Source organism: Nocardia sp. NPDC052254 (assembly GCF_040679495.1).
GTDB lineage: Bacteria > Actinomycetota > Actinomycetes > Mycobacteriales > Mycobacteriaceae > Nocardia.
In genome coordinates this window covers 57,672-173,014 of the sequence record NZ_JBFAUW010000009.1, presented here as the reverse complement: position 1 = coordinate 173,014, position 115,343 = coordinate 57,672, and the positions used below count along the sequence as shown (strand labels likewise).

General features: G+C 68.1%; 101 protein-coding genes and 2 pseudogenes (2 of these 103 cut by a window edge). 48 read left to right on the top strand and 55 right to left on the bottom strand.

Annotated features, from left to right (window positions below; translation table 11 throughout):
- Positions 1-71: the 5' portion of a type I polyketide synthase gene (locus AB0L57_RS22675; RefSeq protein WP_364965459.1), read on the bottom strand. 6,361 nt of this gene lie to the left of the window's left edge; 71 of the gene's 6,432 nt are visible here — the first part of the coding sequence; the start codon lies at positions 69-71; its stop codon lies off the left edge, out of view.
- A gap of 392 nt (positions 72-463) precedes the next feature.
- Here AB0L57_RS22675 and AB0L57_RS22670 point away from each other — a divergent pair, with 392 nt between their 5' ends.
- Entirely contained in the window at positions 464-2,803 is a 2,340-nt protein-coding gene (locus AB0L57_RS22670) for an MMPL family transporter (RefSeq protein ID WP_364965457.1), read from the top strand.
- Positions 2,804-2,870: 67 nt separating this feature from the next.
- Here the strand turns inward: AB0L57_RS22670 and AB0L57_RS22665 are convergent.
- The 3 genes and pseudogenes from AB0L57_RS22665 to AB0L57_RS22655 all read right to left on the bottom strand — a co-directional run.
- Positions 2,871-3,377: pseudogene (locus AB0L57_RS22665) on the bottom strand (terpene synthase family protein); the annotation flags it as partial.
- A gap of 175 nt (positions 3,378-3,552) precedes the next feature.
- Positions 3,553-4,605: a hypothetical protein gene (locus tag AB0L57_RS22660; RefSeq protein ID WP_364965454.1), complete on the bottom strand. Its 1,053-nt coding sequence runs from the start codon at positions 4,603-4,605 to the stop codon at positions 3,553-3,555.
- Positions 4,606-5,178: 573 nt separating this feature from the next.
- Complete coding sequence (locus tag AB0L57_RS22655; RefSeq protein WP_364965452.1) at positions 5,179-7,479, bottom strand: MFS transporter; 2,301 nt, start codon at positions 7,477-7,479, stop codon at positions 5,179-5,181.
- A gap of 237 nt (positions 7,480-7,716) precedes the next feature.
- Between AB0L57_RS22655 and AB0L57_RS22650 the strand changes: the two genes are divergently transcribed.
- The gene (locus AB0L57_RS22650; RefSeq protein WP_364965449.1) at positions 7,717-8,586 is read left to right on the top strand and encodes an aminoglycoside phosphotransferase family protein; all 870 of its coding nucleotides are present in this window, start codon (positions 7,717-7,719) and stop codon (positions 8,584-8,586) included.
- Positions 8,587-8,677: 91 nt separating this feature from the next.
- Here the strand turns inward: AB0L57_RS22650 and AB0L57_RS22645 are convergent, their stop codons facing one another.
- Positions 8,678-14,143 (bottom strand): carboxyl transferase domain-containing protein, encoded by a 5,466-nt coding sequence (locus AB0L57_RS22645; protein WP_364965447.1) that lies wholly within the window; start codon positions 14,141-14,143, stop codon positions 8,678-8,680.
- A 381-nt stretch (positions 14,144-14,524) separates the two neighbouring features.
- On the opposite strand from AB0L57_RS22645, the gene AB0L57_RS22640 reads away from it, so the two are divergent.
- The 13 genes and pseudogenes from AB0L57_RS22640 (at position 14,525) to AB0L57_RS22580 (ending at position 27,930) form a co-directional block, all read left to right on the top strand.
- Positions 14,525-15,382, top strand: coding sequence for an ABC transporter permease (locus AB0L57_RS22640; RefSeq protein WP_364965445.1), 858 nt, complete (start codon positions 14,525-14,527; stop codon positions 15,380-15,382).
- Entirely contained in the window at positions 15,382-16,245 is an 864-nt protein-coding gene (locus AB0L57_RS22635) for an ABC transporter permease (protein WP_364965442.1), read from the top strand. The genes AB0L57_RS22640 and AB0L57_RS22635 overlap by 1 nt, the downstream gene beginning before the upstream one ends.
- A 4-nt stretch (positions 16,246-16,249) precedes the next feature.
- A complete protein-coding gene (locus AB0L57_RS22630; protein ID WP_364965439.1) occupies positions 16,250-17,302 on the top strand; it encodes an MlaD family protein in 1,053 nt (350 codons plus the stop codon).
- On the top strand, positions 17,302-18,306 hold the full coding sequence (locus tag AB0L57_RS22625) for an MlaD family protein (RefSeq protein ID WP_364965437.1): 1,005 nt from the start codon (positions 17,302-17,304) through the stop codon (positions 18,304-18,306). The genes AB0L57_RS22630 and AB0L57_RS22625 overlap by 1 nt, the downstream gene beginning before the upstream one ends.
- On the top strand, positions 18,294-19,322 hold the full coding sequence (locus tag AB0L57_RS22620) for an MlaD family protein (RefSeq protein ID WP_364965434.1): 1,029 nt from the start codon (positions 18,294-18,296) through the stop codon (positions 19,320-19,322). Before AB0L57_RS22625 ends, AB0L57_RS22620 begins: the two co-directional genes overlap by 13 nt.
- Positions 19,322-20,422, top strand: a complete 1,101-nt coding sequence (locus tag AB0L57_RS22615) for an MlaD family protein (protein ID WP_364965430.1) — start codon at positions 19,322-19,324, stop codon at positions 20,420-20,422. The genes AB0L57_RS22620 and AB0L57_RS22615 overlap by 1 nt, the downstream gene beginning before the upstream one ends.
- The gene (locus AB0L57_RS22610; protein ID WP_364965428.1) at positions 20,419-21,516 is read left to right on the top strand and encodes an MlaD family protein; all 1,098 of its coding nucleotides are present in this window, start codon (positions 20,419-20,421) and stop codon (positions 21,514-21,516) included. The genes AB0L57_RS22615 and AB0L57_RS22610 overlap by 4 nt, the downstream gene beginning before the upstream one ends.
- Positions 21,513-22,469 (top strand): MlaD family protein, encoded by a 957-nt coding sequence (locus AB0L57_RS22605; RefSeq protein WP_364965426.1) that lies wholly within the window; start codon positions 21,513-21,515, stop codon positions 22,467-22,469. The genes AB0L57_RS22610 and AB0L57_RS22605 overlap by 4 nt, the downstream gene beginning before the upstream one ends.
- Before the next feature lie 39 nt (positions 22,470-22,508).
- A complete protein-coding gene (locus AB0L57_RS22600; RefSeq protein ID WP_364965424.1) occupies positions 22,509-23,108 on the top strand; it encodes a hypothetical protein in 600 nt (199 codons plus the stop codon).
- Positions 23,109-23,115: 7 nt separating this feature from the next.
- Complete coding sequence (locus tag AB0L57_RS22595) at positions 23,116-24,261, top strand: TIGR03857 family LLM class F420-dependent oxidoreductase (RefSeq protein WP_364965421.1); 1,146 nt, start codon at positions 23,116-23,118, stop codon at positions 24,259-24,261.
- 4 nt (positions 24,262-24,265) lie between these two features.
- On the top strand, positions 24,266-25,078 hold the full coding sequence (locus AB0L57_RS22590; protein WP_364965419.1) for an acyl-CoA thioesterase domain-containing protein: 813 nt from the start codon (positions 24,266-24,268) through the stop codon (positions 25,076-25,078).
- 224 nt (positions 25,079-25,302) lie between these two features.
- Positions 25,303-26,928, top strand: a pseudogene (locus AB0L57_RS22585) (MFS transporter); the annotation flags it as partial.
- Entirely contained in the window at positions 26,902-27,930 is a 1,029-nt protein-coding gene (locus tag AB0L57_RS22580; RefSeq protein WP_364965822.1) for a carboxypeptidase-like regulatory domain-containing protein, read from the top strand. The pseudogene AB0L57_RS22585 and the gene AB0L57_RS22580, both read left to right, overlap by 27 nt.
- Positions 27,931-27,994: 64 nt before the next feature.
- Here AB0L57_RS22580 and AB0L57_RS22575 read toward each other — a convergent pair whose 3' ends face one another.
- Complete coding sequence (locus AB0L57_RS22575; RefSeq protein WP_364965416.1) at positions 27,995-29,212, bottom strand: oxygenase MpaB family protein; 1,218 nt, start codon at positions 29,210-29,212, stop codon at positions 27,995-27,997.
- 246 nt (positions 29,213-29,458) lie between these two features.
- On the opposite strand from AB0L57_RS22575, the gene AB0L57_RS22570 reads away from it, so the two are divergent.
- Positions 29,459-30,403 (top strand): helix-turn-helix domain-containing protein, encoded by a 945-nt coding sequence (locus AB0L57_RS22570; protein ID WP_364965413.1) that lies wholly within the window; start codon positions 29,459-29,461, stop codon positions 30,401-30,403.
- A gap of 25 nt (positions 30,404-30,428) precedes the next feature.
- On the opposite strand, the gene AB0L57_RS22565 is transcribed toward AB0L57_RS22570, so the two are convergent.
- Entirely contained in the window at positions 30,429-30,671 is a 243-nt protein-coding gene (locus AB0L57_RS22565) for a hypothetical protein (protein WP_364965411.1), read from the bottom strand.
- A 333-nt stretch (positions 30,672-31,004) separates the two neighbouring features.
- Between AB0L57_RS22565 and AB0L57_RS22560 the strand changes: the two genes are divergently transcribed.
- The 4 genes from AB0L57_RS22560 to AB0L57_RS22545 all read left to right on the top strand — a co-directional run bounded on the left by AB0L57_RS22560 (position 31,005) and on the right by AB0L57_RS22545 (position 34,452).
- Positions 31,005-31,475, top strand: coding sequence for a hypothetical protein (locus AB0L57_RS22560; protein WP_364965409.1), 471 nt, complete (start codon positions 31,005-31,007; stop codon positions 31,473-31,475).
- A gap of 47 nt (positions 31,476-31,522) precedes the next feature.
- Positions 31,523-32,119, top strand: a complete 597-nt coding sequence (locus tag AB0L57_RS22555; protein WP_364965406.1) for a helix-turn-helix domain-containing protein — start codon at positions 31,523-31,525, stop codon at positions 32,117-32,119.
- 469 nt (positions 32,120-32,588) lie between these two features.
- Positions 32,589-33,440, top strand: a complete 852-nt coding sequence (tatC, locus tag AB0L57_RS22550) for a twin-arginine translocase subunit TatC (protein ID WP_364965819.1) — start codon at positions 32,589-32,591, stop codon at positions 33,438-33,440.
- 19 nt (positions 33,441-33,459) lie between these two features.
- Positions 33,460-34,452 carry a nitronate monooxygenase family protein gene (locus AB0L57_RS22545; RefSeq protein WP_364965403.1) on the top strand — a complete coding sequence of 331 codons (993 nt, stop codon included), beginning with the start codon at positions 33,460-33,462 and terminating at the stop codon, positions 34,450-34,452.
- Positions 34,453-34,504: 52 nt separating this feature from the next.
- On the opposite strand, the gene AB0L57_RS22540 is transcribed toward AB0L57_RS22545, so the two are convergent.
- Complete coding sequence (locus AB0L57_RS22540; RefSeq protein WP_364965402.1) at positions 34,505-36,037, bottom strand: NAD(P)/FAD-dependent oxidoreductase; 1,533 nt, start codon at positions 36,035-36,037, stop codon at positions 34,505-34,507.
- Positions 36,038-36,275: 238 nt separating this feature from the next.
- Between AB0L57_RS22540 and AB0L57_RS22535 the strand changes: the two genes are divergently transcribed.
- Complete coding sequence (locus AB0L57_RS22535; protein WP_364965399.1) at positions 36,276-37,481, top strand: oxygenase MpaB family protein; 1,206 nt, start codon at positions 36,276-36,278, stop codon at positions 37,479-37,481.
- 219 nt (positions 37,482-37,700) lie between these two features.
- On the opposite strand, the gene AB0L57_RS22530 is transcribed toward AB0L57_RS22535, so the two are convergent.
- Entirely contained in the window at positions 37,701-39,779 is a 2,079-nt protein-coding gene (locus tag AB0L57_RS22530) for an AMP-binding protein (RefSeq protein WP_364965396.1), read from the bottom strand.
- 175 nt (positions 39,780-39,954) lie between these two features.
- Positions 39,955-41,226, bottom strand: a complete 1,272-nt coding sequence (locus AB0L57_RS22525) for a helix-turn-helix domain-containing protein (RefSeq protein ID WP_364965394.1) — start codon at positions 41,224-41,226, stop codon at positions 39,955-39,957.
- 462 nt (positions 41,227-41,688) lie between these two features.
- On the opposite strand from AB0L57_RS22525, the gene AB0L57_RS22520 reads away from it, so the two are divergent.
- The 5 genes from AB0L57_RS22520 to AB0L57_RS22500 all read left to right on the top strand — a co-directional run bounded on the left by AB0L57_RS22520 (position 41,689) and on the right by AB0L57_RS22500 (position 46,423).
- Complete coding sequence (locus tag AB0L57_RS22520; protein ID WP_364965392.1) at positions 41,689-42,276, top strand: helix-turn-helix domain-containing protein; 588 nt, start codon at positions 41,689-41,691, stop codon at positions 42,274-42,276.
- Positions 42,277-42,435: 159 nt separating this feature from the next.
- Entirely contained in the window at positions 42,436-43,449 is a 1,014-nt protein-coding gene (locus AB0L57_RS22515; RefSeq protein ID WP_364965389.1) for a MaoC family dehydratase N-terminal domain-containing protein, read from the top strand.
- Positions 43,450-43,480: 31 nt separating this feature from the next.
- A complete protein-coding gene (locus AB0L57_RS22510; RefSeq protein ID WP_364965388.1) occupies positions 43,481-44,293 on the top strand; it encodes a lytic murein transglycosylase in 813 nt (270 codons plus the stop codon).
- Positions 44,294-44,454: 161 nt separating this feature from the next.
- Positions 44,455-44,820 carry a hypothetical protein gene (locus tag AB0L57_RS22505; RefSeq protein WP_364965387.1) on the top strand — a complete coding sequence of 122 codons (366 nt, stop codon included), beginning with the start codon at positions 44,455-44,457 and terminating at the stop codon, positions 44,818-44,820.
- Between the two features lie 1,216 nt (positions 44,821-46,036).
- Positions 46,037-46,423, top strand: coding sequence for a DUF1304 domain-containing protein (locus AB0L57_RS22500; protein ID WP_364965384.1), 387 nt, complete (start codon positions 46,037-46,039; stop codon positions 46,421-46,423).
- 26 nt (positions 46,424-46,449) lie between these two features.
- Here the strand turns inward: AB0L57_RS22500 and AB0L57_RS22495 are convergent, their stop codons facing one another.
- Genes AB0L57_RS22495 through AB0L57_RS22480 form a run of 4 tightly spaced genes read right to left on the bottom strand, consistent with a single transcriptional unit; the run spans position 46,450 to position 48,566 of the window.
- Entirely contained in the window at positions 46,450-46,752 is a 303-nt protein-coding gene (locus tag AB0L57_RS22495; protein ID WP_364965381.1) for a DUF3349 domain-containing protein, read from the bottom strand.
- Between the two features lie 3 nt (positions 46,753-46,755).
- Positions 46,756-47,064 carry a DUF3349 domain-containing protein gene (locus tag AB0L57_RS22490; RefSeq protein WP_364965378.1) on the bottom strand — a complete coding sequence of 103 codons (309 nt, stop codon included), beginning with the start codon at positions 47,062-47,064 and terminating at the stop codon, positions 46,756-46,758.
- A 5-nt stretch (positions 47,065-47,069) separates the two neighbouring features.
- Positions 47,070-47,363 (bottom strand): hypothetical protein, encoded by a 294-nt coding sequence (locus AB0L57_RS22485; RefSeq protein ID WP_364965376.1) that lies wholly within the window; start codon positions 47,361-47,363, stop codon positions 47,070-47,072.
- Between the two features lie 9 nt (positions 47,364-47,372).
- A complete protein-coding gene (locus AB0L57_RS22480) occupies positions 47,373-48,566 on the bottom strand; it encodes an inorganic phosphate transporter (RefSeq protein ID WP_364965375.1) in 1,194 nt (397 codons plus the stop codon).
- Between the two features lie 279 nt (positions 48,567-48,845).
- Here AB0L57_RS22480 and AB0L57_RS22475 point away from each other — a divergent pair, with 279 nt between their 5' ends.
- Both AB0L57_RS22475 and AB0L57_RS22470 read left to right on the top strand, forming a co-directional pair.
- Positions 48,846-49,379 (top strand): hypothetical protein, encoded by a 534-nt coding sequence (locus tag AB0L57_RS22475; protein ID WP_364965372.1) that lies wholly within the window; start codon positions 48,846-48,848, stop codon positions 49,377-49,379.
- Positions 49,380-49,416: 37 nt separating this feature from the next.
- Positions 49,417-50,130 carry a hypothetical protein gene (locus AB0L57_RS22470; RefSeq protein ID WP_364965370.1) on the top strand — a complete coding sequence of 238 codons (714 nt, stop codon included), beginning with the start codon at positions 49,417-49,419 and terminating at the stop codon, positions 50,128-50,130.
- Positions 50,131-50,184: 54 nt separating this feature from the next.
- On the opposite strand, the gene AB0L57_RS22465 is transcribed toward AB0L57_RS22470, so the two are convergent.
- From AB0L57_RS22465 to AB0L57_RS22435, 7 genes are all read right to left on the bottom strand, one after another.
- Positions 50,185-51,096: a dienelactone hydrolase family protein gene (locus AB0L57_RS22465; protein WP_364965368.1), complete on the bottom strand. Its 912-nt coding sequence runs from the start codon at positions 51,094-51,096 to the stop codon at positions 50,185-50,187.
- Between the two features lie 10 nt (positions 51,097-51,106).
- A complete protein-coding gene (locus tag AB0L57_RS22460; protein ID WP_364965365.1) occupies positions 51,107-51,745 on the bottom strand; it encodes an alpha/beta fold hydrolase in 639 nt (212 codons plus the stop codon).
- Entirely contained in the window at positions 51,736-52,443 is a 708-nt protein-coding gene (locus AB0L57_RS22455; protein WP_364965363.1) for an isochorismatase family cysteine hydrolase, read from the bottom strand. The genes AB0L57_RS22460 and AB0L57_RS22455 overlap by 10 nt, the downstream gene beginning before the upstream one ends.
- Positions 52,440-53,753, bottom strand: a complete 1,314-nt coding sequence (locus tag AB0L57_RS22450; protein WP_364965360.1) for a cytosine permease — start codon at positions 53,751-53,753, stop codon at positions 52,440-52,442. The genes AB0L57_RS22455 and AB0L57_RS22450 overlap by 4 nt, the downstream gene beginning before the upstream one ends.
- The gene (locus tag AB0L57_RS22445) at positions 53,750-54,811 is read right to left on the bottom strand and encodes a ring-opening amidohydrolase (protein ID WP_364965357.1); all 1,062 of its coding nucleotides are present in this window, start codon (positions 54,809-54,811) and stop codon (positions 53,750-53,752) included. The genes AB0L57_RS22450 and AB0L57_RS22445 overlap by 4 nt, the downstream gene beginning before the upstream one ends.
- Positions 54,808-56,175 carry a nucleobase:cation symporter-2 family protein gene (locus AB0L57_RS22440; RefSeq protein WP_364965354.1) on the bottom strand — a complete coding sequence of 456 codons (1,368 nt, stop codon included), beginning with the start codon at positions 56,173-56,175 and terminating at the stop codon, positions 54,808-54,810. The genes AB0L57_RS22445 and AB0L57_RS22440 overlap by 4 nt, the downstream gene beginning before the upstream one ends.
- Positions 56,176-56,297: 122 nt before the next feature.
- Positions 56,298-56,981, bottom strand: a complete 684-nt coding sequence (locus tag AB0L57_RS22435; protein WP_364965352.1) for a GntR family transcriptional regulator — start codon at positions 56,979-56,981, stop codon at positions 56,298-56,300.
- A 102-nt stretch (positions 56,982-57,083) separates the two neighbouring features.
- Here AB0L57_RS22435 and AB0L57_RS22430 point away from each other — a divergent pair, with 102 nt between their 5' ends.
- Positions 57,084-57,944, top strand: coding sequence for a methyltransferase domain-containing protein (locus AB0L57_RS22430; RefSeq protein ID WP_364965816.1), 861 nt, complete (start codon positions 57,084-57,086; stop codon positions 57,942-57,944).
- A gap of 37 nt (positions 57,945-57,981) precedes the next feature.
- Positions 57,982-58,149, top strand: a complete 168-nt coding sequence (locus AB0L57_RS22425) for a hypothetical protein (protein ID WP_364965857.1) — start codon at positions 57,982-57,984, stop codon at positions 58,147-58,149.
- A 50-nt stretch (positions 58,150-58,199) separates the two neighbouring features.
- On the opposite strand, the gene AB0L57_RS22420 is transcribed toward AB0L57_RS22425, so the two are convergent.
- The 3 genes from AB0L57_RS22420 to AB0L57_RS22410 form a co-directional block, all read right to left on the bottom strand.
- Positions 58,200-58,601 (bottom strand): DUF302 domain-containing protein, encoded by a 402-nt coding sequence (locus tag AB0L57_RS22420; RefSeq protein WP_364965349.1) that lies wholly within the window; start codon positions 58,599-58,601, stop codon positions 58,200-58,202.
- 52 nt (positions 58,602-58,653) lie between these two features.
- Positions 58,654-58,923 carry a metal-sensitive transcriptional regulator gene (locus AB0L57_RS22415; protein ID WP_364965347.1) on the bottom strand — a complete coding sequence of 90 codons (270 nt, stop codon included), beginning with the start codon at positions 58,921-58,923 and terminating at the stop codon, positions 58,654-58,656.
- 63 nt (positions 58,924-58,986) lie between these two features.
- Positions 58,987-61,137, bottom strand: coding sequence for an MMPL family transporter (locus AB0L57_RS22410; RefSeq protein WP_364965345.1), 2,151 nt, complete (start codon positions 61,135-61,137; stop codon positions 58,987-58,989).
- Positions 61,138-61,274: 137 nt separating this feature from the next.
- Between AB0L57_RS22410 and AB0L57_RS22405 the strand changes: the two genes are divergently transcribed.
- The gene (locus tag AB0L57_RS22405; RefSeq protein ID WP_364965343.1) at positions 61,275-61,682 is read left to right on the top strand and encodes a nuclear transport factor 2 family protein; all 408 of its coding nucleotides are present in this window, start codon (positions 61,275-61,277) and stop codon (positions 61,680-61,682) included.
- Between the two features lie 33 nt (positions 61,683-61,715).
- Here AB0L57_RS22405 and AB0L57_RS22400 read toward each other — a convergent pair whose 3' ends face one another.
- The 3 genes from AB0L57_RS22400 to AB0L57_RS22390 all read right to left on the bottom strand — a co-directional run bounded on the left by AB0L57_RS22400 (position 61,716) and on the right by AB0L57_RS22390 (position 66,442).
- The gene (locus tag AB0L57_RS22400) at positions 61,716-62,867 is read right to left on the bottom strand and encodes a cytochrome P450 (RefSeq protein ID WP_364965340.1); all 1,152 of its coding nucleotides are present in this window, start codon (positions 62,865-62,867) and stop codon (positions 61,716-61,718) included.
- A 564-nt stretch (positions 62,868-63,431) separates the two neighbouring features.
- Positions 63,432-64,907: a glyceraldehyde-3-phosphate dehydrogenase gene (locus AB0L57_RS22395; RefSeq protein WP_364965337.1), complete on the bottom strand. Its 1,476-nt coding sequence runs from the start codon at positions 64,905-64,907 to the stop codon at positions 63,432-63,434.
- A gap of 143 nt (positions 64,908-65,050) precedes the next feature.
- A complete protein-coding gene (locus AB0L57_RS22390) occupies positions 65,051-66,442 on the bottom strand; it encodes a DUF4328 domain-containing protein (RefSeq protein ID WP_364965336.1) in 1,392 nt (463 codons plus the stop codon).
- Positions 66,443-66,666: 224 nt separating this feature from the next.
- Here AB0L57_RS22390 and AB0L57_RS22385 point away from each other — a divergent pair, with 224 nt between their 5' ends.
- From AB0L57_RS22385 to AB0L57_RS22375, 3 genes are all read left to right on the top strand, one after another.
- The gene (locus AB0L57_RS22385; RefSeq protein ID WP_364965334.1) at positions 66,667-67,179 is read left to right on the top strand and encodes a hypothetical protein; all 513 of its coding nucleotides are present in this window, start codon (positions 66,667-66,669) and stop codon (positions 67,177-67,179) included.
- A gap of 31 nt (positions 67,180-67,210) precedes the next feature.
- Positions 67,211-67,885, top strand: coding sequence for a sigma-70 family RNA polymerase sigma factor (locus AB0L57_RS22380; RefSeq protein WP_364965332.1), 675 nt, complete (start codon positions 67,211-67,213; stop codon positions 67,883-67,885).
- A gap of 68 nt (positions 67,886-67,953) precedes the next feature.
- Positions 67,954-69,945, top strand: a complete 1,992-nt coding sequence (locus AB0L57_RS22375) for a S9 family peptidase (RefSeq protein WP_364965330.1) — start codon at positions 67,954-67,956, stop codon at positions 69,943-69,945.
- 97 nt (positions 69,946-70,042) lie between these two features.
- Here AB0L57_RS22375 and AB0L57_RS22370 read toward each other — a convergent pair whose 3' ends face one another.
- Together AB0L57_RS22370 and AB0L57_RS22365 are read right to left on the bottom strand one after the other, a co-directional pair.
- On the bottom strand, positions 70,043-74,239 hold the full coding sequence (locus tag AB0L57_RS22370; protein ID WP_364965327.1) for a serine protease: 4,197 nt from the start codon (positions 74,237-74,239) through the stop codon (positions 70,043-70,045).
- Between the two features lie 179 nt (positions 74,240-74,418).
- The gene (locus tag AB0L57_RS22365) at positions 74,419-75,705 is read right to left on the bottom strand and encodes a hypothetical protein (RefSeq protein ID WP_364965325.1); all 1,287 of its coding nucleotides are present in this window, start codon (positions 75,703-75,705) and stop codon (positions 74,419-74,421) included.
- 454 nt (positions 75,706-76,159) lie between these two features.
- Between AB0L57_RS22365 and AB0L57_RS22360 the strand changes: the two genes are divergently transcribed.
- Positions 76,160-77,272: an NAD(P)-dependent oxidoreductase gene (locus tag AB0L57_RS22360; protein ID WP_364965322.1), complete on the top strand. Its 1,113-nt coding sequence runs from the start codon at positions 76,160-76,162 to the stop codon at positions 77,270-77,272.
- Positions 77,273-77,448: 176 nt separating this feature from the next.
- Entirely contained in the window at positions 77,449-78,915 is a 1,467-nt protein-coding gene (locus tag AB0L57_RS22355) for an FAD-dependent monooxygenase (protein ID WP_364965319.1), read from the top strand.
- Between the two features lie 289 nt (positions 78,916-79,204).
- On the opposite strand, the gene AB0L57_RS22350 is transcribed toward AB0L57_RS22355, so the two are convergent.
- A complete protein-coding gene (locus AB0L57_RS22350; protein WP_364965317.1) occupies positions 79,205-79,570 on the bottom strand; it encodes a hypothetical protein in 366 nt (121 codons plus the stop codon).
- Positions 79,567-79,896 carry a hypothetical protein gene (locus AB0L57_RS22345; protein ID WP_364965315.1) on the bottom strand — a complete coding sequence of 110 codons (330 nt, stop codon included), beginning with the start codon at positions 79,894-79,896 and terminating at the stop codon, positions 79,567-79,569. Before AB0L57_RS22345 ends, AB0L57_RS22350 begins: the two co-directional genes overlap by 4 nt.
- 151 nt (positions 79,897-80,047) lie before the next feature.
- On the opposite strand from AB0L57_RS22345, the gene AB0L57_RS22340 reads away from it, so the two are divergent.
- Positions 80,048-81,304, top strand: coding sequence for a helix-turn-helix domain-containing protein (locus AB0L57_RS22340; protein ID WP_364965312.1), 1,257 nt, complete (start codon positions 80,048-80,050; stop codon positions 81,302-81,304).
- Between the two features lie 183 nt (positions 81,305-81,487).
- On the opposite strand, the gene AB0L57_RS22335 is transcribed toward AB0L57_RS22340, so the two are convergent.
- Complete coding sequence (locus tag AB0L57_RS22335) at positions 81,488-82,231, bottom strand: SDR family oxidoreductase (RefSeq protein ID WP_364965309.1); 744 nt, start codon at positions 82,229-82,231, stop codon at positions 81,488-81,490.
- 403 nt (positions 82,232-82,634) lie between these two features.
- On the opposite strand from AB0L57_RS22335, the gene AB0L57_RS22330 reads away from it, so the two are divergent.
- Positions 82,635-82,940 (top strand): putative quinol monooxygenase, encoded by a 306-nt coding sequence (locus tag AB0L57_RS22330; RefSeq protein ID WP_364965307.1) that lies wholly within the window; start codon positions 82,635-82,637, stop codon positions 82,938-82,940.
- Positions 82,941-83,188: 248 nt separating this feature from the next.
- Here AB0L57_RS22330 and AB0L57_RS22325 read toward each other — a convergent pair whose 3' ends face one another.
- From AB0L57_RS22325 to AB0L57_RS22310, 4 genes are all read right to left on the bottom strand, one after another.
- On the bottom strand, positions 83,189-83,776 hold the full coding sequence (locus tag AB0L57_RS22325; protein WP_364965304.1) for a DUF5825 family protein: 588 nt from the start codon (positions 83,774-83,776) through the stop codon (positions 83,189-83,191).
- On the bottom strand, positions 83,773-85,674 hold the full coding sequence (locus tag AB0L57_RS22320) for a RiPP maturation radical SAM C-methyltransferase (protein WP_364965302.1): 1,902 nt from the start codon (positions 85,672-85,674) through the stop codon (positions 83,773-83,775). Before AB0L57_RS22320 ends, AB0L57_RS22325 begins: the two co-directional genes overlap by 4 nt.
- Positions 85,671-85,964 carry a hypothetical protein gene (locus tag AB0L57_RS22315; protein WP_364965299.1) on the bottom strand — a complete coding sequence of 98 codons (294 nt, stop codon included), beginning with the start codon at positions 85,962-85,964 and terminating at the stop codon, positions 85,671-85,673. The genes AB0L57_RS22320 and AB0L57_RS22315 overlap by 4 nt, the downstream gene beginning before the upstream one ends.
- A 224-nt stretch (positions 85,965-86,188) precedes the next feature.
- Entirely contained in the window at positions 86,189-86,353 is a 165-nt protein-coding gene (locus AB0L57_RS22310; RefSeq protein WP_364965297.1) for a hypothetical protein, read from the bottom strand.
- Positions 86,354-86,685: 332 nt separating this feature from the next.
- On the opposite strand from AB0L57_RS22310, the gene AB0L57_RS22305 reads away from it, so the two are divergent.
- From AB0L57_RS22305 to AB0L57_RS22290, 4 genes are all read left to right on the top strand, one after another.
- Positions 86,686-87,489, top strand: coding sequence for an LLM class flavin-dependent oxidoreductase (locus tag AB0L57_RS22305; protein ID WP_364965294.1), 804 nt, complete (start codon positions 86,686-86,688; stop codon positions 87,487-87,489).
- 192 nt (positions 87,490-87,681) lie between these two features.
- On the top strand, positions 87,682-88,287 hold the full coding sequence (locus tag AB0L57_RS22300; RefSeq protein ID WP_364965291.1) for a maleylpyruvate isomerase family mycothiol-dependent enzyme: 606 nt from the start codon (positions 87,682-87,684) through the stop codon (positions 88,285-88,287).
- A 202-nt stretch (positions 88,288-88,489) separates the two neighbouring features.
- Positions 88,490-89,758, top strand: a complete 1,269-nt coding sequence (locus tag AB0L57_RS22295) for an FAD-dependent monooxygenase (protein ID WP_364965289.1) — start codon at positions 88,490-88,492, stop codon at positions 89,756-89,758.
- 29 nt (positions 89,759-89,787) lie between these two features.
- Positions 89,788-90,492, top strand: coding sequence for a hypothetical protein (locus AB0L57_RS22290; protein ID WP_364965287.1), 705 nt, complete (start codon positions 89,788-89,790; stop codon positions 90,490-90,492).
- A 107-nt stretch (positions 90,493-90,599) separates the two neighbouring features.
- On the opposite strand, the gene AB0L57_RS22285 is transcribed toward AB0L57_RS22290, so the two are convergent.
- The 4 genes from AB0L57_RS22285 to AB0L57_RS22270 form a co-directional block, all read right to left on the bottom strand.
- A complete protein-coding gene (locus tag AB0L57_RS22285) occupies positions 90,600-91,094 on the bottom strand; it encodes a hypothetical protein (protein WP_364965285.1) in 495 nt (164 codons plus the stop codon).
- Positions 91,095-91,336: 242 nt separating this feature from the next.
- Entirely contained in the window at positions 91,337-92,083 is a 747-nt protein-coding gene (locus AB0L57_RS22280) for an SDR family oxidoreductase (protein ID WP_364965283.1), read from the bottom strand.
- Positions 92,080-93,087 (bottom strand): phosphotransferase family protein, encoded by a 1,008-nt coding sequence (locus AB0L57_RS22275; RefSeq protein ID WP_364965813.1) that lies wholly within the window; start codon positions 93,085-93,087, stop codon positions 92,080-92,082. Before AB0L57_RS22275 ends, AB0L57_RS22280 begins: the two co-directional genes overlap by 4 nt.
- A 29-nt stretch (positions 93,088-93,116) precedes the next feature.
- Positions 93,117-94,325, bottom strand: a complete 1,209-nt coding sequence (locus AB0L57_RS22270) for an acyl-CoA dehydrogenase family protein (protein ID WP_364965281.1) — start codon at positions 94,323-94,325, stop codon at positions 93,117-93,119.
- Positions 94,326-94,453: 128 nt separating this feature from the next.
- Here AB0L57_RS22270 and AB0L57_RS22265 point away from each other — a divergent pair, with 128 nt between their 5' ends.
- The gene (locus AB0L57_RS22265; RefSeq protein ID WP_364965279.1) at positions 94,454-95,320 is read left to right on the top strand and encodes a TetR family transcriptional regulator; all 867 of its coding nucleotides are present in this window, start codon (positions 94,454-94,456) and stop codon (positions 95,318-95,320) included.
- 10 nt (positions 95,321-95,330) lie between these two features.
- On the opposite strand, the gene AB0L57_RS22260 is transcribed toward AB0L57_RS22265, so the two are convergent.
- From AB0L57_RS22260 to AB0L57_RS22215, 10 genes are all read right to left on the bottom strand, one after another.
- On the bottom strand, positions 95,331-95,756 hold the full coding sequence (locus AB0L57_RS22260) for a hypothetical protein (protein WP_364965277.1): 426 nt from the start codon (positions 95,754-95,756) through the stop codon (positions 95,331-95,333).
- 153 nt (positions 95,757-95,909) lie between these two features.
- Positions 95,910-96,200, bottom strand: coding sequence for a helix-turn-helix transcriptional regulator (locus AB0L57_RS22255; protein WP_364965275.1), 291 nt, complete (start codon positions 96,198-96,200; stop codon positions 95,910-95,912).
- Between the two features lie 197 nt (positions 96,201-96,397).
- Positions 96,398-97,342 (bottom strand): ABC transporter substrate-binding protein, encoded by a 945-nt coding sequence (locus AB0L57_RS22250; protein ID WP_364965273.1) that lies wholly within the window; start codon positions 97,340-97,342, stop codon positions 96,398-96,400.
- Between the two features lie 28 nt (positions 97,343-97,370).
- The gene (locus AB0L57_RS22245; RefSeq protein ID WP_364965270.1) at positions 97,371-98,078 is read right to left on the bottom strand and encodes a class II aldolase/adducin family protein; all 708 of its coding nucleotides are present in this window, start codon (positions 98,076-98,078) and stop codon (positions 97,371-97,373) included.
- 7 nt (positions 98,079-98,085) lie between these two features.
- Positions 98,086-99,249 (bottom strand): LLM class flavin-dependent oxidoreductase, encoded by a 1,164-nt coding sequence (locus tag AB0L57_RS22240; RefSeq protein ID WP_364965268.1) that lies wholly within the window; start codon positions 99,247-99,249, stop codon positions 98,086-98,088.
- Complete coding sequence (locus AB0L57_RS22235) at positions 99,246-100,376, bottom strand: LLM class flavin-dependent oxidoreductase (RefSeq protein WP_364965265.1); 1,131 nt, start codon at positions 100,374-100,376, stop codon at positions 99,246-99,248. The genes AB0L57_RS22240 and AB0L57_RS22235 overlap by 4 nt, the downstream gene beginning before the upstream one ends.
- Positions 100,373-101,395 (bottom strand): ABC transporter substrate-binding protein, encoded by a 1,023-nt coding sequence (locus tag AB0L57_RS22230; RefSeq protein ID WP_364965262.1) that lies wholly within the window; start codon positions 101,393-101,395, stop codon positions 100,373-100,375. Before AB0L57_RS22230 ends, AB0L57_RS22235 begins: the two co-directional genes overlap by 4 nt.
- 16 nt (positions 101,396-101,411) lie before the next feature.
- Positions 101,412-102,155, bottom strand: a complete 744-nt coding sequence (locus tag AB0L57_RS22225) for an ATP-binding cassette domain-containing protein (protein ID WP_364965259.1) — start codon at positions 102,153-102,155, stop codon at positions 101,412-101,414.
- Positions 102,152-102,991 carry an ABC transporter permease gene (locus tag AB0L57_RS22220; RefSeq protein WP_364965256.1) on the bottom strand — a complete coding sequence of 280 codons (840 nt, stop codon included), beginning with the start codon at positions 102,989-102,991 and terminating at the stop codon, positions 102,152-102,154. Before AB0L57_RS22220 ends, AB0L57_RS22225 begins: the two co-directional genes overlap by 4 nt.
- A gap of 1 nt (position 102,992) precedes the next feature.
- Positions 102,993-104,036, bottom strand: coding sequence for an NrtA/SsuA/CpmA family ABC transporter substrate-binding protein (locus AB0L57_RS22215; RefSeq protein WP_364965253.1), 1,044 nt, complete (start codon positions 104,034-104,036; stop codon positions 102,993-102,995).
- Between the two features lie 282 nt (positions 104,037-104,318).
- Between AB0L57_RS22215 and AB0L57_RS22210 the strand changes: the two genes are divergently transcribed.
- Positions 104,319-105,065, top strand: a complete 747-nt coding sequence (locus AB0L57_RS22210) for an IclR family transcriptional regulator (protein ID WP_364965250.1) — start codon at positions 104,319-104,321, stop codon at positions 105,063-105,065.
- Positions 105,066-105,213: 148 nt separating this feature from the next.
- Here AB0L57_RS22210 and AB0L57_RS22205 read toward each other — a convergent pair whose 3' ends face one another.
- Positions 105,214-106,593, bottom strand: a complete 1,380-nt coding sequence (locus tag AB0L57_RS22205) for a glycoside hydrolase family 27 protein (protein WP_364965248.1) — start codon at positions 106,591-106,593, stop codon at positions 105,214-105,216.
- Positions 106,594-106,910: 317 nt separating this feature from the next.
- On the opposite strand from AB0L57_RS22205, the gene AB0L57_RS22200 reads away from it, so the two are divergent.
- A complete protein-coding gene (locus tag AB0L57_RS22200) occupies positions 106,911-108,248 on the top strand; it encodes a ferric reductase-like transmembrane domain-containing protein (protein ID WP_364965245.1) in 1,338 nt (445 codons plus the stop codon).
- 113 nt (positions 108,249-108,361) lie between these two features.
- Here AB0L57_RS22200 and AB0L57_RS22195 read toward each other — a convergent pair whose 3' ends face one another.
- Both AB0L57_RS22195 and AB0L57_RS22190 read right to left on the bottom strand, forming a co-directional pair.
- Positions 108,362-109,186 (bottom strand): DUF2785 domain-containing protein, encoded by an 825-nt coding sequence (locus AB0L57_RS22195; RefSeq protein ID WP_364965243.1) that lies wholly within the window; start codon positions 109,184-109,186, stop codon positions 108,362-108,364.
- Positions 109,187-109,224: 38 nt separating this feature from the next.
- Positions 109,225-110,331: an NADH:flavin oxidoreductase gene (locus tag AB0L57_RS22190; RefSeq protein WP_364965240.1), complete on the bottom strand. Its 1,107-nt coding sequence runs from the start codon at positions 110,329-110,331 to the stop codon at positions 109,225-109,227.
- Between the two features lie 206 nt (positions 110,332-110,537).
- On the opposite strand from AB0L57_RS22190, the gene AB0L57_RS22185 reads away from it, so the two are divergent.
- The 3 genes from AB0L57_RS22185 to AB0L57_RS22175 all read left to right on the top strand — a co-directional run bounded on the left by AB0L57_RS22185 (position 110,538) and on the right by AB0L57_RS22175 (position 113,924).
- Complete coding sequence (locus AB0L57_RS22185) at positions 110,538-111,917, top strand: AarF/ABC1/UbiB kinase family protein (protein WP_364965237.1); 1,380 nt, start codon at positions 110,538-110,540, stop codon at positions 111,915-111,917.
- A 327-nt stretch (positions 111,918-112,244) separates the two neighbouring features.
- The gene (locus AB0L57_RS22180) at positions 112,245-113,195 is read left to right on the top strand and encodes a hypothetical protein (protein ID WP_364965231.1); all 951 of its coding nucleotides are present in this window, start codon (positions 112,245-112,247) and stop codon (positions 113,193-113,195) included.
- A 105-nt stretch (positions 113,196-113,300) separates the two neighbouring features.
- A complete protein-coding gene (locus tag AB0L57_RS22175) occupies positions 113,301-113,924 on the top strand; it encodes a nitroreductase family protein (RefSeq protein WP_364965229.1) in 624 nt (207 codons plus the stop codon).
- Positions 113,925-114,169: 245 nt separating this feature from the next.
- On the opposite strand, the gene AB0L57_RS22170 is transcribed toward AB0L57_RS22175, so the two are convergent.
- Positions 114,170-114,625: a nuclear transport factor 2 family protein gene (locus AB0L57_RS22170; RefSeq protein WP_364965227.1), complete on the bottom strand. Its 456-nt coding sequence runs from the start codon at positions 114,623-114,625 to the stop codon at positions 114,170-114,172.
- A gap of 71 nt (positions 114,626-114,696) precedes the next feature.
- A protein-coding gene (locus AB0L57_RS22165; protein ID WP_364965225.1) for a lipid-transfer protein crosses the window boundary here: on the bottom strand, positions 114,697-115,343 show its 3' portion. The gene runs 556 nt beyond the window's last position; the window shows 647 of its 1,203 coding nt (coding positions 557-1,203); the start codon falls outside the window, past its right edge — the gene reads right to left on this strand; it ends in the stop codon at positions 114,697-114,699.

Sequence of the window (115,343 nt, the reverse complement as noted above, 5' to 3'; positions counted from 1 at the left end):
CAGAACGATTCCGGCGAATCGATTCCACCCGCGAATCGACAGCCGATACCCACAATTGCAATGTCCGACACGAATATCCTCCGGTCTCGCGTACAGCGGCCACCGGATGATGCGGCGACACACTCTCTCAGCGGTCCAGGGCCTTTGACCGATGGCGCACACGGTATTGACCGGGATCGGCGGAGAAAACGATTCAGAGGAGTTTTGGACACACCAACCAAATCGGCGATCGCACATTGTGACACCGCCCAGCGAGCCCACCACCGACCGCGCCGGAAGCGGTGAGATATCTCGAACCCGCAGGGACACAGCATCATTCGGGATGTGTGCAATACCACTTACATAACAGGTGGCCCGGCCCGGAACCGACATCTCACAACCCGGCCGTCGCGAAACTGTGAGCCATCGGAAACTTCTTCCGGGGCCGGGGAATTCCACGGATGCCGGTCCTATGTTTGCTCCGATGCTCATTTTCCGCCCGGGCCGCTGGGCCGATGTCGTGCTGCGCCGGCGATGGTCTGTCATCGTGGTGCTGGTGGCCGGCCTGCTCGCACTCGGCGGCTACGGGCTCGGGCTCGGCGACCATCTCAGTTCCAGCGGATGGGACGATCCGACCTCGGAATCGGTCCACGCCGCCGGGGTGCGCCAGGAGATCTTCGGTCGCGATCACAGTGCCGATGTGATTCTGCTGTATCACGCGCCGCCCGGGACGACGATCGACGATCCGGCGTTCGCCGCACCGATCGTCGCCGCGCTCGACGCGCTGCCGCAACGGTTTCCGGACCGGATCGATCGCGTCAACGGCGCCTATTGGCCGACCCGCACGGGGTTGACGCTGCCGGACATCTTCGGCTCCGCGGACCACCGCCACGCTTTCGCCTCGATCGCCATCCACGGCGACGACCCCACCGAACAGATGCGCAACTATCGCGCGGTGTCCGGGGACCTCACCGTCGCCGGAGTGGATATGGAGGTCGCCGGCGGCCAGGCGGTCGCCGGCGCGCTCAACGACACCATGGCCCACGACCAGCTGCGAATGGAACTGTTCGCGATCCCGGCCGTGGCGGTGCTGCTGTTCTTTCTGTTCGGCGGTGCGGTGGCCGCTGCGCTGCCGCTGCTCGTCGGTGGGCTCACCGTGGCCGGGGCGTGGGGAATCATCCGCCTGATCACCACCGTCACGGAGGTGAATTCGTTCGTCTCCCCGGTGGTTTCGATGGTCGGGCTCGGTCTTGCCATCGACTACGGACTGTTCGTGCTGAGCCGATTCCGCGACGAACTCGCCGCCGGGCGTGAGGTGGACGACGCGGTCCGCCGGTCGATGGCGACCGCCGGTCACACCGTGGGCGTCTCCGCGACCATCGTGGTGGTGGCCGCGGCCGCGGTCCTGGTGTTCCCTCAGGGATTCCTGCGCTCGTTCGCCTACGGCGCCATGATCACCGTCGCATTGGCGGCACTCACATCGGTCACCCTGTTACCGGCGGTCCTGGCCGTACTCGGCCACCGGGTCGACCGCTTCGGAGTGAGCTGGTTCCGCAAGACCAGCCCGCCGGATCGGGTGCCGGACAATCTGTGGGGCCGAATGGCGGGGCGGGTCATGAAACGGCCACTGGTGGTGGCGATTTCGGTCGTCATCGGGCTACTGGCACTGATCGCGCCGATCCGCGATCTGGCCTTCGGCACCATCGACGAGCGGTTTCTGCCACCGGAGCATCCGGCCCGGCTGGCACAGCAGCATTTCGACGCGATCTTCCCGCTGCGGCAGATCGACCCGATCGATCTGGTACTGATCACCTACGATCCCGCCGCCAAGGACACGGTCCTCGCCGCGGCCGAACGCGCACCCGGACTCGCCTCGCCGTTTCCGGAATGGATGCAGCGACCGGCGCAGTCCAGTGTGTTCACCACCCAGACCGTGCTGGCCGCATCCGGGGACCGCGATGCCGCCATCGAGTATCTGCGTTCGATGCCGCTGCCCAGCGGCACCACTCTGCTCGTCGGCGGGCAACCCGCGATCGACAAGGACAGTATCGACGCGCTGGTGCACCGGATACCGCTCGTCGTGGTCCTGGTCTTCCTGGCCACGACCGTGCTGATGGCGCTGAGTCTGCGGTCACTCGTGCTGCCGTTGAAGGCGGGCGCGCTCAACCTGCTCGGACTCGGCTCGACGATCGGCGTTCTGACCTGGATCTTCGTCGACGGTCACGGTGCCGGACTGCTCGGTTTCACCCCGCAGCCGATCATGTCGCTGGTGCTGGTGGTGATCGTGTCGGTGATCTACGGCCTGTCCACCGATTACGAGATATTCCTGTTGTCACGAATGGTCGAGGCCCGGGCGGCGGGGGCGTCCACCGCCGAGGCGATCCGCGCGGGTGTCGCGCACACCGGCCGGATCATCACCGCCGCCGCGTTGATCCTGCTGGTGGTCACCGGCGCCTTCGCCCTGTCCGATCTGGTGATGATGCAGTACATCGCCATCGGCATGGTGGCGGCGCTGCTGATCGATGCCACCGTGCTGCGGGTGCTGCTCGTCCCGGCGACCATGCGGCTACTCGGTGACGCCGTGTGGTGGGCCCCGGCGTGGTTGCGCCGCACCGCCGGCACCCATCGTGTCAGTGCGTCGCGATCTCGGACAACTCATCGAGCAGCGCACCTGCCCCCGGATAGCGATGTGAACTCAGATGGCGGATCGCCGGCAGATTGCCCGCCAGCACGGACCGCTGGATCATCAGATACTCCCGTACCGCCGGATCCTGTTGCGCGAGAGCCGATAACGGCCCCTCGGCAGCGGTCCGGAACGCGGTGACCGCTTCCCGATAGGCGGCCACCGCGGCCCGCACACCGGCATCCAGTCCGCCGAGCTCACGGGCGTGGTGCAGCACACTGTTCAGGCTCGCGGGTGCGTCGGCGCCCGGCGGCGGTTCGGCCTCGCGCAGGTAGGAGGCGATATCGTTGCCGCGGGCAACACATTCCGAGACCAGTTCCAGTATTCCCGCCGACCGCAACGCCGCATCGGTCTCTTCCGGAACCCGCAGGTCCCGGGCGACCCGGTGACACCACACGTACGGGGCCACGGCGATGGTGTGGCGGCGCACCGCCCAGTGTTCATCCCATCCCACCGTGCTCAGATCGAGTTCCCGCTCACGCAACCGCGCGTCGATGGTGTCGCGGACAGCGCGCTCGAACCCGGCCGGATCGAGCCCCCGTGCGGCCATGGTGGTGACGATGGCGCGGTAGCAGGACACGAGTTCGTGCTCGGTGGCGATCTCGCCGGTGCGCAGGTACGTGACGAAACGCGTCAGGTCCGGGAGGCCGTCGTAGGCGTCGTCGGCCAGCAGGGTGACGGCCACATATTGTGCGCCCAAGAGGTTTTCGGCCATGGACGCATCGTCGGGCGCACAGTGCAGTTCGTAACTCGTGGCGACATAGGCGTCCATGGCGTGCCGCCGGGCGCCCGGCGCGCAGGTGCAGTGGGTCATCAGCCAGCCGAACATCTGCTCGGCGAGCTCCTCGTGCCGTCCGCCGGGTAGCAGGTGGGTGCGGAAGGCAGCCAGCTCATCGGTCACAGGCCAGCGCCCCCGCCGCGAAGATCGAGGTGAGGGCGGCCGAACCCCAGTAGAGCGGCAACCGCCCCATCCGATAGTAGGCGCCGGCCGGCCAGCCGCCGCTGTCGTCCTGGCGGGCCAGCAGTTCCGCGCGCCGCCCGTGCTGTTCGCGGTCTCCACCCAGATTGTCGGCGGCGATGACCGTCAGAGCCAGATCCAGCGACGACAGCTTCTCGCCCTCGTCGGCATCGGCCAGTCCGTCGGCCAGCGCCGCGCCGCAGACCGCGTCGATATCGGGGAAGGCCGCGCACAACCGGGATATGGCGTGCAGGAACGGTTCGGGCCGCGGATAGTAGCGGGTGCCCTCGCGAAAGCGTCCCGACAGCAGATGGTCGACGACGTAGTCCGTTGTCGCGGTGATGATCCCAGCCGGATCCGCGAGCCCGCGTGCCTGCGCGTGCCGCAGGATGTAGAGGGTGTTGCCGCAGGCCACCGCGTCGTAGCGGGGGCCGCGAGCCAGCGTCCCCGGGTCGGCGGCGTCCTGCCAGTACACCATCACCACACCCGGGCGGATCGCGGCGTCGGCCTCGGTCTCGGGCGCCACCCCGGCGGCCAGCAGCTCGCGGCCGTAGCCGACGAGCTCGAGATCGGAGATCAGGCCCCGATCGTGCAGGGCGCCCACCGCCATCGCGGTGCAGTCGCTGTCGGGCGGGAAACCGTTGTGGTCGAAGAAGAATCCGAACCGATTCCGGGCGCTTCGGCCCGACCGGACGACCTCGGCGAGCCGCTCGGCCAGTTGCAGGTCCTGCTCGTCGGACGCATAGGGCACATGTGCCAGCGCCAGGCTGGCACTGAATCTCTCGTCACCGAGATCGAAGCCGATATCGCGGCCGAATTCCCGTAGTAGAACCCCGCGCCCGTCACCGGCGTCACATGCCGTGTCCATCGTGGGCGACAGCGAGACCTGTGCCCGCGGCACGCCACGCCCATCGGCTCGGGACAGGAGGAAACTCTTCGCGTGCGCCACCGCGCGCTGCCGACAATCGATGTCCGGTACCGCCATCTTCGTGCCAAACTCGCTCTGTAGGGCCGCAGCATCCACTGCCGAGCCGATCGATGCGCGAGCACGCTGTGTGGAACCGGCACCCCCGCAAGGTGTTATCGAGTATTACCGATGCAAGAACATCCGTCATGACGGGGGCCCGATCGGTGCCGATCTGTAATAGTTCAGCGAATCCCGCAGGGACTCACCACATCTCGATGCACCAGGTAACGGAGCACATCTTCAGCACACCTACCCGAAAAGCCCTTTTCCCAATACTCGGCCTGTTAAACATGTTGCGCGCCAGCGATTCTGCCACCGCCCGACCGACCGGCCCGTGACCGCGCCCAGGCACAGCGAACTCCGGCGTCCGATGGACCCACCCCGGCATCGACCGGGGCATGGAACGAGCGCGGCACGGCCGCGCACCCTCCCGGTTACCGCAGCGTACAGGCACACACCGCGGCGCCGGACCGCCAAGAAAGAACCTACCGGACGGTTTTCCAACCCGGGCTGGGCGCCGGAATGCCTCCGGATCGGGCCCGCGCGCACTCCTGGCGGTCGGCCGGAATCGCCTGCGGGCCCGAAACACTCCTACCGAACCGGGACGTACGCCGCCTCGTCGTAGCTCAGTTCCATGTCGTGGGTGACGGTGTCGCCGGCGACGGTCACGGTCGTGGCCACCGACGGATAGCCGCGAGCGACCACGGTGTATTCACCTGCTGGGAGAGCGGAGACGTGGTATCGGCCGGAGGCATCGGTGCGCGCGGTACCGACCGGTTCACCCGACGAATCCATCACGGTCACTTGCGCATTCGGCACCACCCTGCCCTGCGTCTGCACCGCGCCGGCCAGCGTCGCCATCGGCGTCAGCTCGGTCTCGTGATGCAGGACGCCGCTGGCCGGCACCGTGAGAGTCGCGGCGCGCGGCGACATTCCGTCGGCGACCACCACCAGGGTGTGGGTACCGGGGGTGACGCCGCGGCACAGATAGCTGCCGTCGGCGCCGGTGACGGCGGCACCGACCACCTCACCACCGATATCGGCGAGGGTGACCGTGGCGTCGCCCACCGGCACACCGGATCCGGCGCCGCGGACGCGACCGGTCAGTTCACCGGAACTCGGCAGTTCGAGATCGACCCGCTGCTCGCCGTCACCGAGGGCGACGCTCACCGCGACCGGGCTGTGCGCCGCCGCCGAGGCGATCAGCACATAGCTGCCCGATTGCGGCGCATCGAGTCGATAGCCGCCGTCGACCGCGCCGACCGCCCGCGAAACCTGATGTCCGCGTTGGTCGATCAGCGTCAGCGCGACTCCCGGGATCGAACGACCGCGCTCACCGCGCACATGTCCCGCGATCACCCGGACGGTACCCGGGCCGGGCGCCACGGACTGCTCGATCGGCGCGCCGACCAGACCCTCGCGCAGCTCGTCGATGGCGATATCCGCGGCCGACTCCGCATCCACCGCCGTTTCCGTCACCGCGGCGGACACGGTCTCCGGAGCGTGGGCACGCACCGCCGGGATGATCAGCGCGGCCAGTGCCGCCAGCACGGACACGCCCGCCAGGAACCAGAAGACCTTGGAGTACCCGGAATCGGCGGGCAGTCCGTGCGCGGTGGTCGCGCCCGAGGTCAGCAGTACCGCTGACACCGCGCTGCCGATCGCGCCGCCGACGGTTCGCACATTCGCGTTCATGCCGGTGGCGGCGCCGGTCTGGGCCGGCGGAACCGCGGCCACGATGATCGCCGGCATCGAGGAGAAGGCGAGCCCGATGCCGATACCGAGCAGGCCGCCCGCGACATAGATCTCCCAGCCCTGGTTGTGGCCGACGGCCAGCATCACGAAGGCCGGGACGGTGATGATGCTGCCGATGACCACGATGACCTTCGGCCCGACCCATGCCGCCAGCGGCCCGATCGCCAGACCGATGACGAACATCGCGACCGACAGCGGCAGCATGTACAGACCCGACTGGGTGATGCTCGCACTGAGCCCGTACCCGGTGACCGCCTTCGACGTCTGCAGCAGCTGCGGCAGGAAGGTCATCATCGCGTACATACCGGCACCGGTGAGCACCGCGACCAGGTTGGTCGTCCACACCGCCGGAATACGCATCGTGCGCATATCGATCAGCGGGGTCTGCGACTTCAGTTCCACCACGATCCACGCCGCGGCGCACACCACGGCCAGTGCGAACAGGCCCAGGGTCGTCCCCGAGGCCCAGCCCCAGGACGGCCCCTTGCTGACCGCGAGCAGCAGTGCCACCAGCCAGGCCGACAGCAGAATCGCCGCACCCCAATTGATCCGGCCCGGACTGCGCACCGGCGATTCGGGCACGAACGCGATGGCGGCCACGGCGGCGATCGCGGTGATGATCATCGGGACCCAGAACAGCCAGTGGTAGTTCAGATGATCGACGATCGGACCGGCGAGCACCAGGCCCACACCGGAACCCACGGCGATCAGCGAGGAGGCGATACCCACCGCGCCGTGCAGCTTCTTGGCCGGGAACTCGTCGCGGATGATGCCGAAGGCCAGCGGGATGACGCCACCGCCCAGACCCTGGATCACCCGGGCGACGATCATCACGGTGATCGAATCGGTGAGCGCCGCGATCAGCGAGCCCACAGTCAGCGCGACCAGGGTCACGACGAGCATGCGCTCCTTGCCGACCTTGTCCCCGATGCGGCCGAGGATCGGCGTGGCCACCGAGGCCGACAACAGGTATCCGGTCATCAACCAGGTCGCGGTGCTCTGCGTGGTGTGCAGGGCCGGAATCAGCAGCGCCAGCACCGGAACGACCATCGACTGCAGCAGTGCGTACGCGGAGATCCCGAGCAGCAGTACGCCGAAGACGAGGTTGTAGTGCGGGCGAGATTTGACGAGCGCCACGGAACGTTTCCTCCCCACGAGCTTAAGTGGAGTCATTCTCCGTTTAGTGACACTAACAGAACTCCGAGACACCCTCCCCGCTCGATCGGCGTGATCTCGGCCTCACCTTGCGATAACGGCGAAGTTGCCGAAAACAATTCCAAAGGTCCGCCGATAGCCCACAATGAGTGCCAAAGATGAGGGTTCGGGACGGATTCGAGCATTCCTATGGCGACAGAATTGTCCATAAACGGAGCAATGCCGGTTCTTCGCGCAGCCTGCTCCAGCGCGGGAATCGAGATGGGCGAGGCCCGCCGGGTGCCATTCGGCACCGCGGCCGGCTACCGACTACCCAGTGGCGTGGTGGTCCGGATCAGCGGGCCCGGCCGCAGACCCGAGGCCCGGCACGAGCTCGAGGCAGCCCGCTGGCTGGCCGCCTCCGGCATCTCCACCCCGCGAGCCGTCCCGGGTGTGCGGCAGCCCATCGACATACACGGCCGCAGCGTCACGTTCTGGCTGGATCCGCTCCCACACGAACAGAGCACGCTCGCCGAGATGGGCTCGACCCTGCAGCGCCTGCATCAGCTGGCACCACCTGCCGGATTCTCACTCGATCACTTCCGGCCCTTTCTCGGCCTGACCGAGGAGATCGACGCGGCCGAGGTGTTCACCGACGACGACCGGGGTTGGCTGCACCAGCACGTGACCGAATTACGCGGACGCTGGGCGGATCTGCCGAGCGGGCTGCAATGGTGCGTCGTACACGGTGAGGCGTGGCACGCGGAGTTCGCGGCCACCGACGATCACGAGGTGCTGCTGATGAGCGCAGAGAATCTGACGATCGGCCCACCCGAATGGGATCTGGTTCCCACCGCACTCGAGTTCAGGTCCTTCGGCTGGATCACCGCCGCCGACTACGCCCGGTTCTGCGACGGCTACCACCACGACGTCACCCGGTGGGGCGGGTTCTATCTCCTGCGCGACATCCGGGAGCTGCTGATGACGATGGCCGCGGCCCGCGCCGCCGCGGCCGATCCGGCGCTGCGGCGGCAAGCGATGTTGCGACTGTCGTGTATTCGCGGCGACGAGGGGCCCCGGCAGTGGCCGGGCTGGGAACCGCTGCCCTAGCCCGATCTCCCCAGCCCGATCAACCCGACTCCGGCCGGGCCCCGCGCTGTGCGGAGCCCGGCCGGATGCCGTGCGGACGGATCGGGAGTGGTTACACCGACCGGCTCTCGATCGCCTCGATGATGCGCGGCCGCAGCTCGCGGGCGCTGATCACCGCATCGACCGAACCGACCTCGACGGCGCGGTGGATGTTGTGCACCCGGTCGAATTCCGCGGCGACCTCACCGAGCTTCTCGGCGCGGACCGTCGAGCGGAGTTCGTCGAGTTCGGCGGAGGCCTCCGCACGCTCGGTGCCCGACGCGTTCGCGACCCGGGACTCCACTTCGCGCACCCGCGGATCCGAGGCGGTCCGGGTGTCGACCTCACCGGCGAACACGACGGCCGCGGCGGGAGCGCCACCGAGCACCGAGGCGAACGAACCCTCCAGGGCCATCACCGTCATATTCGGGTTCAGCGCCTTCGAGAACACCACGAACGCACCGCCGTGGTACCGCGAGATCACGCAGAACACGATGGGCCCACGGAAATTCACGATCGCGCGGCCGATTTCGGCGCCGTACTCGAGCTGCAGTTTGCGCATCGACTCCGGTGAACCGTCGAAGCCCGACAGGTTCGCCAGCACCACCAGCGGACGGTTGCCGCTGGCCGCGTTGATCGCGCGCGCCGCCTTCTTCGACGACCGCGGGAACAGCGTGCCCGCGGTGTAGGTGTCCGGGCCGTCGGTGGACGGGAAGCCGCGCCGCGGTACACCCCGCGACTCGATACCCAGCAAACAGACCGGAATACCACCGAGATGCGCGTCCTGCACGACCGCGGTCTCCGCATCGGCCATACCGGCCCACCGCTCCAGGACCGGGTGATCCTGATCCGACAGTGCCCGCATCACGGTGCGAATGTCGAAGGGCTTCTTGCGATCCGGGTTCGAGGTGGCCGAGAAGATCTCGCCGACGGTGGCGAAATCGCTCTCGGGCACGATGTGCGGGAAGGCGCACACGTCACGGTCGACCGGGTCGGCGGTCTGCGCACGACGCGGTGACAGCTCACCGGGGGCGATGTAGGTGTGGTCGTAGTGCGCCATCAGCACATCGCGAGCACCGGCGAGATTCGGCGCCCAGTACTGCGCCTGGCCGTTGGGGCCCATCACGCGGTCGTAGCCACCGATACCGAAGTTGTCCTCGGCCGACACACCACCGGAGAAGTCCAGTGCCTGCTTTCCGGTGAGGACCATCGCCGAATCCGGCGTCATGACCAGGATGCCCTTGGTGTGCATGAGCATCGTCGCCTCGGCGTTCCAGTACGGCTGCGCGCCGACGTTGATGCCGGAGACCACGATGTTGATCTCGCCACCGTCCTGGGTGAACTCGACGATCCGCTTGAGCGCGGCCGCGACCCAGTCCATGTTCTCGGTACCGGACTTCATCGAGATCCGGGCGCCGGAGGACAGCGCGAACCACTCCAGCGGCACCCGCAACTGCTCGGCCAGATCCAGCGCCGCGATCACCCGGCGGCACTCCGGCTCCGACAGCGCGCCCAGCGATTTCGTCGGATCGCCCAGCAGCACCACGCGGGTGACGCCCTCGGGATGCCGCTCGGTCGGCGTGCTGACCACACCGGCGACCATCGCCGCGGTGTTGCGGCCCTTCGGCCGGTCGATGGGGGCCAGGGCGTTGTTCTCGTCGAGGTCGTATTCGGCGAAATCGCCCAGCAGACCGGTCAATTCGTACGGGTAGACGGTGTTGCGGCTGCTGGCGCGCAGCACCTTCTGCCGGTACTCGTCGAGCGGTTCGACCGGATCGTCGGTGCGCTCGCCGACGGTGACCTCGGTACCACCGGTGGCGTCGAACCGGATGCGGACCACGATCTTTTCCAGCTCACCGGTCTCGGCGTGGGGCTGACGCGCGATGAGCAGGATCTCTTCGAGTCCCGCGCCCGCGGTGGTCGGCTCCACGCGGCTCACGATGGTGTCGAGCTCGGCGCGGGTCACATCCAGCGGCGGCCAGATGTAGAGCACGATCCGGTTGGTGTGGAACCGCTTGCGCGACGGCCGCCGCGACTGCGCCCGGCGGATCGAATCGACACAGGTCGCCACGGTGCTCTCGGCGGTCGGCAGCGACAGCAGCCGACCGTCGTGCTCCCGCAGCGCGGTCAGGTCGCGAACCTGCGCGAAGGCGATCAGCCGCTCATCGGCCGGATTCTCCTTGGCCACACCCTTGAACAGGTAGACCTCCTCGTCGGAGGACGGCAGCCGGGTGAGATCGAACTTGCGCAGCCGGCGCATCTGCATGCGCTCCGCGATGTAGGGGTGCAGACCGCGGATCAGCCGCTCCTCGACCAGTCCGGTGGAGGACGGGCGGAAGGTGAAGTGGTGGTGCATGACCGCGCCACCGCTGCCGGCGACCGTGGCCGTGATGCGGTGCACCTGGCCGGGCAGGGCCCGCGCGCCGAGCACCTCCTGCAGGGCCGCGGCCATCGCGTCGAAGTCCTCGGGCTGGTTCTCCCAGCCGAGGTAGATGTCGGCCTCGATGGAGGCCGCACCACCGGCGAGCTCACCCAGCCCGCCGAGCACGGTGTCCAGCGAATCGAATCCGACCGCCGCCGACACCAGACTCACCCCGCGGCGCTCGGCGACCACGAAGCCGCAGCCGTCGACCTCCTCGGTACGCACGCCGGTGAGGCCCTTGTTGCCGTAGTAGCGCCGGGTCAGCACCTCGAGCATCACCGTGTTGTCGGGGATGCCGCGGTCCAGGCGCTGGGCCAGCAGCCGCACCAGAGGTTCTGTGCTGCGGACCATTTCGCCGATCCGCTCGGAGCGGTCGGCGGCCGCCGGCTGTGCGTCCAGGTGGCTCAGGTGCTTGCGGACGGTGGCGTACACATGCGCGCGGTTGCGGCGCAGCAGCGGCTGGCCGTACCAGGCGTAGACCAGGCCGCGGGTCAGGTCGGCGATGACCGGGAACCGCACCTGCGTCGCGGCCACCAGCCGCTCCAGCGCCAGTCCGACCGGCTCCTGCAGCACCCGGTCCGGCACCGGCTCGTTGAGCCATTCACGCAGCAGCGCGGTGACGACGTTGACCGTGTCCGTCGGCCGCTGCTGGGCCAGGAAGATCCGGAACACCGCGGCCTCGAGCTCCGGAGTCCGATCCAGTTCGGCGACACCGTAGTGGCCGAGTGCCTTGGACAGACCGGCCCGGTAGGACTCGGGCAGACCCGCCCGCTCGACGTCCAGGCTCTGCAGATAGGTGTGGAAGTACTCACGGGCGCTGTGCACGTGACCGGTGGCGGAGTCCTCACCGCGGAACCGGTTGTGGGTCAGCTCGGCCAGGTCGGTGAACAGCTCGACCAGTTCGAGTTCCTCGGCCAGCGGCCGGCGGTTGTCGGCGATGGCCTCTCGGCGCACGGCCAGATAGTCCGCCAGGACCCGGCGATCGTCGTGCGGGTCGACATCGAAACCGAGCAGCAGACCGCGCAGATCCTCCTGGCCCCGAACCGTGCGCTCGCAGGCGAGCACCTCGGTGGGCGCCACGGGCAGATCCAGATCGACCGAGTCGGCGGCCTGTGCGTCGTCGGCGGCGTCCTCCTCGTCGTCGGCGATGGGCTCCAGGCGCAGCAGCGGCGCACCGGCCTCCACCTGCGAGCCCACCGAAACACCGATTTCCTTGAGCCGGCCCTTGAACGGCGCGCGCAGCACCGTCTCCATCTTCATGCTCTCGAGCACGAGCACCGGGGCGCCGGCCTCGACCTCGTCGCCGACCTCGAGCGGCTTGGCGACCACCAGCGCGGGCGCGGGCGAGCGCACGACGCCGCCCTCGTCCCGGCTGACGCGATGGGTCACACCGTCGACATCCACCACGATGGTGGGCCCGTGGGCGCCGGTGACCAGCCGGTAGCGGACACCGTTGACCACGATCTGGCCGGTGTGCCGGTCGAAACGCAGGAGATCGACGTCGGCGGTGTGGATATCGCCACCGGCCTCGATACCGATCCGGAACCGGTGCGCGCCCACCCGGGCGACCCGCAGGCGATAGCTCACACCGCGCAGTTTCAGATCCAGCGGACGGCCGCTCTCGTGCTGGACCTGCGGGCGTCCGCCGGCGGCGGTGAACAGCAGTCGCTCGCGCTCGGCGCGCTCCTCCTGCTCGTAGGCGTCGATCGCGGCCGCGGCCAGGGCGACGGCGGCGTGCCGCTGGGCGACCAGCCGGCCCTCACCACGCACCCGATCGATCCAGCCGGTGTCGGCGCTGGCATCGATGACCTCGGGCTGATCGAGCAGATCGAGGACGAAACTCTTGTTCGTGGCGCCGCCCTCGATGATGACGCGGGTCTCGCCGACCGCCCGGCGCAGCCGGCCCAGGGCCTGCTCGCGGTCACTGCCGTAGGCGATGATCTTGGCGATCATCGAGTCGAAGTCGGCCGGAATGGTGTCGCCCTCGCTGACACCGGTGTCCACGCGGATACCCGGTCCGGCGGGCAGATCCAGCAGCGCGATACGGCCCGGGGCCGGAGCGAAGTCGCGGTCGGGGTCCTCGGCGTTGAGCCGGGCCTCGATGGCGTGGCCACGCTCGGCCGGCGGCTCACCCTCGAGCTTGCCGCCCGAGGCGACGTGCAGCTGCGCCCGGACCAGGTCGAATCCGGTGGTGTACTCGGTGATCGGGTGCTCGACCTGCAGGCGGGTGTTGACCTCGAGGAAAGCGAACAGCTCGTCACCGGGGTGGTAGAGGAATTCGACGGTCGCCGCGCCGCGGTAACCGACCGCGACGGCCAGCCGCTCCGCGGACGACTTCAGATCCGCGACCTGCTCGGGCCGCAGCACCGGAGACGCGGACTCCTCGATGACCTTCTGATTGCGGCGCTGCACCGAGCAGTCGCGCACGCCCAGCGCCCACGCGGTGCCCTGACCGTCGGCGATCACCTGGACCTCGACGTGCCGGGCGCCGGTGACCAGGCGCTCCAGGAACACCACACCACTGCCGAAGGCGCGCGCGGCCTCCTGGCTGGTGCGCTCGTAGGCGTCGACCAGTTCGGCCTCGTTGGTGATCACGCGGATACCACGGCCACCGCCACCGGCGGTCGCCTTCAGCATCAGCGGATAGCCGACCTCGGCCGCGGACGCGATGGCCGCGTCCAGCGTCTCGACCGCGCCGCGACTCCACGGCGCCACGGGGACACCGACCTCTTCGGCGATCAGCTTCGCGCCGATCTTGTCGCCCAGTTTGCGCATGGCATCCGGGCTGGGGCCGATGAAGGTGATCCCGATGTGATCACACAGTTCCGCGAACGCGGGATCCTCGGCGACGAATCCCCAGCCGACCCAGGCGGCGTCGGCCTTGGTGGTCACCAGGGCCTTCTCCAGCGCCTTGAGATCCAGATAGGGCCGGGCCGAAGCCGGACCGAGGTCGTACGCGATATCGGCCTCGCGCACGAAGGTGGCGTTCCGGTCGACGTCGGTGTAGAGAGCGACGGTCTCGATCTGTCTCGCGGTCGCCGCGGCCAAATCTCGGACGGCGTGGATGAGGCGCATAGCGGCCTCACCCCGGTTCACGATGGCGATGCGGCTGAACACTCGCCGGCTCCTTTCCATTCCACTGCAGGGCCCGATCGGGCAGGGGTAGCGCTACCGGTCCTGGGTAGTCTGCCCTGTCTATCGCCCGCGGGTACACAGCGTGACAGGGTTACCCGCACGTATATTCGGAAATGTCGTATTTACGGCGGCATTCACAGCGGCCACGAGCGCGGATTTCGGCCGATTCCCGACAATTTCGTAGCGATATGCGGCACCGTATCCCTCGGCATCGTGCCCGGACGGATCTATCACATCCCCCCGCTCTACCGCTGGATTCCCGGCGATTCACCCATCGGAACACCTTTCTGGATTAGTGTCTGGAATGTGGTCCAGATCATATGGTAGTTTCCCGGCATTGCGTCGGCGGTTACGGGAGGTTCGATGTCGACCGCAGAACTCGACATAGGTCCCGCGGTGGAAACTCCGCGAGCCAGTGCGGCTTTGCGCCGGAATTTTTCCGAAACGGTTCTGTCCAGTCTGGCCACCCTCGGGCGGGCGTTGCAGATGGGCTGCCAGGCTGCGGTGATCGGTACCACCGACGCGGTCCGGATGCGCTTCCGCACCCGCGAAACCCTCACGCAGGCATGGTTTCTGATCAAGGTCACCGCCATCCCGAGTGTGCTGATGGCGATTCCGTTCGGCGTCATCGTGTCGACCCAGGTCGGCAATATCGTGTCCCAGCTCGGCGCGGATTCGATGATCGGCGCCGCCGGCGGGCTGGGTGTGATCAAGCAGGGCGCACCCCTGGCGACCGCGATGATGCTCGGCGGCGCCGGATCGGCCGCGATCGCCTCGGATCTGGGCGCGCAGACCATCCGCGAAGAGGTCGACGCCATGCGTGTCATGGGGATCGATCCGGTGCAGCGCCTGGTCGTTCCGCGGATCGCGGCGATGATGCTGGTGGCCCCGCTGCTCAATGTCCTGATCGTCGCGGTCGGCATCGTGTCCGGTTTCGCCGTCGCGGTCACCGCGCTGAACGTCACCCCGGGCAGCTACTGGCAGTCCTTCGGCGCCTTCACCACTCCGCTCGATGTGTGGGTCTCGCTGATCAAGGCGCTGATCTTCGGATTCCTCGTGGTGGTGATCGCCTGCCAGCGCGGACTCGAAGCCCGCGGCGGCCCGCGCGGAGTCGCCGACGGCGTCAACGCGGCGGTCGTGCTGTCGGTCGCCTCGGTCACCGTCCTCAATACCGCCATCACCCAGGTGGTGACCATGTTCTTCCCGGTGAGGATGGCGTGATGACGGCTACGCCGTATGCACCGTTCGGCCTGCGATGGACCAACCGCATCCGGCACCGGATCCACCCGATGAACCCCGTCGAGTCCATCGGCTTCGTGATCGGATTCGGCTGGCAGGTGCTGTCGTCGATTCCATACACGCTCGCGCACTACCGGCGCCAGACCCTCGCGGTCATCACCGATATGACCTGGGGTCGCGGCTCGGTGATCATCGGCGGTGGGGTGGTGCCGCTGATGCTCCTGATGGGCGCCGCCATGGGCGCGTCCATCGGCATCGAGGCCTACAGCGCACTGAACCTGCTGTCATTGGGCCAGCTCAGCGGACTGATCTCGGCATTCGGCGTCACCCGCGAGCTGGCGCCGATCGCGGCCGGGGTCGGCTTCGCCGCGCAGGCCGGCTGCCGGATGACCGCCGAGATCGGCTCCATGCGCATCTCCGAGGAGATCGACGCACTGGAATCACTCGGCGTGCGCTCGGTGCCGTTCGTGGTCACCACCCGGGTCATCGCCGGAATCATCGCGGTCGCACCGGCTTTCGTGGTCGCGTTGATTCTGAGCTATCTGTCCTGCGAGTTGATCGTGACCGCGATCCACGGCACTCCGGCCGGTACCTACGACCACTACTTCGACCAATTCGTCCTGGGCTGGGACGTCATCGCCGCCACCATCAAGGTGATGGTCTTCGCCCTGGCCGTGGTGCTGATCCATTGCTACCAAGGATTTTTCGCCACCGGCGGGCCCGAGGGAGTGGGCACCGCCTCCGGACGTGCGGTCCGCGCCAGCCTGGTGTCGATCATCGCCCTCGACATGCTCACGACCATCGTTCTCTGGGGATTCCAGTCCCCCATCACGTTCACCGGGTGAAGACATGCCTGCCTACGCTCTGCCCGGAACCGAAGTCGGGCCCCGCCGCGCCCGCGTCCTCGGAATCGGCGCCGTCGTCATCGCCGCGCTGATCATCGTTGTGTGGCAACTGATTCCGGACAGCCGCCCGGCCGACGACATCCGCGTCACCCTGCTCACCACCCATGTCGGTGCGGGTGTCGCCGCAGGTACGGATGTCCGGCTCGACGGTGTCCGGGTCGGTTCGGTCGACTCGGTGGCCATTGCCGGTGCGGGCCGCCAGCGCATCGGATTGGATCTGCGGCGATCCCAGTTGTTCGGCCTGACCGATGCCCTGACCGTCGACTACGCACCCGGCAATCTGTTCGGAATCACCACGCTGCAACTGAATTCGATGACCGGCGGCGCGGCGTTGCACGACGGTGCGACCGTCGACCTGAGCAGCCGCGACGCCGACCGGGTCCGCGACGCCACCCTCACCGCGCTGCTGGAGTCCACCGGGCAGCTCACCGGCGATGTGCTGACCCCGAAGCTCACCGAACTGCTGCGCAAGACCTCCCACGACATCAGCGCGTTCACGCCGCTGCTGCAGGCCATCGGCACCACCGCCCGCTCGTTCACCGAAACCCAGCAGCTCCCCCCCTCGGTCCTGCTGACCCAGTTCGGTTCGGGTCTGGCCGGCGTGCCGGGGCTGCTCGCCGGTGCCGCGGAACTGCTGCATTCGGACCTCACGAATCAGCAGTTGCGGACCCGGCAAGACCTCACCCAGTTCTCGGAGATGTTCGCAGGAGTGCAAGAACAGATGCTGCCGGTCGCCACGACCACGCTCTACACCGCGCAACGCTATTTCGAAGGGTTTCTGCCGATCGCCTCCGCCTTCCTCGATGTCGTCGGCGGATCCGTCGGCGCGCCACAGCGTTCCGACGCCGAACTCGGCGAACTGCTCACCCGGCTCGGCACCGGCTTCCACGATTCCCCGTCGGGGCCGGTGCTGAACGCGCGAGTCGACCTGGATGTGGTTCCGGGATTGGCCGGCCCCCTCTCGGCGCTGCTGGCCCACCAGCCCTGGGGGCGCTGATGGCGACGCGATCGTTGTGGATCCGGGTCATCGTCTCGGTGGTCACCATGGCGCTGGTCCTGATCGGGGTGTTCCGGCTGATCGAGCGGCCGGTGAGCGGCCGGACCGATACGTATACCGCGATCTTCACCGACGCCAACGGATTACGGCTCGGTGACGACGTGCGCCTCTATGGTGTGCAGGTCGGCAAGGTCCGCGATGTGGAGCTCGACGGCGCCCTGGCACGAGTGCACTTCACGGTGTCGCAGGGCCATCCGCTCTACACCGAGACGAAAGTGGCCGTGCGATATCAGAACCTGACCGGGTTCCGGTACCTCGAGATTCAGCAACCGGACCAGCCCGGCGCGCACCGCACATCGGCCGCCGTCTTCGATACCGCCCACACGGTTCCGGCCTTCGACATCACCACACTGTTCAACGGGCTGCAGCCGGTGCTGGCGCAATTGTCGCCGGATGACCTCAATCAGTTCGCGAACAGCATGCTGTCGGTCGTCCAGGGGGACGGCAACGGGATCGGCCCGGCCCTGGACGCCATCGACAAGCTGAGCCGCTACGCCTCCGATCGGCAGCAGGTGCTGTCCACCCTGGTCGGCAATTTCGCGCAGGTGTCCGAGCACATGGCCGGTAAATCCGGCAACGCGATGAAGCTGATGATCAACCTGACGGATCTGTTCGTCACCATCACCGACAAATTGCCCGGACTCGTGCAATTCGCGATGGAAATCCCGCCGATGCTGCGCCCGCTGCTGGATCTGCTGCAAGTCCTGGGCGTCACCGGCGCGAAGAACCAGGACCTGGACGCATTGCTGCACCGGGTACTGCCGAATCCGCGTCAGGCCACCGAGGTGCTGGGGCGGCTGCCCGGGCTGATCCAGACCATGGCCGCCGACACGCCGCCGACCGGACCCGATGCGAACATCACCTGTTCGCACGGTATCGCGGTCGCTCCCGAACCCCTGCAGGTGCTCATCGCCGGACAGAGGATCACGCTATGTCATCGGTAAAGACTTCATCGGCGGGCAACCGGATACGCGCGCTGTTCACCCCCCACACCGAACGCGGTGCGCAACTGCGCTGGGGTATCGCCGGAATCATCGTGGTGCTGGTCCTGGTCGCCGCGATCGGGGTGATCAACGTCGTCGGAACCACACCGGAGCGAACATATTCCGCCGATATCGCCGAGGCCGGTTCGATCCGCACCGGAGACGATGTCCGGGTCGCCGGGATCCCGGTCGGCAAGGTGAAGGCACTGGACCTGCTGCCCGACCGGGTGCGCATGACCTTCTCGGTGAAAAACGATGTGTTCCTCGGCGATCAGACCACGCTCGCGGTGCGGATGCTCACCCTCGTCGGCGGTTACTACCTCGCCGTGCAACCGGCCGGCACCGCCGCACTCGGTGCCGAGGTGATCCCCGCGCAGCGAGTCGTTCTGCCCTACAACCTCACTCAGGCCTTCCAGGACGCGGTGAATCCGGTGCAGCGCACCGACGGCGATGTCATCCGCCAGGATCTGGCGGCGCTGTCCGGCTCGATCGACAAGAGCCCCGACTCGGTTCGCGCCGCCGTCCGCGCGGTGGGCGACATCGTCGGCATCATGGACAAGCAGAACGCCGACATCTCCAAAACCCTGTCGCTGACCGACGAATATCTGGCGGCGTTGAACAAGAACTCCGATGTCCTGGTGAGTTTGATGCGCACCTTCGGAACCCTCGAGAACATCGTGGCCGACAACCGGGAGCAGCTCAGCTGGGCGCTGCACGGGCTGGCGCAGCTGCTACAGGAACTCAGCCCGCTCGGGCGGATCTGGAACGACTCGCTGCGCGATCAGGCCCAGCCGCTGGCCGACGCGGTGCCGAAACTGCAGGAGCTCGACACACGCATGGGCGCGCTGCTCGATTCCCTGCACACCTTCGAACAGCGGGTGACCCCGTTCGTCCAGCCCGGTGGCGGGCTCACGATCGATCAATCCGGCGCCACCGTGACCGATGTGTGCGTACCGGTGCCGGGAGGTGGGTGCTGATGCTGAGCCGAATTCTGGGCTCGCGCGGACTGATGTCGGCGGCGGTGATCCTGGTGCTGGTCCTGGCGGCCGGAATCGGGTTGAAACTCACCAGATCCGAACCCGCGACCCGCAGCTACTGTGCGGAGATGCCCGACAGTATCGGGCTCTACAAGGACAGTGCGGTCACCGTGATGGGCGTGCAGGTCGGCAAGGTCACCAGCATCGAACCCGACGGTGGTTCGGCCAAGGTGCGCTTCACCGTGCGCGCCGACCGCAAGCTCCCACCGGATGTGGGCGCGGTGACGGTCAGCCACACCATCGTCGCGGATCGCAATCTGTCGCTCATCGGCCCCGAGCCCAGCGGCGCGGGCTGGGATCCGGGCCGGTGCATCACGAAAACCCTGACTCCCAAGAGCCTTTCGGAGACCTTCGACGCACTCGCGAAACTGTCCGATCAGCTCGACGCGGCCAAGGATCCGGCCCAGCGCACCGCGCTCGGCGACGGTATCGATGCCCTCGACCGGTCCACCTCGGGTACCGGGGAGCAGATCAACGCGCTCATCCTGCAACTGAGCAAGGCGCTGAACTCCCCCGATGCGGCGATCGGGCACATCGGCCAATTGCTCGACAGCCTCAGCGATCTCGCGCACCGCGCGCACAACGGCTGGCCGGATCTCGAGACCATCCTCCCGCGGCTGACCCAGACCTTCAGCGATATCAACACCCTCGCCTTCCCACCGGTCATCGATCTGGTGGGTGCGCTGGTGGATCTGCTGCCGAATCTCAACGAGGTGATGATGAAATTCGGGACCCCCGCGCTGCGCGCACTCGACGGCATTCCGAATCTGGCACAACTGATCTCGTCCGGTGTCGGCTCACTGGCCGAGGTCATTCGCATGGCGCCGGCGGTGGCCGGCGGTTTCACCGGCGCCCTCGATCCGGCCGGCGGCATCACGATCGGCTACGCACCACCGAAACTCGCCCTGCCGCAACAGCAGACCGATCAGATCTGCGCGGCACTGAAAGCCGTCGCCGGGCAGCAGTGCCTGCTCGGCGGCAACGGCGCGGTGACGGTTCCGGCCCTGCCCGTCCTGCTGTCGGCGGTGAGCGCGAAATGAGGAGATCCACCCGGACCCTGCGCCGTCTCGGTATTCACGCGCTGGCCGCCGCGACCATCGCGATCTCTGCCACCGCCTGCGGATTCCAGCCGGCCGACATCCCCGTCCCCGGGACCGGGGTCGGCGGCCCGACCTACCATCTGCGCATCGAATTCGCCGATGTGCTGAACCTTCCGCAGGGTGCCAAGGTCATCGCGGACGGGGTGCGGGTCGGGCAACTCACCGATGTCACGCTGGTCGATCCGGTTCCGGCCACCGCGAGCACCCCGGCGCGGCGAGGCTATGTGATCGCCGATGTCGCCATTCGCACGTCGGTACGTCTGCCGGTCGGCACCACCGCGCAGTTGCGGCAGGCGACACCGCTGGGCGATGTGCACATCGCGCTCACCGAACCGGCCGCACCGGCCGCGACCGAGATCGCCCCCGAGGCCACGATTCCGCTCGCCGACACCCGTCAGCCGCTGCCGATCGAGGACATCCTCGCCCAGCTGGCCACCTTCGTCGGCAGCGGTGCCGTCAACGATGTACAGAACATCGTGCACAAGGTGAACGGGATCATGCCCCGCGATCCGGCCGACACCGCGCGGATCGCCGAGGTGCTGGGCACCGATCTCGACGACCTTGCCGCACATACCGATTCGATCCACGCGGTGGTCGGCGGTATCCAGGCCACCGTCGTCGACGGAATGCTCAACCGCACCTCGACCTGGGATCCGCTGCTCACTCCGGACGGCGTGCAGCACACCACCGATGTGATGAACGCCCAGATCGGGACCATTCTGGTACTCACCGCACTGGGCCCGTTCGCGCCGTCGACCAGATGGCTGGCGCCGGTGCTGGATTCGACCGCGGCGGCCGCGCACGCGGTCGTGCCGATGTTGTTCGGCAGCGCACCCCTGGACACCGATTCCCCGTCCAACATGAAGAAGCTGATCGATCTGCTCCAGACCAAGGTCATTCCGTTCGCCGATCACGGCCCGAAGATCAACATGGTTGGCGCCGGAATCTCACCACCGCCGGAGGCCGCCATGGGCACCGACGAGCAGACGGGCCGGATCGTCGACGCCCTACGGATGATCGGAGCCCTTCGATGAGAGCACGGGGCGTGGTGTCGCTGATCGCGATCGCGGCGGTGCTGGTGTTCGGCATCGTCTACATGACCGTCGGTGTGCTGCACTTCGATCCGCGCACATCGTATTTCAGTACGAACCTGCATCTGGAGACCTCGGGCGGGCTGGGGCCGAACTCGCCGGTGCTGTTCGACGGTGTCGCGGTCGGTACCGCGGAGTCGGTGCGCAAACAGGCCTCCGGTGTGGTCGTCGCGCTGAAAATCGATGAGCGGTACCACATTCCGGCTGCCAGCGACATCCACATCGAACAGTTGTCGGCGCTCGGCGAGCCCTACATCGAATTCTCCCCCACCGCGACCTCCGGGCCGTATCTGGCCGACGGTCAGAACATCACGGCCGATCGGGTGCGGCTGCCGATGTCCATCACGGCCCTGTCGTCGCGGGCGGTACAACTGCTCGATCAGATTCACCCCGAGGCGATCTCGCATCTGGTCGGCACCTTCGACACCGCGCTGGCCGGTACCGATCAGGCGATGCAGACGCTGCAGCGCTCCTCCGATCTGCTGGCCGCCACGCTGCTCAGCCGCACCGGCACCCTCCGGCAACTGTTCGCCGACATGCAGGCGATGGGCGCGAACATGGAGTGGCTGGGCCCCTCGATCGACACCGCCGGCGAGCAACTGGGCCTGTTCGGCACCTCGCTGACCAAGATCGTCGAGAACGGCTCGCTGCTGTCGAAGGCACAGCCGGTGTCGAACTATTTCACCGGGGACGGGCTCGTACCGTTCCTCGGCCAGCTGACCGATCTGCTGAACAAGATCGGCCCGGGGATCGCTCCGCTCGCGCCGGTGCTGCAACCGGTGGTCACCGATGCGGTCGCCCGCACCCCACGGGTCGACATCAGCGCCCTGATCGGGCAGGCACTGAGTTCTGTCGATCCCGACGGGACCCTGCACTTCCGGATCAACCTGAAATAACACGCCGAGCTCGGAGTACGGCCCGGCAGGAGGAACACGATGAGCACAGCAGTAGACGACGAGGACACCGCCGAAACCACATCCGCGTCCGAGCCCACCACGCCGCGACGCGCTCAGCTGACGGTCGCGATCCGGCTGTCGACCGTCGTGACCACGCTGGTGATCGTCGCCTTACTGGTGCTCGCCATCGTCTTCGGCTCGCTCTATTTCTCCGCCCGCTCCACCCTGTCCGACCGCGACAGCGCCGCGGCCGACAACCGGCACGCCGAGCAGATCGCCTCGGACTATTCGGTGGGGGCCTCGACCATCGACTTCCACGATGTGAAGAGCTGGATCGAGCGACTGAAGGCCGGCACCACACCCCAGCTGTCGGCGAAGTTCGATGCCACCGCGCCGCAGCTCGAGCAGATCCTGCTGCCGCTGCAGTGGACCTCGAAGGCGACTCCGCTCTCGGCCGCGGTCACCTCCGAATCCAGCGGAATCTACAAGGTCAACGCCTACCTCGACGTGACCTCGACCAGTGCGCAGACCCCCGACGGCGGGCGCACCACCGTGACCTACTCACTCACCATCGATCGCAATTCGGGCTGGAAGATCACCGATGTGGGCGGGCTGCAGAACGCCCTTCCGACGAAGTAGTGGCGACATGACGACGACACCACCCCGCACCGCGGCGGACCCGCGGCGTTGTACCGAATTGGGGTACTACACCCTGTCCCGGCATCCGGTCCGGCCCGCGGACCTCGTGGCAGAGGCGGCCACCGCCGAACGGATCGGACTGGGCGCGGCGTTCGTCTCCGAACGATTCAATGTGAAGGACGCGGCGGTGCTCTCGGGTGCGCTCACCGCCGCCGCGCCGCGATTGGGCGTGGCCACGGCCGCGACCAATCACCACACCCGACACCCCGTGGTCACCGCGACCATGGGCGCCACCCTCGCCGAACTCGGTGGCGGCCGGTTCGCCCTCGGACTCGGGCGCGGGATCGGCGCCCAGTGGCAGATTCTCGGCCTGCCCCAGGTGACGGGTGCACAGCTGGCCGACTTCATGGATGTGCTGCGCCGGCTGTGGCGCGGGGAGACGATCCTCGGGCACAACGGGCCCATCGGCTCCTATCCGATCCTGCATCTGGGTGTCGAGCTGGCCGACATCCCACCGATCCTGCTGGCCACCATGGGTTCTCGCACTCTCGAGCTGGCCGGGCGCCATGCCGACGCGGTGGTGCTGCACACCTTCCTGAGTGACGAGGCGACCGCGGCGGCGGTGGCCACGGTGCGCGGTGCGGCCGAGCGCGCGGGTCGCGATCCAGCGGCGGTGCGCATCTGGTCGGTGCTGGCCGTCGTCGACGATCAGCACGACGAAGACGAGCGATTGCGCCGCCTCTACGGCCGGCTCGCCACCTATCTGCAGGGCTATCCGGACGCCCTCACCGGCGCCAACCACTGGCAGCGGGCGGATCTGGATCGGGTGCGGGCCGGTGCCGCGTTCACCGGCGCGCGCGGGGCGATCGATGCCACCGCGACACCGGCCGAACTGCGCGAGCTCGCCACCGTCGTCCCGGCGGCGTGGGTGCGCGACTGCGCGACCGGGTCCGCGGCCGCCTGTGCCGCCGCGGTGGCCCGGCAGTTCACCCTCGGCGTCGATTCGGTGATCCTGCACGGCGCCACCCCGGCCGAACTCGAACCGGTGGTCGCGGCCTATCGCGCCATCCGGCCGGCCGATCGCGAGCTGCCGCTGAATCCGGGTGCGTCCACGGTGCGGAATTCCGGGCCGGAGCGCGATGGGCCACTATGACCTCATGACTGATATGCCCGCGATGTTCACCGTCGATGAGGCCGGACGGTATCTGCCCACGAAATGGGCCTTCGGCCGGTGGGGCGCCGACATGCTCAGCGGCCCCGCCGTCTGCGCCGTCGCCGCGCGCTCGCTCGAACGAGCACACGGGCTCTCGGACTTCATCCCGGCACGGTTCACGATCGATCTGTTCAAGGCGGCCGAGGGCCGGCCGCTCGAGGTGCACACCGAGGTCGTGCGCGCCGGGCATCGGATCCACATCAGCCAGGCCCACATCCGTCAGGACGAGGTCGAGGTCGCCCAGGCGCGACTGGTGCAATATCGCGCCACCGAACCCCCGCACGGGACCGAATGGCATTCCGAGCATCCCTTCGATCCGCCGGTCGATGCGGGCCTGAACTGGTGGTATCGCAGTGACACGGACTGGTCGACCCACATGGGTGAGCACCAGAACGCCGGGCGCAAGAGCCTGTGGGCGGTACCGCTGGGCGCGGTCGAGGACGAGGAGCACAGCCCGTTCGTGCAGGCTGTCGTGGCCGCCGAATCGACGAGCCTGGTGACCAACTGGGGGTCGGCCGGTGTCGGGTACATCAACGGCGATCTGACCGTGGCGCTGAATCGGCTGCCCGTCGGCGACCGCATCGGATTGCGCGCCGAGACACATCTCACCGACAACGGCGTCTCGACCGGCACCGCGACCCTGTTCGACTCGCGGGGACCGATCGGCACCGGCATGGTCACCGCCGTCGCCAATACCGCTGCGCAGATCGACTTTTCGCGGGTCGGCGATCCGCTCGCGGTCCGCGGGCCGCGCTAGCCGATCTCGGGAGTCACTACCACACCGGAAGCCATCTGCACACGACAATCACACTCTGAATAACAGTAAGTCCGATTCTCCCCCTTCATTTAGTTAGCGATTGCAACTATATTTTGTGGAGGCCGTATCCGCTTACCGTTCGTTCAGGAGAAATTTTGGCTTCCGCTCAATCCACCGATGGCCTGGACGCCGCAGACGTCCAGACCATCGGCCGCCGACTACGGGTGGACCACGATCACCCGCACTACAAGTGGGTGGCGTTGTCGAATACGACGCTCGGCATGTTGATGGTCACCATCAACTCCTCGATCGTCATCATCTCGTTGCCGGCGATCTTCCGCGGGATCCATCTCAATCCGCTCGAGCCGGCCAATGTCAGCTATCTGCTCTGGATGCTGATGGGCTTCCTGCTCACCTCCGCGGTGCTGGTGGTGATGTTCGGGCGCCTCGGCGACATGTTCGGGCGCGTCCGGATCTACAACCTCGGCTTCGTCATCTTCACGCTGTGCGCGATAGCGCTGTCGTTCGATCCGTTCGACCTCGGCGGCGGCGCGTTGTGGTTGATCGCCTGGCGTGTGGTGCAAGGTATCGGCGGCGCCATGTTGATGGCGAATTCGACGGCCATCCTCACCGACGCCTTCCCCGCCCGGCAGCGCGGTATGGCCCTGGGCATCAACCAGGTCGCGGCCGTGGCCGGGTCGTTCCTGGGTCTGCTGATCGGCGGTCTGCTCGCCGAATGGGACTGGAAGGCCATCTTCTGGGTCACCATTCCGTTCGGCATCCTCGGCACCATCTGGTCCTACAAGTCGCTGCACGACAACGGCGCCCGCACGCCCGGCTCGCTGGACATCCCGGGCACCGTCACCTTCGCGCTCGGGCTGACCGCACTGCTGGCCGGTATCACCTACGGCATCCAGCCCTACGGCGATTCCAAGACCGGCTGGGGTAATCCCTGGGTGCTGGCCGGAGTGATCGGCGGCCTCGCGCTGCTCGTGCTGTTCTGCGTGATCGAGGCGAAATCGAAGCAGCCGATGTTCCGGCTGAGCCTGTTCCGCAACCGGACCTTCGCACTCGGCAACTTCGCCAGTCTGATGGCCTCGATCAGCCGCGGCGGTCTGCAGTTCATGCTCATCATCTGGCTGCAGGGCATCTGGCTGCCGCTGCACGGCTTCGACTTCGAATCCACGCCGCTGTGGGCCGGTATCTACATGCTCCCGCTGACCATCGGCTTCCTGGTCTCGGGACCGCTGTCCGGCTATCTGAGCGACCGCTTCGGCGGGCGGCTGTTCGCTGCCGGTGGCCTGTTGCTCGCCGCGATCACCTTCGTCCTGCTGATCGTGATCCCGGTCGACTTCAACTATTGGCTGTTCGCGCTGATCATCCTGCTCAACGGCCTGGGCATGGGTATCTTCACCTCGCCGAACACCGCCGAGGTCATGTCCGCGGTTCCGGCCTCGCAGCGCGGGGTGGCCTCGGGTATGCGCGCGACGCTGATGAACGGCGGTATGGCGCTGTCGATCGGCATCTTCTTCTCGCTGATGATCGTCGGCCTGTCCGGCACCCTGCCCGGCGCCATGAATTCCGGTCTGCAGGGACAGGGCGTGCCCACCGCCGATGCCTCCCGGATCGCGGATATGCCACCGGTCGGCAGCCTGTTCGCCACCTTCCTCGGCTACAACCCGTTCAAGGAACTGCTCGGACAGGACACCTTGAACAAGCCCGGTGTGCACTCCGACGTGATCACCGGCCAGGAGTTCTTCCCGCACCTGATCTCCGATCCGTTCCACTCGGGCCTGATCGTGGTGTTCCTGGCCGCGGCGGTGATGCTGCTGCTCGGCTCGATCGCTTCGTGGTTCGCCCGCAGTGACTACGTCGCGCACGAGGCCGAGGAACTGGCCGAGGCCGCCCGCGAGGGTCTGGTCCCGGCGGCGGCAGCGAGCGCCGCACTGCCCGTCACGAACGGTCACAACGCGGGCCGCCACGCCCTCACCGCGACGGCCGCGCGACCGGTGGCCGCGCCTGTGGCGGAATCGGCCCGCTCGATCAGCGGGCGGGTGCTGCGCGCGGACGGCCGTCCGCTGTCCGAGGTCGCACTGACCCTCATCGATCAGCAGGGGCATCAGGTCGCGCGGGCCTCGGGCGATGTCGAGGGCGGCTACCTGATCGATCCGCCGGCACCCGGCAGTTATGTGCTGATCGTGTCCGCGCTCGGCCAGCAACCGGCCGCGGTCACCGTCGGCGTCGACGGCCGGGCACAGCGCCTCGATGTCACCCTGCACAGCTCGGGCGAGTTGTCGGGCTTCGTCCGCTCGGCGGGGCTGCCGGTACAGGGCGCGACGGTCACGCTGACCGATCCGCGCGGCCAGGTCGTCGGGGCCGCGGTCACCGACGCCGACGGCGGATACCTGTGCTCGGGTGTGGTCGCCGGTGCGTACACACTGGTGGCGGTCGGGGCGCATCTGCGCCCGCAGGCGATGACGCTGACCGTGCCCGACAGCGGTGTGCTGCACCATGATGTCGAGCTCGCGGCGCTCGCGATGCTCACCGGCACCGTCCGGGCCGGTGACACCGTGGTGCCCGATGCCCAGGTCACCGTGACCGACGGCAGCGGCGCCGTCCTCGGCACCACGCACACCGACAGCGACGGCCGCTATCACGTCGCCGACCTGACCGAGGGCGAGCACACGGTCGTCGTGCGCGGTTACCCGCCGCGCTCGACCACGGTCGTCGTCACCGGCTCGGGCGCCGAGCACGATGTGCGCCTGGGGTACGACCTCGCGGACGGCAATGGCGCCGACGCGCAGGCAGCGGTGCACCCGGTTCCGGAGACCACGGTGTCCGAAACCGAATAGCCCGCACCACAGCGCGCGTGGCCGTCTTCCGGGACGACCACGCGCGCTTGCATTTTCGCGGAGATCACGCCGCCCGGTCGATATGGCGTGCGGACGCGCCGATGACCGCCGGGTGGTCGCCGAGCAGGGTCCGCAGGAATGCCGTCTGGACCCGGCGGCCGCGGCGGGCCGACCGGACGCGGCCACCCGGGACGGTCCAGGCGATCGCGCTGCGGATCAGATTGACCGGAACCCGCAGCATCGGATACCAGGGCCGCCACTGCGAGGGCAGGCCCAGTCGCACCATCGCTGTCGGTCCCAGAAAGGTCCCGGCGATCGACAGATGCTGTGCGCGCGCGATTCGGCGCCGAATCCCCGGCAGCACCGAATAGTGCCAGGACAGTGGATCATCCGCCATCGGCAGCGCGAGCTGTTTCGACGTCTCGTCGGGGTTCGTGATGGCCGACAGGCTGTGCTGGAGAATCCGCACCGCCTCACGGAAGTTCCCGGGGAGCAGCGGTTCGTCGACTCCGATCAGCCAGCCCACATAGCGGGTCAGATGGGCGGCGGCATCGAGCTCGCGCCGCGAGACCACCACGCCCATCGACATGGCACCGACGAACGGTGCGATGAGTGCACCGACCAGGGTCGCGGCCATATCGGTCTGATTGATCGGCAGCCCCCACTCCTCCGCCCGCCAATCCGGCGCCGCGGCGACATGGCGGCGGACCAGCGCGTGGATGAACCGCACCTGGATGGTCGACCGACAGCCGATCCCGCGCGGCAGCATCCCGCCGTCGGAGGTGACATCCAGTGCCCACTGCAGGGTTTCGGCGAAACGCTTCGCCGGCCCCTTCTCCAGCGCGCCGGTACGGATCAGTGTCTGATTGAAGCCCGAGGCGAGATATCCGCCGAGGAACGACACATCGCGCGCGATATAGATGCCGTCGATACCACCGCGCTGGAACGCCTGCTCGGCACAGGCGATCTTGGCGTAGTCCACCCACGCCGGCGGCGTCTGGACCTCGACGAAGAAGGCGCGCAACGGTTCCGGCGCGTCGGGCACGGCGGCGATACCCTCGCGCAACGCGCGGTCGAACAGCTCGCGGGTCTGCGCCATTCCCTCCCGGTACATCCATTCCACCAGTGCGTCCATCGCGGAATCACCCACCACCAGCGATTCGCCCAGGACGTTCCACTGTTCACGCGACGGTTCACTCAATCCGAGAAGTGCGGCCAGCGGCCGGAGCCCCGGCGCCCGGCGCGGCGTTGACGGATGCCTGTGCGGCACTGTCGGTTTCATCGTCGGTCTCCTTCGAGCCGCACTCGGCTCGCTCGTCGTTTTTCTCCCTATGCATCAAAGATACGGAGTTTGTATCATTGCGACAACATATATTCTGTAGATCCCAAGGTTTCACGCACATATCTGTGATGGACCACCCAATGCGACATCGTCTTTCCTGTGAATCAAGTATTGATTATTTGTTGCATTGCGTTTACCGTGAGTCCAGTTCAGAAGCGGCGGACGTCGAAGTCGAGGGGATGAACGTTGCGAGGCAATCCACTGCACAGCGGTGTCACCGGCACCAACCACACCCAGCGCGAGAGCACCCGGACCACACACCGGCCCGGCGCCGCCGAGCCGGACACCCCGGTACCCGCGGTCTCGGCGATCGTGTCGCATCTACAGCAACTGCGCGCCGCGGTCAGCGAACCCGACAGCGCCGCCGAGGCATTGGGCGCCGTGCTCATCGGCGGGCAGAATCCCGCTGCGATGGCCCGGGCCGCCGGGGTCGCGATCGCCGAGGAGTACGCGGTCCTCGCCCTGGCCGTGGTCCCCGAGACTCCCGCGCACGCCGACCACATCCGGACCGACGCGCATCGACTCACCCGTATCCGCCGCGCGGTCTCGGCGAGCTGCGGGCCCGGCACGCTACCACTGCTCGGCGCGCTCGGCGGTACGGTCCTGATCCCGGCCGACGACCTCGACGATCCGGTCCCGTCCGGACTGCTGGTCCGGCTGCGCCAGGCCGCGCGCGGGCCGGTATCGATTGTGGCGGTGCCGAGCCTGATCGACTCCATCCCGCAGTCGACGCAGCTGGCCCACGAACTGCTCGACGTCGTCCATCGGCTGCGTTATGCGCCCGGGCTGTATCACTTCGAGGATCTGACCCTGGAATATCAGCTCACCCGACCGGGCGCGGCCACCGCACATCTCTCGCGCACCCTCGAGCCCATCATCGGGCATCCGGATCTGGTCAAAACGCTGCGCCGGCACATCGACAACAATTTCCATCGCCAGCAGACCGCGCGCGCCCTGAACATTCACAGCAATACCGTCGACTATCGGTTGCGCCGGGTGAAGGACCTCACCGGACTGGACCCGTATCGCCTGACCGATCTCTGGCATCTGCAGTCGGCACTGGTCGCGCACATGTATCGCCATGCCGATCCGGAATTGCGGCATTCCGATATCGCTGCCGCATTGGACTGAACCGGTACCGCCGGGCCCTGCCCTGTCAGTGCCAGAGCCGCCGACAGGGCAGGGGGCGCAGATTCGGCCGCACCTTGCGGTCCACGGTAATTGCGAGACCATTTGCCAGAGCGGCAGCCGCGAATTCACGCGCCTCGATATAGGTTGCCGCATATTCGAGTGTGATCTCGTTTCCGGATTCCACCCCTTCGAAATACACGACGATCCGGCGGGTCGCCTTTTCCCGACAGCTGCATCCGGGGTCGGTGAATTGTGCGTTGCCCGCCATGTGCATGCTCCTTTGCATCCTGTTCCGGGACGGGACCAGGGTCGCCGGCCCGGGGCAATCGCGTGATATTCACGGTAAGGCCGATAACCGGCCGGGGACAGATTGCGGACCGCCCGCTTGGCGGGTCACAGATATTGCGGGTCGCAATTGGTGCACGTGGACATATCGCCGGTGCCCGAGTACGTGACACGTCCTTTTGTGATTCGGAACGACAACCGCCGCTCCGGAAGCTGCACAATCCCAGAAAACCTCGATTCCGGCCCGCGGCATCGAGTGCGCGCACGACCCTGGACAGCGACACGAATTTCCCGACCACCCGACAGGAGCGAAAGGATGGGCACCGACGTCGTCGAAGCGGCAGCCGAGATCTCCGGCCACCGGCCCGAGGTGTGGGATCTGCTGATCAGCCCGGGGACCTACACACGGTTGTTCACCGGCGTCGCCAGCTGCGAATGCCTGGCCGACGACGGCGAGAGCAAGCTACTGCGGTTCGGCCTGCAGTCGGCGCGCACCGGCCCCCGGTCGGTGTCGGCGCACATCACCATCGGGCGCCACGGGCGCAGCTTCGAACTACACAGCCCGTCGTCGGGGTTGCTCGCCAATGTCCGCCTGCACACGGTGTGCGATCGCACCCGGGTCGTGGTGATCGTGCTGGTGAGCCGACATTCGCGCCCGGATCGCGCGGCCCTGTCCCCGGTGGCCGTGACGCGCTGGACCGAGGCCGGGCTGAGCCGGCTCTCGGCGCTGGCCGCCCCCGGCACACCGGGTCCGCGGCCGATCCGGATACCGCCGGCACCCGCATGACACCCCCGCTACTGGCTGCTGAGTAACCGAATCTGTATCTTCGGTGCATGGCGACGCGGGACCAGCTCGAGGAATCGATACTCGACGCGGCTTTGGAGCGAATTCTTCAGGTCGGCATCCGCCGCGCGAGCCTCGACGACATCGCCCGCCGGGCCGGGGTCAATCGCGTCACCATCTATCGCCGCTTCCGGGTGAAGGAGAATCTCGTCGACGCAGTATTGCGGCGCGAGATCACACGCGTGCTGGCCGAGATCGGCCGAATTATGCGATCCGAACCGGAAGTCGAGACCCGCATCGAGGAAGCGCTGCTGTTCATCATCCAGCAGACCCGCACGCATCCTCTCGTGACACAACTGCTGGACGTCGCACCGGACGAGGCGGTGGAGTTCTTCACGGTGCGTGGCGAGGAATTGGTCAACCAAGGCATCGCCTATATCCAGGGCGTACTCCGCTACAGCCAGGAGGAGGGCCTCTTCGAGAAATACGAGGTTGCTCCGGTCGCGGAACTCCTGGCCCGATTCACCCATTCCCTGCTCCTCACACCGGTCGGCGGCACGAACTTCGGGGACGAGGATCTGGCCCGCAACTACGTGCGCGCGGCACTCGTACCGCTGATCAAATTCGGCATCCCGCACTCGGCGTGACGACATTTCGCGCACGCGCGGGAACCCGACCGCGCAAGAAACAGGGCAACAAAACTTGATTCTCCGTTGACACCAGCGAAAGTCAGCCCATAGGCTGAGTGGCGTTCACTGGTTGGGCCTGCCGCCGACAAGGACGAACACCGCCGGATATCCGGCCTCACGACCTCACGTTTCCGCTCGACCGGGACGTCGGACTCGCAGCGACCGAGGCCGGCCGTGCCCGGTACTGCCCGGGCGGAGCTCCGACTCCGGTCCATCATCAGGTCATCCCCCGGAGCCGGAACCGAACGGCCCGGACTCGAACCCCGGGCCGTTCGCGTCCCCGCGGCCGAGTGCCGCTGCCGCACAACGGAATTCCGCACGACAGTCCGCGCTCGCCGATACCGGCCCGCGGGAATCAGGACACACCGTGACCAGAACACATCCCACCGCCCTGCTACGCAGGCGCAGCCGCAATCCGGACGGCTCCATGCCGCTGATCGAGCACCTGCGTGAACTTCGCACCCGGCTGCTGATCTCGCTCGTCGCGGTGGCGGTGGCCACGGCACTGGGCTTCCTCTGGTACGCACAGCCGCTGTTCGGCCTCGACAGCCTCGGCGATCTGCTGCGTGGTCCCTACTGTTCGCTACCGCCCACCGCACGCGCGGAGCTGACCCCCGATGGGTCGTGCCGCCTGCTGGCCACCGCGCCGTTCGAGCAGTTCATGCTGCGTCTGAAGGTCGCGCTGACAACGGGTTTCGTGCTGTCGGGCCCGTTCTGGCTACATCAGCTGTGGTCGTTCATCACGCCCGGTCTGCTACGCACCGAACGCCGCTACGTGGTGGTCTTCGCGGGCGTGGGCTCGGCGCTGTTCGCCGCCGGTGCGGTCCTCGCCTACTGGGTGGTGGCGCACGCGCTCGGATTTCTGCTGACCGTCGGTGACAATGTGCAGATCAGCGCCCTCAGCGGCAGTCAGTACTTCGGGTTCGTGATCCAGTTGCTGATCATCTTCGGGGTCAGTTTCGAAACTCCGGTCCTGGTCGTGGGTCTCAATCTGCTCGGCGTCCTGCCCTACGCACGATTGCGACAGTGGCGGCGCGGCATGATCTTCGGATTGTTCGTGTTCGCCGCGATCGTCACGCCGCAGGACCCGATATCCATGCTCGCGCTCGCGGGCGCACTGGCCACACTGTTCGAGGGCTCGGTGCAGATCGCGCGGCTGCACGACCGGCTCGCCGCCCGTCGCGAGGCCCGGCTGCGCGCCGCGCTGCCCGATACGCAAGCCTCGGCCCTGGAACGCCCGGAGCCGATTCCACCGGCGGAATCACCCGACCGGACGTAGAAGTGATGAGGAGTCACCGATGTCCCTTCCCGCCCTGCTGCGCGACCGGCTGCGGCTGCCGGTCGTCGCCGCGCCGATGTTCATCATCTCCCGGCCGGAGCTGGTCATCGCCCAATCGATCGCGGGTATCGTCGGCTCGTTCCCCACCCTCAATGCCCGGCCGCAGTCGGAGCTGCGCATCTGGCTGCGACGCATCACCCGCGCCCTGGCCGCGCACGACGCCGCACATCCGCAGGCGCCGAGCGCGCCGTACGCGGTCAATCTGATCGTGCACAAGACCAACGACCGGCTCGACGCCGATCTCGACGTGGTCGAGGAATTCCGGGTGCCGATCGTGATCACCTCACTGGGTGCGCGGCCGGAGGTCAACGACCGGATCCACGCCTACGGCGGCATCGTGCTGCACGACATCGTCGACAACACGTTCGCGCACAAGGCATTCGACAAGGGCGCCGACGGCCTGATCGCGGTCGCGGCGGGTGCGGGCGGGCACGCGGGCACCCAGTCGCCGTTCGCGCTGATCCAGGAGATCCGCACCTGGTTCGACGGCCCGCTCGCACTGTCGGGCGCCCTCGCCACCGGGGATGCCGTACTCGCCGCCCGGGCCGCGGGTGCCGATCTGGGTTACATCGGATCGCTGTTCATCGCGACCGCCGAGGCCAATGCCGTCCCCGGCTACAAACAGATGCTTGTCGACTCCTCGGCCGCCGATATCGTCTACACCGACCTGTTCACCGGTGTCCCCGGCAACTATCTGCGCGGCAGTATCGAGGCCGCCGGCCTCGATCCGCTCGAGCTGCCCCGATCCGATCCCTCCGCCATGGATTTCGGTTCCGGCGGCGCGATGGAGGCCAAGGTATGGCGCGACATCTGGGGTGCCGGGCAGGGGGTGGGACGCATCGACGCGATCGACACCACGATGGGTGTGGTCGACCGGCTCATCGCCGAATACCGTGCCGCCCGGACACGTATCGCCGCCGACGCGCTCGACGGGTACGCCGCGACGAGCTGATCCGGCGAATCGCCCCGGAGCCCCGCCGACATCGCCGGCGGGGCCCCGCGCGCTACTCGCCCGCGACCTCCGGCACATCACGCGGCGCCGCCACCAGCGGAGCGATCCGCGGCGCGGTGCGGTAGTCCCCCCTCCGCACCCGCCGGGTGCGCAACCGGTACCCGAGCATCGACCCGGGCCAATTGTTCGTATTCGCGGGGCCCGCAGCGGTTTTCGCCAGATACCAGCTGTTGCAGCCGCCGGTGTTCCAGACCGTCGTCGCCAGCCGTCGCTGCACCGCGTCGTCGAAGCGTTCCAGCACCTTCGGATGAACCTCCAGGTAGCCGGTGCGGGTGAGTTGCCGTGCCGCACCGACGATGTAGTTCATCTGGCTCTCCAGCATGTGCACGATGGACCCCGAGCCCACATTGGTATTGGGTCCGTACATGAGAAAGAAGTTCGGGAATCCGGGAACGGCGAGCCCGAGGTGGGCGCGTGGGCGTTCCCGCCACACCGCGGTCAGATCCGCGGTGGCCGATCCGGTGATCCGGATCGGCGCGACGAAGTCGTGCGAGCGGAATCCGGTGGCCAGGATGATGGTGTCCGCACGATGCACGGCGCCGTCCGCGGTGACCAGGCCCTGCCGTTCGACGCGTTCGATCGGACTGGTGGTGAGCGACACGTTGGGACGGTTGAGGGTGTCGTAGTACTCATTGGAGGTCAGGATGCGGTTGCACCCCACCTCGTAGGACGGCAGCAGGCGCGCACGCAGTTCCCGGTCGTCGACGCGGCGCAGATTCCACCGGCACCACATGCGGACGGGCCAGGACAGGATCCGCCGCCCCAGCGGCGACACCAGCATCGGATTGAGCAAGCCCTCGAACCAGACGAACACCGTCAGCCGGGACAGCTTCTGCGCCAGCGGGATTCGCCGGTTGACGGCTTTGCGCAACCGCGGATATCCGTAGTCCGGTTTCGGACTGATCCAATGCGCCTGACGCTGGAAGACGGTGAGTGTCCGGGCACGGCCGGCCACATGCGGAACGAACTGGATGGCGCTGGCACCGTTGCCGATCACCGCGACATCGCGGCCGTCGATGACATGGTCATGATCCCAGCGCGCCGAATGGAAGACCGTGCCGGCAAAGGTGTCCATTCCGGGCAGATCCGGATGGGCCGGGCGGCTGAGCTGCCCGCAGGCCGACACCAGGATGTCGGCGGTCGCGGTCTGCCCGGCGGCGAGCGTCAGCGTCCAGGAGCCGGCCGCGACGTCGAAGTCGGCGGCGACGACCTCGGTACCGGCACGCACATGGCGGCGGATGTCGTATTTGCGGGCGCAGTGCCGCAGATATTCCAGTATCTCCGGCTGTTCGGCGAAGCGCCGGGACCAATTCGGATTCGGTTCGAACGAGTAGGAGTACAGGTGTGAGGGCGCGTCGCAGGCCGCCCCCGGATAGGTGTTGTCGCGCCACACCCCGCCGACGTCATCGGCCTTCTCGAAGATCGTCAGCTCGGTGAAACCCGCCTGCTTCAAACGAATCGCGAGTCCGAGCCCGCTGAAACCACTGCCGATGATCGCGATCGACGGCTGCCTGCTGTTGCGCACATCTGCTCCTGTCGGCCGGATACGTTGCCCCCGAACGTGTCCGCCGTACGCCGTAGTGAAGGAATGGCCGGGACCCGGTGGCACCGCACGTCGCGAGAACCGCACGGCCGCAGATCCCGGAATTCCAACGTAACGCAATTGAACAAATGCAACAAGACTGGATTCTTTGATTCTCTGATTTGATCTCCCATTCCGGACTACCATGTGACATTCGTCGACACGCTCGAAGGGGAGCACGATGGTTCCAGAGATTCCGCTCCGGCACCCGGCATCACCACGACCGGTTCCCGGTCTGCGGCCGGTCGCACTACTTCTGGGCCTGCGCAAACCCTCGCGCGATCAGTGGCGCGAGCTGGGGCAGTTACTCGAGGTCGGCGACGAGCCGATGGACCGCCTGGTCGACTGGATGGTCTCCGAGGGCACCGACCGCACCCGGCCGTTGTTCGAGCACGCGCTGCGCGGCGGAATCGCGCGGGTCCCCGACGCCCCGAAACCCTTGCGGGAGTTCTTCGAATCCGTCGAGACCCCACCGGCCTGGCTGGACCGGGCGAAGGTGCATCGCGGTGAGAAGGTGTTCCGTGCCGGCGGCGCCGACGGCCTCTACATCGCGCGCGACGTATCGTTTCTCGGCGGCTACCTCGCCTCCGGCTTCAACAAGACCCTGGTCCGCACCGGCGCGTTGGAGAAGGGCCCGTCCCGGCGATTCGCCGAGACATTGCAGTGGGCACTGGACGTGACCTCCGACGACGGCATGGCCGAACTCGGACAGGGGTACCGATCGACCATCCGGGTCCGGCTGATCCACGCCTTCGTGCGCCGGCACGTGGCCGCGATGCCGGATTGGCAGCGCGCGGAGTGGGGGCTGCCGATCAACCAGACCGATATGGCCGCGACCCTGGTCGGGGCGCTGATCGCACCGTTCGTCGGCGCCGCCGCGCTGGGTATCGTGCCGTCACTGCGCGAACTCGACGCCGCCGCCCACCTCACCCGCTATGTGGGCTGGCTGATCGGGGTGCAGGATCGCCTGCTGCCCAAGAGCTTCCGCGATGCGGTCCGAATCCTCTACCACTGCCTCACCGCGATCACCAATCCCGACGAGACCACACCGCAGCTGGCGGTGCCGATGGCCGACGACCCGCTGCGCTGGCACTATCCGGACCACCCGGTGCTGCGCGGGCGGATCGCCCGCGCCCAGCACCTGTCGGTCGCGGGCACCTTCCTCGGCCCCTCGGCGATGCGCGATCTCGGCCTGCCCCGGCTGGTACTGCCGTGGTATCCACTGCTGCGCGTTCCGATCAATCTGCTGCACTGTCTGCTCGCCCGGATCCTGCCCGGCGGAATGGACCGCGCCGCACGTCGCGGGCGACGGGAGCAGGAGGCATTCCTGCGCGTCCTGATCGGATCCGACTCCGCCGAGATCGGGGCCGCCGCGCGCATCGGGTGAGGTTCACACCCGGGATTCTGTGATCGGGCCACATCGCGAGCGGTGCGGCCGTGGGGTGAGCACAGATCGGGTCGTGAGAGTGGGTGCGGCACATCGCGGAAAGCTGCGCGCCACAGCCGGATTCGGCCGGCGATATCGGCTCCGGCCCGCGCCGTGCGGCGGCGGTCGTCGACGAACTCGTCTTCGCCGAGACCGCGATCTTGCTGCGCGGTGACCGTACTAGGACGCCTGTGGTTCGCCCACCTCGGGCGGGCTCAGCAGCCGTTTGAGGATCTTGCCGGTCTCCCCGCGGGGCAGCGCGCTCACGAACGACACATCACGCGGCACCGCCACCCGGCCGTGCCGGCCTCGGATGTAGTCGCGCACCATCTGCGCGTCCAGGCCCAAGCCGTCGCGTTTGACGACATAGGCCGCCGTGCGCTGACCGAATTCCGGGTCGGGCACCCCGACGACCGCGGCCTCCCGCACCTGCGGCAGAAATTCCAGTGCCTGCTCCAGCGGCCCCGGAAAGACTTTCTCCCCACCGGAAATGATCATTTCGTCCCCACGCCCGTCGATGAACAACCGGCCGGCATGATCGATGAATCCGACGTCGCCGGTGTCGAGCAGGCCGTCGGCGGTCTCGTCCGGGGGCGGTGCGTCGACGTAGCCGTCGAACAACATGGGGTTTCCGACGAAGATGCGCCCGGTGGTTCCCACCGGTACGGGGCGCAGATCCGCGCCCACCACCGCGACGGTGGTACCGACGGGAGGACGACCGACGGTGGCCGGGGCCGCTCGCAGCTCGGTGGGTGTGGCGATGGTCGCCCAGGAGACCTCGGTCGAACCGTAGATGTTGTAGAGGATGTCGCCGAAGGCGTCCATGAACCGCAGGGCCGCCGGACCCGACAGCGGCGCGCTACCACAGGCGACCACCCGCAGCGAGGAGATGTCGTAGCGTGCCCGAACTCGTTCGGGCAGTTCGAGGATGCGGTGCAGCAGGGTCGGCACGGTGGTCAGTGCGGTGACCCGATGGTCGGCGACGGCCCGCAGGCAGTCCTCGGCATCCATTCGGCGCCGCAACACCACACTGGCCCGTAATGCCGTGCTGAGCTGCAGCATTCCCAGTCCCCAGGTGTGGAACAGCGGGGAGGCGATCAGCATCGTCTCGTTCATCCGCAACGGAATCCGCGACAGCACCGCGGCGACCGGATCCAGATCGTCGCCGCGCGGGCGGCGCGCGCCCTTGGGTGCGCCGCTGGTCCCGGAGGTCAGCACCACCAAGCGGCCGGGGCGGGTCCGGCGCAGCCGGGCACCGGGCGCCAGCGCGGCCAGCTGCCCGAGCGTGGTCCGGTCCGGCGCCGGCACCTCGGTGTCGATCCCGAATCGGGTGATCCCGCCGTGCAGATAGTGGATCAGCGGTTCGAGTTCACCGTCGACGAACAGCGCCGACAGTCGCTGCCGTTGTGCGACGTCCTCGAGCTGGCGGGCCGACAGACTCGCGTTCAGCAACACCAGGTCCAGGCCCGCCTTCCCGGCCGCGATCATCGTCTCGACCGTCGCGATGTGATTGCGGGCCAGCAACCCGGCGCTGTGCCGGCCGTCCAGGCCGAGCGCCAGCAGGCCGCGGGCGATATCGTCGGTGCGCCGGTGCAGGTCACCGAAATCGACTCCGTCCCGGTCGTCGAACAGTGCGGCGCGGCGCGGTGCACAGGCCGCCGCGGCGGCATAGCCACCGGCCAGGCTGATTCCCCACTTCGCAAGGCTGGCAAGCTGTTTGATGCCCTGATCCGGCCGGTGCGGGCGCACCACGCCGGTCACCACGAGATGGCGGCCGACACTCGCCTTGCGCCGCACCGTGGCCCCGGCCCCTCGGTCGAGCACCGCGGTCGGGGCGGCGAGGTGGCGTTGGGCCAGCCGGTCCAGGCCGGTACGCAGCCAGGAGGTCACCGCCGCGGCCGAAGCCGCCGCCACCACGGGGTGCACCCGTCCGGGCGCGAAGAATGTCGCCGCGATCCGGGTGCCCTGCGCATGGCGGCGCAACCGGATCAGCACCAGACTGCCCACTGTGGGGCTGTACAGTTCCAGCGTGTCGCGACGGCGCCCGCGAATCATCCGGACCGGCACGGTCGCGATTCCGGTGTGCTCGGTGCCGACCCGGTACAGCGACACCGACCTGTCGTCGGCGGTCTGCTGCCGGTCACAGCCGCCGATCCCGTCGAAAAGCCGTGCGTAGGTGTCCGGTTCGATCAACGCGTCCCACACCGATTCGAACGGTATCGGCAGATCCTGGACGGACTCGACAAGTTCACCAACCATGTCCGTGCTCCCATCGCCCGGCTGCGCTGCCGGGGCGAAACAGCACGTTACGGCGCGGATCCGGGTGTCGCCCCGGACTCGGTGGCGAACTGGAGAATCGACCATTCCCGCGCCGCCGGCGGTAGTGCCCGCTCACGGCATCGGGGCCGTGAGCGGGGCGGCTTCTCGAGAGAATTCACTGTCCGACAACGTTTTTCATCGGCACCGCATCCGGCATGACGACCGGCCGGCCCGGGACGGTCCGGGCGCAGCCGAAGGACCGAATGATCAATGCGGCCTGCAGATACCAGATCCCGGGCGGGCGCGAGGGGTCGTACCCGGTCAACTCCTGGATCCGGCGCAGCCGGTAGTCGATCGTGTTGCGGTGCACCTTCATCACCGAGGCCGTGTGCTGGCGGCTCAGATTCGCGGCGATGTGGATGACCAGTGTCTTCAGCAGCCGAGGGTGATCCTCGAGCGGCTCCAGCACCGTCTTGAGCCGGTCCAGGCCGGGCCCCGGCCGGGTGAGCTGGTATTCCAGCGCCAGGTCGTCGAACAGGTGCAGGCCCGGCCCGTACCCCATCCGCTGGATCACATCGAGCAGCTCGTGGGCCCGATCGGTGGCGTTCGTGATATCGGCGCCGACGGCATTGATCAGGGTCGCGGTGACGGGCACGTCCGCGGCGCCCGACAGCGCCGCCACCAGATCGCCGTAGGGCGGTTCGGGCTGTGCACCGGTCTCGACGATGATCGTGCCGCCGTGCTCGGTCAGCGTCGCCACCACCCGGCCGTCGCAGCGCTCGTCGAGTTCCTGCCGCAGGCGCGCCACCTTCAGCCGGGCGGCATCCTCGGCGGTCTCCGCCAGCAACTCGTCCCGATGCGGCGGAAGTGACACGGCCAGAACGGTGTAGGACTCCACCCGCGGTTCCTCGTCGGCGGCGCGACTGGCCGCGAGCAGCTCCGCCAGCGACCGGACCGGAGTCGCGCGGGCGGATTCGTCACTGCGCGCCTGCGCCACGGCCGCGGTGGCCGCGGTGACGAGGTCCTGGCGCAGGCCATCCAGATTCCACCCGTCCCGGGCGCGCCGGACGCCCTCGGCCAGCGGATCGTTCTCGATACCGCGCACCGCGCGCTCCACGGCCCGGGTCACCGCCTGGCCGACGGATTCCACCGTCAGCCCCGCACCGGCCGATCGGGCGGTCAGCACCAGCAGTTGCCGGCACTGCGCGGGCAGAATCCTGCCGTCGAGGACCCGGCCGATGAGCATCCCCGCCGTGATCTCGAAACCCGTTCGCTTGATTGCCGATTCGGCTGTGCGTCCCGGTGGCGCGAGGTCGTCGTCCGCGGCACCACCGCGGCGGTAGGAATCGATCGGCACCGGGACCGGTCGTGCTGTCGTGACGGCGGCCGAAGGCCCCGCCGACACGGCAGGTCCATAGCGATTGTCCTCGGCAGTGGTGGCACGCATCGTTCGAACTCCATTCCGCTCGTATCGGATTCGACTCCGGATCGGCCGGGCGCTGCGCCCGATTCGCTCCGCACCCTGTGCGAGCGGTGGTGCGCACCCTCTGACGGGGAGATTCGTCGACGACGATCGATATCCGCATGAGCTTCCCCTGGCCGAACCGGCATCCGATCACCGGATCGGGGGCCAACACTACCGCCCATGCAACAATGAATCAATATTCGATTCACCGTTGACACAAAAGTGCCAACTCGTTACATTCGATCATAATAGGGTGACCTCTTCGTCGTCACCGAGATCGGCGACTCCGCACTCGACCCCGCCTTCGATCGGATATTCCCGGTCCCGCCCGGTACCGACATTCAGCAGGTCGGGCTCACTATTACGCCGATAAAACCGGAGTGCCAGCAATTGTACGAATTGTATCGGAATATGTATCTTGTTCGGACGTCGCCGCGTGATCGGATGGAAGAGACGATCCTCGATGCGGCCCTGGAGCGAATTCTCCAGGTCGGCATCCGCCGCGCGAGCCTCGACGACATCGCCCGCCGGGCCGGCGTCAACCGGGTCACCATCTATCGCCGCTTCCGGGTCAAGGAAAGTCTCGTCGACGCGGTATTGCAGCGCGAAATCGGCCGGGTCCTGACCGAAGTCGGCCAGATCACCGCCTCCACTCCGGGGCTGAGCGCGCAGATCGAAGAGGCCGCCCTGTTCATCATCCGGCAGACCCGCACCCATCCGCTCGTCACCCAGCTGCTGACCGTCGTCCCCGAGGAGGCGGTCGAGTTCTATACCGTACGCGGCAAAGACCTGGTCGGACTGGGGATCTGGTACATCGACGGAATTCTGCGCAGATCGCAGCAGCACGGCTTGATCGATGCATACGACCCGCAACCGGTCGCGGAATTCCTGGCCCGGTTCGCGCATTCACTGCTGCTCACACCGCTGGGCGGGGTGAATTTCGAGGACGACCGGCTGGCGCGCGAATTCGTACGTTCGGCCATCGTGCCGATCGTCGAACACGGTCTCACCGTCCGGCCGGAACCGAACTGACCCCCTGCGGTCGGGTTCCGAAATACACAGCACCACAACCGAATTACGGAATCGACTGTCCGATGTCCAGACAAGGCGCCGGTTCCGGTCGGTTCGGCCCGCCCGGATCGAAGATGAACGCATCCGATGTCGAGCCGCCACCGGAGGAAGGAAGCACCGATGCGTTCCACCACCGTGGATCGGATCGATGGCGCCCACGCCCTGGCCGGGTCGTGCCATCGAATCCCCGATCGCTACACCGTCACCGCCCAGCGCATCCGGGCCTATGCGAGCGCGGTACACAACCGTCACCCGGCCCACTTCGACGAGAACGCCGCCACCGAACTGGGATTCGCGGGTCTGGTGGCCCCGCCGACCTTCGCCACGCTGCCCTGGCTGGACGGCGCGCGGCAGGTGCTCGGCGCCCTCTACGGTCCGAGACCACCACGAATCCTGCACGCCGGACAGCTCATTCGCATCGGACGACCACTGGTGGCCGGCGATGTGGTGACCACCGACATCCACATCGACTCGGTCGAGCGCTTCCCGGACTACTGCGCCCTCGCGGTCACCACGGTGCTGCGGGATCCGAATGGTGCGGCCGTGCAGACCGGTACGGCGACCCTGCTGACCGACGGTCCCGCCGCGCGGACACCAGGACCGGCCGTCGAATACCTTCGCTGTCACCGCCGCCCGTCTCCCGGGCCGCGCGGCACCGTGACCGAACCGATCACGCCCGTGCGTGCCCCCGGCCCGCTCGACGGCACGCCACCGATACCGGCCGGAACCGAGATGCCGCGCCGGACCGTACCGATCCACCGTGGCGAGTTGCTGCGCTACGCCGCACTCACCGGTGCGGCGGACCACGCGGGAGGCCGGCAGCGGGCCACGACATGCCTCGGCATGGCCCCGGGGATGCTGCGACTGGCATTGACCGCCGGATTCGTCACCTCGTGGCTCGGCGATCCGGCCCGGGTGCGTGTGCTGCGCGCCGAATTCAGCCATCACTGCGCGGGCCCGGCGGCCACCACGGAAATCGTGGAGTTCCGCGGGCACGTCCGCGATGTCGCTCCCGAACACCACACTCTCACAGTCGATCTCGACGCCCGCTGCCGCGGGCGCCGGTTGTTCGCCCACGCGGCGGCGACGGTCGAGCTCGACGGTCTCGGTGCGCGCATGCCACCACCCTCGTGAGCGGCCCGCAGATCCAGGAGGTTCCCCATCCGTGGCTCGCCATCGAAAACGATCCCCGCGCGCGGTGCGCCGGACCTCGGTCATCGCGGTGACCGGGTTGATTCCGACCTGGCTGTCGATGACCGACACGGGGTCCGACGCCATCGTGACAGCCGTGCTGTCCGCACCGGCGCGGCCGGCCGGACCGATCTCCGACTCCCCGGCGGCGGCCCCGGGCATCGCCTGGGAGACACTGCGCGAGGCCCGCGAATTCACCCCGCCCCCACCCGATCCGCCGAAGACGGTCGTGGTGGCCGCGCCGGTGGCCGACATCCCGGGTATCGCCGTGGCGGCCTACCGGGATGCCGAGGACGCCCTCGCCGCCGACCGCCCCGGATGTCATCTGCCGTGGACTCTGCTGGCCGGGATCGGACGGATCGAATCCGATCACGCCTTCGGCACCGCGGATGCGGACGGCACCGCGCGGACGCCGATATACGGGCCCGTTCTCGACGGTGGGCTGCCCGGCAACGAGATCGTCGCCGACTCCGACGACGGCGCGATCGACGGTGTCCCGGATTCCGATCGGGCGGTCGGGCCGATGCAGTTTCTGCCCGAGACCTGGACCCGATACGGCGCCGACGGGAATGGCGACGGGATCGCGGATCCGCAGAATCTGTTCGACGCCGCGCTGACCGCCGGCCGCTATCTGTGCGCGGCCGGCGGCGATCTCGGCGATCCGGAACGACAAACCGGCGCCGTGCTGCGATACAACAATTCGGCGGCCTATGTCGCCGATGTGATGTCCTGGGAGCGGCGGTATCGGAATACCGATACACCGGAGACATCCGATCAGCAGAGTTGATTTTCCGGCAGCGTCGCCCACAACGATGCCGACGCGGCTGATCGAACCGTTGTGGATTATCACCAGAGGCCTTGTCCTCACACATTGCGCCGATAGTCTGGAAGTGCAATGAAGATCAGCCGCGTTGAAAGTCGACGGGATTTATGAACAATATGCGAAAGATGTGTGCCGCCGCCGCGATTCTGGGCGGAGTCGCATTCGCGGCCGCCCCGGCAACCGCGGACGTGGTGACAACGGATCCGGCGCCGGCGACCTCCGACAACAGCGGAACGACAACGCCCAGCGGTACGGACTCGACCACCGGTGGAACCGAAACCACACCGGGTGGGGACACCCAGGCCACGCCGGCCACACCGACTGCACCGGGCGGCACCGAGACCACGCCGGGAACGGAATCGACACCCTCCGACTCCGGCTCGTCCTCGATGATGGGCGGGGTCATGGACCCGTTGTGCCAGATGACGGGCTCGGCAATGGGCTCGGTGGGGTCGTCGTCGATACCGCTGCCGCTGTGCCCGTCCGAATGACACCCGACCGGCGATCGGCCCCCTGACACCGATCGCGGAACACGGCTCCCGATCCGGGCACGGATCCGCGGGACCGTGTGGGCGGCCCGGCGCAGCACCCTCATCCTCGCCGGGCCGCTCCCCCATTCTCCGATATGGCGAACCGAGATTCTCGGTTCGCCATTTTTGTGTGCCGGCGATCCGGGAGCGCGAACGAATTGTGGCGGCGCACCGACCCGCTCCGGATCGGATGGTCATATTTCCAGTCACTCCCGAAGCCGATTCTCGAGAATTCCACAGCGATATATCATAATTACCGTGACGCCGTAATGCGCGGCCGGTGTCACGAACTCGCTCGGCGGTTCCTTCCAACCGAACAGCAGGCCCTCGGTCGGGGCCGCCGGGCGAGTTTTTCATTTCCTGCGCGGATCTCACAGTTTGTGACGATGACCGCCGATTCCACGAATACATCTGGGCACTGGATGAATTCACCGGAACTCGCTAACAGGTGCAATCCCCCGGAGCGATTCACCCAGTGTCGGAAATACCGGCACATCGATCGGACCGATCGATATTCCAGCGAGAGGAATTCTCTATGATCTCCATTCTCTTCGACATCGTGCGGGTGGCGCTCGCGACCGGCAGCGCCGCGGCGACGGGCAGCGCGAACACCGGCAGCACGGCGCTGTGGGGCTGATCGCACCGTCCCGGTGAACCTGCCGGGTCGTCCTCGTGGCGGCCCGGCAGGTGCTCCCCGGGAATAGGGGTTCCCGTCCACATCGAAATGGAATTTGCAGGCCGGGGCGGGTGTCGGTCCACAGGTGCCACCCCGGCCTGCGCGAGAGTGCGGACGTGCCCGACGGGTCGGGGCGTCGGCGCGTGCGGCTTCGGCGCGGCGCTCACTCACGCGCTCGGGAAGCCGGCATCCGTCCGACAATCTCGTACGGGAACGGGCACGCCCGGAGACCAAATTCGGCTGTGCCCTACCCGATTTCGACCATACGGACAACGAGGGCCGGAGGTGGTCCCGGCGCGACGATGCCGGGCAGTGCACAAACGGCGACCACCGGATCGTTGTACTTCGTCCCTATGGCGCGCCGGGACGCAGGCCGGGGGTCGCAGAATCCGGATCACGGTCCCGACGCGCCGCCCACCTCCGCGGACCCGGACCGGCTACCGTCGTGCCCGGTGCTCCGGAAGGTCCGGTGCGCCCACCCCCGGCCGGAAGGTGTGTCCCGTGACGGTTTTCGCGTTGATCTGCGTGGGTGTCGCCGCACTGATCCATCTCTACATCTGGGTCATGGAGTCGCTGACGTGGACGAGCGCTCGTACCCGGGCGACCTTCGGCATCACTGCCGAAGAAGCGGCCGCGACTCGGGAGATGGCCTTCAATCAGGGGTTCTACAACCTGTTCCTGGCGATCGTCGCTGCCGTGGGGATCGGATTCGTGGCGGCCGGAAACCGGTCGGTGGGGGTGGCGCTGATCGCGGCGGGCGCGGGCTCGATGGTGCTGGCGGGTGTGGTGCTGCTCGTATCCTCACCCGACAAGGCGCGACCGGCGGCGGTCCAGCTCGTCCCACCGCTGATCGGTTGTCTCGCACTGGCGCTGAGCGCGGCCTTCTGATCGGCGGGATGCGAGTCGCTCCCGGATCAGTCGAGCCAGTTGTCGTCGACCGGCCAGCCGGCCGCCATCAGATGATCACGCACCCGCGCCAGATCCGATTCCAACGGCATCCCGTCGGTGAGCCGGGTGATGACGACTCCCGCGTCGGCCTTGTCCGCGGGCAGTGTGCCCTGCACTCGCAATTCCTCGGCCACCTGCTGGATCTCGGCGTGGGACAACCGCCGAGCCAGTAACGCCAGCAACGGCACATAGTCGGTGTCGGGCACCCCTTGCGGGTAGCCGGTGCGCAGCCAGTCGACGATCTTGGCCAATAAGCCGGACAGCGCCATCCCTCACGCGTCCGCGGGATCCGCGAGCGGCCAGCCACCCGCGACCAGACGGGCCGCCACCCGTTTCACGTCGTCGTCCGCGGGCCTCTCGAGCGCGAGCGTGGCGATGGCCGACTCGATCTCGGCGCGAGTGACCGCGCCCGCGCCGTTGCCCTCGACCAGTTGTTCGGCGATCTCGCCGACCTCGTGCTCGGTCAGCTTCCGGTGCAGGACGGCGAACAGCGCGACGTAGTCCGCACCGGGAACCCCGTGCGGATACCCGGCACGCAGCCAGTGCAGTACCGACTCGACGACGGACGTATTCGAAGTCATGGCCTCTACTTCTTCGGGGGTTCGGCGCCGAACAACTGGATGTCGAAGCTGTGGCTGATGAAATCCTTCGCCACATAGACGATGCCGAGGAATACGGCGATCGCGACGAGCGCGAAACACACGTACGCGGCGATCTGCAGTGCCGATCCGCGCCGCGCGGCGGCACCCTCTGCGCCCGCGGGCTCGGCCGACCACAGGCGGATCCCGGCGGCGAAGATCACCGGCAGTCCGGCACCCAGGACGAGTGCGATCAGCGTGACCTCGCCCAGAGACTTGGCGATGGCAGTGACGGTGTGCACCCGGACCTCCTAGACGGACGCGCCGACGGCCGGGGCCGGGCGCTCGGGCGCCGGGGTGAGCCCGCCGTCCCACTCGTCGTTGACATTGGACGTATCGATCGGATTGCGCCGCGAACGCAGATACATGTAGGCCGACAACGCGATCAGCAACGCGAAGTCGACGAGCACGCCGCCCAGACCGCCGATCAGATCAGCGATCCACCAGCAGGCCGCGCCCACCAGGCCGGCCAGCGGCAGGGTGAACAGCCACGCCACCGACATCCGGCCGAGCACGCCCCAGCGCACCTCGGCGCCCGGCTTGCCCAGACCGGTACCGAGAATCGATCCGGTGGCGGTCTGCGTGGTCGACAGCGGCAGGCCGAACTGCGCGGAGGTCAGAATGATGACCGCCGAGGAGGATTCGGCCGCGAACCCCTGCGGCGGATCGATCTCCACCAGCCCCTTGCCGAGGGTGCGGATGATGCGCCAGCCACCCAGATAGGTGCCCGCGGCGATCGCCAGCGCGCAGCACAGCTTGACCCACAGCGGAATGTCGTCGTTGTTGGTGAAAGTGCCGTGCGCGACCAGGGCCATGAAGATCACACCCATGGTCTTCTGCGCGTCGTTGGTGCCGTGCGCGAGCGAGACCAGTCCGGCCGAACCGATCTGGCCCCACCGGAATCCGGATTTCACCTTGGTCTGCTCGGACCGGTGGGTGAGCCGGTGGATCGCGTAGGTGCCCAGCGCCGCGACCAGTGCGGCCACGAACGGCGCGAGCAGCGCCGGCACGATGATCTTGCTGATCAGGCCGGTCTTCTCGTTCCCGGTCCAGATCACACCGCCGGTGCCCAGGGCGGCCACCGCGGCACCGATGAGACCGCCGAACAGCGCATGCGACGAACTCGACGGGATACCGAACAGCCAGGTGAACAGGTTCCAGAGAATACCGCCGGCCAAACCGGCGAAGACGATGTGCAGCAACTCCATATGGTGGACGTCGCTGATCTTCAGCAAGCCACCCGATACCGTTTTGGCTACTTCGACCGACAGAAACGCGCCCACCAGATTCAGCACCGCCGACATCGCGACCGCCACCCGGGGGCTCAGCGCCCCGGTGGCGATCGACGTGGCCATCGCATTGGCCGTGTCGTGGAAGCCGTTGGTGAAGTCGAACGCCAATGCCGTGACTATCACGATCAATAGGACGATCAGTTCCGCACTCACGCACTCAGTCTGCGACTGTCGCCGCCACCGTGCCCACGCTGCGATGAGCTGTTCACACAGTGTTCAGCGAGGTGCCCGAATCGACCCCGCCCAGCACGGCCCGGTGCGCCGCGCAGGCCCCTGACCACCTACTATTCAGCTACGTAGATCGTATGCACACTACACAGCCCGCTGCCGACTCCCGAGCAGGGGTGGCTAACCTACCGGACGACTCGGGTACATCCGCGGTTCATCGCCGACGGTGCCCGAGCCCGCATCAGGTATCGAGAAAGAAGACGCATGCGCTCCCTCACCCGGGCGGTCACCCTCGCCGCCCTCGCTGCCTCCGCCACCGTGCTCGTGGCGCAGCCGGCACTCGCCGATACTGGACAGCCCGTGACCGGCCCGGTCACGGGCCTACCGGAACATTCTGCGGCGGAGCCGAATCCGGCCGATTCCACCCCGCCGCAGGACTCGGCACCGGTCGATCCGACCACCGAATACCTCAATGCCTTCGACGCCATCGCCGGAGCATGGGCCGACACCTCCACACCGGGCCAGGTGGTGGGCACCGCGGCCGGGCTCGTCGTGGGGTGCCCCCTCGGTGCGGTCACCGGCGGGACGTTGACGATCGTGACACCGCCGCTGACTCCGCTCGGCATCGTCGGCGGCTGCCTTTTGGGCGCGAGCACGGCCGGCTTCCTCGGCGGCCTGGCCGGCGGAATCGTCACCGGCGCGCCCACACTGGCGAACACGGTGGGCGACCAGTATCAATCGCTGCACTCCAAGGGGCTCATCGCACAGCAGCTCCCGGCCGGGCAGACCGGCAACTGATCCGATTCCCGATTCGATTCCCTGGAGTGACGCAATCATGAAGAACACGACCCGCGGCGTCGCGGTCACCGCACTCGTCGCCACCGCCCTCGTCGCGGCGGCCGGAGCCGCCCACGCCGAGGACACCGCCTCGACCCCGCAGTGGTCGGGTGCCGACCTCGCGCCCGGCATCCGGTATACCGACGACACGGCCACCGGAACCGCGGCACTGCAGACGCCGATCGGCGCGGTGGCGATCCGGCCCGGACAGTTCGATATCCGCGACGCGACCGGTGCCACCCTTCTGGGCACCCCGATCGAGGTGCCCGGGGCCGCGCCCGCCCGTTCCGGCCAGGACACCGGCCGCGCACCCGAAACCGTTGCGGTTCAGGTGGATTCCACTCCTGCCGCACCACCGGCCGGCGGCGACCAGTTGTCGGACCTCGATCAGGCGGTGAAGGCGGCGAGCCCGCACATGGGCATGGCGATGGGGGTCGGCAGCATGGCCGGATCGGTGCTGGGCGCGCTGATCGGCTGCCCGCTCGGCATGGCCACCGGCGGCACGCTGCTGTCGCTGGCCTCCGTGGGCACGATGACCGTCCCGGCCATGGCCGCGGCCTGCCTGATCGGTACGGTCGCCGTGGGTGGTGCGGGCGCCGGACTCGGCGGTGTCGCGGTCGCGATTCCGGTCGGAATCGCCGCGGGCACACAGAAATACAATCAGTTACAGGCCGAGCACGCCCGCGACCGGTCGGCGCCCGCCGCCGGCTGATCTCCCGGGTCCGGCCGGTGACCACCGGCCGGACCACGCGATCGCGCCCCGGGATCAACCGAGATGGCGCGCGTACCAATCGGATACGCGATGCCAGGCCTCCGCGGCCGCCGTCGGCTGATAACTCGCCCCCGTGTCGTTGAAGAACGCGTGATTGGCATCCGCGGCGACGAATGTCTCGTGCGGGACGCCGGCCCGCTCCAGCGCGGCCTCGGCGGCCGGCCGGGTGGCGTCGCCCCGGCGATCGAGCGCACCGTAGATCGCCAGCACCGCGGTCTCGGTGGTGATGTCGCCGCCGTCGGGGAACGGGCCGTAGAACGGTGTCGCCGCGGCGAGTTCACGGGTGCCGTGCGTCAGCAGCAGCCAGGTGAGACCACCGCCGAAGCAGAATCCGGTGGCACCCAGCTTCTTTCCCGGAACCCGCCCGGCCAGCTCGGTCACCCCGGCCTGCAGGTCCTCGATGAACCGCTGCTGCGGGGCCTTGGCCAGCGCGGCCGTCGCGGCCGCCGGATCGGTGAAGGTCGCCGTGCCGCCCTCTTCGGACAGCAGGTCCACCGCCAGCGCGGAGTATCCGATTCCGGCGAAACGGCCGGTGACCGAACGAATGTGGTCGGTCAGGCCCTTGTTCTCGTGGATCACCAGCACCCCGCCGCGCGGCTGTGCCGCCGGGGCCCACGCCGCCTGCAGAGTTCGCCCGCCGGGCCCGCCGAAGGTGACCGCGGCGGGTGTCACGGCTGCCTCGGTACCGGGCGGTGGTCCCGCATTCCCGGCCGGGGTTGCGGTGGCGGCGCCCGAATTCTTCGCCGTACCACCGGTGTTGCCGGCGCATGCGGCGAGCAGCGCTACCGCGGCCGGGGCGCCCAGGCCGAGCAGCCCCAGCCGGCGCAGCGCCTCGCGGCGGCTCAGCAGACCTTCTGCGTGGTCGGTGCCGATCTCCTCCGCGATATAGCGCTGCAGCGGCGTCATGCCGGTCAGCCTAATCCTGCGCCGGGCCCGCCGCGGCGCAGGTCGCGACGAGCGCCGCCAGCGCTCTCGGCTGTTCCAGGTGCACGGCGTGGGCGGCGCCGGGCACCGCGCGGACCGCGGTGCCGAGGAATGCCGCCAGCCGCCCGACCGACCGGTGCCGCGCCGCCGGCGACCGCTCCCCCACGGTGAGCACGATCCGGGCGGCGGCCGCACCGACGGGACGGGGTTCGAAGCCACGGAACATCGCCAGCTCCGAGGCCACCGTCGCGGCGGGCGCACGGGTGTGGCGCGGCGTCCAGCGCGGACCGTAGAGCGTCGCGCCGAAGCCTGCGACGCCGCCCCGCTCGAAGGCGTCCGCGACCGGTGCCAGCAACCCGGGCGCCAGCGATCCCGCCGCGGGCTCGTGCAACACCGCCCCGCGCAGGGGTACGCCGCGCGCGGCGAGTTCGAGTCCGAGGGTGGCGCCACCGCTCACACCCACGACGAAGGCATCGGCGCACATCGGTGCCAGACAGCCGATTTCGGTATCCATGTCACCGGACTGCGGACGATCGGGGCACACGGTGTCCCAGTCCGCCGGCAGGGCCGCCACGGTATCCGTCCACACCGTGGAGTCGGTGGCGGCGCCGTGGATCAGGACTACGCGCATGCGCCCGCGGTCACCGCGCCCAGCGCGGCGAGCAGATCCGCGGAGGTGGCCACGGCGCCGAAGATGCCGCCCTGCATGGTCACCATGCTCAGGGCCGCCTCGTGGTGGCGCGGGTCGGTGGCGCCGGTGCAGTCCGACAGCACCAGGCATTCGTAGCCGCGGTCGTTGGCCTCGCGCATCGTGGTGTGCACGCAGACGTCGGTGGTGATGCCGGTCAGGATCAGATGGGTGATGCCCGCGGTGCGTAACAGCAGATCCAGATCGGTGGCGTAGAACGCGCCCTTGCCCGGTTTGTCGACGATCGGCTCACCCGGGCGTGGCGCCACCTCGGGCACGATCTCCCAGCCCGGTTCGCCCCGCACCAGGATGCGGCCGCACGGACCCCGCGACCCGATCTCGGCGCCCATCCGCGCCGAGCGCCACCGCTTGTTCGCGGGCAGATCACTGAGATCGCCGCGATGTCCTTCGCGGGTGTGCACCACGGTCATACCGGCGTCGCGCGCGGCCGCCAGCACGCGGGCGGTGGGTTCGAGTCCGGCCCGGGTCAGCGACAGGTCGTAGCCCATCCGGTCGACATAACCACCGGGACCGCAGAAATCGGTCTGCCAGTCGATCAGCAGCAGGGCGGTTCGTGCCGGGTCGATGGCGCCGTCGTAGGGCCACGGATAAGGGTTGGCGAGCAGTTGCGGGAAGGTCATGCGACGGTCTCCTCGGTGGTCGATCGATCGGTCGGAATATGAGCCAGGGCGCAGATCAGCGCCGCCACCGCGAAGCCCACGACGGCGTCGGACAGCCACGGCGCGGTGTAGTGGGTCAGCAGTGCGGCGCCCGCGCCCGCGATCCAGCCGGCGAACGGAGCGCGCCGCACCGACGCGCCGATATCGCTCGGCCGCAACCGGATTCGCGGCATGATCAGCTGATCGACGATGATCACCGCGCCGATCGGCGGGACGATCACGCCCAGCAGATTCAGCCACTGCTCGAAGTAGGTCCAGATCCCGGCCACCGCGGCCACGATGCCGATCGCGCCCAGCACCGGGGTGAACATCCGCATGCGGCGCCCGGTCAGCTGGCTCCAGCCGACCGCGCCGTTGTACAGGCAGTGCGCGCAGACCGAGCCCAGGTTCACGAAGACGAAGACCACCGCCAGCGGCACCAGCAGTCCGCCCCCGTCGATCAGCAGGCCCAGAAAGTTGCCGCCGTCGGTACCCGGATCGGTCGCACCGCCGCAGGCCACGACCAGCCCGCCGATCAGCAGTGCGATGGAATTGGCGACCGGGAAGGCCGCGAAGGCCGCCAGCGCACCCGCACGCCCGGACCGCGACCAGCGGGTGAAATCGGCTGTCATGGTGCCGGAATCGATGAACGACGCGATGACCAGGGTGACCGCCGCACCGAAACTCAGTGCCGCCGAACCCGCTTGGCCGGGATAGGACAGCGGGTCGACGGGACCGTTGCGGGCGGCGAGGTGGATCGCCACCCCGCCGAGCACGACATACAGTGGCGCGGCGATGATTCCGATCACCGACAGTGCGCGGATGCCGAGTGTGGTCAGCAGCACGAAACCCAGCCCGGCAGCCAGTGTGGTGAGCTGTTCGTGCCAGCCCAGCCGATCGTGCAGGATCGATCCGGCCATTCCGGTCTGGAAGGCGAACCAGCCGATGACGACGGTGGCCAGGAATGCCGCCGGGACCGCCGCGCCGCGACGGCCGAACGTCCGCGCGGCGGTCTGCGCGAAGTTCTCGCCGGTGCGCCCGGCCAGCACACTCAGGGAACCGACATAGAGCATCAGGCACAGGTTGCCCACCGCGATGGCCGCGATCCCACGCCAGAATCCGAGTGAGTACACGATGAGTCCGCCGAAGATGGCGCAGGTCAGCACCATCGGGAAGCCCGCCCAGACCGCTGCCACCGCACCGAGCCCGCGCCGATGGCCGGCCGGCACCGGGGTGTTCTCGAATTCCTCCGCACCTCGGTCGATTTCGCGGTTTTCGGTCAGTGTTGTCATGGCATGCCGTCCTCGTCCGGGCGCGGGAGTTCATAGATGATCGCGATGCTGCCGCCGCCGGGCGGGCCCTGATGTTCGGCTCCACCGGAGACGTACACCGCACCGTCGCCTTTGAGCGCCGACAGCAATCCGCCGACGGCGGCGCGGGCGTGCCGGGTGGAGTGGAGATCGGAGTCCGTCGACATGGTGTGGCGCAGACCGCGAACCGTGCCGGACGGATCGGCCTCGGCCTTGGCGAAGATCTGCCGGACGGCGCCACCCTGTGCGCGGATCCGATCCAGCAGTGCGGTGACCGCGGCCAGATCGAGGGCGTCGGCCATCGAACCGTGTACGGCGCGTAGCGGATTCGATACCGCCGCACTCTCCGCGATCAGCATGATGTGGCAGTCCGCGAGCTCGGCGCCGGCGCTGGTGGAGGCGCGCGCGGAGTGGACCGGTTCGGCACCGGCCAGGGCACGCAGCGCCCGCGGCCGGTCGCATTCCCCCAGCGCGGCCGCCACCCCCAGCGCGCTCGCCGCTCGCGATCGGGCCATCGATTCGTAGGTGTCGGTGCAGACCGGAACCTCGCCCCGCGAACGGATCTCGGCGATCTTGTCCGAGGTCAGCAGCGGGCATTTGACCACGACCAGATGGATGTCGCCGGGGCTCACCCCGAGTTCGGCGCGCAGCGTGCCGACGGTTTCGGTGACCGCGTCCAGCTGCGCCTCGCGGCCGATCTCGTGTGGTTGCAGGACACGGGTGCGACCGGCCGCGGCGACCAGGCCGCGGTCGAATCCGGGATGGTCGCGCTCATCGCGGACGAACAGGTTGACGTGTGGACTGAGCACGCCTTCGGTACCGCCGGAGAAAACGGTCACCGCACCGGCCGGCAGCCTCGGTTCCCACACCGCCGCGGACAGACCGCGACTGAAGTCGTTGACGCATCCGTTGCCCTCCGTCTTACCGATCACGGCGACGATGTCCTCGGGTGCGCAACCCTTGTCGGCGAGAACCGTGCGCAGCGGCCCGAGATCACCCGGGTCGGTGGTCGTGAGGGTGAACAACGCTATCGAGGTCATACCCGTGCCTCTTCTGCTCGTGCCGCGGTGACCGGCGCGGCCCGGCGGCGCAATCTGGGCGCCCGGATGTGATGGAAGATCAGATTCAGCACGAACGCGACCAGCACCGTGCTGGTGATCGCACCGCCGAGGACGATGCGCACCGCGGCCGGCAGTCCCTCGTAGACCTGCGGTGACACGATGGGAACCATGCCGATGCCCACCGCGAGGGAGACGATCAGGAGGTTGTCGTCACGCCCGAGGTCGGCACGCGCCAGGGTGGCGATCCCGACCCCGGCGACGGTGGCGAACATGACCAGGCTCACCGCGCCGATGACGGCTCCGGGCAGACTCGCCACCACCTCCCCCATCTTCGGTACCAGCCCGAGCAGCACCAGCAGCACACCGGCGACCACCGCGGCGGCTCGGCTCAGCACGCCGGTGAGCCGCACCAGGCTCACGTTCTGCGCGAAGACGGTGTCCGGGAACGAGTTCAGACATCCCGCGATCGCCGCCGACACCCCGTCGGCCGCCAGGCCGCGGGCCAGCCGCCCGGAATCCATCGGCTCCGCGGCGTAGTCCGACACCGCCAGCAGATACGCGGTGGATTCGGCGAACACCACCAGCATCACCAGGCACATCGACACGATGCCCGCGATCGGGAATTCGGGTGCGCCGAACCGGAAGGGGTTGGGCAGCCCGAGCCAGCCCGCGGCACCCACACCGCCGAAATCGGTCAGTGAGCACGCCGCCGCCACGGCGGTGCCGCCCACCAGGGCGATCAGCACCGCCGACTGGGCGAAAAACCCTCGCCCGTAACGCATCAGCGCCACGATCACCACGATGACGCCGACCGCGAGCGCGAGCCGGGTGCCGTCCGGCGGCCGGCCCTCGAAGATCATGGTGACGGCATTGCCGATCAGCGACAGCCCGATCATGGTCACCGCGGCGCCGCGCACGATGGGCGGGAAGAAGCGCAGCAATCGCGCGAACGGCACCGCGACCAGGATTCCGAAGATTCCCGCCGCGATCATGGCGCCGTACACCGCGGACAATCCGTACTGCTGACCGATCAGGATCATCGGGTTCACCGCGGTGAAGGACGCGCCGGCGACCACCGGGAGCCGCACACCCAGCAGCTTCCCGATTCCCGCGGCCTGCACGACGGTGATCACACCGGCGACCAGCAGATCCGCGTTCACCAGGACCGCGATGGTGGATTTGTCCAGTCCGACCGCGGCGCCGAAGACCAGTGGCACCGCGACACATCCGGTGTACATCACCAGAACGTGCTGGATGCCGAACAGCACTGTGCGCCAGGCGGACAGACGCCCGGAGGATGGCGCGACCGGATCCGCCCCGGACGCACGAGCGAGCACTGACATGGGAGCTACCTCCGAAGAACGGCGACTACTCCCAAAGTTGTATACAAAACCTGTTACCCGGTCGGGTCGTGAACTTTTCCGACGTGTTACGGCCAGGAATTACTCAGGTTTTCGTATACAAACTAGCGATCGACGGTCGCACTGCTCTCCGGCTCCCGGACGTCCAGCCGGGCGAGCAGCTGCTCGTCCTTGGCAATGTGCTCGGCCATCAGGTACCCCGCCTGCACCGGCGATCCGGCCAGGATGGCACGCGCGATCGCGGCGTGATCACTCCACGAGTCGTCGGTGCGCTCGTCGAGATATTGGTCGAAGATCCAGGACACCCGGTCGAGTATCTGCCCGAGCAGCAGCCCCAGCTGATGATTGCCGGCCGCGTCCGCGACCAGGGTGTGGAACCGCAGGATCAGCGACGGCAACTCCGGATGCGCGCGCGTCGTGGTGGCCGACCGTCCCAGCTCGACGACACGAGCCAGCTCATCGGCCACCGCACCGCCACGCCGTTCGGCCGCCAGCTGGGCGGCCAGCACCTCGAGCCCGCGCCGCACCTGGATCAGCTCCAGGGCGGCCGAACCCGAGGTCGCCGACACGGTGGCGCCGCGATAGCGCACCAGTGTGACGAAGCCTTCGCTCTGCAACTGCGACAACGCTTCCCGCACGGGTACCCGTGACACGCCGAAGCGCTGGGCCAGTTCTTCCTCGCGCAGCCGGTCACCGGGTGCGAGGCGACCGGTCAGGATCTGCTCACGCACCGACCGCACGATCACCTCACGCGGCGCTGCCTCGGGAGAATTGCGGGCGTCGGACACATCCCAGAGCCTAAGCGCTGCGATCAGGGTTCGACGGCCCGCGCCACGAATACCGGTAGCCGAGGACGGGCTCTTCGCACACCGAACAGCGCACGAGGGAGAATCCATCGCAGGAGGAAGGAGATGCCCGTGAACACCTACACCCACGGTCACCACGAGTCGGTCCTGCGGTCGCACCGGCAGCGCACCGCGGCCAATTCCGCCGGCTATCTGCTGCCGCACCTCGAGCCGGCCGCGACGCTGCTCGATATCGGCGCGGGCCCCGGCACCATCACCGTCGATCTCGCGACCCGGGTGGCGCGGGTGACCGCGACCGAGATCGGAGAACCCGAACTCGCGCTGTCACGTGAGCTGGCCACCGCCCGGGGTATCGACACGATCGAGTTCAGCGTGCAGGACGTGCACCGGCTCACCTTCGCCGACGACTCCTTCGATATCGTCCATGCCCATCAGGTGCTGCAACATGTCGCCGATCCCGTTGTGGCACTGCGGGAAATGGCGCGCGTCACGCGACCGGGCGGGATCGTCGCCGCCCGCGACGCCGATTACGCCGGCTTCGTCTGGTGGCCGCCGCTGCCCGAACTCGACGAATGGCTGCGCCTGTATCGCACCGCCGCACGCGCCAATGGTGGCGAACCCGACGCCGGACGCCGGCTGCTGTCGTGGGCGCATGCCGCGGGGCTGACCGATGTCACCGCCGGCTCGTCGACCTGGTCTTACGCCACACCCGAGGAACGCGTCGAATGGGGTGACATGTGGGCCGAGCGGATCACCGGCTCCGCGCTGGCTCGCCAGCTCACCGACTCCGGCGCGGCCACCACCGACGACCTCACGCGTATCGCCCGCGCCTGGCGTTCCTGGGCGCGTGACGCGGACGGCTGGTTGTCGATTCCGCACGGCGAGATCCTGATCCGGATCCCCGGCGCGCGATCGGATTCGGAGGCAGCAGTCAGCGGCCGGTAGGGTTCGCACGGCCACTTTCCGACACAGGAGGACCCGTATGACCGAGCAGCCGGGCGACGGACAGCGCGCACCCCAACGTGAATCGCAACCTGACCGCAAGCCCAGCCACGCGCTACCCGACGGCGCCGAGCGCCACCCGCTGATCGACCTGAGCCGCGATCCGAATCCCGGGATAGCCGACCACGCCCGCCCCGACGACGAATAGCGCTGCCGGGTGCGGGTGGTGCTTCACGCCCAGCCGCACCCCGGCGTCCGTCACGGCTCGAGTGCGGCGATGGCGGCCCGGAGTTTGGCCCCCGCGACCTCGGCCACCGGCTCCAGCCCCGCGTCACCGGTGACCTGAACCATCACCTGCGGATCCATCGCCTCGACGATGACGGTGGCGGCGTCGGACCGATCGCGGCGCACGACCACGTTGCACGGCAACAGCAGTCCGATCTGCCGGTCGACCCCGACCGCCTGATGGGCCAGCGGCGGATTGCAGGCACCGAGGATGCGGTAGTCCTCCATATCGGCGCCGAGTTTGGCCTTCAACGTGGCGGTCATGTCGATTTCGGTGAGGATGCCGAAGCCTTCCGCGGCCAGTGCGGCGCGGGTCCGCTCGACGGCCTCGTCGAACATCTCGGTGTGCAGGGTGGTGGAAATGGCCAGGGTCATGGTGACGCTTCCTTCCGTCGCGATGGTCGATGGGTCAGGGTCTCGGCGTCGTTCACGCCAGGGCGAGAAACAACTTCTCGAGTTCGGCTTCGGTCATCGGTTCGCCGTCCTCGGCGCCCTCGCCGGTGAGGCATTCGCGCAGGCCCGTGGCGACGATCTTGAATCCGGCGCGGTCCAGGGCCCGCGAGACCGCCGCGAGCTGGGTGACGACGTCCTTGCAGTCGCGGCCCTGCTCGATCATCGTGATCACACCGCCGAGCTGTCCCTGCGCGCGGCGCAGCCGGTTGAGCACCAGCGCGATCGTCTCCTCGTTGCCCACCATGACCGTGTTCCTCTCTGTCGTTGACTCCAGGATACCCCCCTGGGTATATAGCGGCCTATGACGTCAGTCATGCGCGAAGCTGATCGACGGCAGTATCCGGCGCAGCCATCGCGGCGACCACCAGGCCCGATGCCCGCCCAGCCGCAACAGGACCGGCAACAGCACCAGTCGCACCACGGCGGCGTCGAGCAGCACCGCGACACCGAGGATCACGCCCATCTCCTTCGGCGGCAGCGGATCGGCGAGTGCGAAGGTGAAGAACACCGCGACCATCACCGCCGCGGCCGCGAAGATCACCCGGCCGGAATGGGCCAGCCCGTCGACCAGCGCCCGGCTCGGATCACCGGTGCGCTCGTAGTGCTCCTTGGCCGTGGCCAGCAGGAACACCGTGTAGTCCATGGCGATCGCGAAGATCATCGCGAAGAAGAACACCGGCCCCCAGCCGTCGAGGAAACCCTGTGGAGTGAAGCCGAGCAGTCCGGCACCGTGTCCGTCCTGGAAGATCAGTTTCGCCACTCCGAACGCCGCGGCGGTCGACAGCAGGCTCACCACGGTGCCCAGCGCCGCGATCACCGGCGCCTGCAGCGCCACCAGCAGCAGTGCGAATCCCAGGATCAGGATGATCGCCACGATGATCGGGAAGTAGTGGTTCAGGGCCTGCTGCAGATCGAGATTCTCCACCGCGGCGCCGCCCACGAACGCATCGCCCGGCAGCCGGTCGCGCAGTTCGCCGACGATCGCGCCCATTCGCGCATCGGAGGGATCGACCTGCGGCAGCGCCTGCATCATGACCAGGCCACTGCCGTCACCGGCCGCTGCCGGCGGAGTAACCATCGAGATACCGTCCACGGCCGCCGCGGTGCGCGCGACGTCGGCGGATTCGGCTGCGGGAGCGATGATCTGAAGCATGCCGGGCGCGCCCTCACCCAACTGCGCCTGGACCAGTTCATAGCCTTGGCGCACCGGTGCGTCCGAGGGAACGACCCGAATCGAGGGCATCGCGACCTTCAGACCGGCCACGGGGGCGGCCAGTACGCCGAGCACCAGCAGCGCGGCGATCGCGAACGGCCACGGCCGGTCGTGCAACAGCCGCCCCCACGCCGCGAAGCGCGGTGAGCGATGCCGCGCCTGCCTGGCCCACGGCAGCGATCCGGCATTGATCCGGCCACCCAGCGCACCCAGTGCGGCCGGCAGCAGCGTCATCGTCGCCGCCAGGACGAATGCCACCGCGAACATGATCCCGACCGCCATCGTGCGCACCGCCGGGGCGGGCACGATCAGCACCGCCGACAGACTCACCAGGACGGTGAGCCCGGACAGCACGACGGCCTTGCCCGCCGTGCTCATCGTCTCGGCCACCGCCGCGCGGGCATTCGGCGCACCGGACAGCGCACCGCGGAAGCGCGCGACCATGAACAGGGCGTAGTCGATACCGAGCGCCAGGGCGAACATCATCGCGAAGTTCATGGCCCACACCGAGATCGGGGTCAGGTGATCGAGCAGCACCAGCCCGCCGGCCGAGGCGACCAGCCCCGCGAGGGTCAGCAGCAACGGCAGTCCCGCGGCGACGAGCGAGCCGAAGGCCAGCACCATGATCGCCAGCGTCACCGGCCACGAGAACATCTCGGCCTTCATCATCGCGTCGTGGTTGGCCTTGTTGAAATCGCTCCACAACGCCGAGGCACCGGTCGGATACACCTCGATCCCGTTACCGGACAACGCGGTCAGGGCGGCCTTGTGGTCGTCGACCGCGCGCACCATGTCGTCGGCCGAGGCGTGAGCACCGGCGATGAGGATGCCGGTGTGCCCGTCCGGGCTGATCGACATCCCCGGCTGCGGTGGCACGACCGCGCCGAACCGGGAGTCGCCGGCGAAGACGGCGCCGATATCGGCGAGGACCGATCCGATCGCGGGACCGTCCACGGTCTCGGTATCGGAATGAACCACCACCTGTACCGCGGCCGAGGAGTTTCCGCCGAAGTGCTGTTCGGCCAGTTCCCGTACCCGCACCGAATCGGAACCGTTCGCCTGCCATCCCGCACCCGCGAGTGAGCCGAACACGCTGGGCGCGGCCGCACCGAGCCCCACCAGTAGCACCAGCCACACCCCGAAGACGATCCGGGCATGCCCCGCCATCGCGGCGCCCAGTCTGCCCAGCACACCGCCGCCCGCGGGCGAGGCGACCGGTCGCGCCGCCACCTGTGAGTCGGTCATGAGTTCTCCGTTCCAATACCCCCTGGGGTATCTATCCACGACCGCGAACATACCCCAGGGGGTATATCGGCAGGCAGGAATGTGAGGAGGTACACGAGCGCGGAATAATCGACTCATCGACTACGAAAGGACCGGACATGCATCCATTCCGTGCCGCGATAGAAGCCCGCGACGAGGACGCCATGGCGGCAGCACTGGCCGACGATGTGGTGTTCACCAGCCCGGTGGCGTTCAAGCCCTACCCGGGTAAGCCCATCACCGCGGCCATCCTGCGCGCGGTCGTCCGGGTCTTCGAGAACTTCCGCTACATCCGCGAGATCGCCGACCCGAACGGCCGCGACCATGCCCTGATCTTCGAGGCCACCGTCGACGGCAAACAGCTGACCGGCTGCGATTTCCTGCACATGAACGCCGACGGCCTGATCGACGACTTCATGGTGATGGTGCGGCCGTTGTCGGCCGCGCAGGCGCTCGCGGCCCGGATGGGCGAACAGTTCGAGCGCATTCGGGCAGAGGCCGCTGCGGAGATCGCTCAGCAGGCCTGAGCGACTCGCGCCGCCCCGGTGCGTCCGTGGCCGCTACCCGTGCACCGGGAATGTCACCGGTAGCGAGCTGAGGGCGCGATGGAACGGGCCTGGACGCCACTCGCGCTCGCCGACCGGGCGCATATCGGGCAGCACGTCGAGGATCTGATCGATGGCTTCCTGAGCGACCATGTAGGCCAACGACGGTGCGGGGCAGGCGTGTTGGCCGGCACCGAAGGCGAGGTGGGACCGGTTGCCGACAAGGTCGGCGGTCCGGATCGAGGGATCGTTGTTGGCGGCCGCGATACTGATCACCACGGGCTGATCCGCGGGTAGCCAGACATCGTCGATGAACATCGGCTGACGCGGGAAGGTGATCAGGTAGTTGGCCAGCGGCGGATCGTTGAACAGCAGTTCGTCGAGCGCGTCCCGGGTCGACAGACTTCCGCCGAGGACGGACCCACCGAACCGATCCTCGGTCAGAATCAGCAGCAGGGTGTTGACGATCAGGTTCACCTGCAACTCGATACCGGCGCCGAACAGCGTGATCAGATGGTGGACCGCCTCCTCGTCGGTCAATGCCGTCTCGTGCCGCAGCATCTTCGAGGTCACATCGTTGCCGGGTTCGGCCCGTTTGAGCGCGATCAGCTTGTACATCGCTTCGCTGATCATCTGGTTGCCCTTGTCGGCGTCGATACCGTCGAACATCGCCAGCATCCCGTTGGCCATCATCTCGCCGATGTCCGGCGGGCAACCGACCAGCGCACAGCACACCTGGAACGTCAGCGGAAACGCGTACTGACTCACCAGGTCCGCCTTGCCCTCATTGCGGAAACCGTCGATCAGGGGCAGCGCGATCTGCCCGACGATGGCATGCATGCCGTAGAGATCCACATTTTCGATGCTGCCGACGATGGCCGCGCGGTAGCGCGCGAATTCCGGACCCGCGTTGCGGCTGCCGGTCGGCCGCCATTCCATCAGCGGAAGCACTGGGCAGTCCGCCGGAACCGTGTGCTGCCAGCGGCGCGGATCGGCGGAGAAGTGATCGGGATCGTTGAGGATACGCAAGGCGGTGCGGTATCCGATCACCAGCGTGGCGGGTACGCCGGGTGACAGTTCCACCGGCACCAGGTTGCGGAACCGATCGCGCATCTCCCCATAGACGTGGTGCGGGTCGGCCGCGAATTCCGTTGTGTACAAATTCATCCGCGGCCCGTCGAACCCGTCCGGCGAGCCGGACGAGACCGGGCACCGCGATGGCTGTGCCGGAATCCTGGGTGCGTTCAAGACAACTCCAAACTGCCGTCCGACCTGGTCCGCCGCATCCTCGAAACAACCGACCCCGGGGCGTCGGACTCAAACTCCCGGCGTAGGTTTCTACTGCTACGAGAACTGAAAAATGTACCGACAGTACGGTTCACCGCATGGCACGGTCACGCTCGGTCGGTTGATGTCCCGGTGGAGCTTACAAAAAATGGGCCCAGACGGCATGCCCGGTATCGTCACGAATGAAACCTGCCGCACACGACACCGGGGCGACTCTCCCGAAACACGTTGCGGAAGAAGTACTTACGCACCAGGTCGGGTGGATTTCCGGCGTCGATGCGCCCCCTCCGATGCGGAATCGGCGCGACCGCGCCCGGCAGGGTCGGGTGACGCGAAAGTGACTATGTCTCAACGAATCACACGACCCCGCCGGGCACAGGGTGCGGGCGGTGACACTCGCGGCGTCGCCGCGCTCGGCGAGCTATCGCGCCGGCGCCCGGCAGCTCACGCGCTACGGCCCGCGCCGGCGGGAACGACGGCCTCGGCGCCGCGATGCGGATAGGTCGGATACTCGATACCCGAGATGTACTGCACCGTACGAACAACCTGGGACGAGTAGCCGAATTCGTTGTCGTACCAGACATAGAGGATCGCGGTGTCGCCGTCGACGATCGCCGCATTGGCATCGATGATCGACGCGGCCCGTGATCCGATGAAATCGCTGGACACCGCATCCGTCGCGGCCGTGTAGTCGAGGTTGCGACTCAGCGGGCCCGAAAGCGACATCTGCCGCAGATAGGCCAGGACCTCGTCCTTGGTGCTCTCCCGTCGCAGTTGCAGATTGAGGATCGCCACCGACACGTCGGGGGTGGGGACGCGAATCGAATTGCCGGTGATCTTCGCCTTGAAATCGGGCATCGCCTTGGCGACCGCCGAGGCCGCACCCGTCTCGGTGAGAACGAGGTTGAACGGCGCGGACCGGCCACGACGATCGGCCGGGTGGTAGTTGTCGAGCAGGTTCTGGTCGTTGGTGAACGAATGCACCGTCTCGACGTGGCCGCGGACGATGCCGAATTCGTCGTCCATCGCCTTGAGCGGGGGCACGATCGCATTGGTCGTGCAGGAGGCGCAGGAGAAGATCTGCTGCGACAGATCCAGATCGCGGTGGTTGACGCCGTGCACGATATTCGGCACATCACCCTTACCGGGAGCGGTGAGCAGCACCTTCGAGATTCCGGGCCGCAGGTGCTGGGACAGGCCGTCGCGGTCGCGCCACTTTCCGGTGTTGTCGATCAGGATCGCATCGCGGATGCCGTACTCCGTGTAGTCGATCGCGGCCGGATCGTCGCTGTAGATGAACCGCACGACGTTACCGTTCGCGGTGATCGTGTCGGTGTCGGTGTCGACCTTGATCGTCCCTTGGAAGTGACCGTGTACCGAATCCCGGCGCAGCAGCGAGGCCCGCTTGGCCAGATCACCGTCACCGCCGCGGCGCACCACGACCGCGCGCAGATTCAGTCCGTTACCGGATCCGACCTTCTCGATGAGCAGGCGAGCGACCAGCCGGCCGATCCGGCCGAATCCGTAGAGCACGACGTCCCGGGGCTGCGGTGGAGTGGCCTCGGCACCGTTGATCACCTCGGCCAGGACCTCGGTGGTGAACTCGCGAATCGACAGACCGCGAGAATCACCGCGGTGGGCGGTGACCAACTGTCCCAGATCGATCTTGCAGGGACCCAGATCCAGTTCGCCGAGCGCCTGCAGGAACGGCAGCGTCTGGTCCACCGACAGCTCGTCGCCCTCGATCTGACGGGCGAACCGATGGGTGCGCAGAATGCTGATCACCGACTTGTTCACCAGTGACCGGCTGTGCAGCAGGATCGTCACCCCTTTCCCCCGGTACAGCGTGCCGATGATCGGAATCATCGCCTCCGCGGCAGCTTCTCGAGCATTCCAGCGGTCGAGTTGTTCGGTAGTCACCACAGATCCTCGGATTCTTCTGTAGGGGTCGCTCCCTTGATGCTATGAGGGCCCGGATATCACCGCGGCCCCGCTCTCACCTGTGAGATCTCGTGGACCGGCGATACCGGGAGCCGGACCACTGCCAACTGATCGCGCGAGGATCACAGCGGTGCCGCGCGCCACCAATCGACCAGGTCGTTCTCGGAGTGATTGTCCCAGGTGGAGAAGATCGAGCATCGGCCGCGTGCCGCATCGCCGAAAGACAGCGACACCGCCGGCTCGGCGCGTGGTCCGGCCTGCCCGTGCCAGACGGTCGTCACTCCCGACGGGCGCGTGAAAAGATCGATGACGGCCGCCCCGGGGCTGGGCGGTACCGGTGATCGTCCGTCCTGCCGGCAATAGATGCTCAGGGACGGAGCATCCGGAGCCGGATCGTCACCGCCACACCGCACCACACCCGCATGGGTTTGCGGGCACGTGATTCCCCGATATCCCTGCAGCGATGTCACGGTCCGTTCAGTGCCCGCCGGCGTCGGCGCGGAGGGCAACAACACCGTGAACATGTCGACGATCCACTGCACGTCACCCCACTCGGACGTGGCGCCGAGGTGCGGAGTCGTCACGGGTGCCGAGGCGGTGACGTCGTCGGTGGACCGGCCGGAGCGGTCGGCCAGGGTCACCACCACCACTCCACCGCCGAGGGCCAGGAGGGCCGCCACCACCGCGACGGCGATATCGAACGGTCGATCACCGTAGTGGAAGGCGGGCTTGCCGGTCCCCGCGGCGGGTTGCGCCCACGCGGCTTGCCCTGCGGCCCACCCCGGCGACATCGCGGCCCCGGGGTTGCGCAGACGGTACTCCTGCGCCTGTTGCACTCTGATGATCACCGCGCCCAGACAGAATGCCGATATCGCGAAGGCACCGACACCGATCATCTCCGCCACCACGAAACCCCACCCACCCACCGGGCGCGTGCCGTAGACGACGACATCGCCGGTTCGCTCGGTCCACGGGCGCGGGGCGCTCAGCCGTAGCGAGAGCAGGGTTGCGGCCCATCCGGCCAGCAGCGCCCACCACCATCCCGTCACCAGTGCGTCCCCGGGACCGCCCCGTAGCTCCTCCGCACAGGCGGGGGTTCGAGGATCACTCGCGCGCACGACATCCGTCAGAATCGTATGCGGGAACCACACATTCACCACCGGGCAGAACCAGCCACCGATCACCCAGCCGATGGGAAGTCGATGCGGCGCGGCACAGAGCGCCTCGGCATTGCGTCGAGCGCGCCACATCCACACGATGACCGCGACGGCCGCTCCGAGCAGGAACAACCATGCGACCTGGCCCGCCCAGGAATCCGATGACCAGTCCTGCGGCAGTTCTTGCGGTTCCTCGGGGCTGCGTTCGACACCCGCGTAGCCGACCCCGTCGATGACCGCACTGATCAACAACATGACAACTGTGCCGCCCACCAACGCGATCGCCGCGAAACCCCATGCCCCCAGCGGACGTGGTCCACTCCCGTAGCCCGTGAACGCGGGCGGTTGTACCGACATGACAGAAATCATCCCTTTCGCTACCCGGCAATGACGGCCGTTGTGCCGCGATCGGTCGACTGCCGCCATCGATGTCGACTGCCCCGAGCTCCGAAACGTTGGTTTCCGCACAACAGTTTTCACTCTGCCGCCGAAAAATTCGCGATCGCGGACGAAGTACCCAACCTTTTGCCGTTCCCGGCGGTTGATCCCTGCGAACACCCCATTCGTCGAGGAGGAACGTCATGAACCACTACCCCGCCGCATCGAGTCACGCCGCCGAGCAGCCGGCTGCCGCCCCCAGTGGCGGCACCGCCATCACGGCCGGAGTACTCGCCTGCCTCGGTGGTGCGCACCGGCTGCTGAGCATTCTCGTGCTCATCGCCGGGATCGTACTGCTGAGCGATCTCGACGCCGAAGGCGAAACCGACGCGACGACAACACTGTTCGCGATATCGATCCCGGTCTTCCTGATCGTCGGCGCACTGCTGCTGACCGGCGGCATCCAGATGCTTCGCCGGAAGACGCCGGGCCGCGGGCTCATCGTCGCCGGGTGCGCGGCCGACATCGCCTACAGTGTCATCGAACTCGTGGTGGTGGAGGCCGTGGCGGGAGCCAACGACTACACCGTGCTCGGCAGCCCGGTCTTTGTCCTGCTCACCACGGTGTTCCCGATCCTCACGATCGTCTTCACCCAGGTGGCCCCGACCACGCGGTGGCTCGGCGCGCACGCGGCACCGGCATCACCGTCGGCATAGGATGCCCACAGACGACAGGAAGCCGGAATCCATGAGTGCGCCATTCGATCCCGATCGAGCTCGTGATGTCCCACTGGCCGCGCTGCTGCGCGTGGTGCTGCACGAATGTGCGCGGGCTCCGCTCTCGTTGCTCACCGCCGAACCCGGGCCCGCCCTCGTCCGGATCGGGCGCGGCGGTGAGCAGCCCGAGCACGACTTCGCCGAATTGCTGGTCGAGGCATACGAATCCGCGAGCGAGATGCTGCTGGCGCGCGTCGCCCGGCAGACCCGCAGCCGCACCGATGCCGACGACATCGTGCAGACCGCCTTCATGCGGGTCTACGCACGCCGGCCCGACCACATCACCGATGTGGAGGGGCTGCGGAAGTATCTGTGGACCACCGCCGAGAACCTGGTGAAGGATGCGGCCGTGCGGTCGGCGAAGGATCGCGAGCGGCTCGACGCCGACGGGCACGAGCGCCTGTCGGTTCTCGCCGATCACGCCGGTCTTCCCTTCGACGACACGATCGCCATGCGCGACATGCTGATCCGGCTGCTGGACACGCTGCCACCCCGCGAACGCCAGGCGGTGATCGTCTACACCTACGAGGGCAACACCTACAAGGAGACCGCGCGGGCGATGGGGGTGGCGGAGGGCACCGTCAAGGGATACGTCCACGACGGGCTGTCACGCATCCGCGCACAGCTGGGCGGGCAGGTCGCCTAGGTTCTGCTCGCCCCGGCCCCGTCGGTGGGCGCACGCACCCGCGGGTCGGCGGCGACTAGCCTGGCCGGGTGACGATCACCGTGTTGCCTTTCGGGTCCTGGCCGACCTCCATCACCTCCGAAAGTGTCGTCGGCGACGCGGTGCGCCTGGGCGAGGTGCGGGTGGACGGGCCCGATGTGTACTGGTCGGAGGGCCGCCCCGCCGAGGGCGGCCGGACCCAGATCGTGCGCCGCTCCCCCGATGGCACCCGCACCGACCTGTTGCCGGAGGGAATGAACGCGCGCACGGCGGTGCACGAATACGGTGGCGCCGCGTGGTGGGTGCGCGAGGGGGTGCTGTATTTCGTCGACTGGGCCGATCAGCGGCTGTACCGGCTGGAGCGCGACGGTGTGCCGGTCGCGCTGACACCGGAGCCGGCCACGCCACGCGGTGACCGGTATGCCGACGGTGCGTTCGATCCCGGCGGTGCCACGGTCGTGGCGATCCGGGAGCGCCATCCGGCCGCAGGACGCGGCGCGATCGATGTGCGCAACGAGATCGTGCGATTGGCCGCCGATCGGCCGTCGGAGCCCGAAGTGCTGTTCAGCGGAACGGATTTCGTCGCCGCACCACGGCTGAGCCCGGATGGCGGGCTACTCGCCGTCGTCGCGTGGGATCACCCGTCGATGCCGTGGGACGACACCGTCCTGCGGGTGCGCGACCTGAGGACCGGCACGGACACCGTCGTCGCGGGCGGGCCCGGCGAGTCGGTACAGGAACCACGCTGGCGGCCGGACGGCTCGCTGCTGTTCCTGTCCGACCGGGGCGGGTGGTGGAACCTGTACCGGTGGACACCGGGTGGCGGCATCGCGATCGTCATCGCGGTCGATGCCGAAATCGGTGTCCCCGCATGGCAACTGGGTTCGGCCCGCTACGCGCTCCTCGGCGATGGCGGCATCGTGTTCGCCCGCTGGCGCGACGGCTACGACGGCTTGGCGCTGCGCCGCCCGGACGGTTCGGTGGCCGATCTGGACCTGCCCTTCTCCACGATCACCGCGGTCGAGCGAGCGGACGAGAGCTCCGTCGTCGTGGTCGCGGGTACCCCCACCGCGGAACCCGGCGTCTATCGCATCACATTCACCGACTCGACCACGGTCGAAACCCTGCGTGCTCCACGCGATCTCGGCCTCGAGGCGACCGACGTCTCGGTTCCCGAGCCGATCTCGTTTCCATCGACGGACCGCACCGGCGCACCGCGCACCGCACACGCGCTGTTCTACCCGCCCGCCGCCGGCGGATACCGCGGCCCCGACGGGGAGCTGCCGCCGCTGCTGGTCATGATCCACGGCGGTCCGACGTCACACGCACTGCCCGTACTCTCCCTGAGCACCCAGTATTGGACCAGCCGCGGAATCGCCGTCGTGGATGTCAACTACGGCGGCTCGACCGGCTACGGTCGCGCCTATCGCGAACTGTTGCACGGCGCCTGGGGCGTGGTCGACGTCGCCGACTGCATCGCCGCGGCCCGATGGCTGGCGGACAGCGGTCGCGTCGATCCACACCGGCTGGCCATCCGGGGCGGATCGGCCGGCGGTTACACGACCCTGGCCGCGCTCGCCCGGACCGATACCCCATTCTCCGCGGGTGCCGACCACTACGGCATCGCCGATCTCGAGGTCCTCGCCGCCGAGACCCACAAATTCGAGAGCCGATATCTCGACCGCCTGATCGGCGAGTACCCGTCCGAGCGCGACCGCTACCGCGAGCGGTCACCGATCCACCATGTCGACCGATTCCGCAGTCCGCTGATCGTGCTCCAGGGCAGCGAGGATGCCGTGGTACCACCCAATCAGTCGCAGATGATCGTCGATGCGCTGCGAGAGCGGCGGATCCCGGTCGCCACCCTTCTCTTCGAGGGTGAGCAGCACGGATTCCGGCGAGCGGAGAACATCCGCAGGGCGCTGGATTCCGAATTGAGCTTCTACGGGCAGATCTTCGGATTCGAATTGCCGCGCGCCGAGGGCATCGAGCCGGTCCCCATCGAGAACCTCCCGAACGGGCGCGGACCGCAGCACAGGTGAGTGCGGCCCCGTACGGGTCCTGCGTCCCGGCGGACGCCGCTACGATCCGAGCGCCACTCGTCCCCCGCGATCCCCGTGGCCCAGGCGCCGTTCCGATTCAGCGAACACCGCGGCAGGGCCTGGCGGTGTCGGCGCCCACCGGCAGAGCGTCCCGTTCGGCCGGGGTGTAGTCGCGGTCGCTGATCGCGCAGAGGCGCTGCAGTATTCCGTCGCGGTCGAGGTTGACCTGGAAGATTCCGGAGTAGGGCTCGCTCTCCATATCGCCGGTCAGATAGAACAGGGTGTCCTCACCGATGATCGCGAATCTGTTCTGGTATCCGGGGAGTTCGAACAGCTTCGCGCCCCGATCGATATCCCAGATCTCCAGCTTTCCCACATCGTCCAGGAGCAGCACACCGTCCGTGCTCAGACCGTGCACTGCCCTTCCCGTCGAAATCCAGTGCGGGAAACGGGATTCCGCGCCGGTGTCCAGATTCCGCTCGATCACACCTCCGGACCGGTCGATCGTGTAGACGACCGGAGTGCCGGGCCGGACGATTTCGGACGAGTAGCTGTATCGCTCGTCGATGCCGATGGGTATGGTGCGCAGGACCCGGCCATCGGCGAGATTCCGGATGACATCCGCGTCTCGATTCGCCACCAGGAACCGGTCGGGGTGTATCGGAACAGAGTTCGCCATCACCCGCTGCTCCACCGACCACCGCAGTTCTTCGAGATCGGTCCACGTCCGCACGCTCGCGCCGACTTGCCGCCAGTCGCCGATGTGGCGGCGAGTCACCGTGCCCGCGTAGTAGAAGGCCAGCTCATCGTCGGCGGATTGCAGGACCGATGTCGGGCCTTTCGGCCGGGCACCGAGTTCCGATGGATAGGGCAACGAAATATGTTGCTCGACAGTCAGATCGGGCAAGGCATAGATGGTGACACCACCCACGCCGTCGGGGAGCACGAAGTGTCGTTCATCGGCTGTCGTCTGCCCGGGGGGGTCCGTCGTACCGAGCACGGCGGGCGCGGGCAGGACGACACGAGCGACTTCCTTGACGGTAGGACTCGTTTCGAATACGCGGATCCCCTGGTCCGGATTCCCTGGGGGCCGGCTCAGCGCCACCAGGTACCGGCCGTGCGGACTCCATACGAAATTCGAGGTTATGCCCGCGGCGAATACGCGCAGACCGGAAAGCGGAGTGGCGGGCTCGAAGCGAAGAAACCCGGTCTTGGTCAGCTGCATCATGTGCGGTCCGCCGACTCCCGGCACGCCCAGGAACACACCGGTGCCCTTCGGGGTGTTACGCGCCTGCGTGGTGTAGATCTTTCCCGTGCCGAGATCGACGAGGTAGACCAGCCGCAGAACCTCGTCGTCGCCGGCTGTGGACCGCACCGCGTATCGCTGACTGGCATCGACATCCCAGTGGCATTTCTCGCTCACCTCGGGCCGATACGCGCCCTCGGTCCGGAATCGCTCGGCCCCGGTGATCGCGTCCGAGACGATCAGGCTGCCGTCGCCACATCCCATGATCAGTCCGGACGCGGTGATCACGCCCTGCGGAAGTTCCCGCAACTGCTGTCCGGTCCGCGCGTCGCGCAGCACATTACGACCGGTGGCCCCGGTGATCTCGTGCATCGCGATCGTGGCGCCGCCCGGGTCGACGAAATTCGGGTACTGCTCGACATTGTCCGGCGGTGGCGGTACGGCCACCCGCACGGGCCGCTCTCCCGCCAGGTCGTACATCTCGAATGCGTCGGTGTGACCGAGCTGGGAGGGCGCCTGCCGCAGATGTTGGCGGTCCAGCCGCACCGCGAGCAGTCGGCCGTTCGGATCCCAGTTGGCGGCAATCGCATTCGCGGTCAGCGGTGCGTTCTCCGGCTCACGCACGACCATGGGGCCGGTGTGCTCGCGGGTCCGCCAGGCGGTGACCGCGCCGAATTCGGTCACCACGGACAGCGCGGCGCCGTTGCGGCTCACCTGCACCGAGGCGACCTTCGCCGGAGAGGGCGGCAGCCGCCAGGAATGCCGCTCGGTGCCGGTGAATCCGGTCCAGACGGTGACATCGTGGTCGTTCTCCGTGACCGCCAGGGTGTCCCCGTCCCCGCTCATCGCCATGGACGACGGGTTCGACCAGAGACCCGACACCTGTGCGGTGGCCGATGCCATGCGCACCTGCTGATTCAGCAGTGCGGTGCGTACCCCGGGGTCGCCGGGCGCGTTGCGGGCCGCGGCCTGCGCGAACTGCAGCGCTCGTTCGGCATCGGAGTCGGCGATCCGCATCGATTCCGCGGCCAGGTCCCGACCGGCCTGCAACCGCAGTTGTTCCGCGCGCGCCTGGCTGCTGCGGTAGGCGACCACCGCCATGGAGGTGGCCACGACCACCAGGACGGTGAGCGTCGCGGCCACGATGCGCAGGCGGCGCACCTCCCGGCCGCGGCGCCGGCGGCTGGCCGTGATGAAGTCCCGATGAGCCGGCGGCACATCGGGTGTGCGGGCCGTCAGGTGATCCTCGGCGGTGTCGAGTGCGGTGCCGCGCAGCAGGGCGTCGTCCTCGCGGCCGCGGTGCTCCCAGTTGTCCAGGCTCTGGGTGAGCTGCTGCTGCCAGGTGCGGAACTCGCGGTCGGCCTGCAGTAGGTGGCGCAGCCGTGCCCAGTTGTCGATGAGCGCCTGATGGGCGAGCTCGACGGTGTCCGCGCCGTCCTGATCGCGGCCGATGACGACCAGGCGATCGAGCGCCAGCCGTCCGACGACCTCCCGGAGTTCGGGATGGTCACGCATGCGCAGCACCGTCCGGACGAATCCGGTGCCGCTGGACGTCGGTATCGCGAGCAGTCCGAGTGCCCGGTGCGCGGCGGCGAGCTCGACCGGATCGGTGAACTGCGCCATGACCTGTTCGGCCCGGCGCGTGATGGAAACCGCCACGCTGCCGACATTCTCGTAGTCGGCGAGGGTGATCCGGCTGCTGGTGCGCCGGGCCCACAGATCCGCCAGCACCGAAGCCAGCAGCGGCAGTCCGCCGGGCTGATCGGCCACCGCGTCGACGAGCCGCTCCACCACCGCGTCGTCGAGGGTGACACCGAGCCGCGCGGCGGGCCGGGCGATCACCTCACGCAGCTGAGACCGGCCCAGCGGTGCGACGGCAACCGTTGCGCCGCCCAGGAATTCGGCGAGATCGGCGTCGAGGAGTTCGTCGAACGCATCCCAGCGCAGGGTGCACACGATCCACAGGCGGCCCTCGGTATCCGCGCGGGTGAGCTCGATCAGTGCTCGCAGCAGAGCCCTGGCCCGATCCGGTGCCGCGGCCGCGAGTTCTTCGAACTGGTCGACGAACAGTATGGCCTGTGCCGGTAGCACTTTCAGCAGTTCCGCGGCGCCGGCATCCGGGGCGCCGGTCGCGCGTTCGGTCAGCCAGTCCGCCACCGGGTCGTCGGCGGTGGCCTCCGAGGTGACCGCCCGTGCGCCGGCCGCATCGCCGCTGAGCCGGAAGGCACTGATCCGCCGTCCCTGATCCCGTACCCGCGGCAGCACACCGGCCCGGACCAGTGAGGACTTACCGGTGCCCGACCGTCCGACCACAGCGGCGAACGAGCGGTTCCGCAGGGTGTCGAGAATTCGCTCGATATCGCCGTCGCGGCCGTAGAAGAACGGGGCATGCTCCTCGTCGAAGGGTTCCATCCCGCGATACGGTGTCGACAGCAGTGCCGGATCCAGGCGCAGCACCTCATCGATCGGGAGCATGAACGCGGTGCGGGTGTAGCGGCGGCCGTCCGCGGCGACCGCCATACCCGCCACCGCGTGCGCCGCGGTATCCCACACCGGGGCACCGCTGAATCCCTCGGTGATCGGCTGCCCGCCCGTCGCCGCCTGCAACTGCACCCAGCCCTGGCTCTGCGCCGCGCGGAATTCACCGGAAACCCAGACGCCGTCGGGCATCTCGGCCGGGAAGCCGAACATCCGGAACTCGCCGCCCCAGGGCTTGGCCGCCGGCCAGAATGGCAGCGGCGCGACGAAATCCGCTGCCGGACCGAGCAACTCCAGAATGGCGATATCGCCGCGGCCGCCGGGACCGATCGGTGACCAGTGCCGGACCCGCGCGCCGACCGGCCCCGCCGTTCCCGGAAAGTACACGAGCACAGCACCTTCGGGCACCGCATCCGCATTCGGGATACCCAGTGCGGTCGACACGACGTGCGCGCAGGTGGCGATCAGATTGGGCCGCAACGGAAATCCGGCACCGACGACCGCGCCGCCCGATGTGAGGATACGTACGGTGGCCCGGCCGAGCCGGTCGATGTCCGGAAACTCTTGCACGAGCGTGAGGCCTCCCCGGGAATGTGCGGCGAGCCTAGCAAAACCGGCACCGACATGCGGGGGAATCCTTACCGGTCACAACAGTTCCCCACAGGTTCGTCAGCGTGACGAACAGTCGAGCTCGAACCATTCACCGACGCCCGGGGTGAGGCTTTCCCTGGCCGTCGCCGCCACCGGAGCTACCAGATGGCGGAGGCGGTCCAGATCGCCGATACCACCATCAGAGCGCCGACCAGAAACAGCGCGGCGGTCCACGTCGTCTCGGACCATGAGCCGGACGCCGGAACAGTGCCCCGCGCCGTGTTCGCCCACGATGCAGGTCCGTGCGCTTCCCGGGCGTGACCGAGATCGATTCCCGGATAGGCGCGAATCATCTCCTCCACATCGGAATAGCGGGTGACATCCGGCAGCGGGTCGACCGTTGCGGGGTCGGCCGTCCAGAGGGCCACCACACGCGCCGCCTCCGCCCGCCAGCCACGGTGGCCCTCGAGTACTCGGCCCTCGAGTGCGATCACGGCGACGACGTCATTCGCCATGGAATATTCGCTGCGCAGCCGCCCCAGATCCCGGAAGCAGTAGACACCGCAGCTGCAGCTCTCAGCCGGCACACGATGCTCGTCCACACGCCGATGCCAGTAAAAATCGCACCGGGCGACACACGTTCCGTCGTGCCAATCCCCCGACCGCGAGTGGACACCGACGGAGCCGAGTTTTCCGCGCAGCACCTGGAACGTCCGCAATCCGTACACACCGACCACGGGTTCGGCATCGAGACCACGGCCGATGTCCGGCTCCGATTCGCCGGCCGGACCGGGCCGCTCGGCGGGCGGTACCGGTTCCACCGGCGTCGGACCGCCGGGAACCACACGCAACACCTCGGCGATCGGGACGACGGTACGCGCACGGTCGGCCGGTCCGCCGTGGCACACCATCGCCATGCCGATCACCCTGCCCGTCACCTCATCGAATACCGGTGCGCCACTGCAGCGATCGGAGCACCGCCGGGCACCGTGACCGACGTGCAGCTCGGGTGTACCCAGCGATGCGACCGTGGGGCCGAACCAGCCGGTCACGGTCTCGATATCGGCTCCGGTATCGGCGGCACACCGCATCTGGAAGCTGTGGCCGGCGGCCGGGTCCGTGCCGTGCGATACCGCGACCGGGGCATACGGCGGCGTGGCTTCGAGTTCGAGTACCGCGATATCCCCGCAGCCACCGGCGTATGCGGGCACCCAGACGCAGACCCGGGCGGTCATCCGGACGCCGGCCTCGCCGGGGAAGTCCACCGCGATCGGCGCATACGGCCGGTGTGGCCGGCACGGATCGGCATCGAGCGCCATCGCGACGGTATGCGCGCAGGTCGCCAGCAGCCGGTGCCCGATCAGGAATCCGGTGCCGACCGGATCACCCGATCGTCCGAGAATCAGCGCAACGGGTGCGGCGTCGGCGAGATCGTCCGACCACATCACCGATCACCCCCGCCCCACCGAGCCCGCTCGCCGCGCGGGCTGCGGACGTGCCGGTTCGGGGCGTGCGGGTGTGCGTTCCGGTTCGACAGGGACCGGCAGGACCGGTCTCGTTTCGGGCACGACCTCGATGCGGCGGCGGATGGGTCCGATATCTCCCATGGCGGTCCCTGCTCTCGTTCCGGGTGGCGCTGTCTCACAACGGAATCAACCGCGCGGCAGCCCGAAAGGTTGGGTCCGCCGCCGGCCACACCATCCGGGTGCTCCACTCACCCTGCCGGCCGTCGCCGCCGCGGCGCACGACCGGCTCTCGGCACACCACCGGTACGCCGTCATCGAAGGGCGCGGGCACCACTGTCCGATATTCGAGGGCACTTGTCTGGACAGCAGTACAGACTATAGTTCGCAGGAGTGGTGCGGCTCGAATGCGCACCTGGGCGAAAGTGGAGTGGACATGGTCGGCACAGTCGGCGATCACGACGACGGTTCGGATCGCCCAGGAACGGATGCCAGCGGCCCGGTTCTGGTGACCGGCGCGTTCGGACTGGTGGGCACCGCGGTGGTGCGGGCACTGAGCGCGGCCGGAATCCCGGTGGTGGCCAGCGATCTCGACATCGCGGCCAACCGCCGTGCCGCCCGCGCCCGCGCGGGGGTCACCGTGCGATGGGCGGATCTGACCGCACCCGATCAGGTCGAGGAACTGCTGGCGGCGGTGCGCCCGAGCGCGATCGTGCATCTGGCCGCGATCATCCCGCCGGTCTGTTATCGACGCCGGCGGTTGGCTCGCGCGGTGAATGTCGATGCCACCGCGACCTTGGTGCATTGCGCCGAGAAGCTCTCGGCGCCACCGCGTTTCGTTCTGGCCTCCAGTATCGCGGTCTACGGTGCGCGCAATCCGCACCGGGACGAGACCCTGCTGACCGCCGATACCCCGCTGCGCCCGTCGGACCTGTACGGCGCGCACAAGGTCGCGGCCGAAGGCCTGGTGCGGGGTTCGAGCCTGGAGTGGGTGATCCTGCGGCTCGGCGGGGTGCTGTCGGTGGAGCCGATGCCCGGCCTGAACTCCGACACACTGTATTTCGAGGCGGCGATCCCGGCCGATGGGCGGATCAACACGGTCGACGTCCGCGACGTCGCCACCGCGATGATCGCGGCGACCACGACCAGGAGCACGAAGGAAGTCTTCCTCATCGGCGGCGATCGATCGCACCGTCTCCGGCAGCGCGATATCGGTTCCTCGGTGGCGTCGGCATCCGGGCTCACCGATGCCATTCCGCCGGGCCGCCCGGGCGATCCGGCCCGCGACGAGGCTTGGTTCGCGACGGACTGGATGGACACCACCCGCTCCCAGGAGGTACTGCGGTTCCAGCGGCATTCGTTCCCCGACATGCTCGCCGAGATCCGTTCCCGGACCGGACTTCTCCGCCATGTCGCGGCACCGGCCGCTCCCCTGCTGCGCTGGTACCTGCGCCGCCTGTCCCCCTATCGCGGAGATTCGCGCGCATTCGCCGACCCGTGGAACGCGATCCGCGCCCGGCTGGGTGATCCGGACCCCGATCTGCTCTGACGGTTTTCCTTCCCGCAAATATCGCTTGCGGCAAATCCTGAGGTACCGCACAATGGGCGGCCGATGCCAGGACCTGCGGAAACCCATGATCAGCCGGGCGCGTGCAGCTGCCGCCACGCCCGCCGACGGGGATGCGCGGCGACTGGGTGGCGGCGAATTGGGCGAACGGATGGTTCATGTTCGATGTGATCATTGCCGGATGCGGGCCGACCGGTGCGACGCTGGCCGCCGAACTGCGGCTGCACGATGTGCGGGTGCTCGTTCTGGAGAAGGAGCTCGAGCCGGTGTCGCTCGCTCGCATCGTCAGTCTGCACATTCGCAGTCTCGAGTTGATGGCGATGCGCGGACTGCTGGACCGCATTCTCGAGCGCGGACGACAACGCCCGGTCGGCGGCATCTTCGCCGCCATCCCCACACCCGCGCCGGCGGGCCTGGATGCCGCGGACGCCCGCCTGCTGGGTATCCCGCAGCCGGTCGTCAATCGACTGCTCGAAGAGCATGCGGTCGAGCTGGGCGCGGAGGTCCGGAGTGGTTGTGCGGTAATCGGTTTCGAGCAGGATGAGGACGGGGTGAGCGTCGAGCTGGCCGACGGGCAACGGCTGCGGTCACGTCATCTCGTCGGCTGTGACGGTGCCCGCAGCACCGTGCGTAAGCTACTCGGCGTCGGATTCCCCGGCGAACCCTCGCGCAACGACACACTGATGGGCGAGATGGAAGTGGGTGTGCCGCAGGAGGAGATCGCCGCCGCGGTCGCCGCGGTCCGCGAGACCGACAAGCGCGTGATTCTCGCTCCGGTCGGCGACGGCGTCCATCGGGTGGTGGTCCCCGCGGCCGACGTCAGCGATCGCGCGGAGCCGCCCAGTCTCGAGGATTTCGCGCACCGGTTGCGCATCGTCACCGGAACCGATTTCGGTGTGCACTCGCCGCGCTGGCTGTCCCGCTTCGGTGATGCCACCCGGCTGGCCGAGCGGTATCGGGTCGGCCGGGTGCTGCTGGCCGGCGATGCCGCGCACATCCACCCGCCCGCCGGTGGTCAGGGCCTGAATCTCGGCGTTCAGGACGCCTTCAACCTGGGCTGGAAACTGGCCGCACAGGTCCGCGGCTGGGCGCCGGAAACACTGCTGGACACCTATGAGGCCGAACGTCATCCGGTCGCCGCGGACGTGCTGGACAACACCCGCGCCCAAGTGGAACTGCAATCCCGCGCACCGGGACCGCAGGCCGTGCGCAGATTGCTCACCGAACTGATGGATTTCGACGAGGTGAACCGCTACCTCATCGAGAAGATCACCGCGATCGACATCCGCTACGACTTCGGCGGGGACCGACAGGCACCCGACCTGCTCGGGCGCCGTCTGCGCGACCTCGATTTGAGACAGGGTCGTCTCTACGATCAGCTGTATGGCGGCCGCGGCCTGGTACTCGATCGCACCGGGTCGCTCACTGTCGACGGCTGGTCGGACCGAGTCGACCTCATCGCCGATTCCACTGCCGCACTGGATGTTCCGGCGCTGCTGCTCCGCCCCGACGGCTACGTCGCCTGGATCGGCGAGAGCCAGCACGACCTCGACGATCAGCTCGCCCGCTGGTTCGGCGCACCCGCTCGTCCATCAGCCAGGCCGGGTTCGTGCTCGAGCCCGTGAAGTGGCAGACATCCTCGACGGGCCGACCGTCCGACACGTGAACCGCCGATCGGCCCTGCCGAGTTCGGCAGGGCCATCGGACCGCCTCCGGCGCGGCCGGGTCATGGCGGCAGGACAGAGCGAAGAGCAGCCAGATCCTCCTCCGTGGGAGGCGTCGGCGACAGTTCGCCCGGACGCCATGCCCGCAGCGCGTCGAGCACGTCGTCCAGCAAGGCGATCGTCTCCGACCAGCTCACATTCGCTCGCGTTCGCGGATGTCGTTGCGGCAGTATTGGTTTCGACTCGGACATCATCGACCTCCCAGCGGGTTGGCACGATGCCCCTCGTCCGGGGCGTACGCCCCCTCCCGCTCGTAGGTGTGGCCGGTCGCGAGGTCGTGAATATCGGTGACCTCGGCGAGCTCCGGCGGAACCCGCCCACGCAGATGCGCGATATGCGGCACGATCAACAGCTCCACCCGATGCGCCATGATGTGTTCCGGTAGCACCTCGGGCACGATCAAGCTGCTGCTCCTGGTCAGCCCGATATAGATGTAGCCGAATCGCGCTGCCAGACGCCGGGCGTTCAGGTCGAAGCCGGTCAAGGTCTTCACCAGGTCGACACACACGTAACCCATTGCGCGCGGGATACTTTCGTCGACATCGCCTTGATTCATCGCGCCTGCGCCGCTGTCGAGAACAGCCGTTCGAGCCCGGATTGCGCTGTCGCGACGACGACCGTCGCGCACCGGGAGATCGCTTCGGGAACGACGCCGTCGTCGAAATGCGCCGTGCTGGGCACAAGGACCACCTCCACCGTGTCCATCCGACCCAGGACTACGCCGAGCCGGAGTTCGGGATCGTCGGTGCGCGAGCCGAAAACGATGGTCTTTCGCAGGTTGTATCCCCTGCTTTTGGCGAGATTTCTCAGCTGCTCCTCGTCCACGTGTTGGTTGATCCCGGAGATATCACTGCGTACGTAGCCGATTGCATCGATGCTCATGGTCAGTGCCGCTCCCGAGTACTGGTCATTTGATTGGTTCACGCCCGCCGCCGGGGACCACATCACTCGGCGGCGGGGCTTCGCGAGAACCTATGTGCGGGCGACAACCTCATCGGGTACATTCCGTACCCCATGCATCGGCGATAGGCTTGTGAGAACCAGCAATTCAGCGGGAGGCGCTATCGTGCACGGCGAAAGCAGCCTGGCGATCAGCCAGAGGATCAAGATCCACCGCGAACGTGCGGGAATGTCCCGTCCCGTCCTCGCGGGATTGATCGGGAAGTCTACGGAGTGGTTGAAAGCTGTGGAAAACGGCCGCCTGCAGACACCGCGACTGTCCATGTTGTTGCGGATCGCGCAGGCCCTCGATATCGAGGATCTGGCGGAGCTGACCGGGGACGGCCATGCCGTGCCGGTCGTGGTGTTCGCCGGTGAGCAGCACGCGGCGCTGACGCAGGTACAGGCAGCTCTGACCGATTTTCGGATCATGGCACGCGATCGGCAGCCGAGCGCACAACACCTCGCCGAGCGGCTGCGGCAGGCGTGGCACATTCGACACTGCAGCCCGGACCACCGGACACAGCTGGGGTCCCTGTTGCCCGGACTCATCCGTGACGCGCAGAGCGCGGTCCGAACCAACGGCCCCGAGCGGCGTACCGCCCGGAAGACCCTGGCCGGTGTGTATCAACTCGCCGACTTCTACGTCGCCTACCAACCCGCTCCCGAACTCGTGTGGATGGTGGCGGACCGTGGCCTCAACGAGGGATACGAGGTCGATGACCCGTACGTAATCGCCTGTAGCGCATGGTCGATGGTGCAGGCGCTGCGAGACTCGGGACGGTGGGAAGAAGCCATCGATCTTGCCCGCGACTCGATCACCAGGCTGATGCCTTACGTTGAGCGCGACGAGACCTCCGACGACTGGCGCGGTATCGTCGGCGCACTCGAGGCCGAGGTCGCGTATGTGTACGCACGACGTGGACGATATGGGAGCGCATGGGCCTCCTGGGAACGCGCCGACGACTTCGCGCAGCGACTCGGACCGACGTATCGTCATGTGCAAACATCATTTTCGACATCGGTGATGTCGGCCCACGCGGTAACGCTCGGGGTCGAGTTGCGACGCACCGGTGAGGCGTTGCGCGCGGCCGACAGCTTCGACCCGCGCGACATCGTCTCGGTGCCACGACGTAGTCGGCACTTCATCGAGGTGGCACGTGCGCACACCCAGCAGGGACAGCCAACCGCGGTGTACGCACTGCTGTCGAACGCCGAACGAACAGCACCGGAGACGATCAGATACAACGGGTTCGCACGGAACATGGTGCTCGACCTCTTGAAATCCCCGCCGCCCGGAATGCGTGACGAGGTGCGAGAACTCGGACGTCGCGTCGGCGTCGCCGCGTAAACTGTTGGTACACAGCATTTTGCTGTGCTCGCAATTGAGCCGCTCCGTTCGGATGATCGGGGCGGCTCGCACGGTGTGTTCGCAGGGATCATCCGGCGGGGCCGAATACGGTCGACGCTTCGGCCCGCCGAGTTCGATCCTGCGCAGCGGCGTCGACGCTACGGTCGACGCCGCAGGCACGATTCACTCACGGGCCAGCCATTGCGAGAGCCGAGTCGGCGCGAGTTGCGCGCCCGGACCGGGCAGCAGGCTGTCCGCACCGAGGATCGCTCCGAAGTACCGGGCCTGCGGGTCGGTCACCACCTCGCGCGGATCGGATCGGGCCGCGAGCACCATGCGAATCCACTGGTCGAGGCCGAACGCCTCCGGGCCGCCGATGTCCAGGGCGCCGTCGAGCGGTGCACCGGCGCAGGTGCGGGCCACCGCTGCGGCGACATCGTCGGAGGCGATCGGCTGCACGCCCCCGTCCGACAACCGCACCACACCGTCCGTGGTCGCCGAATCGGCTATCCCACCGGCGAATTCGAAGAACTGCGTGGCATGTACGAGCGAATACGGCAGGCCCGAGTTCTCGATCAACGTTTCCTGTACCGCCTTCGCCCGCATATATCCGGATTCCGGCAGCCGCTCGGTACCCACCACCGACAGCGCGGCATAGTGCCCGGCCCCCGCCGCGCGGGCGGCGTCGAGCAGGTTGGTGGTCGACGTGCGGAAGAAGGCCATGACGTCGTCATCGGCGAACGACGGCGAGTTGGAGACGTCGACGACCACGTCGGCGCCCCGCAGCACCTCCCGCACGCCCTCGCCGGTGAGCGTGTTCACGCCTGTGCTCGGAGCGGCCGCAACCGCCTGATGTGCGTGCTCACCCAGGCGGGTGATTACCTTCGAACCGATCAGCCCGGTACCGCCGATGACAACGATCTTCATTCGGTGAACCTCCTGCGTATCGAGGATGGGACTTGCGGTGAATGTGTGACAACGGTTGCCGATGTGCCCGGCGCCGGGCGGGACGTACTCGTGGGTCGGGCCCACGAGGGTGCGGCCGTGCCCGCTTGGCGTCTCCGTGAGCGCCTGGGCCTGGGACTTCAGGGCGAACATCACCCCATTCGAGTCTCTCACCTGTGCGGGGGGCCGACGACGTGTCTGCGGAAATCGGTACCGGACGGCGCCGAACCCGATCGCACGGAAGAGACGGGCGGTGGCACGTCGACAATGCTCACAGTGTCGGTCGAATGTCATCGATGGTCCCGAATCGTATTGCGCCCGTGCCGGATTCGTCGACGTCGAAGATCGCGACCACGCCGACCCAACCGACTGGTACGCTCGCCGTGTGCCTGTGATCGTTGCCACCATCACCCCGAAACCCGACAAATTCGACGAGGTGGCGGAGGTTCTCACCCGCCTCATCCCACAAGTCCACGACGAGGACGGGTGTGAGCTCTATGCCCTGCACCGGGGCAAGGACCGGTTCGTCTTCGTCGAGAAGTGGCGGGACATGGCCGCCCTGGGCGCGCACAGCGGTGCGCCGAGCATCAAAGCCCTGAACGAAGGACTCGAAGACCTGGTGGCGGCAGCGCTGGACGTCCAGGTCCTCGAATCGCTGCCCGCGGGTGACCCGGTGAAGGGCGCTCTGTAGCCTCGATGCCGCGCGGTTGAGGTCTTGACCGGGCCGTCCAGAGCAGGACGTGTGGCCATCGCTGGTCACCTGTCAAGCTCTGCGGATCGCGATCACCGACGCGACCCACTCGGTAGAGGAACCGCTGCAGGGTGGTTTCACGATCGCGTCCGATACTTGCCCAGCACCGCAACGGCGCGGCATCGGTCCCAGTGCGGCCGACTCGTCGTCGCGGGAGCTGGCCAACGGCGACCGCTTGTGATCCGGATTCAGAAGATCGTGAACGGAATCGGGAAGGTCTCGACTCGATACGGCCACAGCAGGAAACGCACATCGTCGATGACGGCAAGACCGTTGTCCCGCAGATCGGTGAGCAGGACCAACTCGTCACCGGTCAGCTCGTCGACGCGGGTCGCCTCGGTCAGCGCACGGAATCGGGTGGCGTGTGGCCCGTCGAGGGTGGCGCGAAAACTCGCTTCCGGGCGTCGAAGATCCCGCAGGACCACGAAATCCGGGCCACGCCGATAACAACACAGACCGACTCGGTGGCGTTCGCGCCATTGCACCTGGATCCGTTCAGCGGACCGGCCCTCCGCGCGCACGGGTGGCGGCAGATGGACGATGTCGTCCAGTCCGTGTGGGACAGCGGAGGCGAGTGTCCAGTCGATCCGGACACCGGTCCGCATCGCCGCCCCCAATAACCGCAAGACCGCGAAATCGTCTGCGCCACCATGCAATCGCACCGGATCGGCGACAGTGACGACCTGCCCTGCCTGTCGGGCACCGGCGACAGTGGCGTCCGGGTTCATGAGGTCGGCGTCGACGGTCTCCGGCCACCGCAGCAGTGGATCGGTCATGTCGGCTCCTCGAGGCGCACCAGTACCGGCTCGGGTTGTTCCGGCCGTACCATCGAGCGTTCGATCCCGCCCGGGGTTGTCGCCAGCGCGAGCCAGCGTCCACCTTCGGTGAACACCAGCCCGTATTCCAGTTGGGTGGCGAGCCACTGCGCCAATTCCGCAGCGTCCCATGAAAAGCCGGCGGCGGCGAGGCTGCGATGTAGTCCGGAGATCGTGCGGCCGTGCTCCAATTCGACCCAGGTTTCGCGCTCCCTGGGATCGGTGAACACATGGTCGCGGGCGGCCCACCCGAACCGGCGATCCCTGATGATCAGCATTCCGTCGACCTCGCGACGCAACAGCGAGCTCTGCGGGTACTGCGCCTGCCATTCGGCGATCGCGGCGTCCAGTGGCGCCACCTGCTCCTGGGTGATCCCGTGATCCGGAGTGTCGAACTCGTACACGAGGTCGGCGAGCACCCGCCGATCGAGGTCGTACACCAACTGATAGCGCTCGGCGGGAAGGCGTTCGGTGAAGCCGATGGCCGGATCATCGAAATTCGGCGAGAAGCGCTCGAGGAAGATCCGTGAGGTTCCGCCCGGCGGCTGCAGATGCGCCAGCGCGGGAATCTGCTCGATCACGTTGCGATAGTCGTCGACCCGTTCGCCGGGGAATCCGTACAGCCAATTCCACCCGACGGTGATTCCCTCGGATTCCAGGTCCCGTAGCGCGCGCACATTGCGCGCGCCACCGATGCCCTTGTCCATTCTTCGCAGTGCGTCGTCGACCAGAGATTCGATGCCCGGCTGCACACTCCACACCCGCGCCGCGCGCATGGTCGCTGCCTGTTCCGCGGTGATATTCGCCTTGATCTCGTAGTGCAGGCGCAGATCGACGTTCGTCTCGGCGATCGCGGGCAGTGCGGTACGCAGGTAAGAGACGTCGAGGATATTGTCGACCACCGTGACGTCCAATACCTTGTGCTTGCGCACGATGTGGTCGAGTTCGGTGACGAACGCGGCGGGTTGTTTCGCCCGGTAGCTCATAGTGGAGCCGTTCAAGCCGCAGAACGTGCAATGGTGTTTCTCACCCCACCAGCAGCCCCGCGAACTCTCCAGCACCAACTCCGGCTCGGTGAGCTCGCTGATCACACTGTCGTCGTAGGTGCGAAACCAATCATCGAACAAGGGGACGCGCATATCGGCGGGACCGACCGGTTTGCCCGGGTGATCGTTGACCCGCTGGATGCCATCGGCGTCGCGCCAGCACAGCCCAGCGATCGAGCCGAGGTCGCTGCGCCCCGAGCCGAGCGCACCGAGCAATTCCGGGAAGGTGTTGTCCGATTCGCCGCGCAGCACCAGGTCGACGAATTCGAATTCCCGGTGGAGTGTGGCCCCCATGATGCCCTCGGTGTTGTAGCCGCCGAGCACGGTACGAATCTGTGGCGCACGTTCTTTGATCCGTTTCGCCACGGACAGGCTCGGCACACTCTGGCTGAAGGTGGACGTGAATCCGACGATTTCCGGATCCATGGCCAGGACCGCATCGGCGACCGAGGAGACGAAATCATCTGCGAGTTCGCGCATTCGAGAGATCGGACCGAGGTCGATCTCGTGCCGACGTGCATAGTCCGCCATCTGTTCGACGCCGAAGTCCGGGCCGTTCAACGCGCCGGCGAACACCCATTCGCCGAGGGCATGCACGAACCCGCCGTCGGAGATCGCGAGATAGTCGCGCACTGTCAGTCCGGCATCGAGCAGTCGTTCGGCCCAACCGATATTGGCGTAACAGGTGGCGGGTTCGGCGATTTCGTGTGCGACACAACTCGCCTTCAGCAGTCCCAACGCGAGCGATGGGCGGGTCAGCTCGTGCCACGGCATGCACACGAGCACCGTGCGCGGCGAATCCACGGCACTCACCGATCACCGCCCGGCTCCGTGGCGCGGTGAATCGCGGCAATCGTGCGATAGCAGTAATTCTCGACCTCGGGCGACGGGCCGGTCGGCACCGTGCTCATCGCGTCCACTCGATTTCCTGTCGCCGTGGCGTCCATGTGCCGGGCCGCGGCAATAACGACCAGCGTCACCAACTCGTAGTGCACTTTGAGCCGTCCGGTGCATTCGCCGCCCGCACCACTGTGCCGAGGGCAACGCGTCGCACGGCTGCACACCACGATGCCGGGAACAGCATGGCTCAACTGGTCGTCCACATCTTGAGCGGCGACCCCATAGTGCCGTCGGCCAAGGCCCTCGAGGAGATACGGCCTGACGATCATCGATCGGAGGCGCCACTTCCAGCTGATCGCGCGGATTGCTTGCACCGCGATGAAAGCTTGTTCGTCGGTGAGCGATCCGAGCCGCGGAAGGCACCGCTCCAGCCACGGCGGAAGCCCTGCTGCTGCGGATGCCTCCCGCGTTTCGGAGGGCTTGTGTATCAAGCCGTCTCGATATCCTTCTTCAACCGGAGATCCGAATCGACGATGCGCACCGTCGGCTTGGTGCCCAGTTGCTGGATCTTCTTGATCGACAAGCCGGATTCGGCCCGATCCATGCCGTCGAGTTCGGAGTCCGACTCAAAAGATTCCGGATGATGTGCCATGGGAAATTCCTCTCGAAGGCAGGTGACAATCCGAACCCCCGGCTTGCTCACGCGAGGAGCCGGCCGATGTCCGGCTCGGTCCCGCCTGCGCCGGCCGCGAGTTCACCCGGTCGCCGACACCACCGACGACGAGCAGGCTGCCCGCAACAGTGTGTGCGAAATTGGATCCGCCTGCGCGGGCGTGACGAATTTAACGCACCTGTCGACGACTTCCCGGCACTGGTGGCAGGCAGAGGCCCGAGCCACGTCGGTACGCTGCCGGCGGCACCGATGAGTTTCGAGCGCACCCGCCGTCGATACCTCTGGGTACACCGACAGACAGGAGTCCGGCCGTGGCGAGACCATTTCGATTCGGAGTCGTGGCACCGCTGCGAACCGATCCGCCTACGTGGCGGGATCATGTGCGTCGCATCGCCGACAATGGCTATTCGACGCTGCTGGTGCCCGACTTCCCGCTCACCCAGCCGGCACCGGCGCCCATGCTGGCCACCGCCGCGGCGCTCACCGACCTGCGGGTCGGCACCTGGGTGTATGCGGCTCCGATGCGCCCGGCGTGGATGACGGCATGGGAGGCGCACTCGCTGTCGCTGCTGACCGAGGGACGCTTCGAGATGGGTATCGGCACCGGCAGACCGGGGATCGAGGACGAGCTGCGCGACAAGGGGCTACCCGTCGTCCCGCCGAGCGAGCGGCTGGCCCAGGTCCGCGAGGCCGTCGAGGCGCTGCGAGATCTCGACGGCCCCGACCGTCGCACACCGGTCGCGATGGCTGTCCTGGGCCCCAGGGCGCGGGCACTGGCGGCCGAGGTCGCGGACACGGTCACCTTCGCGCTGGGAGATCAGCCTCGGGCCGAGGTCGAGCGGCTGGCCCGCGACTTCCGCACCGGCGCGGACCTCGAGCTCGCACTCGCCGTGCCGGTGGTCGGCGACGCTGTCGCAGCGCACATGGCGCCGCCGGACATCGACATCGCCGCACTGCACGCGGCCGACGCACTGACCGTGCTTCCGGACGATCCGGCGGCCGCCGCCGAGGAGATCCAGCGCCGACGAGAGGAGATCGGCTTCTCCTACTTCATCTTCGGCGCCGATGTGGCCGACAGGTTCGCTCCGGTCGTCGCCGAACTCGCTGGTCGATAGCCAACATCGACACGGCCCGCGAACCGATGAGTTCGCACCCGCGCTCCCGTCTGTACTGCGGGCGGCGCGTTGCGGCAGCGCCGCCCCGGCCGACGGACCGATATCGACTCCGCAACGGCTGCCGAGGGGCCGCTGTGACGGAAGGGATGTACTTCGATGGCAGATGCGGAATCTCGCGAAAGCCTGTGGGCCATGACGCATATGGAGCGCAGGGCGCTGGCCGATGACCTCGCCGAGCTGAGCGCCCCACAGTGGGCACAGCGGTCACTGTGCGGTGCGTGGACGGTCGAAGAGGTCGTGGCCCATCTGACCGCCGCCGCCAGCATCAGCCGACTCCGCTGGCTGCGTAGCGTTCTCGGCGCTCGGTTCGACTTCGATCTGCACAATGCCCGGCGACTCGCCGAGCAGCGCGGCGCCACACCCGCCGAAACCCTCGACCGTTTCCGCGCGGTGATCGACAGCACCACGTCGGCATCGAGTCGCCACGTCGCGGAGTGGCTCGGCGAGGTGATCGTGCACGGTCAGGACATCCGGAGGCCACTCGGCCTCGCCCGGGAGCCGACGCTCGCGGCGACCACCGCCGTCGCCCGCGCCTACGCCGCCCGGAATTTCACCGTGGCCGGACGACGCGTGATCGACGGTCTGCGCCTGGAGGCAACCGACGGACCGTTCACCGCGGGAACCGGGCCGTTGGTTCGCGGAACGACGATCGCACTCACCATGGCAATGGCGGGAAGGGCCGTCTACTGCGACGATCTCATCGGGCCCGGCGTGCCGGCTCTGCGCGAGCGTGTGTGACACGCGTCGCGTCTCCGGCGGTATCGGAGATGCCCCTCTCGATTCGACCTCCCGATGTGCTTGACCATCCCACTCGGGCGAATTCGGCTGTACCGATGAATTTCGGGTGGATACGCAGTCGACACGACTGGAGACACCGGCAGCGGTGGGCCTGTGCCGGGGACGTTTCCGGTACGGGAGCCAAACACACATGGAGGCAAGGGTGAGCGTCGACGACACCGCACAGGAGCGCATGATCCGCACGGATGAGCAACCGGAACGGGTGGACAGGCCGCGGGTGCTGGTGGCGGGGGCCGGCATCGCGGGGCCCGCGCTGGCCCACTGGTTGCGCCGGCGCGGGGCCGAGGTGACCGTGGTGGAGCGGGCCGCCGCGCTGCGTCCCGGTGGTCAGGCGGTGGACGCGCGCGGGGTGGCCAAGGAGGTCATCCGGCGGATGGGGCTGGACGCGGCGGTGCGCGCCGCGCGCACCGAGACCGCGGGCGCGGACACCGTGGACGTCGACGGGACAGTGCTGCAGACCTTTTCCGCGGAGGACGACGGCGGCGACGGGTACATCTCCGAGATCGAGATCCTGCGCGGGGACCTGTCCCAGGTGCTCTACGACGACACCCGCGACGGTGTGGCGTACCGCTTCGGCGACCGCATCACAGAACTCACCCAGGACCCGGATGGGGTCGACGTGACCCTGGCAAGCGGTGACCGGCGCCGCTTCGAGCTGGTGATCGGTGCGGACGGGCTGCACTCGGCACTGCGGGCCATGGTCTTCGGCCCGCGCGAACAGTTCCTCCGCCACCTCGGGCTCGCGCTCGCGTTCTACAGTGTGCCCAACGAGTTCGGGCTGGGCCGCCGGCTCATCGATTACCAGGAGTCCGGGCGCTCGGCCGGCCTGCGGCCCGTCCCGGACGCCACCCGGGCGATGGCCATGTTCTCCTTCCCGGCGGGGGAACTCGATGTCGACCATCGCGACGTCGATGCCCAGAAGCGCCTGCTGCGTGAGCGGATGGCCGGCATGGGCTGGTGGACCCCGCGCATCCTCGCCCATCTGGACGACACCCCGGACTTCTACCTCGACCAGGTTGCCCAGGTGGTGATGGACCGTTGGTCGAGCGGACGGGTGGGGCTGCTCGGGGACGCGGCATTCAGTTCCTCACCGATGTCGGGGGCGGGCACCGGACTCGCCCTGGTCGGCGCCTACCTGCTGGCCGGCGAACTGGCCGCCGCACAATGGAATCCGGAGGCCGGGTTCGCCCGCTACGAGGAACGGATGCGCTCGTTCGTGGAGGCCAACCAGGAGATGGGCCGGTTGCACGTGCACAGCCTGCTCCCCGGGCCGGATGCCGGGCCGGACATCGATGTCGGAAGCGAATGGTTCACCGACCTGCTCGCGCGTGCGATCAACGGGGTCGAATTGCCCGACTACGCGGAGGTGCCGGACCACGGCGCCCCGAGCGCGACACTCGCCCGGGAATAGTTACCGGCGAGGAGGGGAATCCCCGGCTCATGGGTGACCATCCCGACGCCGCGACGCTCGCGCACTGCACGGACGACCAACTGCGCCAGCGCTATACACGCGCCCGCAACCTGACTCTGAGCCCGAGTGCGCGGCTCGCCGCGGCGGCGCACGACGCCCGGGCGCGGGCGAGGCAGGAGTGGGAGGAGTTACATCCCGGGCCCACGTCGACGTTCATCCAGCGGATGCGGCGCGGCCGCCGGCGGGCGTGGCAGGAATACGACCGTCTCATCGCCGAATACCACGCGTCCGCGGGGCGAGCCGAACTCGAGGATGCGGCAGAGGCCCGGGCCCGCAGCGAGTTCTGGGCCGCCTACCGCGAAGAACGTGTGGCGTCGGTGGATCCGCAGTCGAACGACTCGGACGCCGCGCGGCTCGAGCTGTCCGCGGTGATACAGCTGCTGGAATACGAGGCCTCTCCGGAACGCTTCGCATCCATCCGCGCTGCCGCGAACGACACGCGCAGACGACACTGGCGGACCTACCGCACCGAAGGCGCGGTGTTCTGCCAACCGCCGTCGACCGATCCGCGATCACCGCGACCGGAGGGGTCCGCGGTGATCCGGCAGCTGTACGAACGCCATCGCGACATCGAGTGGATCGCCGCGTTTCTTCTCGTGGCACGCACGGAGATCGAGAAGGAACTCGGCCTCGAGCGACCACTGCGGCGAGGCTCCGGCGCTGGCGGAAGATGAGGTCCGCGGCCGGGCGCCCACCGCCGATTCGGTTGCGCCCGAACCGAACACATCGGGACCGGCGATGGCCGCCGCGCCGAACCGCCACGACGACCAGCCGGTATCGATCACCGGTTCTTCTTGACCATCGTCAGGACGATCGGCGTATCTGCGCCGACGATCTTGCCGGGACCGGGCTCGACGTCGATCACGGTCCAGTTCGACAACTTCAGGACCAGCTGCACACCCGGTGTGCCCGAGGCGTATTCGACCCGGTCGAATCCGAGCTGCTTCAACTCGGCCGAGGCGATCGCACCGTTGCGGCCGATCAGGTCGTTCGGGACGGTCAACTCCCGGGTTCGCCCCGGTGTGGCCGGCCGGTACCCGGAGTCGGAGACCCGGGGTGTGGCGAACGGCCGGAAGGTCGGCGCGGTGGTGGTGGCGGCCGGCGATGCGCTGGTCGATTCGACATGGCATGCGTTACCGACGGTCCCGACCAGGACCAGCACGGCGATCGTTGCCAGCGCCCACACCCAGGGCGGTGCCTTGCGCTCGGGTTGCGGAGCAGCTGGCGTCGCGGTGACGGGCGGGTAGGGCGGAAGCTGCGGGTTTGCACGGGTCATACCTGAGAACCTCCTCATCGGTTTCTGAGGAGTTGGTTGCGGGAAGACCCCGGGGCGTTACGGGAATGACGGCGTTTCGCGTTGCCGCGCCGGACAATTAGGGATGCGTTGGGTGCGCCGGGTGCATTCGTGTCCGGAACAGCGCGGCGTGTCCACACCGCACAACTGCCCAACTCCACCCGGGCACCCGGGCGACGGGGTATCCGTCACGGCTGCGCGCCGACGCCCTGGCGATGGACAGTTCAGGCGCGGTAGCCGTCGGTTCCCGCCCGGGACATGACGATGTTGGGGACCACCGCCCGCGACGACAGCCGCAACAGCGAGTCCACCATTTCGACCACGTCGTTCACGGTGAGCATGTCCTGCGGTGGGATGCGGTCGTGGATCCACGCGCTCATATCGGTGTCGACGTAGCCGGGGGCGATCGTGGTCGCGGTGACGCCGTTGCCGGATTCTTCGGCGTTGAGGGTCGCGAACAGTGAGACCAGTGCGGCCTTGGCGGCACCGTAGACCGCGAGACCGGCCTCGGCGTAGACGCCGGTGATCGAGGACAGTGCGATCACCTTCGCACCCCGGGCCGGCTCGGCCGCGGCGGCGCTGCGCAGCAGGGGCAGCGCGCCCTGGACAAGTTGCAGCGGGGCACGCACATTCACCGCGAAGGTCTTGTCGAATCGGCGCATCGACGCCTCGGCGACCGGTCCGGCCGACCCCACTCCGGCGTTCAGGACCAGCGCCGACATCGCGCCGAAACGCTCGGCATGTGCGGCGAGCACACCGGCGACACCCTCGGCATCGGCCATGTCCGCCGGCGTCACGGCAACGTCGGGAGCACCGGCGGCGCGAAGACTGTCCGCGACCGTCGCCAGCCGGTCGGCGTCACGTGCGGTGATGGTGAGCGAATAGCCCTGCCGGGCAAGGCGCTCCGCGATGCCCAGGCCGATCCCGCGAGACGCGCCGGTGATCAGCGCGGTCCTCGTCGCCTCGGTCAACTCCGTTCTCCCTTCAGTGCGCGCAGCCCGGCCGCGACGAATTCCGGTGTGGCCTCGGCGGCGCGTTCGGCCGCCGAACCGGCATCCGATCCGCGGCGGGCCCGATGCGTGATTCCCTCGGCGATCACACCGAGTTTGAGATTCGCCAGCGCGAGATAGAAACCCCAGTCCCCCAGATCACGGCCGGATGCGATGGCGTAGCGCTGGGCGAGGGTCTCCGGGCTCGGCAGGCGGTCACTGGTCCACGCGGCTCGGGTGCCGAGTACCAGATCGAAGACCGGAGAGCGGTATACGCACATCAGCGCCACATCGGTGAGCGGATCGCCCAGGGTGGACAACTCCCAGTCGACCACCGCCAGCACCCGGGCCGGATCGGATGGGTCGACGATGGTGTTGTCGATGCGGAAATCGCCGTGCACGATCGCACCCGGCGCTTCCGGCGGTAATGCCTCGCTCAGGGCCGCGCACAGGGTGGTGACATCGGCGAGTTCGCGGGTCTTGACCCGATCCCATTGCGACGCCCAGAGTTTCACCTGCCGGGCGACGAATCCGGCCGGGCGCCCGAATTCACCGAGCCCCACCGCACCGGGTTCGACAGCGTGCAGATCGGCCAGCACCCGCACCAGCGCGTCCACACTCGCGGCGACCTGTTCACCGGTGAACGCCGCGAGATCGTCCTGACCGCGCACGACCGCACCGTCGACGAATTCGACAACCGTCGCCGGCGCACCCAGCACGGCGCCCTCGGCGTCGAAGGCCACCGTCCGCGCCACCGGCACCGCGGAATCCCGCAGTGCCCGGGTCACGGTGTATTCACGCGCCATATCGTGCGCCGACGGTGTGAGACCCGCGACCGGAGGACGCCGGACAACCCATCTCGACACTCCGTCCGAGGCGGCGAAGGTCAAATTGGAGCGACCGCCGCTGATCAGTTCGACCTTCAGCTCCCCCCGCACGGGTACCCCCTGCTCGCGCAGAAACCGTTGCAGTGCGGGCACATCCATACCCGGCAGTGACATGCCGTCCGCCGTCGTCATTCGGCGTCCCGCTTCGCGCGCCGCGCGGCGCCGACCGCGCGTTTGGCGATCGCCCACCGGTGGACCTCGGAGGGGCCGTCGTAGATCCGGAACGGCCGCACTTCGCGCGACAATCGCGCCAGCGGCAGATCACCGGATACGCCGAGCCCGCCACACATCTGCACACTGCGGTCCACGATCCGGAAGATCGCTTCGGCGGCAAAGGTTTTCGCGATCGAGGTGGCGTTGGACGCGGGCTCGCCGAGGTCGAGTTCCCAGCAGGCGCGGGTCAGCAGCGCCCGGGTGGCGGCGATATCGATCTCGTTGTCGGCGATCATCTTCTGGATCATGCCGAGATCGCCGAGCCGCGAACCGAACCCCTCGCGTTCGGCCACATGGGCCACCGCGACGTCGTGCCCACGCCGGGCGGCGCCGAGCCAGCGCATCACATGGGTCATGCGCGCCGGGCCCAGCCGTACCTGCGCGTATTCGAACCCGCGATCGACGGCGCCCAGGACCGCCGAATCCGGAACCAGCACATCGTCGAAGAACACCTCGCAGTGCCCGCCGATCATCGACTTGTCCAGGGTGTCGATGTGGCGCTCGACGCGGATTCCGGGAGTGTCGGCCGGGGCCAGGAACATGGTCGCGCCCCCGCGCCGGCCGGGTTCACCGGAGGTGCGGGCCATGATGATGAAGAATCCCGCGCCGTCGGCACCGGTGATGAACCACTTGTGCCCGTTGATGCGCCAGCCGCCCTCGGCCCGCACCGCGCGGGTGGCCAGTGCCGAGGGATCCGATCCCGCACCCGGTGCCGGTTCGGTCATCGCGAAGGCCGAGCGCAGGTCCCCGCGCGCGAGCGGTTCCAGGAACTGCTGCTTCTGCTCCGGATTCGCGATGTGGGCCAGCATGTGCACATTGCCCTCGTCGGGCGCCGCGATATTCAGCGCGGTCGGCCCGAACAGCGAGTATCCGGCCTCCTCGAAGACCGGCGCCCGATCGGACATGCCGAGGCCGTGTCCGCCGAACTCGACCGGCGCGTGCGGCGCGAAGACTCCCGCGTCGCGCGCGGCCTGCTGGAGTTCGACGCGGACCGCGTCTCCGCCGGCCGCGGCGATGTCACCGGCGTGCGCGTCCTCCACCGGCAGCACCGTCGCGCGAACGAATTCCCGGGTGCGCTCGGCCAGCTCCCGGACCTCGGGCGGATAGGACAGTTCGATCGCCACGCGCACTCCTCATCACAACGGCCGAACGATCACTCGGCTCTCCTTACTTGAAGACAGTGCCATCATCCCTTTTGCCTTGTCAATGCGATGCCGAACGAGCCGGTTCATGTTCAGTTATCCTGAACTCCGTGACTTCATCGGACAATGCCGGGACAGGCGGCCGGCTGCGCCGGGCACGCACCGCGGCCGGACTCTCGTTACGCGAGACCGCCGAGCGCCTCGGCGTCAGCCCCGCGACACTGAGCGCCGTCGAGAACGGCAAGACCGGAATATCGGTGCCGCGGCTACGCGCGGCCGCCGCGGAACTGGGCACCACGGTGTCCTGGCTCATCGACGAGTCGCAGCCCGATCGGCCGCCGCGCAGGACACACCCACGCACGCCATCTCCCGGCGGCACATCGCGCGACTGGCGAGAATTTCCACCGCTACCCGTGGACCCCGTGCTGTCGGCGGCCATCGATTCGTTCGTCGAGACCGGATACCACGGCGCCACCATGCGCTCGATCGCCGAGCGGGCCGGCATGAGCGTGCCCGGGGTATACCACCACTATCACGACAAACAGGAACTTCTCGTGCGCGCACTCGACCTGACCATGGACGAATTGCACTGGCGCATTCCAGCGGCAGGCACCGAGGGCGCCACCGCAACCCTGCGCCTGGCACACACGGTCGAGGCGTTGGCACTGTTCCACACCCACCGCCGTGAACTCGCCTTCATCGGCGCCAGCGAGATGCGCAGTCTCACTCCCGCCAACCGGGCGCGGATCGCGGCTTCCCGCAACGAGATCCAGTATCTGCTCGACGAGGCCATCGACGCCGCACTCGTCGAATCGGAGCTGCCCCAGGCCGATGCGCGCACCGCCGGGCGCGCCGTCGCCACGATGTGCACCGCACTCCCGCAATGGTTTCGGCTCGACGGCCCCACCTCACCCGAGCACATCGCCACCCGCTATGCCGAGTTCACCCTGCGGCTGCTCGGCCTGCATCGGATCTGAGTCGCGGCGTTCAGGACAGCGTCGCGTAGATGTCCTGGGCCAGCAAGGCGTGCCGGGTCTGCTCGGCCAGGCGCACCGGCCATCGGGATTCCGGCCCGGTGGCGTGTGCGAAGAATTTCGCCGACGCGAACGCGCGATCGTGTTCGACGATGACATCGACGCTGCCACCGCGCTGACTGACCATGAAAGCGGCGGTCGGCGGCGCGGCCAGCCGGTATCGGCGTTGCGCGGTTTCAGGATTCACATCGCTGACGGTCGCGGTGACGATGTCGATGACATTCTGATCCGGGCGGCGGATTCCGCGGGGCGTGTCGATCGCGACGTCGTGGACGGCGAGGATCAGCTCCGGCAGATCTCCGGCGTCCACGGTGATGACCGGTACCCGGCCCGGCGCCGACGAGGGATTCACCGCACTGCCCTCGGTTGTCTCGTACACGGCATCGATCGACTCCAAGTCCGGCGTTACGGCCAGAGCCGTCGAACGCCGGTACACCCGAGGGTCGGCGGATCTGCTGCACAGAGCATTACCCCGATCGGGTCGCCGTCAACCCTCGCCGGATCTCCGGTCGCGATGCGCCGCCGGGAGCGGTCAGATCTCGTCGAGGCCGATGTGCCCGTCCTGCAGCGCACGGGCCAGCAAGGCCGCCTTGGTGGTCGCGGGCCGGCCGGCACGGCTGTACTTCTCGCGAATCCGGGCGAGGTGGGTATTGACCGTCCCGGGTGAGATGTAGAGCCGGCGGCACACCTCGGCCTTGGTATCACTGAGGATCCACGCCAGCAGTACTTCCACTTCCCGGGCACTGAGCGAAGGCGTCGATGCCACCGCCTGTTCCGGGCAGGCGCCGGCCGAGGCGGCCGTCATCGGCAAGGTTTGGGACACGATGTCTTCCTGTTCTCCACGCGTGCGGAGAACGCTACCCAGCTATTGCCGTCCGTGGGGACATTACCGTTGCATAACCGAAAAATGTTGCCACCGTTCGCATTGCGAACGAAAAATCACACGTTTCGGATAACGCCGCGCCCATGTCGACCGGCCCCGGGTCACCCTCATTCGATCCGGGACCGGTCGCGCGGCGCCTACCGCACCGAGACCGACGGCGGCGCGGCGAGGAGCTCGCCGATCGACGGATCGACGCCGTCGCGCACCCGAATCGTCCTGGGCAACAGTCCGTTGGCCGCGAGCAGGTCGGCGGCGCGCTGTTGCTCGTCGAGAAACTCCTCGCTCACCGGGCCGATACCGAAGGGCCGGCCGCGCAGAGCCATCTCCCAGGCGTCGAGGTCCGCGACACCACCCCGAGCCGCGATGTCGTCGACGAAATACTGCGCCGCGGCGCGCGGATTCTCGGCGATCCACGCATCGGATTCCCGCAGGGCGTTGATGATGGCCACGAGGGCGGGACGGTTGTTCTCGGCGAAGTCACGGCGGGTGAACCACAGCGAGGGATGACTGAACACCGACTCGGTGTCGACCAGGGTGTGCAGCGAGGTGGCCGCTTCGACGGCGGCCAGGCCCGGATAGGCACCGACCCACGCGTCGAGGGTGCCGTCGAGCAGCAGCGCGCCGCCGTCGTGCACATCGGTGTCGACCGGTTCGACATCGGCCCAGCCCAGCCCCGCCTGATCCAGCGCGAACAGCAACAATGTGGTCTGCCAGGACCCGTGCGCGATCCCGATCCGCTTACCCGCCAGATCCGCGACCGACCCGATTCCGCTGCCCGCCTCGGTGACCAGCCGCCCGTTCTCGATACGGGGTTGCGAGATACCGACGTAGACGATGTCACGGTCGTTGCCGAGTGCGGTGATCGGCGGCGTGAATCCGGTGCCGATGAAGTCGTAGCCGCCGTCGAACAGGTGGTCCGAATGCACCGACGGCAGCGAGGTTCGCACATCGGCGCGGGGCGGCTGCGGCAGGGCACGCAGATCGACCCACTCCACCTCCGGCAGAGTGCGTTCCAGAATGCCGCGGTGGCGCAGGACGAACAGGGAATTGTTGTGCGGGAAGTAGCCGACCCGGACGGTCATGAATGCTCCTGGGTGTACGGGAAGGTGGTCAGATCAGGCCGCGGCGGCGGGCCTCGTCGGCCAGCCCGGTGCGGCCCCACTGCACAGCCAGATTGGATGGATCGAATTCGACCGAGCCGCCGAGGGTTTCGGCGATGGCCTGGTACTGGGCGCCCTCCTCCAGCAGCACCACCAGTTTCGCCAGCTCGAGCAGTCCGGCACGGCCGATGACATTCGCGCCACCGTTGGCCTCGAAGATGGCGATGAGATCGGGATCGTGGGTGAGCCGGTCGAGCACGAAAGCACCGGCGCCGACGCTGCGGTCGATGTGCGGCGCGATCTCCCGCGACAGGGTCAGTCGCTGCACCGCCGCGTAGCGGATCGGGAAGGTGCGATGGGTCTGGGCCCAGCCACCCAGCCACGGGCTGTGCACATGGACCACCGAGGTGATCTCGGGGTGGGCGCGGAAGACCTCGGCATAGCCGCGGACGAAACCGGCGGACCCGTTGCCCGACAGCACTTCTCCGTCGAAGTTCGCCACGACCGGCGCCACGGTGCGGTCGTCCGCCCATGGCCCCGGCTCGTTGAACGCGACGGCGATGTCCTCCCCCGGAACGCGTTCGACGAAATTCACGGTGCCGTTGCCGGTGACGGTGCCGGTCTCGCGCAACACCCGGAAGGCCTTCTCGGCATCGCGAGCGGCGGCGGTGACGAAATCGGTGACGGCGTCTCCGAGCCTGAATTCGGTGGTGGTCATGGTGCTCCTAGTGAGTGTGGATCAGTTCGGGGGCCCGGGGGGTCAGGCGGGAACGGCCGAGCAGTGGCAGGACCTCTTCCCCGACGCGGTAGGCCTCTTCCAGATGGGGATTGCCGGCGAGGATGAAAGCGTCCACGCCCAGGTCGATCAGCTCGTCGAGGCGCTGGGCGACCTGTTCGTAGCTGCCGACCAGTCCGAAGGCAGGACCGCCACGGATCAGGCTGAAACCGCACCAGACATTGGGCTGCACCTCCAGATCCCGGTAGCCGGCGATGGTTTCGGGCACCCAGCCCTTGATGCGGGCCGCACCCACCGAATCCCCCTGGGCAGCACGGTTGGCGGCATCCCGGTCGACGAAGGCCCAGCCCTTGCGGATCTCGTCCCAGGCGGCTTCTTCGGTGTGCCGGGCCAGGATGTCGATGCGGACCGCGAATTTCGGTGTGCGACCGATCTTCTCGGCGTGCGCGCGGACGCCGTCGAATTTGGCCCGCAGATCGTCGAACGGCTCGAGCCAGGACAGGTAGTAGTCGGCGTGTCTGCCCGCGGCCTGGACCGCGGCGCCCGACGAACCGGAGAAATACACCTCCGGAAACGGCTGCCCGGCCAGACCGGGCGCGAGTGCGGCACCCTCGGTGTGGAAGAACCGGCCGTCGTGCGAGTACGGCGTGCCGTCCCACACGCCGCGCAGCACATCGAGGAATTCGCTGGTGCGCGCATAGCGATCGTCATGGGAAACCTTGTCGCCCCACCATGATTGGGCCGCGCCCCCACCACCGCTGATGATGTTGTAGACCAGCCGCCCGCCGGTGGCCCGCTGCAGGCTCGCCGACATCCGCGCGGCCTGGATCGGATGCAGGAAACCGGGCTGGAAGGCGACCATGAACCGGTAGGTGGTGGTTTCGCGGGCCAGCGCCGACGCGAAGGCCCAGGGATCCTCGGTCACCGGGAAGGAGGGCAGCAGCCCGCCCAGGAAGCCGGCGGATTCACTGGCCCGGGCGACGGCGGCGACATGATCGATGTAGCTGTAGCCGTCGAGTTCCCCGGCGCGCACGGCGGGGGCGATATTGCCCGGTTCGTATCCGGCGGCGTCACCGCGGTTGTAGCGGCGCGGGGTGCGCAGCGAGGCGTGATCGCCCTCCATGCCGATGCGCCAATAGATGTCGATGGTCATACCGCGGCCTCCTTCGGGGTACGCCCGGCCGGATCGGCGAGGAACAGCAGATGCTCACCGGCGCGGTGGATTTCCTCGATGTGCGGATGGCCGGTCAGCACCACGGTGTCGAAGCCGGTGGCGGTGTACACCTGCAATTGCCGGGCCACCTGCTCGTAGCTGCCGACCAGGCCGATGGGCTGCCGATGGCCGAGGATGCCGAATCCGGCCCAGCGCCCGTCACCGAGACTCAGCGACCGTGCGCCTGGTCCGTCCGGACGGACCTCGCGCCATTGCCGTTCCGCTCGCGCCCACGCCTCGCCCTCGGACTCGCGGGCGATCACCGGAAGTTCGAGTCCGGCTCGTACGGTGCGACCGGCCCCGGCGGCGCGATCGCGCAGTCCGGCCAGCGCCGCGGCCGGACCGTCCGGTGTCTCGGTGAACAGGTGTACATCACCGTGGTGAGCCGAAAGATCGAGTGCGGCAGGCGAAGTACCGGACAAGTACACGTCCGGGAACGGCAACCCGGACAGCACACCGCGGAAGCCGCCGTCGATCACGTCGTAGTGATCACCCGCGAAGTCGAAGCCCGTGCCCCGGAACCCCGCCGCGGGCACCGGGTCCCGGTTCCACACACCGCGGGCGACGGTGAGGAATTCTGCCGCACGGCTGAAACGACGATCGCCGGATACCCGGTCGCCCCGCGAGCGCGCGTCCTCGGCATCGGTATCGATGGCAAGGCGCCAGCCCAGCCGCCCGCCCGACAGTCGTTGCAGGGTGGCCGAGATCTTGGCGGCGTAGACGGGAGTGCCGAAGGCGGGCTGGAATTCGACGACGACCCGGCTGTGGCGGGTGGCGCGCAGCGCGCCACCCGCCACGATCCAGGACTCCTCACCGAGCGGATCGTAGGGCGCGAGCGTCCCGTCGAGCCCGGCCAGTTCGGCGGCGTCGATCACCTGATGCAGATCGTCGAAGGGCACGTAGCGGCCGGGCCGCACATCGGTGGGTTCCCGATCGGCCGGTCGCGGTCCCGGCCGCCCGCCTGCCGGAGTGGGCGCCGGATCCGAGAACCCGCCGCGATGACGCAGTTCCGGGCGCGCACGCCGGCCGTCGCCGCGGCTGGGCAGGCGCCACAGATATTCGGTCATGCCGCCACCCGCCCGGTGGCGACCAGTTCCCGCGCCCGCGCCAAAGGTTCCGGCGCGACCCAGGATTCGAGGTCGAAGTCGGCATCGAGGAAGCCGTGGGTGTAGAGGAACTGCTTCTGCACGCCCAGCAGTTCGACCCGTTCGGCGTCGAGGCTCGGGTGCAGGCCGCGATGGAATTGCTCGCCGTAGGCGGCCACGACTCCTTCCGGGCCGGAGAGGGTTTCGCGTTGCAGGACCGTGCGGACACCGGCCAGATCGCCGGCGGCCCAGTCCGCGGCGCGCAGGCTCTGGGCGAGGAAGCCGATCACCACCTCGGGGATGGCATCGAGCAGATCCTGGTGCACCGTGATGGGCCGCGGGGTTCCGTTGTTGACGCGCAACCTCTTCGTCTCGGTGGCGTCCAGGTCCACGGCCACCCGCAGTCCGTGCTGCGCGGCGACCTCCTGGGCGCGAGCGCCCTTCACGTAGATGGCGTCCACCTCGCCGCGGATCAGTTCGTCCGCGCCCCAGGTGATCCGATGGGACCGCTGAATCTCGGTGCGCACCTGCGGGTCTCGTTCGGCGCTCAATTCCACCACCGTCACGTCGGCGAGGGTCAGCCCGCTCAGGCACAGCGCGTCGGTGAACCCGTGCAATGCCATCGCCCGGGGGAAGCTGCGCGGCCGATCCTGCGCCCAGGCCGGAATGCCGATCCGCAGGCCGGCCAGCTCGGCGGCCGTGCGCACCGGCGAATCCGGGCCGACGAGAATGGCCTGCGATTCGTCGATCCAGGTCAGCCCGATCAGCCGGGTCGGTGCACCCTGGGCCCGGGCGGCGATCGCGGGCACATTGCCGCCCTCGCGGATCAGGCCGGACAGATCGTGGTCGTAATGCGAACCGGCCAGTTCCGGCCCGGCATCCTGCAGGACACCGAAGCGCAGGCCGTTGCGCTGCGCGGTCTCGTCCAGCCAGCCGAGGCTGTGGGCCAGGCCGCTGGCGGTCGGGACGGGGCAGCGGGTGTACCAGAGTGTGTCGCTCATGAAATGCTCCCTGGGGCTAATGGATTGACGGCGACGTGCGCCCGACGCCGAGTTCGGCGAGCAAGTTCGCGCGGTGACGCAGGGCGTCGGGGTCGGTGCGATCGCGCGGGCGCGCGAGTTCGATATCGATGTCGACGGTGAAGCGGCCGCGGTCCAGGACGAGGATGCGATCGGCGAGCCGAACGGCCTCGTCCACATCGTGTGTGACCATCAGGACCGCGGGACGGTGCCGGTCCACCAGATCGCCGACCAGGTCCTGCATCTGTAATCGGGTCAGCGCGTCCAGGGCGGCGAACGGCTCGTCCAACAGCAACAGCTCCGGTTCGCGCACCAGGGCGCGCGCCAGTGCCGCACGCTGGGCCTCACCACCGGACAGGGTCGCCGGCCACTGCCGGGCCTTCCCGTCCAGCCCGACCTCGGCCAGCGCGCGCGCTCCCGCATCCCGGATCTGCTTCGAACGGCGCTGTCCCACTGTCACATTGGCCAGCACCCGCTTGGACGGAATGAGCCGCGGCTCTTGATGGACGGTGGTGCGGACGGCGGGCACCAGCACCTGCCCGGCATCGGGGGCCTCCAGGCCGGTGAGCAGACGCAGCAATGTGGTCTTGCCGGTGCCGCTGGGACCGAGCAGCACCACGAACTCGCCGCGTCGGATGGTCAGATCCACTCCGTCGAGCACGACCTTGTCGCCGAATGCCTTTCGCAGCCCCTCGAGCCGAACGGCCGCCGCCGTACCGCGCGACTGCTGTACGGCGGTCATCGGATCGCCACCTGCCCGCGCCACGGCATCGCGAAGCGTTCGACCAGTCGCACCACACCGTCGAAGATCAGGCCCAGCACCGCGTAGAGCACCACACACAGCACCATGTAGTCGGTGCGGTTGTATTCCTGCGCCAGGGTGACCAGATACCCGACGCCCTTGCTGGTGCCGACCTGCTCGGCGGCGATCAGGCCGGTGATGCTGATGGACAGGCACACTCGCAACGCCATGAGGACGCCGGGCAGCGCCGACGGCAGGATCACCTCGAGCACCAGTCGCACCCCGGTCAGGCCGAATCCACGTGCTGCCTCCACCACCTTGCGGTCCACGTTGCGCACCCCGAGGTAGGTGTAGGCGTACATGGGCGCGACGGTGGCGACCGCGATCAGCAGTACCTTGTACAGCTCGTCGATGCCGAACCAGGCGATGAAAAGCGGTACCAGCGCCAGGAACGGAACCGCGCGCACGATCTGCATCGTGGAGTCGACCAATTCTTCACCGAGACTCGACAATCCCGCCACGAGGCCGAGCAGCAGTCCCACAGTGACGCCCAGTAGGACACCGAGCGCTGCGCGGGTGAACGAGGCCAGGGCGAAGTCGGCGAGCTGGCCGCTGCGCAGCAGTTCGACGAACGCCGACCACACCTTCGGCGGCCCGGCCAGCACCTCCGGTGAGAGTGTCCCGGTCGCCGACCCGATCCACCACCCCGCGAGGATCAGCACCGGCAACAGGAAGCGCAGCGGGAGCGAAAGCCATGCGGGCCGGTGTTTCTCGACTCGGCGGCGCGGTGGTGCGAGCCCACCGGCCGATTCGCCGGCGGCGAGAACGGCGGTCATCTCATCGGCCCTTCTGCAGTGCGGCCAGCTGATCGGGGCTCAGCTTGGCCTTCAGGTCGTAGAAGATGTCGGCAGCGGTGATCGTTCGGCTGATCACCCCGTTGCCCGCGAACAGATTCACCACATCGGCGAGATCGGCGGCATCGGATTCGCGGGGCAGGCGCGGGGCGGTGGCCTCGGCATCGACCCGCAGCGCATCGGCGAGCCGCGCACCGCTCAGTGCCCGCGGACCGGTCTGTTCGAAAACGTTCTCGAATGCCGCGGGATCGTCGTGCTGCCGGTCGGTGAGCCCCTGCAGCACTTCGAGGTACTTGGCCGCGACTTCCGGGCGCTGGTCGAGGATTTCGGTGCGGAACACCACCACCGTGTTGTCCTTGGAACCGATGCTCTGCTCGCTGGCGATCTCCACCCCGCCGTTGGCCTTGGCCTCCTGGTAGGGCACCAGGAACGAGGCCCACGCATCGACCTTGCCGGTGGCGAATGCGGAGGCGGCGTCCTTCTGCTGCAACGGAACCCGCGTCACCTCGCCGGCCGGTACGCCGGCCCGGGCCAGGGCCTTCAACAGGATGTACTCACCCTTGCCCGCCGGATTCACCGCGACTCGCTTGCCGGCCAGATCGGCCACCGAGTGGATACCCGAGGTCTTGGTGGCGATGATGCCGCTCTGGTCCTTGCCCGCCGGGTCCTGGACCGCCGCGATCCGCACCGCCACATCCTTGGACAGCGCACCGACGACCGGACTGAACGCGGCGCCGGACACATCGAGCTGCCGAGTGTTGAACAGTTTCAGCATGGAACTGAAACCAGGTGTGGTGGTTACCCATTCGACCTTCGCGCCCAGCGGTGCCAGGGCCTTGTCGAAGGTCCCGTCCCGCTTGGCGACCGCGAGCGGGCCCGCATTCCCGGGGTCCGCCACCTTCAGGACCAGTTCGGTTCCCGGACCGGTGTCGGTGGCGGCTCCGGATCCACACGCCGCCACCAGTGCGACGAGCGGAGCCAGCGCGAGCGCGAGACGCCGGCGGTATGGCCTGCGCGTGCGGAACATCGTGGAGCACCTCTTCCGAATTCATGACCGAAGTCGATCGCTACCCGGCGACAGTAGGGCCGCGCCCGGTTCGGTACGAGGTAATGCTTTCCGAAGATCGGAATGCTTGACGAATCATCGAATTGAGGTGTATCTCGGCTTGAATCACTAGTGAACTGGTTAATCAACGTCCGCAGTCCAGGTTTTCACGCGGCGTGAACCAAAGATTCGACGACCTACGTTTTCCGAATAGTGGAAATCTGGGCGAGGTCATCCGCGCCCGCGCGTGTTACTGTCGCCCGCGTGGAACCTTCCGGCGTGCAGACCGTCACCCGTGCCCTGTCGGTCCTCGATTGTTTCCGCGACGGCGAGGACCGCGGCGTATCGGAGATCGCCCGCAGCCAAGGTCTCGCGGTCAGCACCACCCACCGGTTGCTCACCGCTCTCGTGCAGGCCGGGTTTCTGGACAAGGACGAGGGTTCCAGCCGCTACCGGATGGGCGGCGCACTGGCCGAATACGGCCAGATCGCCTATCGCCAGCACCGCATCTACCTCGCCGAACCCGGTCTCGAACAGCTCGCCGCCACCACCGGCGCCAATGCCTCGGTAGCCATCCGGCACAGCATCCACGCCGTCCTGCTGGGCACCAGCCGCTGGCGCGAAACCGACGGCCACCGCCTCATGGGGGTGCGCCTGCCCCTGCATGCCAGCGCCCTGGGCAAGGCATTGCTCGCATGGTCCGAGATCCCCGCCGACTTCCTGTCCGGCCTCCCGTACGACGAGGGCACCACCCGATCGGTCTCCACGCCCGGCGAACTCCGTGCCGAACTCGACCGCACCCGCACCCGCGGTTACGCCTACAACGACGAGGAACTCGACCCGGGCTTCCGCACCATCGCCCTGCCCATCCGCACACCGGCCGGTGACTGTCGTTTCGCCCTCGGCCTGCGTGGAACCACCGATCTGATGATCCCCGAACGCATTCCGTTCCTGGTCGAACTGGCCAAGGTGACCGCGGCCGACATCGCCACCCGCTTCGCCACCGCCTGAGCGCACCGCGCCGGTCGATCCCATGTTCCCGGCCCGTGCCCGCCCGAGCAGATCGAGGACACCGCGATCGTCGCACTCATCACCGCCGTCGCGGCGGGTGTCCTCGCGGCGTGCTCGTCGCGAACCAGCTCGATCGAACCTCCCGCCGTCAGCCGGCCGGGGTGATGTGCAGCAACGTCACTCCGTGTGCCGGGATGTCGGCGGCCACGATCGGGCCGGTACCAGTCCGGGCGGCACCGGACCACAGGTCGCCGAACCGATACGCACGACCGGACTCGAGACCCACCGCGGTAGTGGATGTTTCGATGGTCGTCGGCCGATCGGCGGTATTGAACAGAGCGAGCGCGACCGAGCCGTCCGCCAGGCGCTTGGCCAGGATCCGGTCGTCGCCGCCCACTGCGACCGGTGTTGCGACGAGCGGATCCTGGTCGATGGCGACGACGCCGCGATTGGTCAGGATCGCCCGCGTCCGCTCGCTCATGGTGCGGATGTCGTTGCCCGCGAGCAGCGGCGCCGACAGCATCGCCCACAGCGAGAAGTGCGTCCGTTCCTCATCCGGAGTGAGGCTGTTCGGTACCCGCAATACGGTCAGTTCGGACAAAGGTAGTTGCAGGCTACGGCCCAGGCGGTCGGCCTGCTCCGCGCTCGCGGCGCCCGGTCCGGTCGCGGTCTGCGGTATACCGGCGAGGTGTGCGGCCACGAATTCGGCCATGGACAGTCCGACGACGAGCATGTCCGGATCGCCGAGGTAATCACGCTCGCCCGCGGGCGCCGCGCGTGCCGCGTCGAATTGGTCACCGACGCCCAGATATCCGCGGCTGTCGAATTCGCCGAATGACATCGGGGGCACCGTGGTGTCCCACACCGGCGCCAGATCTCCGGCATTTCGAACAACATCGGCGATCCGCGACCAGTCGTAGCCGATCCCCGCCTCGGTGTCGCCCGAGCTGTTCGGATTGATGCTGTACACGATGTGCCGACCGGTGCCGCGCAGCGCGTCGCGCATCGCGGTGAAGACCCGGACCTGCTCGTCGTGATCGCCTTCGGTGCGGCACCAGTCGTATTTCAGGAAGTCGACGCCCCATTCGGCGAACGTGTGCGCATCCTGGGTTTCGTGGCCGAGGCTCGCGTTGCCGGGACTCTGCCCGCAGATCTGGTTGTAGGGGCTCGAATACACACCCAGCAGCATGCCGCGCTGGTGGGCGTAGGCGGCCAATGCGGCCATACCGTGCGGAAATCGCTCCGGATCGGCCTCCAGTTCCCCGTCGGCGCCGCGTCGTGGTGCGGCCCAGCCGGCATCCAGATTCACATACCGATAGCCCGCGTCGCGCATCCCGGACGACACCATCGCGTCGATGGTCTCGTGAATCGCGTTCTCGTTCAACGGAATTCCGGAGTTCCAGGAATTCCATCCCATCGGCGGCACCCCGGCCGCGACCGGGGCCGCGTGCGCCGGCGTACCCACGGCCACCGACGCGCCGGCCAGCAGGGCGACGGCCAGCGCCGCGAACCTCCTGCCGGACCTCATTCCGCCGCCGCTCCACATCTTCGTCCGTCGTCGCGCACAACAGTTCGCACCGACGCTACCCGCGTTCGCGCGGCAGCCGGACGGCGAATCGGCGGGAACGAATCACTCGGCACGCGATACCACGCTGGTCCACCGGCCTGAACGCCGGCCGCACGCCGGCTGGCAATCACCTGAGAAAGCCCGAGGGGCGGGCGCCGGATACTCGTCCATGCGGCGGCACGCCCCCGTGCACGGCATGTCGTCCCGCGTGGGCGACCGGCGAGAACCTAGACTCGCGACCAGTCGGTCGGTTCGCACCATCCGCACATCAACCGGGGGTGACTCGCCAGGAGGTCGCGGTGTCGCTGGTCGCTCGTGGGCTGGGCTGGTTCGGGCTGTATCTGGCCGTGGCACTGGTACCCCTGGTCTTCGCCGTGATCGGCGTGACCGCACCCGGTCGCGGATTCTGGACGGAATTCTCCGTCGCGCTGGGGTTCGTCGGAATGTCGATGCTGGGCATGCAGTTCGCGCTGGTCGCGCGGTTCCAGGCGGTGGCGGCACCGTTCGGCGAGGACGCGCTGGTGCAGTTCCACCGCCAGATCTCCTATGTCGCACTGATATTCATCCTCGCCCATCCGATCCTGCTGCAGCTGGCCGGCACCGACATCATCGGTTTGCTCAACCTCGCACAGGCACCCCCGCGCGCCCGCTTCGCCGTCGCGTCCACGGTGCTGCTGCTGATCGTGATCGCGACATCGGTCTGGCGGCGGCGGCTGCGGATCGGCTACGAGATCTGGCAGATCGTGCACGGTGTGCTGTCGGTGCTGATCGTCGCCTTCGCACTCGCTCACATGCTGCTGGTCGGCTATTACCTCGACCAGATCTGGAAGAAATGGCTGTGGGTGGTGATGACCGCGGCGCTGGTCGTACTGCTCGTCTGGGTGCGCGTCGTGAAGCCGGTACTGCGGCTGCGCCGCCCGTGGCGCGTCGCGGCGGTCACCGCCGAACGCGGCGATGCGCACACGCTGACCCTGGAACCGTTCGGACACAACGGATTCCGGTTCGCACCCGGGCAGTTCGGATGGCTGGTCGTGGATCGATCCCCCTTCTCGATCACCTCGCACCCCTTCTCGTTCTCCTCGAGCGCCGAACGCGCCGGATCGATCGACATGACCATCAAGGCCCTCGGTGATTTCACCGCCGGGATCGGCGATATCCGCCCCGGCACCCGGGCCTGGCTCGACGGCCCGCACGGCGTGTTCAGCCCCGACCGCAACGAGGGACCGGGATTCGTGCTCATCGCAGGCGGCGTCGGGATCACCCCGATGGTCAGCATCCTGCGCACGATGGCCGAGCGCGACGACCGCCGGCCCGTCGTACTGCTGTACGCCTGCCGATCCCTCGCCGAGGCCACCTTCGCCGAGGAACTGACGGTTCTCGGCGACCGTCTCGACCTGACGACCGTGTACATCCTCGAGCGGCCCGGCCCCGACTGGACCGGCGAACGAGGATTCATCGATCGCGGCGTCCTGTCCCGCCATCTCCCCCTGCGCCACGAACGACTCCAGTACTTCATCTGCGGACCGGCGCCGATGGTCACCGCCGTCGAAGACGCACTGGCCGCGGAAAAGGTCCCCGCGCAACGAGTCCACACCGAGCGTTTCAACTTCGTCTGAGAGGTCACCGGCGATGCGGCACACCTACACCACCCGCGCGGTGGTCGCGATCACCCTGATCCTGCTCGCGGCATCGGTCTGGTTCGCCGTCGCCACCAACTGAACGAGCCGGATCAGCGCAGCCAGGGAAAGGGCAGCCGCAGGATCGCGGCGACGTGGTCGGCCACTTCGTCCCCGTGGCGCGGAACACCACCGGCCCGCAATCCGCGAGTCAGGTGCAGATGCAGTGACTGCAGGGTGGCGAAGGTGTTGGCCGCCCATGGCGGACACGGGCCCCGCCCGGCGCCGGCGAAGGCGTCGTCCACCACATCGAACCAGCCGAGCGCCTGATCGCGGGTGAGGCCGGGCGTGTGCAGCACGGCGGTGAGAGCACGCGCCAGGCGCGCGTCCTCGAGGTGGCTGTAGCGGTAGTCGGTGTCCTTGACCGTCATCCGGTGCGCGCACAGCTCCAGGATGTCGGGCGCGTGCCGGGGCACGGCACGTGCGAAGGCGACCGCGGCATCGGCGCCGTGGGCCACCGCGTGCAGCCAGCCCAGGGTCTCGTCGTATCCGCGCACATCGGGTTCGGTGCGGTACCAGTTCTCGAACACCTCGTACCAGCCGTCGACCGCGCCGCCGGGCAGTTCGACGTCGCGCCCCAGCACGACGCCGAACGCCAGCGCCGCGAAGGTCCGCGCCTGCACCTCCGCATGTCCGGTGAGCCGCTCGGCCATGATGTCGCCCAGCCGGCCGAGTTCGCGATCCAGTACGCCCCGCCGTCCCCACACCGACACGGCGGTATAACCGAACTCGTCGCGCACGACCGGATCAGGCGAGGCCAGCATGTCGGTGAGCACATCCACCAGCCGCGGGACCTCGGCTCCGGCGGGCACCGCCCAGTCCCCGGCCGCCACCGCGGGCCAGTCGATGCCGCCGATGACCATGTCCCCGTTGCCCATTCGGCGATGATAGTTGCCGTCCGGGCCGGCCCCGCCGACTACCGGAACGGGGTGATGTCGGAAAGCCGTTCGGCGCGAATCTTGTTCACCCACTCCGGGTCGGCCAGCAGGGCCCGGCCCACGGCGACCACATCGAATTCACCGCGTTCGAACTGTTCGGCCAGCACCCGGAAGCGGTGCGCCTGCGTCTCGTCGATCCGATCGCCGCGAAAGACACTGTCCACGCCCACCGAGCCCACGGTGATCACCGGCAAACCGGTGATCTTCTTGGTCCAGCCGGCCAGACTCAGATCCTCGGCGTGGTCGGTGAAGTCGGGCAGCCAGTGCCGGCGCAGCGAGGTGTGGAAGATGTCGACGCCCGCGTCGGCGAGCGGCGTCAGCAGCTGTTCGAGTTCGGCCGGGGTATCGGCGATCCGGGCGCTGTAGTCGGCGCCCTTCCACTGCGAGTACCGGTAGATGATCGTGAAATCCGCTCCGACGGCCGCGCGCACCGCCGCGACCACGCGCGCCGGGAACGATGCCCGACGACCGAATGTGCCGCCGTAGTCGTCGTCGCGGCGATTGGTCGCGGTCCAGAAGAACTGGTCGAGCAGGTAGCCGTGCGCGCCGTGCAGTTCCAGGCCGTCGAATCCCAGCTCCTTGGCCAGCACCGCCGACTCCACGTACGAACCGATCAGGGTGTCCAGGTCGGCGGCCGTCAATGCCCGCCCGACCGGCTGTCCGGTGTGATCCACACCGGAGGGGCTGACCGACAGCGCATCGGGCTCGAAGCCGGGTTCGGCACCTCGGTCCACCCCCGTGTGCCACAGCTGCGGGACGATCGCGGCGCCTTCGGCATGGACCGCGTCCACCACCGCGCGCCACCCCGCCGCACTGTCGTCCCCGTAGAACCGCGGCACCGCCTCGAGCGGCCCGGCCGACGGACCGCGGACATAGGTCCCCTCGGTGATGATCAGTCCCACCCCACCGGCCGCGTGCTCGCGGTAGTACTCGGTGTTCTCCGCGTTGGGCACTCCGCCCGGCGACTTCACCCGCGTCATCGGGGCCATCGCGAACCTGTTCCGCAGGCGCAGCGATCCCGCGCGGAACTCGGTGAACAACTCGTCGAGCCCGACCGAGAGCTCACCGACCGATTCTTGTGACATGGTGCACAGTTCCTTCCGATTCGACAACGCGGCTTCGAAGGAAGTTGGAGACCCTCGAATTTCTTGGGCAACAGCGACCGCGCCGCGGTCATTCCTGCCGCACGGTTGTGCCCGATCACGAAATCCGGGCCGGCCTCCGGTGGGATCCACTCGAGTGGGCCGCCAACTTCGGGCGGCGGCCGCCGGCGCGACCGTAGGCTGCCGTGGTGAACGATCGAGTGCCCAATGGCCGCATCGCACGGGGTAGCCGCATCGGCAAGCTGGCGGCGGGCCAGGCGATCCGCGGCGTCGGCACCCGATTGTCGGCGGTCGGCCGCACCGAGGAGGCCCGGCAGCGGCTCAGCGAACGCTCCGCGATGCAGGCCGCACAGCAGCTGGTGACGGTGCTGGGCGGAATGAAGGGCGCGGCGATGAAGCTGGGCCAGATGCTGTCGGTGCTCGACCTGGATCTGCTGCCGGAGCAGCAGCGCGAGATGTTCACCACCAAACTCGCCGAATTACGGGACCGGGCACCGGCTTTCCCGTTTCCGGCGATGCGGGAGGTGATCGAGGACGATCTGGGATCGATGGGGCGCACCTTCGCCGATTTCGACGAAACGCCGATCGCCGCCGCCTCCATCGGACAGGTGTACCGGGCTCGGTTGCGCGACGGGCGGCAGGTGGCGGTCAAGGTCAAATATCCGGGCGTGGATCGAGCCGTCGAATCCGATATGCGCAATCTCATGCTGATCAGCCGGTTGTGGAAGGCGCTGCTGCCCAGTGCCGCCGACGAGGAGGTACTCGGCGAAATCGCGCGCACCATCGGCACCGAACTCGACTATCCGCGCGAGGCCCGCACCCAGCATCACGTCGCCACCCGCTACCGCGGTCACCCCTACATCACCGTGCCCGACAGCATCGGTGCGCACTGCGGGCCGAACGTGCTGGTCACCGAGCTGGTGACGGGCCGATCGTTCGACCACGTCCGGACGCTGCCGGATGCCGAGCGCGGCGATATCGGTGAGCTGATCTACCGCTTCTACATCAGCTCGCTGTTCACCGACCACGAATTCTGCGGCGATCCGCATCCGGGCAACGTCCTGCACACCACCGACGGCCGCCTGGCCTTCGTCGATTTCGGCCTCTACACCTCGATGAATTCCGCCGATGTCGAACTCGAACGCGAGGTCATCCGCGCGGCCTGCGAGGATCGCGCCGAGGACATCTACGACGCCTGGGTCGACCAGGGCATCGTCGACCCCGGCGCGGGGGTGAGCCCGGAGGAATGCCTCGGTTACATCCGCGCGGCGGCCGGATGGCACCTGATCGACGAAAAGATCACCGTCACACCGGAACTCGCCACCAGCGCGGTGGTACTGGCGGTGGATCCCCGGGCAGCGGAATTCAGTGGGATGCGCCGGCAGCGCCTCCCACCCGAACATGTCTTCTCGCGGCGCGCCGACCTGTTCACCTTCGCTCTGCTCGGCCAGCTGCACGCCACCAACAATTGGCATCGGCTGGCGCGGGAGTGGATGTACGACGAGGCCCCCGCGACCTCGATCGGGCGGGAGATCGCGCGCTGGCGATCGCGATCGGAGCGTCGGTGAGGAGTTCTGCGTCACCCTCGCCGAGCCGGCCCGAGGTGTGGCCGGATCGGACGCGCGGCCGAATTTCGTTGTCGGAGCGCGGATTTCGACACATCCGTCGCGATCGCGGGGATTGGTGATGTGAGCTGGGCCCCATCCAGGTCTGGGAGGTCTGGTGGTCCCCCACCGCGCACCGTCCTACCGTCGTTTCTCGTCGACGCACAATGCAGTCGCCGGCGTCATCCGCGATCATCACGCGCTCGTGCCGATCGCGGCACACAGACGACAGACAGACCCGGAGTAATGGCTTCCCGAACCACCCCTTGCAACGATGTCCCCGCCCGCCCCGTGAGCGCCGAGCCGCCGCGCACCCCACGATCGGGTGAACGACGCCGGAGCCTACGGCTGCTGTGTTGCGCCGCGTTCAGTGGCGTCACCGTCGCACTGCTGTTCCAGCCGTGGCTGTCGGTATCGGGCCCGAGCGGCATGATCGGGTCGGACGCCTTCGGCGCGCTCGATGCCGACAGCGGGATCGAGGACAACTGGGCGGGCTCGGGCATGCAAACCCTCGAGATCAGTGGCGGCTGGGCGGTACTCACCTGTGTCGCGGCCCTGGTGGCGATCATCGCTACCGCCGCGTATCTGCGCACTCGCATGGCGTTGTTCGCACATGCCGTCGCCGTGGCCGGTTCGGCCGTCGCGGTCTCGGTCATCGCGGATGTGCTGTATCTGTACGGTAAAGCGTCCGAGCTGCGCACCGTCGCCGACGACAACAGCGTCTCCGGCCTCGTCGGCAGCATGCTCGGAAACGCGCCCGCCGCGGAACAGGCGATCACCTCCCATTTCGGTGTCGCCGTCCTGCTCGCCGGTGTCACCGCCTTCGGTGCGGCGGCGAGTGCACTGTTGAACTATCAGCCCGTGGTCGCGGCGGAACGGCCCGTGGCCGTGGTGCCCGCGGACGCCGTCGCCACACCGGCCGCGGTCGCCTCCACTGCGCACGAACCGGCGCCGCTCGTCTCCGCCGCGGCCGTATCCGCTGCGCCGGAACCGGCCGTGGCCGAAGCGGCCGTGGCCGAGCCCGCGGTCGCCGTACCGACTCCGGCCGAGCCCGAAGTGCCCGAACCCGTTGCGGCCGAGGCGATCACGCCCGAACCGTCCGACGATCAGCCGGCCTACCGGGTTCTCGAACCCGAACCGTCGGCCGCCACGAAGGAACCGAGCTGGCGCATCGTGATTCCCGCGGCCGAGATGTACGGGCCCACCCCCGGAGTGCGCACGATCACCCGCGCCGGCAGGTAGCGCCACCGTCCGGGCCCGGCACACCACCGGGCCCGGAACCCTGCTCCGGAACAAACTACGGTCGACTCCGATTGCACCGAGTACCCCATCGGAAGGAAATCCGTAGTGACCGATCTGCTGCCACTGACCCCGGACGAGCTGCTGACCACGACCCGCGCCGTGCGCCGCCGCCTCGATCTGTCCCGGCCGGTGCCGCTGGAGGTGATCCGAGAGGCGCTCGAGGTGGCGCTGCAGGCTCCCTCGGGCGGCAATCGGCAGAAATGGCATTGGATCGTGGTGACCGACCCGGCGATCAAGACCCAGATCGCGGAGTACTACCGGCGCTCCTATCGGGCCTACCGCGAGGCCGGCGGCGAACCCACCGATCCGACCGCCGCACGCGTCGCCTCGAGTTCGGATCACCTGAGCGAGGTGCTCGGCGAGGTCCCCGCACTGGTGATCGGCGCGATTCACACCGGCGGCGGTGACCTCGGCGGCAATCAGGCCGGTCTGTGGGGATCGGTGCTGCCCGCGGCCTGGAACCTGGCACTGGCCCTGCGCGCCCGCGGACTCGGAACCACCTGGACCACACTGCATCTGCAGTACGAACGCGAGGTCGCCGAGATCCTCGGTATTCCGGACACGGTGCGCCAAGGCGTACTGCTGCCGGTGGCCTACACCAAGGGCACCGACTTCCGGCCCGGTCCGCGTGCCGACCTCGACGCGGTACTGCACGTCGACGGGTGGTGAGGACCGGGGTCGGTGCGTGCTGCGATCGGCGCGCGCAGCGGCTGCTGCGGCCGGCGCCGGTTTGCTCCTGCGCAGTGCGTCACCGCGGCGAGCGGGCGAAGATCTGATCGACAGAGGTGACCGTGCGCCGGGCCGGCCGGATCTTTTTCCGGCGGCCGGCGCCGCGGTCGCCGAATCCGCCCCCGCCGACACGCTTTCGGTGAACTTCCGGAGTCGGAATCCCGAGGTGCGACACCCGGGCGGTATCAGCGCCGCACGGTGCGAACCGGTTGCGTCGCTATCGCGTCGATGGACAGCGCCCGCTCCGCGAACCGCCAGCCCCGGTCGGTGCGCAGATAGCGATCGGCGTAACGCAGGTGCCAGATCAGGTCGATGAGCCGGCCGTCCTTCTCGATCCAGTGGTGTGCGATCCCCGCGATCGACCCCGTCGCCGCGTCATCGTCGATCCGGGCGTAGACCTCACCCACGATCGCGTGCTGGGTACGCAGCACGTCGGCGAGCGAGGCCATCGCGGTGCGAACGCCGTCCGGCCCGTCGTGCCGAATGTGGGGCCCGAGCACCTCCGGCGGTGCGGGCATGGTGAGCACGGCTGTGCCGGTGAACAATTCGGCGACATCGTCGATCCTGCGCGCGTCGACCCCGGCCGCGTAGCGGTGCACGAGATCCGACAGTTCCAGCCGATCGGCCACCGACAGCGTCACTGCACTTCCTTCGATCGTGTCCTCCGGAAACCCGGACGGCGCCCGGGTTTCCGGAGGGACGTGGCGACGGTTCAGCGGGTGGCGATGATCGCCGACCCGTGACCGAACAGTCCCTGATTCACCGCGATACCCGCGCGCGCGTTCTCCACCTGGCGGCCGTCGGCCTGACCGCGCAGCTGCCAGGTGAGCTCGCAGATCTGCGCGATGGCCTGTGCGGGAATGGCCTCGCCGAAGCTGGCCAGCCCACCGCTGGGGTTCACCGGTATCCGGCCGCCCAGAGTCGTTGCGCCACTGCGCAACAGCTCCTCGGCGCCGCCGACCTCGCACAGTCCGATGTCTTCGTACCAGTCCAGTTCCAATGCGGTGGACAGGTCGTAGACCTCGGCGAAGGACAGCTCGGAGGGACCGAGCCCGGCCTCCTCGTAGGCGGCCTGCGCGATGGCGGAGCGGAAGGTGTGCGGCGGGGCCTCGACGGCCACGGCGGAATCCGTCGCGAAATCCGGCAGATCGATGACGGTCTTCGGGAAGGTCGGCGTCACCGTCGACAGCCCGCTGATGCGCACCGGTTCGGCGATGCCGTGCCGGCGGGCGTAATCCATCGATGTGAGCACCAGCGCGGCGCCGCCGTCACTGGTCGCGCAGATGTCGAGCAGCCGCAACGGATCCGACACGATCGCCGAGGCCGCGACCTCCTCGGCCGACACCTCCTTGCGATAGC

What these genes read in the sequence shown, in the direction of transcription:
- AB0L57_RS22670 (WP_364965457.1), top strand. Translation starts at nt 464, where the DNA reads ATGCTCATTTTCCGCCCGGGCCGCTGGGCCGATGTCGTGCTGCGCCGG.
- AB0L57_RS22660 (WP_364965454.1), bottom strand. Translation starts at nt 4,605, where the DNA reads ATGGCGGTACCGGACATCGATTGTCGGCAGCGCGCGGTGGCGCACGCG.
- AB0L57_RS22650 (WP_364965449.1), top strand. Translation starts at nt 7,717, where the DNA reads ATGCCGGTTCTTCGCGCAGCCTGCTCCAGCGCGGGAATCGAGATGGGC.
- AB0L57_RS22640 (WP_364965445.1), top strand. Translation starts at nt 14,525, where the DNA reads ATGTCGACCGCAGAACTCGACATAGGTCCCGCGGTGGAAACTCCGCGA.
- AB0L57_RS22635 (WP_364965442.1), top strand. Translation starts at nt 15,382, where the DNA reads ATGACGGCTACGCCGTATGCACCGTTCGGCCTGCGATGGACCAACCGC.
- AB0L57_RS22630 (WP_364965439.1), top strand. Translation starts at nt 16,250, where the DNA reads ATGCCTGCCTACGCTCTGCCCGGAACCGAAGTCGGGCCCCGCCGCGCC.
- AB0L57_RS22625 (WP_364965437.1), top strand. Translation starts at nt 17,302, where the DNA reads ATGGCGACGCGATCGTTGTGGATCCGGGTCATCGTCTCGGTGGTCACC.
- AB0L57_RS22620 (WP_364965434.1), top strand. Translation starts at nt 18,294, where the DNA reads ATGTCATCGGTAAAGACTTCATCGGCGGGCAACCGGATACGCGCGCTG.
- AB0L57_RS22615 (WP_364965430.1), top strand. Translation starts at nt 19,322, where the DNA reads ATGCTGAGCCGAATTCTGGGCTCGCGCGGACTGATGTCGGCGGCGGTG.
- AB0L57_RS22610 (WP_364965428.1), top strand. Translation starts at nt 20,419, where the DNA reads ATGAGGAGATCCACCCGGACCCTGCGCCGTCTCGGTATTCACGCGCTG.
- AB0L57_RS22605 (WP_364965426.1), top strand. Translation starts at nt 21,513, where the DNA reads ATGAGAGCACGGGGCGTGGTGTCGCTGATCGCGATCGCGGCGGTGCTG.
- AB0L57_RS22600 (WP_364965424.1), top strand. Translation starts at nt 22,509, where the DNA reads ATGAGCACAGCAGTAGACGACGAGGACACCGCCGAAACCACATCCGCG.
- AB0L57_RS22595 (WP_364965421.1), top strand. Translation starts at nt 23,116, where the DNA reads ATGACGACGACACCACCCCGCACCGCGGCGGACCCGCGGCGTTGTACC.
- AB0L57_RS22590 (WP_364965419.1), top strand. Translation starts at nt 24,266, where the DNA reads ATGACTGATATGCCCGCGATGTTCACCGTCGATGAGGCCGGACGGTAT.
- AB0L57_RS22580 (WP_364965822.1), top strand. Translation starts at nt 26,902, where the DNA reads ATGCTGCTGCTCGGCTCGATCGCTTCGTGGTTCGCCCGCAGTGACTAC.
- AB0L57_RS22575 (WP_364965416.1), bottom strand. Translation starts at nt 29,212, where the DNA reads ATGAAACCGACAGTGCCGCACAGGCATCCGTCAACGCCGCGCCGGGCG.
- AB0L57_RS22565 (WP_364965411.1), bottom strand. Translation starts at nt 30,671, where the DNA reads ATGGCGGGCAACGCACAATTCACCGACCCCGGATGCAGCTGTCGGGAA.
- AB0L57_RS22560 (WP_364965409.1), top strand. Translation starts at nt 31,005, where the DNA reads ATGGGCACCGACGTCGTCGAAGCGGCAGCCGAGATCTCCGGCCACCGG.
- AB0L57_RS22555 (WP_364965406.1), top strand. Translation starts at nt 31,523, where the DNA reads ATGGCGACGCGGGACCAGCTCGAGGAATCGATACTCGACGCGGCTTTG.
- tatC (WP_364965819.1), top strand. Translation starts at nt 32,589, where the DNA reads ATGCCGCTGATCGAGCACCTGCGTGAACTTCGCACCCGGCTGCTGATC.
- AB0L57_RS22545 (WP_364965403.1), top strand. Translation starts at nt 33,460, where the DNA reads ATGTCCCTTCCCGCCCTGCTGCGCGACCGGCTGCGGCTGCCGGTCGTC.
- AB0L57_RS22535 (WP_364965399.1), top strand. Translation starts at nt 36,276, where the DNA reads ATGGTTCCAGAGATTCCGCTCCGGCACCCGGCATCACCACGACCGGTT.
- AB0L57_RS22530 (WP_364965396.1), bottom strand. Translation starts at nt 39,779, where the DNA reads ATGGTTGGTGAACTTGTCGAGTCCGTCCAGGATCTGCCGATACCGTTC.
- AB0L57_RS22525 (WP_364965394.1), bottom strand. Translation starts at nt 41,226, where the DNA reads ATGCGTGCCACCACTGCCGAGGACAATCGCTATGGACCTGCCGTGTCG.
- AB0L57_RS22520 (WP_364965392.1), top strand. Translation starts at nt 41,689, where the DNA reads ATGGAAGAGACGATCCTCGATGCGGCCCTGGAGCGAATTCTCCAGGTC.
- AB0L57_RS22515 (WP_364965389.1), top strand. Translation starts at nt 42,436, where the DNA reads ATGCGTTCCACCACCGTGGATCGGATCGATGGCGCCCACGCCCTGGCC.
- AB0L57_RS22505 (WP_364965387.1), top strand. Translation starts at nt 44,455, where the DNA reads ATGTGTGCCGCCGCCGCGATTCTGGGCGGAGTCGCATTCGCGGCCGCC.
- AB0L57_RS22495 (WP_364965381.1), bottom strand. Translation starts at nt 46,752, where the DNA reads ATGGCGCTGTCCGGCTTATTGGCCAAGATCGTCGACTGGCTGCGCACC.
- AB0L57_RS22490 (WP_364965378.1), bottom strand. Translation starts at nt 47,064, where the DNA reads ATGACTTCGAATACGTCCGTCGTCGAGTCGGTACTGCACTGGCTGCGT.
- AB0L57_RS22475 (WP_364965372.1), top strand. Translation starts at nt 48,846, where the DNA reads ATGCGCTCCCTCACCCGGGCGGTCACCCTCGCCGCCCTCGCTGCCTCC.
- AB0L57_RS22470 (WP_364965370.1), top strand. Translation starts at nt 49,417, where the DNA reads ATGAAGAACACGACCCGCGGCGTCGCGGTCACCGCACTCGTCGCCACC.
- AB0L57_RS22465 (WP_364965368.1), bottom strand. Translation starts at nt 51,096, where the DNA reads ATGACGCCGCTGCAGCGCTATATCGCGGAGGAGATCGGCACCGACCAC.
- AB0L57_RS22460 (WP_364965365.1), bottom strand. Translation starts at nt 51,745, where the DNA reads ATGCGCGTAGTCCTGATCCACGGCGCCGCCACCGACTCCACGGTGTGG.
- AB0L57_RS22455 (WP_364965363.1), bottom strand. Translation starts at nt 52,443, where the DNA reads ATGACCTTCCCGCAACTGCTCGCCAACCCTTATCCGTGGCCCTACGAC.
- AB0L57_RS22450 (WP_364965360.1), bottom strand. Translation starts at nt 53,753, where the DNA reads ATGACAACACTGACCGAAAACCGCGAAATCGACCGAGGTGCGGAGGAA.
- AB0L57_RS22445 (WP_364965357.1), bottom strand. Translation starts at nt 54,811, where the DNA reads ATGACCTCGATAGCGTTGTTCACCCTCACGACCACCGACCCGGGTGAT.
- AB0L57_RS22440 (WP_364965354.1), bottom strand. Translation starts at nt 56,175, where the DNA reads ATGTCAGTGCTCGCTCGTGCGTCCGGGGCGGATCCGGTCGCGCCATCC.
- AB0L57_RS22425 (WP_364965857.1), top strand. Translation starts at nt 57,982, where the DNA reads ATGACCGAGCAGCCGGGCGACGGACAGCGCGCACCCCAACGTGAATCG.
- AB0L57_RS22420 (WP_364965349.1), bottom strand. Translation starts at nt 58,601, where the DNA reads ATGACCCTGGCCATTTCCACCACCCTGCACACCGAGATGTTCGACGAG.
- AB0L57_RS22415 (WP_364965347.1), bottom strand. Translation starts at nt 58,923, where the DNA reads ATGGTGGGCAACGAGGAGACGATCGCGCTGGTGCTCAACCGGCTGCGC.
- AB0L57_RS22410 (WP_364965345.1), bottom strand. Translation starts at nt 61,137, where the DNA reads ATGACCGACTCACAGGTGGCGGCGCGACCGGTCGCCTCGCCCGCGGGC.
- AB0L57_RS22405 (WP_364965343.1), top strand. Translation starts at nt 61,275, where the DNA reads ATGCATCCATTCCGTGCCGCGATAGAAGCCCGCGACGAGGACGCCATG.
- AB0L57_RS22400 (WP_364965340.1), bottom strand. Translation starts at nt 62,867, where the DNA reads ATGAATTTGTACACAACGGAATTCGCGGCCGACCCGCACCACGTCTAT.
- AB0L57_RS22390 (WP_364965336.1), bottom strand. Translation starts at nt 66,442, where the DNA reads ATGTCGGTACAACCGCCCGCGTTCACGGGCTACGGGAGTGGACCACGT.
- AB0L57_RS22385 (WP_364965334.1), top strand. Translation starts at nt 66,667, where the DNA reads ATGAACCACTACCCCGCCGCATCGAGTCACGCCGCCGAGCAGCCGGCT.
- AB0L57_RS22380 (WP_364965332.1), top strand. Translation starts at nt 67,211, where the DNA reads ATGAGTGCGCCATTCGATCCCGATCGAGCTCGTGATGTCCCACTGGCC.
- AB0L57_RS22365 (WP_364965325.1), bottom strand. Translation starts at nt 75,705, where the DNA reads ATGTGGTCGGACGATCTCGCCGACGCCGCACCCGTTGCGCTGATTCTC.
- AB0L57_RS22360 (WP_364965322.1), top strand. Translation starts at nt 76,160, where the DNA reads ATGGTCGGCACAGTCGGCGATCACGACGACGGTTCGGATCGCCCAGGA.
- AB0L57_RS22355 (WP_364965319.1), top strand. Translation starts at nt 77,449, where the DNA reads ATGTTCGATGTGATCATTGCCGGATGCGGGCCGACCGGTGCGACGCTG.
- AB0L57_RS22350 (WP_364965317.1), bottom strand. Translation starts at nt 79,570, where the DNA reads ATGAATCAAGGCGATGTCGACGAAAGTATCCCGCGCGCAATGGGTTAC.
- AB0L57_RS22345 (WP_364965315.1), bottom strand. Translation starts at nt 79,896, where the DNA reads ATGAGCATCGATGCAATCGGCTACGTACGCAGTGATATCTCCGGGATC.
- AB0L57_RS22335 (WP_364965309.1), bottom strand. Translation starts at nt 82,231, where the DNA reads ATGAAGATCGTTGTCATCGGCGGTACCGGGCTGATCGGTTCGAAGGTA.
- AB0L57_RS22325 (WP_364965304.1), bottom strand. Translation starts at nt 83,776, where the DNA reads ATGACCGATCCACTGCTGCGGTGGCCGGAGACCGTCGACGCCGACCTC.
- AB0L57_RS22310 (WP_364965297.1), bottom strand. Translation starts at nt 86,353, where the DNA reads ATGGCACATCATCCGGAATCTTTTGAGTCGGACTCCGAACTCGACGGC.
- AB0L57_RS22300 (WP_364965291.1), top strand. Translation starts at nt 87,682, where the DNA reads ATGACGCATATGGAGCGCAGGGCGCTGGCCGATGACCTCGCCGAGCTG.
- AB0L57_RS22290 (WP_364965287.1), top strand. Translation starts at nt 89,788, where the DNA reads ATGGGTGACCATCCCGACGCCGCGACGCTCGCGCACTGCACGGACGAC.
- AB0L57_RS22285 (WP_364965285.1), bottom strand. Translation starts at nt 91,094, where the DNA reads ATGACCCGTGCAAACCCGCAGCTTCCGCCCTACCCGCCCGTCACCGCG.
- AB0L57_RS22275 (WP_364965813.1), bottom strand. Translation starts at nt 93,087, where the DNA reads ATGGATGTGCCCGCACTGCAACGGTTTCTGCGCGAGCAGGGGGTACCC.
- AB0L57_RS22250 (WP_364965273.1), bottom strand. Translation starts at nt 97,342, where the DNA reads ATGACCGTCCGGGTCGGCTACTTCCCGCACAACAATTCCCTGTTCGTC.
- AB0L57_RS22245 (WP_364965270.1), bottom strand. Translation starts at nt 98,078, where the DNA reads ATGACCACCACCGAATTCAGGCTCGGAGACGCCGTCACCGATTTCGTC.
- AB0L57_RS22240 (WP_364965268.1), bottom strand. Translation starts at nt 99,249, where the DNA reads ATGACCATCGACATCTATTGGCGCATCGGCATGGAGGGCGATCACGCC.
- AB0L57_RS22235 (WP_364965265.1), bottom strand. Translation starts at nt 100,376, where the DNA reads ATGACCGAATATCTGTGGCGCCTGCCCAGCCGCGGCGACGGCCGGCGT.
- AB0L57_RS22230 (WP_364965262.1), bottom strand. Translation starts at nt 101,395, where the DNA reads ATGAGCGACACACTCTGGTACACCCGCTGCCCCGTCCCGACCGCCAGC.
- AB0L57_RS22225 (WP_364965259.1), bottom strand. Translation starts at nt 102,155, where the DNA reads ATGACCGCCGTACAGCAGTCGCGCGGTACGGCGGCGGCCGTTCGGCTC.
- AB0L57_RS22220 (WP_364965256.1), bottom strand. Translation starts at nt 102,991, where the DNA reads ATGACCGCCGTTCTCGCCGCCGGCGAATCGGCCGGTGGGCTCGCACCA.
- AB0L57_RS22215 (WP_364965253.1), bottom strand. Translation starts at nt 104,036, where the DNA reads ATGTTCCGCACGCGCAGGCCATACCGCCGGCGTCTCGCGCTCGCGCTG.
- AB0L57_RS22205 (WP_364965248.1), bottom strand. Translation starts at nt 106,593, where the DNA reads ATGAGGTCCGGCAGGAGGTTCGCGGCGCTGGCCGTCGCCCTGCTGGCC.
- AB0L57_RS22195 (WP_364965243.1), bottom strand. Translation starts at nt 109,186, where the DNA reads ATGGGCAACGGGGACATGGTCATCGGCGGCATCGACTGGCCCGCGGTG.
- AB0L57_RS22190 (WP_364965240.1), bottom strand. Translation starts at nt 110,331, where the DNA reads ATGTCACAAGAATCGGTCGGTGAGCTCTCGGTCGGGCTCGACGAGTTG.